General features: G+C 68.0%; 88 protein-coding genes, 1 tRNA gene and 1 pseudogene. 60 read left to right on the forward strand and 30 right to left on the reverse strand.

The features are described from left to right. From KRR26_RS27675 to polA, 31 genes are all read left to right on the forward strand, one after another. A partial coding sequence (locus KRR26_RS27675; RefSeq protein ID WP_456237609.1) for an EF-Tu C-terminal domain-related protein occupies positions 1-292 on the forward strand: 292 nt, incomplete at its 5' end. Positions 293-382: 90 nt separating this feature from the next. Beyond that, positions 383-547 carry a 50S ribosomal protein L33 gene (gene rpmG / locus KRR26_RS27680; protein ID WP_002617522.1) on the forward strand — a complete coding sequence of 55 codons (165 nt, stop codon included), beginning with the start codon at positions 383-385 and terminating at the stop codon, positions 545-547. A gap of 23 nt (positions 548-570) precedes the next feature. Further along, a tRNA-Trp gene (locus KRR26_RS27685) sits at positions 571-646 on the forward strand. A gap of 86 nt (positions 647-732) precedes the next feature. Beyond that, on the forward strand, positions 733-1176 hold the full coding sequence (gene secE, locus KRR26_RS27690; protein ID WP_120209865.1) for a preprotein translocase subunit SecE: 444 nt from the start codon (positions 733-735) through the stop codon (positions 1174-1176). Beyond that, positions 1176-1718, forward strand: a complete 543-nt coding sequence (gene nusG, locus KRR26_RS27695; RefSeq protein WP_120209864.1) for a transcription termination/antitermination protein NusG — start codon at positions 1176-1178, stop codon at positions 1716-1718. Before secE ends, nusG begins: the two co-directional genes overlap by 1 nt. A 103-nt stretch (positions 1719-1821) precedes the next feature. Further along, positions 1822-2268, forward strand: coding sequence for a 50S ribosomal protein L11 (gene rplK, locus KRR26_RS27700; RefSeq protein WP_120209863.1), 447 nt, complete (start codon positions 1822-1824; stop codon positions 2266-2268). Positions 2269-2296: 28 nt separating this feature from the next. Then, on the forward strand, positions 2297-3010 hold the full coding sequence (gene rplA, locus KRR26_RS27705; RefSeq protein WP_120209862.1) for a 50S ribosomal protein L1: 714 nt from the start codon (positions 2297-2299) through the stop codon (positions 3008-3010). 401 nt (positions 3011-3411) lie between these two features. Next, positions 3412-3933, forward strand: coding sequence for a 50S ribosomal protein L10 (gene rplJ, locus KRR26_RS27710; protein ID WP_120209861.1), 522 nt, complete (start codon positions 3412-3414; stop codon positions 3931-3933). 93 nt (positions 3934-4026) lie between these two features. Next, positions 4027-4398 carry a 50S ribosomal protein L7/L12 gene (gene rplL, locus KRR26_RS27715; RefSeq protein ID WP_120209860.1) on the forward strand — a complete coding sequence of 124 codons (372 nt, stop codon included), beginning with the start codon at positions 4027-4029 and terminating at the stop codon, positions 4396-4398. 179 nt (positions 4399-4577) lie between these two features. Then, on the forward strand, positions 4578-8804 hold the full coding sequence (rpoB, locus tag KRR26_RS27720; RefSeq protein WP_217081257.1) for a DNA-directed RNA polymerase subunit beta: 4227 nt from the start codon (positions 4578-4580) through the stop codon (positions 8802-8804). Between the two features lie 124 nt (positions 8805-8928). Further along, on the forward strand, positions 8929-13143 hold the full coding sequence (gene rpoC, locus KRR26_RS27725) for a DNA-directed RNA polymerase subunit beta' (RefSeq protein WP_120209858.1): 4215 nt from the start codon (positions 8929-8931) through the stop codon (positions 13141-13143). A gap of 178 nt (positions 13144-13321) precedes the next feature. After that, a complete protein-coding gene (locus KRR26_RS27730; RefSeq protein ID WP_120209857.1) occupies positions 13322-13786 on the forward strand; it encodes a hypothetical protein in 465 nt (154 codons plus the stop codon). Positions 13787-13971: 185 nt separating this feature from the next. Next, entirely contained in the window at positions 13972-14322 is a 351-nt protein-coding gene (locus KRR26_RS27735; RefSeq protein WP_120209856.1) for a phasin family protein, read from the forward strand. Positions 14323-14351: 29 nt separating this feature from the next. Then, complete coding sequence (locus KRR26_RS27740; protein ID WP_236069265.1) at positions 14352-15077, forward strand: lytic transglycosylase domain-containing protein; 726 nt, start codon at positions 14352-14354, stop codon at positions 15075-15077. A 132-nt stretch (positions 15078-15209) separates the two neighbouring features. Further along, positions 15210-15953, forward strand: coding sequence for a hypothetical protein (locus KRR26_RS27745; protein ID WP_217081258.1), 744 nt, complete (start codon positions 15210-15212; stop codon positions 15951-15953). A gap of 27 nt (positions 15954-15980) precedes the next feature. Next, the gene (locus KRR26_RS27750; RefSeq protein WP_120209853.1) at positions 15981-16445 is read left to right on the forward strand and encodes a social motility and stimulation tgl protein; all 465 of its coding nucleotides are present in this window, start codon (positions 15981-15983) and stop codon (positions 16443-16445) included. Positions 16446-16468: 23 nt separating this feature from the next. Then, the gene (gene tgl / locus KRR26_RS27755; RefSeq protein ID WP_120209852.1) at positions 16469-17227 is read left to right on the forward strand and encodes a social motility TPR repeat lipoprotein Tgl; all 759 of its coding nucleotides are present in this window, start codon (positions 16469-16471) and stop codon (positions 17225-17227) included. Between the two features lie 19 nt (positions 17228-17246). Next, positions 17247-17633, forward strand: a complete 387-nt coding sequence (locus KRR26_RS27760; protein WP_217081259.1) for a helix-turn-helix domain-containing protein — start codon at positions 17247-17249, stop codon at positions 17631-17633. Between the two features lie 8 nt (positions 17634-17641). Next, positions 17642-18376 (forward strand): DNA repair protein RecO, encoded by a 735-nt coding sequence (gene recO, locus KRR26_RS27765; RefSeq protein WP_120209881.1) that lies wholly within the window; start codon positions 17642-17644, stop codon positions 18374-18376. An 11-nt stretch (positions 18377-18387) separates the two neighbouring features. Beyond that, positions 18388-19389 carry a carbohydrate kinase family protein gene (locus KRR26_RS27770; RefSeq protein ID WP_217081260.1) on the forward strand — a complete coding sequence of 334 codons (1002 nt, stop codon included), beginning with the start codon at positions 18388-18390 and terminating at the stop codon, positions 19387-19389. A gap of 265 nt (positions 19390-19654) precedes the next feature. After that, the gene (locus KRR26_RS27775) at positions 19655-21853 is read left to right on the forward strand and encodes a serine/threonine-protein kinase (protein ID WP_407931744.1); all 2199 of its coding nucleotides are present in this window, start codon (positions 19655-19657) and stop codon (positions 21851-21853) included. An 83-nt stretch (positions 21854-21936) separates the two neighbouring features. After that, the gene (glyQ, locus tag KRR26_RS27780) at positions 21937-22929 is read left to right on the forward strand and encodes a glycine--tRNA ligase subunit alpha (protein WP_217081261.1); all 993 of its coding nucleotides are present in this window, start codon (positions 21937-21939) and stop codon (positions 22927-22929) included. After that, positions 22919-25033 (forward strand): glycine--tRNA ligase subunit beta, encoded by a 2115-nt coding sequence (gene glyS, locus KRR26_RS27785; RefSeq protein WP_217081262.1) that lies wholly within the window; start codon positions 22919-22921, stop codon positions 25031-25033. Before glyQ ends, glyS begins: the two co-directional genes overlap by 11 nt. Positions 25034-25187: 154 nt before the next feature. Further along, entirely contained in the window at positions 25188-26729 is a 1542-nt protein-coding gene (locus KRR26_RS27790) for a YncE family protein (protein WP_217081263.1), read from the forward strand. Then, complete coding sequence (locus tag KRR26_RS27795; RefSeq protein ID WP_217081264.1) at positions 26726-28906, forward strand: hypothetical protein; 2181 nt, start codon at positions 26726-26728, stop codon at positions 28904-28906. Before KRR26_RS27790 ends, KRR26_RS27795 begins: the two co-directional genes overlap by 4 nt. A gap of 63 nt (positions 28907-28969) precedes the next feature. After that, positions 28970-29848 (forward strand): FHA domain-containing protein, encoded by an 879-nt coding sequence (locus KRR26_RS27800; protein ID WP_217081265.1) that lies wholly within the window; start codon positions 28970-28972, stop codon positions 29846-29848. A gap of 104 nt (positions 29849-29952) precedes the next feature. Next, complete coding sequence (locus tag KRR26_RS27805; RefSeq protein WP_120209844.1) at positions 29953-30489, forward strand: A24 family peptidase; 537 nt, start codon at positions 29953-29955, stop codon at positions 30487-30489. A gap of 35 nt (positions 30490-30524) precedes the next feature. Continuing rightward, positions 30525-31973 carry a type II and III secretion system protein family protein gene (locus KRR26_RS27810; RefSeq protein WP_120209843.1) on the forward strand — a complete coding sequence of 483 codons (1449 nt, stop codon included), beginning with the start codon at positions 30525-30527 and terminating at the stop codon, positions 31971-31973. A gap of 153 nt (positions 31974-32126) precedes the next feature. Next, on the forward strand, positions 32127-33899 hold the full coding sequence (locus KRR26_RS27815) for an ATPase, T2SS/T4P/T4SS family (protein ID WP_120209842.1): 1773 nt from the start codon (positions 32127-32129) through the stop codon (positions 33897-33899). Between the two features lie 7 nt (positions 33900-33906). Beyond that, positions 33907-36129: an FHA domain-containing protein gene (locus KRR26_RS27820; protein WP_120209841.1), complete on the forward strand. Its 2223-nt coding sequence runs from the start codon at positions 33907-33909 to the stop codon at positions 36127-36129. 45 nt (positions 36130-36174) lie between these two features. After that, a complete protein-coding gene (polA, locus tag KRR26_RS27825; RefSeq protein ID WP_217081266.1) occupies positions 36175-38871 on the forward strand; it encodes a DNA polymerase I in 2697 nt (898 codons plus the stop codon). A 261-nt stretch (positions 38872-39132) separates the two neighbouring features. On the opposite strand, the gene KRR26_RS27830 is transcribed toward polA, so the two are convergent. The 5 genes from KRR26_RS27830 to KRR26_RS27850 all read right to left on the reverse strand — a co-directional run bounded on the left by KRR26_RS27830 (position 39133) and on the right by KRR26_RS27850 (position 42603). Further along, entirely contained in the window at positions 39133-39654 is a 522-nt protein-coding gene (locus tag KRR26_RS27830; RefSeq protein WP_233577431.1) for a hypothetical protein, read from the reverse strand. Between the two features lie 168 nt (positions 39655-39822). Then, a complete protein-coding gene (locus KRR26_RS27835) occupies positions 39823-41004 on the reverse strand; it encodes a peptidase MA family metallohydrolase (protein ID WP_217081289.1) in 1182 nt (393 codons plus the stop codon). Between the two features lie 59 nt (positions 41005-41063). After that, positions 41064-41363 (reverse strand): DUF167 domain-containing protein, encoded by a 300-nt coding sequence (locus KRR26_RS27840; RefSeq protein ID WP_217081267.1) that lies wholly within the window; start codon positions 41361-41363, stop codon positions 41064-41066. Positions 41364-41366: 3 nt separating this feature from the next. Beyond that, a complete protein-coding gene (locus KRR26_RS27845) occupies positions 41367-41894 on the reverse strand; it encodes a DivIVA domain-containing protein (RefSeq protein ID WP_120209837.1) in 528 nt (175 codons plus the stop codon). A gap of 112 nt (positions 41895-42006) precedes the next feature. Continuing rightward, complete coding sequence (locus KRR26_RS27850; RefSeq protein ID WP_217081268.1) at positions 42007-42603, reverse strand: HEAT repeat domain-containing protein; 597 nt, start codon at positions 42601-42603, stop codon at positions 42007-42009. A 139-nt stretch (positions 42604-42742) separates the two neighbouring features. On the opposite strand from KRR26_RS27850, the gene KRR26_RS27855 reads away from it, so the two are divergent. Then, positions 42743-43261 (forward strand): J domain-containing protein, encoded by a 519-nt coding sequence (locus KRR26_RS27855; protein WP_120209835.1) that lies wholly within the window; start codon positions 42743-42745, stop codon positions 43259-43261. Here KRR26_RS27855 and KRR26_RS27860 read toward each other — a convergent pair. From KRR26_RS27860 to KRR26_RS27870, 3 genes are read right to left on the reverse strand one after another with little or no spacing between them, the layout of a single operon-like run. Then, positions 43192-44187: a stage II sporulation protein M gene (locus KRR26_RS27860; RefSeq protein WP_217081269.1), complete on the reverse strand. Its 996-nt coding sequence runs from the start codon at positions 44185-44187 to the stop codon at positions 43192-43194. The two genes, KRR26_RS27855 and KRR26_RS27860, sit on opposite strands and share 70 nt — an antisense overlap. A gap of 2 nt (positions 44188-44189) precedes the next feature. Beyond that, positions 44190-44954: an RDD family protein gene (locus tag KRR26_RS27865; protein ID WP_120209878.1), complete on the reverse strand. Its 765-nt coding sequence runs from the start codon at positions 44952-44954 to the stop codon at positions 44190-44192. Positions 44955-45011: 57 nt separating this feature from the next. After that, positions 45012-45512 carry an Hsp20/alpha crystallin family protein gene (locus KRR26_RS27870; protein WP_217081270.1) on the reverse strand — a complete coding sequence of 167 codons (501 nt, stop codon included), beginning with the start codon at positions 45510-45512 and terminating at the stop codon, positions 45012-45014. Positions 45513-46013: 501 nt separating this feature from the next. Here KRR26_RS27870 and fruA point away from each other — a divergent pair. Next, the gene (fruA, locus tag KRR26_RS27875) at positions 46014-46703 is read left to right on the forward strand and encodes a response regulator transcription factor FruA (protein ID WP_120209832.1); all 690 of its coding nucleotides are present in this window, start codon (positions 46014-46016) and stop codon (positions 46701-46703) included. A gap of 105 nt (positions 46704-46808) precedes the next feature. Here fruA and KRR26_RS27880 read toward each other — a convergent pair whose 3' ends face one another. Continuing rightward, on the reverse strand, positions 46809-47033 hold the full coding sequence (locus KRR26_RS27880) for an MbtH family protein (RefSeq protein ID WP_120209831.1): 225 nt from the start codon (positions 47031-47033) through the stop codon (positions 46809-46811). A gap of 196 nt (positions 47034-47229) precedes the next feature. Beyond that, complete coding sequence (locus tag KRR26_RS27885) at positions 47230-48099, reverse strand: hypothetical protein (RefSeq protein ID WP_120209830.1); 870 nt, start codon at positions 48097-48099, stop codon at positions 47230-47232. A gap of 312 nt (positions 48100-48411) precedes the next feature. Between KRR26_RS27885 and KRR26_RS27890 the strand changes: the two genes are divergently transcribed. After that, positions 48412-49407, forward strand: coding sequence for a TIR domain-containing protein (locus tag KRR26_RS27890; RefSeq protein ID WP_120209877.1), 996 nt, complete (start codon positions 48412-48414; stop codon positions 49405-49407). A 4-nt stretch (positions 49408-49411) separates the two neighbouring features. On the opposite strand, the gene KRR26_RS27895 is transcribed toward KRR26_RS27890, so the two are convergent. The 4 genes from KRR26_RS27895 to dacB all read right to left on the reverse strand — a co-directional run bounded on the left by KRR26_RS27895 (position 49412) and on the right by dacB (position 54832). Continuing rightward, on the reverse strand, positions 49412-50497 hold the full coding sequence (locus tag KRR26_RS27895; RefSeq protein ID WP_120209829.1) for a D-TA family PLP-dependent enzyme: 1086 nt from the start codon (positions 50495-50497) through the stop codon (positions 49412-49414). A 39-nt stretch (positions 50498-50536) separates the two neighbouring features. Further along, positions 50537-50974, reverse strand: coding sequence for a hypothetical protein (locus KRR26_RS27900; protein WP_120209828.1), 438 nt, complete (start codon positions 50972-50974; stop codon positions 50537-50539). A gap of 57 nt (positions 50975-51031) precedes the next feature. Then, entirely contained in the window at positions 51032-53260 is a 2229-nt protein-coding gene (locus KRR26_RS27905) for a prolyl oligopeptidase family serine peptidase (protein WP_236069266.1), read from the reverse strand. A gap of 75 nt (positions 53261-53335) precedes the next feature. After that, positions 53336-54832, reverse strand: a complete 1497-nt coding sequence (gene dacB / locus KRR26_RS27910; RefSeq protein WP_120209826.1) for a D-alanyl-D-alanine carboxypeptidase/D-alanyl-D-alanine endopeptidase — start codon at positions 54830-54832, stop codon at positions 53336-53338. A 123-nt stretch (positions 54833-54955) separates the two neighbouring features. On the opposite strand from dacB, the gene rdgC reads away from it, so the two are divergent. The 3 genes from rdgC (at position 54956) to KRR26_RS27925 (ending at position 59081) form a co-directional block, all read left to right on the forward strand. Then, complete coding sequence (gene rdgC / locus KRR26_RS27915; protein WP_120209825.1) at positions 54956-55612, forward strand: recombination-associated protein RdgC; 657 nt, start codon at positions 54956-54958, stop codon at positions 55610-55612. Beyond that, positions 55599-56288 (forward strand): hypothetical protein, encoded by a 690-nt coding sequence (locus KRR26_RS27920; protein ID WP_120209824.1) that lies wholly within the window; start codon positions 55599-55601, stop codon positions 56286-56288. The genes rdgC and KRR26_RS27920 overlap by 14 nt, the downstream gene beginning before the upstream one ends. Before the next feature lie 72 nt (positions 56289-56360). Next, a complete protein-coding gene (locus KRR26_RS27925; protein ID WP_217081272.1) occupies positions 56361-59081 on the forward strand; it encodes a M1 family metallopeptidase in 2721 nt (906 codons plus the stop codon). 78 nt (positions 59082-59159) lie between these two features. Here KRR26_RS27925 and KRR26_RS27930 read toward each other — a convergent pair whose 3' ends face one another. From KRR26_RS27930 to KRR26_RS27940, 3 genes are all read right to left on the reverse strand, one after another. After that, entirely contained in the window at positions 59160-60185 is a 1026-nt protein-coding gene (locus tag KRR26_RS27930; RefSeq protein WP_120209822.1) for an inorganic phosphate transporter, read from the reverse strand. A gap of 1 nt (position 60186) precedes the next feature. Further along, on the reverse strand, positions 60187-60813 hold the full coding sequence (locus KRR26_RS27935) for a DUF47 domain-containing protein (RefSeq protein WP_120209821.1): 627 nt from the start codon (positions 60811-60813) through the stop codon (positions 60187-60189). Between the two features lie 156 nt (positions 60814-60969). After that, positions 60970-61632, reverse strand: coding sequence for a TenA family transcriptional regulator (locus tag KRR26_RS27940; RefSeq protein WP_120209820.1), 663 nt, complete (start codon positions 61630-61632; stop codon positions 60970-60972). Positions 61633-61897: 265 nt separating this feature from the next. On the opposite strand from KRR26_RS27940, the gene KRR26_RS27945 reads away from it, so the two are divergent. From KRR26_RS27945 to uraH, 5 genes are read left to right on the forward strand one after another with little or no spacing between them, the layout of a single operon-like run. Continuing rightward, positions 61898-63343, forward strand: a complete 1446-nt coding sequence (locus KRR26_RS27945; protein ID WP_217081273.1) for an NAD(P)-binding domain-containing protein — start codon at positions 61898-61900, stop codon at positions 63341-63343. Next, positions 63340-64704: an allantoinase AllB gene (gene allB, locus KRR26_RS27950; protein WP_217081274.1), complete on the forward strand. Its 1365-nt coding sequence runs from the start codon at positions 63340-63342 to the stop codon at positions 64702-64704. Before KRR26_RS27945 ends, allB begins: the two co-directional genes overlap by 4 nt. Positions 64705-64724: 20 nt before the next feature. Next, positions 64725-65744 carry an allantoicase gene (gene alc, locus KRR26_RS27955; protein ID WP_217081275.1) on the forward strand — a complete coding sequence of 340 codons (1020 nt, stop codon included), beginning with the start codon at positions 64725-64727 and terminating at the stop codon, positions 65742-65744. Continuing rightward, positions 65741-66250 (forward strand): 2-oxo-4-hydroxy-4-carboxy-5-ureidoimidazoline decarboxylase, encoded by a 510-nt coding sequence (uraD, locus tag KRR26_RS27960; protein WP_120209816.1) that lies wholly within the window; start codon positions 65741-65743, stop codon positions 66248-66250. Before alc ends, uraD begins: the two co-directional genes overlap by 4 nt. Further along, complete coding sequence (uraH, locus tag KRR26_RS27965; protein ID WP_120209815.1) at positions 66247-66591, forward strand: hydroxyisourate hydrolase; 345 nt, start codon at positions 66247-66249, stop codon at positions 66589-66591. Before uraD ends, uraH begins: the two co-directional genes overlap by 4 nt. Positions 66592-66597: 6 nt before the next feature. Here uraH and thiD read toward each other — a convergent pair whose 3' ends face one another. Further along, complete coding sequence (thiD, locus tag KRR26_RS27970; RefSeq protein ID WP_120209814.1) at positions 66598-67407, reverse strand: bifunctional hydroxymethylpyrimidine kinase/phosphomethylpyrimidine kinase; 810 nt, start codon at positions 67405-67407, stop codon at positions 66598-66600. Positions 67408-67569: 162 nt separating this feature from the next. Between thiD and KRR26_RS27975 the strand changes: the two genes are divergently transcribed. From KRR26_RS27975 to KRR26_RS28055, 17 genes are all read left to right on the forward strand, one after another. After that, positions 67570-68460: a hypothetical protein gene (locus tag KRR26_RS27975; protein ID WP_328707226.1), complete on the forward strand. Its 891-nt coding sequence runs from the start codon at positions 67570-67572 to the stop codon at positions 68458-68460. A 14-nt stretch (positions 68461-68474) separates the two neighbouring features. Next, complete coding sequence (locus KRR26_RS27980) at positions 68475-70181, forward strand: long-chain fatty acid--CoA ligase (RefSeq protein ID WP_217081277.1); 1707 nt, start codon at positions 68475-68477, stop codon at positions 70179-70181. A 13-nt stretch (positions 70182-70194) separates the two neighbouring features. Further along, the gene (locus KRR26_RS27985) at positions 70195-70581 is read left to right on the forward strand and encodes a DUF4280 domain-containing protein (RefSeq protein ID WP_120209811.1); all 387 of its coding nucleotides are present in this window, start codon (positions 70195-70197) and stop codon (positions 70579-70581) included. After that, a complete protein-coding gene (locus tag KRR26_RS27990; RefSeq protein ID WP_120209810.1) occupies positions 70574-71611 on the forward strand; it encodes a type VI secretion system protein IglI family protein in 1038 nt (345 codons plus the stop codon). Before KRR26_RS27985 ends, KRR26_RS27990 begins: the two co-directional genes overlap by 8 nt. 4 nt (positions 71612-71615) lie before the next feature. Next, on the forward strand, positions 71616-72512 hold the full coding sequence (locus tag KRR26_RS27995; RefSeq protein ID WP_120209809.1) for a hypothetical protein: 897 nt from the start codon (positions 71616-71618) through the stop codon (positions 72510-72512). A gap of 130 nt (positions 72513-72642) precedes the next feature. Next, positions 72643-73287: a type VI secretion system contractile sheath small subunit gene (tssB, locus tag KRR26_RS28000; RefSeq protein WP_233577428.1), complete on the forward strand. Its 645-nt coding sequence runs from the start codon at positions 72643-72645 to the stop codon at positions 73285-73287. Between the two features lie 31 nt (positions 73288-73318). After that, positions 73319-74806, forward strand: a complete 1488-nt coding sequence (gene tssC / locus KRR26_RS28005) for a type VI secretion system contractile sheath large subunit (protein ID WP_120209808.1) — start codon at positions 73319-73321, stop codon at positions 74804-74806. Positions 74807-74848: 42 nt separating this feature from the next. Continuing rightward, positions 74849-75430 carry a hypothetical protein gene (locus KRR26_RS28010; protein WP_120209807.1) on the forward strand — a complete coding sequence of 194 codons (582 nt, stop codon included), beginning with the start codon at positions 74849-74851 and terminating at the stop codon, positions 75428-75430. A 79-nt stretch (positions 75431-75509) separates the two neighbouring features. Then, on the forward strand, positions 75510-76760 hold the full coding sequence (gene tssK, locus KRR26_RS28015) for a type VI secretion system baseplate subunit TssK (RefSeq protein WP_120209806.1): 1251 nt from the start codon (positions 75510-75512) through the stop codon (positions 76758-76760). A 2-nt stretch (positions 76761-76762) separates the two neighbouring features. Then, positions 76763-77149, forward strand: coding sequence for a GPW/gp25 family protein (locus KRR26_RS28020; RefSeq protein WP_120209805.1), 387 nt, complete (start codon positions 76763-76765; stop codon positions 77147-77149). Further along, a complete protein-coding gene (locus KRR26_RS28025) occupies positions 77149-78795 on the forward strand; it encodes a hypothetical protein (RefSeq protein ID WP_120209804.1) in 1647 nt (548 codons plus the stop codon). Before KRR26_RS28020 ends, KRR26_RS28025 begins: the two co-directional genes overlap by 1 nt. A 38-nt stretch (positions 78796-78833) precedes the next feature. After that, the gene (locus KRR26_RS28030; protein WP_120209803.1) at positions 78834-79436 is read left to right on the forward strand and encodes a hypothetical protein; all 603 of its coding nucleotides are present in this window, start codon (positions 78834-78836) and stop codon (positions 79434-79436) included. Positions 79437-79461: 25 nt separating this feature from the next. Next, the gene (locus tag KRR26_RS28035; RefSeq protein WP_217081278.1) at positions 79462-81105 is read left to right on the forward strand and encodes a type VI secretion system baseplate subunit TssF; all 1644 of its coding nucleotides are present in this window, start codon (positions 79462-79464) and stop codon (positions 81103-81105) included. A 7-nt stretch (positions 81106-81112) separates the two neighbouring features. Next, on the forward strand, positions 81113-81757 hold the full coding sequence (locus tag KRR26_RS28040) for a DotU family type IV/VI secretion system protein (protein ID WP_120209801.1): 645 nt from the start codon (positions 81113-81115) through the stop codon (positions 81755-81757). 14 nt (positions 81758-81771) lie between these two features. Continuing rightward, on the forward strand, positions 81772-82065 hold the full coding sequence (locus KRR26_RS28045; protein WP_120209800.1) for a hypothetical protein: 294 nt from the start codon (positions 81772-81774) through the stop codon (positions 82063-82065). Further along, positions 82065-85892: a type VI secretion IcmF C-terminal domain-containing protein gene (locus tag KRR26_RS28050; RefSeq protein ID WP_217081279.1), complete on the forward strand. Its 3828-nt coding sequence runs from the start codon at positions 82065-82067 to the stop codon at positions 85890-85892. Before KRR26_RS28045 ends, KRR26_RS28050 begins: the two co-directional genes overlap by 1 nt. Continuing rightward, on the forward strand, positions 85889-86401 hold the full coding sequence (locus tag KRR26_RS28055; RefSeq protein ID WP_120209798.1) for a hypothetical protein: 513 nt from the start codon (positions 85889-85891) through the stop codon (positions 86399-86401). Before KRR26_RS28050 ends, KRR26_RS28055 begins: the two co-directional genes overlap by 4 nt. Positions 86402-86411: 10 nt before the next feature. Here KRR26_RS28055 and KRR26_RS28060 read toward each other — a convergent pair whose 3' ends face one another. Then, on the reverse strand, positions 86412-88538 hold the full coding sequence (locus tag KRR26_RS28060) for a coiled-coil domain-containing protein (protein WP_217081280.1): 2127 nt from the start codon (positions 88536-88538) through the stop codon (positions 86412-86414). 31 nt (positions 88539-88569) lie between these two features. Continuing rightward, a complete protein-coding gene (locus KRR26_RS28065; protein ID WP_217081281.1) occupies positions 88570-90489 on the reverse strand; it encodes a hypothetical protein in 1920 nt (639 codons plus the stop codon). A 200-nt stretch (positions 90490-90689) separates the two neighbouring features. On the opposite strand from KRR26_RS28065, the gene KRR26_RS28070 reads away from it, so the two are divergent. Continuing rightward, positions 90690-91877, forward strand: a complete 1188-nt coding sequence (locus KRR26_RS28070; RefSeq protein ID WP_217081282.1) for an RICIN domain-containing protein — start codon at positions 90690-90692, stop codon at positions 91875-91877. A 49-nt stretch (positions 91878-91926) separates the two neighbouring features. Here the strand turns inward: KRR26_RS28070 and KRR26_RS28075 are convergent, their stop codons facing one another. The 10 genes and pseudogenes from KRR26_RS28075 to KRR26_RS28120 all read right to left on the reverse strand — a co-directional run bounded on the left by KRR26_RS28075 (position 91927) and on the right by KRR26_RS28120 (position 101777). Continuing rightward, positions 91927-92238: a hypothetical protein gene (locus KRR26_RS28075; RefSeq protein ID WP_217081283.1), complete on the reverse strand. Its 312-nt coding sequence runs from the start codon at positions 92236-92238 to the stop codon at positions 91927-91929. A gap of 74 nt (positions 92239-92312) precedes the next feature. Beyond that, on the reverse strand, positions 92313-93416 hold the full coding sequence (gene ada, locus KRR26_RS28080; RefSeq protein ID WP_199723923.1) for a bifunctional DNA-binding transcriptional regulator/O6-methylguanine-DNA methyltransferase Ada: 1104 nt from the start codon (positions 93414-93416) through the stop codon (positions 92313-92315). A 236-nt stretch (positions 93417-93652) separates the two neighbouring features. Then, complete coding sequence (locus KRR26_RS28085) at positions 93653-94105, reverse strand: ester cyclase (protein WP_217081284.1); 453 nt, start codon at positions 94103-94105, stop codon at positions 93653-93655. Between the two features lie 190 nt (positions 94106-94295). Then, complete coding sequence (locus KRR26_RS28090) at positions 94296-95231, reverse strand: histone deacetylase family protein (RefSeq protein ID WP_217081285.1); 936 nt, start codon at positions 95229-95231, stop codon at positions 94296-94298. 533 nt (positions 95232-95764) lie between these two features. Next, on the reverse strand, positions 95765-96418 hold the full coding sequence (locus KRR26_RS28095; protein WP_217081286.1) for a DNA-3-methyladenine glycosylase family protein: 654 nt from the start codon (positions 96416-96418) through the stop codon (positions 95765-95767). A gap of 13 nt (positions 96419-96431) precedes the next feature. After that, positions 96432-96986, reverse strand: coding sequence for a methylated-DNA--[protein]-cysteine S-methyltransferase (locus tag KRR26_RS28100; RefSeq protein WP_217081287.1), 555 nt, complete (start codon positions 96984-96986; stop codon positions 96432-96434). 118 nt (positions 96987-97104) lie between these two features. Further along, on the reverse strand, positions 97105-97758 hold the full coding sequence (alkB, locus tag KRR26_RS28105; protein ID WP_236069267.1) for a DNA oxidative demethylase AlkB: 654 nt from the start codon (positions 97756-97758) through the stop codon (positions 97105-97107). Between the two features lie 859 nt (positions 97759-98617). Further along, positions 98618-99502, reverse strand: coding sequence for a beta propeller repeat protein (locus KRR26_RS28110; protein ID WP_217081288.1), 885 nt, complete (start codon positions 99500-99502; stop codon positions 98618-98620). A 415-nt stretch (positions 99503-99917) separates the two neighbouring features. Then, a pseudogene (locus KRR26_RS28115) lies at positions 99918-100346 on the reverse strand (transposase); the annotation flags it as partial. 54 nt (positions 100347-100400) lie between these two features. Then, positions 100401-101777 carry a serine hydrolase domain-containing protein gene (locus tag KRR26_RS28120; protein ID WP_236069268.1) on the reverse strand — a complete coding sequence of 459 codons (1377 nt, stop codon included), beginning with the start codon at positions 101775-101777 and terminating at the stop codon, positions 100401-100403. Between the last annotated feature and the right edge of the window lie 206 nt (positions 101778-101983).

Genomic DNA, 101983 nt, shown 5'->3' on the forward strand with positions numbered 1-101983 from the left:
CATCACGCCGCACACGAAGTTCAAGGCCCAGATTTACGTGCTGTCGAAGGAGGAGGGTGGCCGTCACACCCCGTTCTTCAAGGGCTACCGTCCGCAGTTCTACTTCCGCACCACGGACGTGACGGGTACGGTGAAGCTGCCGGACAACGTTGAAATGGTGATGCCGGGCGACAACATCGCGATCGAGGTGGAGTTGATCACCCCGGTGGCGATGGAGAAGGAGCTGCGGTTCGCCGTCCGCGAGGGCGGTCGCACGGTCGGCGCCGGCGTTGTTGCGGAGATCATCGCCTAGTCGGCTTTGCCGACCAGGCCCCACGGGCACTGAGTGCCGAGGGGAGGGCTACAATGTGGCCTTCCCCTCTCGCATCTGGTGAAATGAGCCATGCCGAAGGGTAATCGTTCCATCATCTCGCTCGAGTGCACGACGTGCAAAGAGCGCAACTACACGACCACGAAGAACAAGCGGAAGAGTCAGGACAAGCTCGAGTTGAGCAAGTTCTGTCCTCGCTGCCGCAAGCACACGGACCACAAAGAAGGTAAGGTCTAGGTCGGGTAGTTCACCGAAGGTTTAGGCCAGTAGCTCCAACGGTAGAGCAGCGGTCTCCAAATCCGCGTGTTGGGGGTTCGAATCCCTCCTGGCCTGCCAGCTTCAGTACGGGGCCCCCGGTGCCAAGAGGTACCGGGGGTCCCTGCCTTTTCGCAGTCCCGCATCCGCAGTCCTCGTGAGGCACCATGGCGACGGCATCAGAGGCCAGCCAGCAGGCTAACCGCTCGGGCATGGACCCGAAGCGGCTCGTTGTCATTTTCTATCTCATTGCCGGCATCGTCCTCGCCCTGTTCCTGGAGCATGTCTTCGGGCTGCTGTGGGCGCGGATTGGCTGGAACGACCGAGAGCTCTTCGAGGGGTTGGGCTGGCGCGTCTCGTCCCTGGTCGGCTATCTGCTCGCCCTGGCGCTGGTCGTGGGCGCGTACGTCAACCCGAAGAGCCACGCCCTGTCCGTGGACGTCGCCACCGAGTTGATGAAGGTCACCTGGCCTTCCTGGTCGGAGACCCGGGCGTCGACGCTGGCCGTGGTCGTGGCCTCGGTTGTGGCCGCGGTGCTGCTCTTCTTCATCGACACCGTCGCCTACAACTTGATGGTGGAGTGGCTGCCAGCTGTCTGGGGGAAGCTGTAATGGCGATGAAATGGTACGTGGTCCACACCTACTCGAACTTCGAGAACCAGGCGAAGAAGAGCCTGGAGGAGAAGGTCCGGCTCGAGGGCCTGCAGGATCAGTTCGGTGAGATCCTGATCCCGATGGAGCAGGTCGTCGAGATGGTGAAGGGCGAGAAGAAGACGTCTCGCCGCAAGTTCTTCCCGGGCTACATCTTCGTGCAGATGGAGCTGAACGATCGCACCTGGCACCTGGTGAAGAACACGCCGAAGATCACCGGCTTCCCCGGCGCGGCTCAGAATCAGCAGCCCACGCCCATCTCGGATGCGGAAGTGACGCGCCTGACGTCGCAGATCTCCGAGGGGACCCTCAAGCCCAAGCCCAAGGTGCAGTTCGAGGATGGGGATACGGTGCGCGTCATCGACGGCCCGTTCGCCAACTTCAACGGCACGGTGGAAGAGGTCAACGCGGAGAAGGGCCGCGTGAAGGTGCTCGTGAGCATCTTCGGTCGCGCGACCCCCGTCGAACTGGATTTCATGCAGGTGGAGAAGACCACCGGCTAGTTGAAGCTTCCACGCCTCCTCATGGGCGTGGACCCACGGGTGGGAGGGTTGCCCCGTCTGGCAACCCGACTGAACCACCCCCTCGAAAGGCAGCAGTCAGCCGATGAAGAAGGTCACAGGACAGGTCAAGCTGCAGATTCCCGCCGGTAAGGCGAACCCCGCTCCGCCGATCGGCCCCGCGCTCGGTCAGCAGGGCGTGAACATCATGGAGTTCTGCAAGCAGTTCAACGCGAAGACCCAGGCGGAGGCCAAGGAAGGTCTGATCATCCCGGTGATCATCACCGTGTATCAGGACCGTTCCTTCACCTTCATCCTGAAGACGCCTCCGGCGGCCATCCTCATCAAGAAGGCCGCGGGTCTCCACACGGAGAAGAAGAAGGGGTCGGGCGCGAAGAAGCCGGGCAAGGAGAAGGTGGGACAGATCACCCGGGCTCAGCTCCAGGAGATCGCCAAGAAGAAGATCCAGGACACCACCGCCGCGTCGCTCGAGGCCTGCATGAACACCATTGCTGGCACCGCGCGCTCCATGGGCATCGACGTCGTCGGCTAGTCCGCCCCCACCTACGAGGAATCCTGTCATGGCTCAGAATGGGAAGAAGTTCCGCGCGGCTGCCGAACTGGTGGACCGCAACAAGCGCTATCCGATCGCCGAGGGCTTTCAGCTCCTGAAGAAGACGGTCGACTCCCGCGCGACGAAGTACGACCAGACGGTCGACGTGGCCATCAACCTGGGTGTGGACCCGAAGCACGCGGACCAGATGGTCCGTGGCGCTGTCGTCCTCCCCCACGGCACGGGTGCCACCGTGCGCGTCGCCGTGTTCGCCAAGGGCGAGCGCGCCACCGAGGCGGCCAACGCGGGCGCGGACGTGGTGGGCGCCGAGGATCTGCAGAAGCGCATCGAGGAGGGCTTCCTCGATTTCGACACCGTCATCGCCACCCCGGACATGATGGGTGTCGTCGGTCGCCTCGGTAAGGTGCTCGGTCCCCGCGGCCTCATGCCGAACCCGAAGGTCGGCACGGTGACCATGGACGTCGCCAAGGCCATCCGCGAGTCCAAGGGCGGTAAGGTTGACTTCCGCGCCGAGAAGGCCGGTATCGTCCACGCGAAGATGGGCAAGTCCTCCTTCACGGCGGACAAGCTCGAGGCCAACCTCAACGCCCTGCTGGATCACGTGATGAAGCTCAAGCCGGCCACGGCGAAGGGCGTCTACCTGAAGGGCATCGCGATCTCGACCACGATGGGCCCGGGCATCAAGCTCGACACCACCGAGGTCCTGCTCCGTCACCGGTAGTCCACCGGCAGGGTAGGGGGCCTGGGAAGCGCACGCTCCACGTCCAGCGCGTGCCCAGGTTCACTCCCCAACATTCATCACTCAGAAAGTTCTGGATCTTTGCTGAAGCCGGGGGTATAGGCCCCCGGCTTTTGCAATTGGGGCGCCATGTCGAGAGACACGGTGTCCCGACCTGGTCCATGACAGCAGGGACCGGAACGGCGGTAGGGGCTCACCCGTTGGCAACCGGGCAACCGGTCGGGTCGTCTCATCCTCCTCCGGTTCAAACGACCGTAAGGTCAGCCCTGCCGAGACTGGAGGTGCGGTGCGGTGCCTTCTCGGAGGCTCCTCTCGCTCTCTGCCGCTTTGGCCCAGGCATCACGCCCGCCGACCACGGTGGGCCATAAAGGAGGTGAGTCAAGGTGCAGAAGAGCGAGAAGGAAGAGTTGATCAAGGAACTCCACGAGAAGTTCGCCAAGACGAAGTCGGCCGTGGTGGCCGAGTTCTCCAAGGTGGACGTGGAGACTGTGACCAAGCTGCGCAAGAAGTTCCGCGAGGGCAAGGTCGAGTACAAGGTCATCAAGAACACGCTGGCGCGCCGGGCTGCTGAGGGCACGTCGGTGTCGGCGATTTCTGCTGACTTCACCGGTCCCGTGGCGCTGTGCATCAGCTACGACGACATGGTGGCCCCGGCCAAGATTCTCACCGAGTTCATCAAGGACTTGGAGACGATCAAGATCCGGAGCGCGGTCGTTGATGGCCGCCGCGTGGATGTCAACGGCGTGAAGGCCCTGGCGAAGCTGCCGGGTCTCACGGAGCTCCGCGGACAGCTGCTCGGCATGCTCAACCAGCCGGCTTCCAAGCTGGTGCGGACCATCGCAGCTCCTGGGTCTCAGCTGGCACGGGTCGTCCAGGCCCATGCCGACAAGGCGCAGGGACAGTAATCGTTCCGAGAAGTTATTCTACCGCAACCTTTCCGGCCGGTTCTGCCCCTGGGGGTGGCTGGCCGTTAGTCGAACAGAGAAGGACACAGTTCCATGGCAGATCTGAACGCGATTGTTGAGCAGCTCTCCTCCCTGACCATCCTGGAGGCCGCTGACCTGGTGAAGCAGCTCGAGGCCAAGTGGGGCGTCTCCGCCGCCGCCGCTGTTGCCGTGGCCGCCGGCCCGGCCGCCGCCGCTGCGCCTGTTGAGGAGAAGACGGAGTTCACGGTGGTTCTCGCGAACGCGGGTGCCAACAAGATCAACGTCATCAAGGAGATCCGTGCGATCACCGGCCTGGGCCTGAAGGAGGCCAAGGACCTGGTCGAGGGCGCGCCCAAGACCGTCAAGGAGGGCGTCAACAAGGACGACGCCAAGAAGATCAAGGAGCAGCTGGTCGCTGCTGGCGCCACCGTCGAGGTCAAGTAGTACCCCGCAGGAGCTGCCTGATTCTCGGGAAATTCCAGGCAGCTTCCTGACCGGATGAGCAGGCCGGCGCTCCCTATGTTGGGGCGCCGGCTTTGCCCATTTGCCAGTTGACAAATTTCCCGGCGCCGCCGCGCGTTACTGAAGTTTGCCCCGCCCGAGCAGCCGTCCCCGGAGACCGAATGCCGACGCAGATCCAGAACAATTTCCGCGCGCGGAAGACCTTCGCGAAGATCGCGAAGATCATCGACATTCCCAATCTCATCAATATCCAGAAGCAGTCCTACGAAAAGTTCCTCCAGGCCGACATCGCCCCTGAGAAGCGCGAAGAGCTCGGTCTGCAGGGCGTCTTCAAGTCCGTCTTCCCGATTCGCGACTTCAACGAGACGTCGTCGCTGGAGTTCGTCAGCTATCACCTGGAGAAGCCGAAGTACGACGTCGATGAGTGCCACCAGCGTGGCATGACCTATTCGGCGCCCATCAAGGTCGTCGTCCGTCTCGTGGTGTGGGACAAGGACGAGGAGACCGGCGCGCAGTCCATCCGCGACGTGAAGGAGCAGGAGGTCTACTTCGGCGAAATCCCGCTGATGACCCAGAACGGCACCTTCATCATCAACGGGACCGAGCGCGTGGTGGTCAGCCAGTTGCACCGCAGCCCGGGTGCCTTCTTCGACCACGACAAGGGCAAGAGCCACTCGTCCGGCAAGCTGCTCTACAACGCCCGCATCATTCCGTACCGCGGCTCGTGGATCGACTTCGAGTTCGACCACAAGGATCTGCTCTACGTCCGCATCGACCGGCGCCGCAAGCTGCCGGCCACCGTGCTCATTCGCGCCCTGGGCGCTGTGAGTGACACGGCCAAGAAGAACCCGCTCGAGTTCAAGGGCTCCACCGAGGAGATCCTGAACTACTACTACGCCACCGAGACCATCTACCTGCTCAGCGGCACGGAGTTCGAGAAGAGCGTCGAGCTGGAGCTGCTCCCGGGTCAGCGCGCCACGCGGGACATCAAGACCAAGACCGGCGAGCTCATCGTCAAGAAGAACCGCAAGTTCACCCGCGCCGCGATCAAGAAGCTCGAAGCGGCGAAGATGACCAAGCTCCCCATCGACGTGGACGAGCTCTTCACCAAGGTGTCCGCCTACGACGTGGTGGACGAGAACACCGGTGAGGTCATCCTCGAGTGCAACGAGGAAGTCAGCCAGGAGAAGGTCGACGAACTCCTCAAGCGCGGCATCAAGGAGTTCAAGGTCCTCTTCATCGACAACCTCAACGTGGGTCCGTACCTGCGTGAGACGTTGATGTTGGACAAGATCGAGTCGCCCGAGCAGGCCATCATGGAGATCTACCGGCGTCTGCGCCCGGGTGATCCCCCGACGCCGGAGACGGCGACGAACCTGTTCAGCAACCTGTTCTTCAACTCGGAGCGCTACGACCTGTCCAAGGTCGGCCGCCTCAAGCTGAACTTCAAGTTCAGCCTCGAGGAGCCACTCGACGGACAGATCCTCACCAAGCGCGACATCCTCGAGGTCATCCGCTACCTGATCGACCTGAAGAACGGCAAGGGGACCATCGACGACATCGACCACCTCGGCAACCGGCGCGTGCGCGCGGTGGGCGAGCTGCTCGAGAACCAGTACCGCATCGGTCTGGTCCGCATGGAGCGAGCGATCAAGGAGCGCATGAGCCTCCAGGAGATCGAGACGCTCATGCCGCACGATCTCATCAACGCCAAGCCGGTCACGGCGGTCATCAAGGAGTTCTTCGGGTCCAGCCAGCTGTCGCAGTTCATGGACCAGACGAACCCCCTGTCCGAGGTGACGCACAAGCGCCGCCTGTCCGCCCTGGGGCCTGGCGGTCTGACGCGCGAGCGCGCGGGCTTCGAGGTGCGCGACGTGCACCCGACGCACTACGGCCGCATCTGCCCCATCGAGACGCCGGAAGGCCCGAACATCGGCCTCATCGCGTCGCTGTCGACCTACGCGCGCGTCAATGAGTTCGGCTTCGTGGAGACGCCGTACCGCAAGGTGGATGCGGGCACGGTCACCGCGGACGTGGCCTTCTACTCGGCGCTGGAGGAGGAGAAGCACACCATCGCCCAGGCGAACGCCGAGACGGACAAGAAGGGCAAGTTCCTCAACGCGCTCGTGCAGAGCCGCCGCGGCGGTGAGTTCATCCAGGTCAAGGCCGAGGACGTGGACTTGATGGACGTGTCCCCGAACCAGTTGGTGTCGGTGGCAGCCTCCCTCATCCCGTTCCTCGAGAACGACGACGCCAACCGCGCGCTCATGGGCTCCAACATGCAGCGTCAGGCGGTGCCCCTGCTGCGCACGGCGGCCCCGCTCGTGGGTACGGGCATCGAGGCCATCGTGGCGCGCGACTCGGGCGTCACGTGCGTGGCCCGCCGCGACGGCATCGTCGAGTCGGTGGACGCCAGCCGCATCGTGGTCAAGGCGGAGACGCCGGCGGCCCTGAGCGACGTGTCGAGCGAGGTGGATATCTACAGCCTCCTCAAGTACCAGCGCTCGAACCAGAACACCTGCCTCAACCAGAAGCCCATCGTTCGCAAGGGCGACCGGGTGAAGAAGGGCGACGTCATCGCGGACGGTCCCGCGACGGAGACGGGTGAGCTGGCGCTCGGCCAGAACGTGGTCGTCGCGTTCATGCCGTGGCAGGGCTACAACTTCGAGGACTCCATCCTCCTCAGCGAGCGCATCCTCAAGGAGGACGTCTTCACGTCCATCCACATCGAGGAGTTCGAGTGCATCGCGCGCGACACCAAGCTGGGCAAGGAGGAGATCACCCGCGACATCCCGAACGTGGGTGAGGAGGCCCTCAAGGACCTGGACGAGAGCGGCATCATCCGCATTGGCGCCGAGGTGAAGCCCGGCGACGTGCTGGTGGGCAAGATCACCCCGAAGGGTGAGACCCAGCTCTCCCCCGAGGAGAAGCTGCTCCGCGCCATCTTCGGCGAGAAGGCCGGCGACGTGCGCGACAGCAGCCTCCGCGTGCCGCCGGGCGTGGTGGGCACCGTCATCAACGCCAAGGTGTTCAGCCGCAAGGGCGTGGAGAAGGACGAGCGCGCCAAGCAGATCGAGTCGATGGAGGAGGCGAAGCTCCTCAAGGACCAGAACGACGAGATCAAGGTCCTCCAGGACAGCGCCTACAGCCGCCTCCGCGGCCTGGTCCGCGGCAAGGAGGTCCAGGGCAAGCTCGTGGATGACAAGGGACGCATCCTCCTGAAGAAGGGGGACATCCTCAACGACGAGCTCCTGGCCACGGTGCCGTACAAGTACTGGGGCGAGATCTCCGTCGGGGATCCGCTGGACTCCCGCCTGCGCGACATCCTGCGCAACCTGGAAGAGACGAAGGAGGCCGTGAAGCTGGCCTTCGGCGAGAAGATCGCCCGCATCAAGAAGGGCGACGAGTTGCCTCCGGGCGTCATCAAGATGGTGAAGGTGTACGTCGCCATCAAGCGCAAGCTGGCCGTGGGCGACAAGATGGCCGGCCGTCACGGCAACAAGGGTGTCGTGTCGCGCGTCCTCCCCGAGGAGGACATGCCGTTCCTGGAGGACGGGCGTCCGGTGGACATCGTCCTGAACCCGCTCGGCGTTCCCAGCCGCATGAACATCGGGCAGATCCTCGAGACGCACCTGGGCTGGGCGGCCAAGGGCGTGGGCGAGCAGCTCCAGCGCTACATCGAGGAGAAGTACAGCGGCGAGCAGCTCAAGAAGCAGCTGAAGACCATCTACGACGACAAGGCCTTCGGCGACTTCGTGGAGACGCTGTCCGATGAGGAGGTCCAGGACCTCTGCCGTCGTCTGAAGAAGGGCATCCACGTCGCGACGCCGGTGTTCGACGGCGCCCGCGAGACGGAGCTGCACAACCTCTTCGACGAGGGCCGCCTGCCGCGCTCCGGTCAGATGGTGCTGTTCGACGGCCGCACGGGAGAGCCGTTCGACCAGAACGTCACCGTGGGCGTGATGTACATGCTCAAGCTGCACCACCTCGTGGACGAGAAGATCCACGCCCGGTCCATCGGGCCCTACTCGCTCGTCACCCAGCAGCCGCTGGGCGGCAAGGCCCAGTTCGGCGGTCAGCGTCTGGGAGAGATGGAAGTCTGGGCGATGGAGGCCTACGGCGCGGCGTACACGCTGCAGGAGTTCCTCACCGTCAAGTCGGACGACGTGGTGGGCCGCACGCGCATGTACGAGGCGATCGTCAAGGGCGACAACGTCCTGGAGAGCGGCCTGCCCGAGTCGTTCAACGTGCTGCTCAAGGAACTCCAGTCGCTGGCCCTGGACGTGGAGTTGCTCGAGAGCGCGCCCCCCGAGCGGCAGCGCAGCTTCGGCGGCGACTTCTTGGGTGGTGGCGACGGCGAGGACCGGAAGACCGGGACCGAGGCCTAAAGAAGCCGGTGCGCCCGCCTGACGGGTCGTTCCCGCTCCCTCGTCGAGGGAGCGGGCGGCCCGTTCTGGGGCGGGGGCCCGAAACATTTGGCGCTGAGGCGCTCAGAAAGTTTTCGGAGGCAACGTGAAGGACATTTTCAACTTCTTCGAGAAGCCGAAGGACCCGCTGTCGTTCAACGCCATTCGCATCGCGCTGGCGTCGCCCGACAAGATCCGCCAGTGGTCGCACGGCGAGGTGAAGAAGCCGGAAACCATCAACTACCGCACCTTCAAGCCCGAGCGGGACGGCCTGTTCTGCGCTCGCATCTTCGGGCCGGTGAAGGACTACGAGTGCAACTGCGGCAAGTACAAGCGCATGAAGCACCGGGGCGTGGTGTGCGAGAAGTGCGGCGTGGAGGTCATCCAGTCCAAGGTGCGTCGTGAGCGCCTGGGCCACATCACCCTGGCCACGCCCGTGGCCCACATCTGGTTCCTGAAGTCGTTGCCGAGCCGCATCGGCAACCTGCTCGACATCACGCTGAAGGATTTGGAGAAGGTGCTCTATTGCGAGAGCTACATGATCCTCAATCCCAAGGCGACGCCGCTGCAGCAGGGCGAACTGGTGAGCGAGGAGAAGCTGCACCGGCTCTACCAGGAGCACGGTGAGGACTCGTTCACCGCGGGCATGGGTGGCGAGGCCGTGCGCTCGCTGCTGGCCGACATCAAGGTGGCCGAGCTGTCCGAGGCGCTCCGCAAGGACATGCGCGAGACGAGCAGCGAGGCCAAGCGGAAGAAGTACGCCAAGCGCCTGAAGGTGGCCGAGGCGTTCCGCGCGTCGGGCAACGAGCCCGAGTGGATGATGCTCGACGTGATTCCGGTCATCCCGCCGGATCTGCGCCCGCTGGTTCCCCTCGATGGCGGCCGCTTCGCGACGTCCGACCTGAACGACCTGTACCGCCGCGTCATCAACCGGAACAACCGCCTCAAGCGGCTCCAGGAGCTGAACGCGCCGGACATCATCATCCGCAACGAGAAGCGGATGCTGCAGGAGGCCGTGGACGCGCTGTTCGACAACGGCCGCCGCGGCAAGACCATCACCGGCCCGAACAAGCGGCCGCTGAAGTCGCTGTCCGACATGCTCAAGGGCAAGCAGGGCCGGTTCCGCCAGAACCTGCTCGGCAAGCGCGTGGACTACTCGGGCCGCTCGGTCATCGTCGTGGGTCCGGAGCTGCGCCTGCACCAGTGCGGCCTGCCGAAGATCATGGCGCTCGAGCTGTTCAAGCCGTTCATCTACAACAAGCTCGAAGAGAAGGGGTACGTCACCACCATCAAGTCCGCGAAGAAGATGGTGGAGAAGGAGCGTCCCGAGGTCTGGGACATCCTCGAGGACGTCATCCGTGAGCACCCGGTGCTCCTCAACCGCGCCCCCACGCTGCACCGTCTGGGCATGCAGGCCTTCGAGCCTGTGCTGATCGAGGGCAAGGCCATCCAGCTGCACCCGCTGGTCTGCGCGGCGTTCAACGCCGACTTCGACGGCGACCAGATGGCCGTCCACGTGCCGCTCTCCATCGAGGCTCAGATGGAGGCCCGCGTGCTGATGATGTCGACGAACAACATCCTCAGCCCCGCGAACGGCAAGCCCATCATCGTCCCGACGCAGGACATGGTGCTCGGCATCTACTACATGACCCGCGCCCGTGAGTTCGCCAACGGCGAGGGCCGCGTGTTCAGCTCCCCGATGGAAGTGCGCGCCGCGTACGACCACGGTGAGGTGCACCTGCAGGCCAAGGTCGTGTGCCGCATCAACGGCAAGCGCAAGGAGACCACGGTCGGCCGCGTGCTGCTGTGGGAAGTGGTTCCGCGCCAGGTGGGCTTCGACGCCATCAACAAGGTGCTCGACAAGAAGTCGCTCGGTAACCTCATCGACCTCTGCTACCGCCTCACGGGCGAGAAGGAGACGGTGCTGCTCGCGGACCGCGTGCGCAGCCTCGGCTACTTCCACGCCACGCGCGCCGGTATCTCCATCGCGCTCAAGGACATGATCATCCCTGCGAAGAAGCAGGAGTTCCTGGACTTCGCGCGCAAGGAAGTGGCGGAGATCGAGAACCAGTACCTCGAGGGCCTCATCACCGACGGTGAGCGCTACAACAAGGTCATCGATATCTGGGCGGAGATCACCGAGAAGGTCGCCCAGGAGATGATGGCGCAGATCTCCCAGGACGAGGCGACGGGGGACAAGGACGGCAAGCGCGAGACGCGCAAGCAGCCGTCGTTCAACCCCATCTACATCATGGCCGACTCGGGCGCGCGTGGTAGCGCCCAGCAGATCCGTCAGCTGGCGGGTATGCGCGGCCTGATGGCGAAGCCGTCCGGCGAAATCATCGAGACGCCCATCACGGCCAACTTCCGTGAAGGCCTCTCCGTGCTCCAGTACTTCATCTCCACCCACGGCGCTCGTAAGGGTCTGGCGGACACGGCGCTCAAGACGGCCAACTCCGGTTACCTGACCCGCCGTCTGGTGGACGTGGCGCAGGACGCGATCATCAACGAGTACGACTGCGGCACGATGGACGGTCTGTTCATCGGCGCCCTGGTCGAGGGCGGCGAGATCATCGAGCCGCTCGGTGAGCGCATCCTCGGCCGCGTGGCCCTGGATGACATCCTCGACCCGGTGACGGGCGAGGTGCTCGTGCGCGCCAACGAGGAGATCGACGAGGACCGCGTCCGGCGCATCGAGAACAGCGGCCTGGACAAGGTGAAGATCCGCTCGGTGCTCACGTGCCAGGCCAAGCGCGGCATCTGCGTGGAGTGCTACGGCCGTGACCTGGCGCGCGGCCGCAAGGTGTCCATCGGCGAGGCCGTGGGCGTCATTGCGGCGCAGTCCATCGGTGAGCCGGGTACGCAGCTCACGATGCGCACCTTCCACATCGGTGGTGCGGCGACGCGGCGCGCGGAGCAGTCCAGCCTCGAGAACCGGTTCGCGGGTACCGTGAAGTTCGCGGCCCTCAACACGGTGCAGAAGGCGGACGGCACCCTGGTGGCGATGAACCGCAACGGCGAGCTCGTCATCGTCGACGAGTCCGGCCGCGAGCGCGAGCGCTACCAGATCATCTACGGCGCGCGCATCCTCGTGAAGGAAGGCCAGAAGCTGGAGGCGGGCATCCTGCTGGCGGAGTGGGACCCGTTCGCCATCCCGCTGCTGACCGAGGTCGGCGGTGTCGTGCGCTACGAGGACATCATCGAAGGCGTCACGATGTCCGAGACGCTCGACGAGGTCACCGGTCTGTCGCGCAAGACGGTCATCGAGTCGAAGGACCCGGAGGCGCGCCCGCGCGTCACCATCCGCGACGCGCAGGGCAACGTGAAGGACCTGCCGTCCTCGCGCAACCAGGCGAGCTACTTCCTGCCGCAGGGAGCCATCATCACCGTCAACGACGGCGATGAGATCCAGGCGGGTGAAGTCATCGCGAAGGTGCCGCGTGAGACCACGAAGACCAAGGACATCACGGGCGGTCTGCCGCGCGTGGCCGAGCTCTTCGAGGCGCGCAAGCCCAAGGACGCGGCGGCGATCGCGGAGATCGACGGCGTGGTGTCCTTCGGCAAGGACACGAAGGGCAAGCGCAAGCTCATCATCACCCCCGAGGTGAATGGCGAGCAGCGCTCCGACCTGGCCAAGGAGTACCTGATCTCCAAGGGCAAGAGCATCAACGTCCACTCCGGCGACCGCGTGAAGGCCGGCGAGGCGATGATGGACGGCGCGGCCAACCCGCACGACATCCTCAAGGTCCTGGGCGAGAAGGAGCTGGCCCGTTACCTGGTGGACGAAGTGCAGGAGGTCTACCGCCTCCAGGGCGTGAAGATTAACGACAAGCACATCGAGACCATTGTCCGGCAGATGCTGCGCCGGGTGCGCGTCACGGATGTGGGCGACACCAACTTCCTGGTCGACGAGCAGGTCGAGAAGTGGGTGTTCGAGGAGGAGAACGAGAAGGTCATGTCCGAGGGGAAGCGCCCGGCCGTGGGCGAGCCCTTGCTGCTCGGCATCACCAAGGCGTCGCTCTCCACCGAGTCGTTCATCTCGGCGTCGTCCTTCCAGGAGACCACCAAGGTGCTCACCGAGGCCGCCATCAACGGCAAGGTGGACTACCTCCGGGGCCTCAAGGAGAACGTCATCATGGGCCGGCTCATCCCCGCCGGCACGGGCCTGCCGAACTACAAGCACCTCGACATCGCGGTGGAGAGCCCCACCGACGAGGTCAACGAGATGGAGGCCGCCCTGGCCGCCACGCATGGCGACGCGGGCCCCCTGTCGCCGCCGCCCCAGCGGCCCGAGGGCACCCAGACGACCGGCGCCGCCTAAGCGCGCACCGGTTCGCCGGAGCCTCTCAAGCTTGTCCAGCCGCCGTCCGGCCTTGAGCCGGGCGGCGGTTTTCATTTTGTCCGGGGCTTCCTTGTCCTCGCCTTGACGGTGATGGCGCAGCGCGTTACGTTGACGCGGACTGTTAACCCGAGCCCGCGATGAACGGGGGGAGAGCCACATGACGACGAGCGAGAAGACGGTGGAGCAGGCCGAGAAGAATGGCGTGGCCCACAACGTGGAGGGCTTCCTGAAGGAGCAACTGGCGCAGGCCCAGAAGCGACTCGAGGGGTTGGAGGGCGAGGCCAGCAAGGTGATGAAGACGCTGGAGTCGCGCGGGCAGGAGGCCGCCAAGGAGGTCCAGCAGCTGTGGACGAAGCTGCAGGCCGGTGAGCTGCTCACGGACCCGCGCGTGCAGGAACTGGGCAAGAAGGTGGACGCGGCGGGCTCGGAGCTGCGCAAGCGGCTGGACACGCTGCAGACCCGCGTCGTCGAGGCGGTGGGCGTGGCGAGCCAGTCCCAGGTGCAGTCCCTCAACCAGGAGCTGTCGAAGCTCTCGAAGAAGCTCGACATGCTGCTCAAGCCGTCGCGCCGCGTGAATGGGGCCAAGGTCAGCGGCAACTCCGCGTCCGCGCCGCGCGCCTGACCGTCCTCGGTAGGACATCTGGGCTCGCAGGCTGCGCTGGTTTTCCACGAGTGGACGACTGGCGTCCGAGGTAGCGGGCCGTCGTTCCCTTCGCCGCGGGGGTGTGCTTATTTCCGCCCCCTCCCAATTGATCCACCCCCCCCCGGGCCCGAGCGGGTCCGAGGCGTACCTCCCGGAGCGACCCCATGGACAACAAGCCCGAGGCCCCCCGAGAGAAGCACCCCGTTGCCGAGACGTTCGAGCGCATCTGGAGCCAGGCGCTCCTCGCGGTGAACACCGCGGAAGAGGAGGCCTCGCGGGCCGTGCAGCGGGTGGCGTCCGTGGCGGGGTGGAGCCAGGACGAGGTGAAGCGGCAGGCGCGTGAATGGACCGAGCGCCTGACGGGTCATCGCAAGGACCTGGAGCACAACGTGGAGGACCGGGTGCGCACCGCCCTGTCGCGGCTGAAGCTGCCCCGGCGCGAGGAACTCCAGGCGTTTGGCAGCCGGCTGGAGCGCCTGGCCGCGCGAATCCAGGACCTGGAGCACCGCAAGTGACGACCTCTTCCGCCTCGGGCGGGAGGTCCTTGGGGACACGGTTTTTCGAGCGACTCCATGCCCTGAGTTCAGGTTGCTCGCGGCTGCCCATGCTGGCGGGCGTGGCGCTCGTGGTGTCGGCGCGGGTGGTTCCGCTCCTGGAGGACCCGTCGGCGCAGCCGATGGTCCCCGAGGCGGTGGTGGCCGAGTCTGTGTCGCCCGAGGGAGCGCTCATCGACGTCGTGCTGGCCAAGCGGGCGCCGGACCTGGGCCTCACCTTGCGCCGTCGGCTGGGGCAGGCCATCGACGAAGAGTCCCGCCGCACCGGGTATGATCCGCTGCTGGTGCTCGCGCTCATCGACGTGGAATCCGACTTCGAGGAGGAGGCTCTCTCCGAGAAGGGCGCGCGGGGGCTGATGCAGATCAAGCCCAGCACGCTGCACTTCCTGGCGGAGAAGGAAGGGCTGCGGCTGTCCCGTGAGGAAGTGATGTCCGACCCGGCGTTGTGCCTCCGGTTGGGCATTCGCTACCTGCGGACGTTGCAGGACCGATTCGGCGGGGACCTGGACCTGGCGCTCATGGCCTACAACGCCGGTCCCACGCGAATCCGCGACGCCATGAAGGCCGGGGACCTGGATCGGTTCCGGCGCTATCCGCGCGCCGTCCGGCGTGACTTCCGGCGGTTCCGGGAGGGCCACGGCCTGGGCGGAGACTGGGCGCTGGCGCAGCGAGAACTGCCGACGGCGGGTGAGCCCGAGCCCTCGACGGCTCCCTGAGCCTTGGGGAGATGAATCTCCGAGGTGTTCGTGCGCTCCATGCAGGCACACGCGCGCCTTGTCCCGTCCCGCAGGGTGCGATAAGTCGTTGCAAGTCCCCGGGACTGTTGAAGATTCCCAGGAGGCTCGACCATGCCCCGCACGTTTCCTCGCGCCGTCCTCGCCGCCGCGGTCCTCGCGGCCCCCGCCGTGGCGCTCGCTGGCTCTGTCTACCTCAATGGCATCAAGATCGACGGGGTGACGAACCAGCGGTTCGAGAAGGCCACCGTCCGCATCGATGAGCAGGGGAACATCTACATCGAGGCGCAGGGGTACGCGGCGCGGGTGATGTCCGTACCGGCTCCGGCCGCGCCCGTCGCAACGACGCCCACGCCGGCGCCTGCGCCTCCCGCCGCGGTCGCGGTGCCCGCCTCGGCGACGAAGGAGCCCGCGCCTCAGGCAGTCCCGGCCGCGGGACCGCCTCCCGCCGCGTCACCCACTCCGGCGACACCGCCCCCCGCCGTGACGGGGCCCGCGCGCCTCACCCAGCGCTACTGGCTGGTGACGGAGCAGAGCGTGCCGGGGATGACGGAGTACGACATCGACCTGTACTTGAACTCGCGCTGGGTGCGGAAGCTGCGCAACAACGAGGAGCAGGTGGTGATGGACATCACCAAGAACCTGCTCCCCGGCGACAACACGGTGACGCTCATCGCCCACAAGTCGGCGGTGGGGAGTCGGCGCAGCGTGTCTGCGCAGCACGTGTTCCGGGTCATCATGGGGGAGGGGAATGAGGGCGGCGGCAACGTGATGATCGACAACCCGCTCATTCGCTTCCAGGCGACCGCGGCCGATACCCAGGACATCACGAAGGAGTTCACCCTCACCACGCGCTGAGGCGCCGTGAGGGGAACGGAGACCCACGTGTTCACCATCGACGAGCGCTACCGGGGACTGCCTGCCAGTCGCGAGCAGGTCCTCGCCCTGCACACCCCGCTCAACACGCCGCATGTGGCCATCCCTGGCAAGCAGGCCGGGGCCGCGCAGGCGTTCGTGGTGGGGCTTCGCGGAGGGCAGGGCGCGGGGGTGTTCATCTACCTGTACCTGGCGGATGCCGAGGACTGCGCCGTCTACGTGTCGGGCCGGCGCATCCAGAACGCGGATGAGTTCCGCGAGGACGAGAGCGACGCGCTCGCGTTCCTCGAGTCGCTGGGCTTCATGATGGACAACGCCAACTGGCGCGCGATGGCGACGGCCCAGCAGGACGAGTTGCTGCGGACGCTCCCGGTGTTCTTCAAGGACCCGAAGCTCGTGCCCGCGGTCAAGGCGCGCGCCGAGGAGAAGCGCAACGTGGCCACCACCTTGGGCCGTTTCCTGGCGGCCTTCTGACCTCGTACCCCGGATTCCCGCACATGCCTCGCATCTTCCTCGCCTGTTCTCTTGCTGTGGTGGTCGCGCTCGCTGGTTGCGTGCACGTCCCGACCGACAAGGAGCGCAACAGCTCGCAGATCCACTTCGATCTGGGCGTGCAGCAGCAGCAGAACGGCGACGTTCAGGACGCGCTGCGCGAGTTCCAGAAGGCGCTCGAATACAACCCCGAGAACGCGGAGGCGCACAACGCGATGGGAATCCTCCTGCACCTCGCCTTCCGGCGGCCTGCGGAGGCGAAGGGGCACTACGAGGAGGCGCTCAAGCTGCGTCCGACGTTCTCGGAGGCTCGCACGAACCTGGCCAACGTGGAGCTGGATCAGGGCCGGTACGATCAGGCCATCAAGCTCTACGAGGAGGTCCTCAACGACATGCTCTACGCGACGCCGTTCATCGCGCAGGGCAACCTGGGGTGGGCCCAGTACAAGAAGGGCGAGACGGACAAGGCGCTGCAGAGCATCAAGGCGGCCGTGACGCTCAACCCGAACTTCTGCCTGGGCTACAAGAACCTCGGGCTCATCTACGACGAGACGGGGCGCACCGAGGACGCTTGCCGCCAGTTTGGGCGGTACCGGGAGAACTGCCCGGAGGTCGCGGACGCGTACCTGCGTGAGGGCGTCTGCCAGGCGAAGTTGGGGCAGGTGGAGGCCGCGAAGCAGGCCTTCTCCCAGTGCGAGGCGAAGGCCAAGGCCAGCGAGCAGGGGCTGAAGGACGATTGCCAACGCCTGCTGGGTCACCTCTAGTCCGTTCCCCAGAGAGCTCGTGGATCACGTCGACTTTGGCAAGTATCTGAGCCAGCAGCGGGAGCTGCGGGGGTTGTCGCGCGAGGAGGTCTCGCGTGCGACGAAGATTCCCCCGAGCTTGGTCGCGGCGTTGGAAGCAGGGCAGGTGGAGCGCCTGCCCGCGCGCGTGTTCGTGCTGAACTACATCCGGGCGTATGCGCAGGTCATCGGGCTGTCTCCCGAGGAGGCGGTGCTGCGCTACGAGGAGGTGGACAAGGCCGTGCCCGCGCCGGCTCCGGCCCAGCTTGAACGCGAGCGGCGCAAGCGGGCCTACGTGAGCCTGTCCGCGCTCGTGGTGCTCGTCCTCGCGGGCGTGTACCTGTTCCTCGTGCTGACCGGGAAGCTTCCCTCGCCGCTGAGGCGTTGAACGAGGCCATGGAGCGCTACGTCGACGACGCACTCGTCCTGTCCACGACGGACTACGGAGACTCGGATCGGCTGGTGACCGTGCTGACGCGCGAGCACGGGAAGTTGACCGCGTTCGCCGCGGGCGCGCGCAAGAGCAAGCGGAGGTTCGCGGGCGCGCTCGAGCCGTTCATGCGCCTGCGCATCCACGTCGTGGAGACGCGCGGGACGACGGTCCGGCTGGACGCGGCGGACATCGTCGCGGGGTACTACGCCGCGCGAGACGACCTGTCGCTCATCGCGCGAGCGCTCTATGCGGTGGAGCTGTGCCGCGAGCTGACCCGCGAGCATGAGCCCCAGGCGGAGCTCTTCACGCTGCTGGAGGAGTACCTGGTCCGGCTGAACGCGAAGGAAGCGGGCCCCACTTCGCTGTTGGCGTTCGAGCTGTCGGTGCTTGCGCATGCGGGGCTGATGCCCCGATTCGATTCGTGCTCGCTCTGCGGGGGGATTCCGGGCGAGCGCCCTCGCTTTGATCAGGAGCACGGCGGCGCCATCTGTGAGCCGTGTGGCGGCCGGGCCCGTGAGTCCGTGGCCGTTCCCGTGGCGCTGCTGTCCGGGCTTCGTGCCCTGCAAGAGGGTCAGCGCACGCCGCTGCCCGCGGACCTTCGGGCCCGAGCGCGAGGACTGCTCAACGTCTTCATCTCTCACCACCTGGGTCGGCGCTTGAAGAGCGTGGACTTCATGGCTCAGGTGGGGCTGGACTAGGACACAGCGACATGAGCGACGCGGGGCCGCTGGACGTGGTGTGCGTGGGGGAGACCTTGGTGGACTTCCTCCCCGCGGCGACAGGCCGAGCGGTGCGCGAGGTGGAGTCCTGGCATCCGTGCTCTGGAGGTTCGCCCGCCAACGTCGCGGTGGGGCTCGCGAGGCTCGGGCTGCGCTCGGCGATGGTGGGCGTGGTGGGCGCGGATGAGTTCGGGCACTTCCTTCGGGACAGGCTGGCCGCGGAGGGCGTGGACATCAGCCACCTGCGACAGGTGACCGAGGCGCGCACGGGCCTGGTGTTCATCTCCCTGGATGCGAAGGGGGAGCGCACCTTCACGTTCTTCCGGACGCGCTCGGCGGAGTTTCTGCTCGGGCGCGCGGATGTGGATCCGGCGCTCCTCTCGCGTGCGAGCGTGGTGCACTGCGGCTCCAACTCGCTGCTGCTGCCCGAGTCGCGCGAGGCCATGGTCACGATGCTCGAGACGGCGCGGGCGGCGGGCCGCATCGTGAGCTGCGATCCCAACCTGCGCCTGCACGCGTGGGAAGACCCTGGCGAGCTGAAGGCGTTGCTCGCGAGGCTGTTGCCGTTGTGCACGGTGGTGAAGCTGTCCGAGGAGGAGATCTCCTTCTGCACGGGCGCGGAGACGCCCGAGGGCGCGCTGGTGGCGCTGTCCTCGATGGGCGTGCGACTGCCCGTCGTGACGCTGGGCGAGCGCGGCGTCGTCTTCCTCTGGAATGGGGAGCGGGTGCACGTCCCGGCCCCGCGCGTGGAGGTGGTGGACACCACGGGGGCGGGTGACGGGTTCGTCTCGGGGCTCCTGCATGGGCTGGTGCGCTGGTACGGAACCCCTCGCGCCCTGGAGGCGGCGACGCGCGCGGAGCTGGAGTCGCTCTGCACGTTCGCCTGCGCGGTGGGCGCGCAGGTCGTCACCCGGCTGGGCGCAGTGGCCGCGCTTCCTCGCGCTGGCGACGTGGAGGCGTGGCTTCCGCGCCGCCCGCCTCCCGCTGGGTGAGGTGGGGCACGGCCCCGCGTCGGCCTGATGCGTCAAGGCGTGGCCCCGGAGCGTTCGCGGGCCCGATTTCGCATCGCGGATCCGCGACTCGTCCGAGGGGAGATCCGGCCCTGGGGTCTTTTCGACGCGTTGTCAATCGACGGTGAGGTCGCGGCCGGGTAACATGCTGCGGCACATGAGTACGCAGGGAGGCGCCGGAGCTGATCCCGATCGGGGGCGGCGCATCGGTAAATACGAGATCCTCACGCGCCTCTCGATGGGGGGGATGGCGGAGCTGTTCCTGGCCTTCACCTCGGGGCCTGGAGGCTTCCGCAAGTTCGTCGCGGTGAAGCAGATCCTCCCGGACATCAAGAAGGACGACCAGTTCGTCAAGATGTTCCTGGACGAGGCGCGCATCACCGCGGCGTTCTCCCACGCCAACATCGGGCAGGTTTTCGATCTGGGCGAGGAGGACGGCGAGCTGTACCTCGCCATGGAGTTCCTGCCCGGTCAGAACCTCGAGCAGGTGGTGAAGGCGGCCTCCCGAAAGGGGCAGCCGCTCCCTGTCGGGTTCTCGTCGCGCGTGCTGCGTGACTCTTGCCTGGGGCTGCACTACGCGCATCACTTCACGGATCCCGCTGGCAAGCCCGTGGCGGTGGTTCACCGCGACGTCTCGCCGAAGAACGTGATGATCACCTACGACGGGGTCGTGAAGGTGATCGACTTCGGCATCGCGAAGGCGCGCGGGAAGCTCGGTCGCACCCAGGTGGGGACGGTGAAGGGGACCAGCGGCTACATGTCCCCCGAGCAGGTTCGCAACCAGGCGTTGGACGGGCGCAGCGACCTGTTCTCCGCGGGCGTGATGTTGCATGAGCTGCTGACGGGCCAGCGGCTCTTCAACGGGCCTCACGAAGCCGCGGTGATGATGCAGATCGTGAGCGACGAGATTCCCTCGCCGCGCTCGCTCAATCCCGCGGTCCCCGAGGCGCTGGACGCGGTGGTGATGCGCGCGCTCGCGCGGGACTCCTCGAAGCGCTTCGCCACGTGCCGCGAGATGGCGCGCGCCATCGAGGCCGCGCTGGGCTCGGAGCTGTTCGACGAAGACGGCATGGCCGCCGTCATGGGGGAACTCTTCGAGGAGAAGCGCCAGAAGACGCGCACGCTCCTGGAGTTGGCCAGCCGCGCCGAGGATGCCCGCGTCAGCGAGGCCGCCGGCGCGCTCCAGCAGGAAGAGGGTCCGGAGGGCGCTGGCGCGGCGAAATCCCCGCCGCGTCCGCGACTCACGCCGGATGTCCCTTCGGACGCCAACTCGCCGACGCGCAGCCTCCCCGCGCGGCGCCCCGAGGCCGCCCACACGCCTCGCACGGGCCGCACGGTCGATACGTCCCCGGGGACGCGCACGCCTCGGCCCGCAGGTACGGAAGCCGCCGCGCCCGCTCGCGCGCCTCGCGTGGACAGTGCTCCCGAGGGCGCTCCGTCACGCACGCCGCGCCCGCGGCTCGTCGCGAAGTCCGAGGCAGATGAGGCCTCCGCTCAGACGGGAGTGGAGGAGGCGCTCAACGAGCCGAGTGACCTGCAGACGCAGCGCTTCCGGTCTCGGCCCCCGCGTCCTGGTGCGGCTCCGGCGCGGGCGGGACGTGCGGGTGGCGCGCGCAGCGACACGCCACGTGAGACGCCGGCGAGCGGAAAGCAGGGCTCGGGTTGGCTCGGAAAGATTGTCTGGCTGGGCGTCATCGCGGGCTTGGGCGTGCTCGTCTCGCGCGAGCCCGTGCGCAAGCTGTTCGTCCCCGCGTATGAGTCCGCGAAGAAGTGGGTGAAGGACGAGCTGGATCCGCCCGCGCCCCAGGATCCCGCGGCCGATGCGAAGTGGCCGCCCGCGCGCAGCGGCCCTCCCGCCACGTTCGTTCAGCACGAGGCCCCCGCCGAGCCGACCACGCCACCTCCCGCCCAACCCGAGGCTCCCGCCAAGGTCGAGGAGCCCGTCGTCGAGGAGAAGAAGGACACCAGGTCCGCCACCGCGAACAAGGGGACGCGCGCAACCAAGGATGGCGCCAACTCCGCGCATCGTTCGGGTGCGACGGAGGAGGCGGTCGCGGCCAAGGGCAAACGGGGACGCCCGGCGACTTCCGAGGCGCCCGCAGCTCCGCGAGCGCCCGCGGCTGAGCCCGTCACCACCGTGACGCAGAGCCCGGATGGCATGGCGCAGGTGCTCGACACGCGCACGGCGAAGGGCGCGGCGAAGGCGGGCCTCGGTTGGCTGACCCTGTCCACGCTGCCGCTGCACGCGGCGGTGTTCGATGGCTCCACGCAGTTGGGGACCACGCCGCTGCAGAAGTTCCCGCTGCCCGTGGGGACCTATCGCTTGCGAGTGGTGGACCCGACCAGCTCCGACGGCGCGAGCAAGTTGTTGTCCGCTCCCATCCGTCCAGGTGAAGTGACGAAGCTCCAGATTCGACTGGCCGACCTCCCGAGCTACGCGGACTGACGGCCGTTCTTGACGCTCCCGGACCCCCTCACTAGGGTCCGCGCGTCTTTCCTTCGACGCACTGCGAGAAGGACTCGCCAGCTATGTACTTCCAGGACCTGATCCTCACGCTCCAGAATCACTGGGCCAACCAGGGCTGCATCATCACCCAGTCGTACGACACTGAGGTGGGAGCAGGGACCATGGCGCCCTATACATTCCTTCGCGCGCTCGGTCCCGAGCCCTGGAATGTGGCGTACGTGCAGCCGTCGCGTCGCCCCGCGGATGGTCGCTTCGGTGAGAACCCGAACCGTCTGTTCCAACACCACCAGTTCCAGGTCATCCTCAAGCCCGCGCCGAAGAACGTCCAGGAGCTGTACCTGGAGTCGCTCCGGAAGATTGGCGTGGATCCGCTCGCGCACGACATCCGGTTCGTCGAGGACGACTGGGAGTCTCCGACGCTGGGCGCGTGGGGCCTCGGTTGGGAAGTGTGGTGTGACGGGCAGGAGATCACCCAGTTCACCTACTTCCAGCAGTGCGGTGGTTTTGACTGCAGGCCGGTCGCCGCGGAGATCACCTACGGACTGGAGCGCCTCTGCACCTATCTGCAGAGCGTGGAGAACGTCTTCGACCTCGAGTGGGTCAAGGGCGTGAAGTACCGGGAGATCTTCCATCCGAACGAAGTGGAGATGAGCGAGTACGCGCTCCACCAGTCGGATCCGCAGATGCTCTTCGCGCTGTTCGACGCGTACGAGAAGGAGTGCAAGCGCCTCATCGAGCGAAAGCTGCCGCTGCCGGCCTACGACTACGCGCTGAAGTGCTCGCACACGTTCAACCTGCTGGATGCGCGCGGCGCCATCTCCGTCACGGAGCGCGCCAACTTTATCAAGCGCGTGCGCGACAACGCGCGGCTGTGCGCGGAGGGCTACCTCCAGATGCGCGAGCGCCTGGGCTATCCGCTGACCAAGACGCCGTGGACCGTGGGCGAGCAGCCGCCCGTGCTCGAGGGCAAGCCCGCGAGCGACTACTGGAAGACGGTGCAGCTCAACAAGCCGGTGGAGAAGAAGGACAAGGCGGAGGTGGCCCGTGGCGCGTGATCTTCTCCTGGAGGTGGGCGCCGAGGAGATTCCGGCGTCGTTCATCACCCCCGCGCTGGAAGACCTGAAGCGCGTGCTCACCGAGCGGATGGCGGAAGCGCGCCTGAAGCACGGCGAAGTGCGCACGCTGGGCACGCCGCGCCGTCTGGCCGTCATCGTGCGCGACATCGCCGACGCGGGCGACGACGTGGTGAAGGATGTCCTCGGGCCCAGCGCCAAGGCCGCCTTCGACGCGCAGGGCAAGGCCACCAAGGCCGCGGAGAAGTTCGCCGAGAGCCTCAAGCTGGACGTGTCCGCGCTCGGGCGGACGCAGACCCCCAAGGGCGAGTACGTGTCCGCGCGGGTCGAGGAGAAGGGCCGTCCGGCCGCCGCGGTGCTCCAGGACGCGCTGCACGCGGCGGTGCACGGCGTGAACTTCCGCAAGTCCATGCGCTGGGGCGACGTGGACGTGTCCTTCGCGCGCCCGGTGCAGTGGATGATCGCGCTGTTGGGCGGCGAGGTGTTGCCGGTGGTGTTCGGCGACGTGAAGAGCGGGCGCACCACCTATGGCCACCGCTTCCTGGCCCCGGGCGCCATCGAGGTGGCGGGGCCGAAGGACTACGAGGCCGCGCTGGAGAGGGCGCACGTCATCCCGGACCTCGCCAAGCGCCGCGCGCTCCTCGTGGAGCGGGTGCGCGCCGCCGCCCAGTCCGCGGGCGGCGCGGTGCTGGAGGATGAGGGGCTGATGGATCAGGTCACCAACCTGATCGAGCTGCCGAATCCCGTGGTGGGCACGTTCGAGGCGCGTCACCTGGACCTGCCGCCCGAGGTGCTGGTGCAGGAGATGAAGAGTCACCAGCGCTACTTCTCGCTGGTGGACGGGCAGGGGAAGCTGCTGCCCAAGTTCATCGCCGTGTCCAACACGCCCGTGCGCGACTCGCAGCTCAGCCTGCGGGGGTATGAGCGCGTGCTGCGCTCGCGTCTGGCGGACGGACGGTTCTTCTTCGATGAGGACCGCAAGACGCCGCTGGCGGACCGCGTGGAGAAGCTGGGCCGCGTGGTGTGGCAGAATCAACTCGGCACCTATCTGGACAAGGTGGAGCGGTTCCGCTCGCTGGCCGTCTGGCTGGCAGAGCGCTCCGGCAAGGCGAGCGAGGCGGCCACCATCGAGCGCGCCGCGACGCTGTCCAAGGCGGACCTCGTCACGGGCATGGTGGGCGAGTTCCCCGAGCTTCAAGGGGTGATGGGCCGCGAGTACGCGCGCGCCGGCGGCGAGCCGGAGGCGGTGGCGGTCGCCATCTTCGAGCACTACCTGCCGCGCGGCGCCGAAGACGCGCTGCCGTCGCAGGATGGTGGCGCCTTCGTTGGCCTCGCGGACCGGCTCGATTCGCTGTGCGGCATCTTCGCCATCGGCAAGGCGCCATCGGGCGCGGCGGACCCGTTCGCGCTGCGTCGCGCCTGCCTGTCCATCATCCGCATCGTGTTGGGGCGTGGCTATCGCTTCAGCCTCTCCGGCGCGGTGGATGAGGCGCTCCGCTTGCTTGCGCCGAAGATCGCCAACGTGAAGCGCAAGCCCGGCGAGGCCTCGCCGCGCGAGCAGGTGCTGGAGTTCTTCCGCGGCCGTCTCAAGGCGCTGTGGGGAGAGCACCACCGCACGGACGTCGTGGAGGCCGTGCTGTCCGCGGGGTTCGATGACCTGGTGGCGGCGCACAAGCGGGTGGAGGCGCTGAGCCTGCTCGTGGGGCGCGCGGACTTCCAGCCGCTCGCGGTGGCGTTCAAGCGCGTGGCGAACATCGTCGAGAAGCAGGGCAAGGACGTCGCGGAGGGGCAGACGAATCCCCAGAAGTTCACCGACGAGCCCGAGCGCAACCTGCACGCGGCCTTCACCCAGGCGCGCGCCAAGGTGGGCTCGCTGGTGGGCACGGACGACTTCGCGGGGGCGCTGCGGGAGATCACCAGCCTGAAGCCCGCCGTGGACGTCTTCTTCGACAAGGTGATGGTGATGGCGGAGGACAAGGACCTCCGCGAGAACCGCATCCGGTTCCTCACGGAGATTGGTGCCCTGTTCAATCAGGTGGCCGACTTCTCGAAGATCCAGGCCGAGGCGCCCGCGTCCGCGGCCTGAGCCCCCCTGGGGAGGGGGCGGGCACCGGGATTCCCGGGGTGGCTGCTTGCCTCCCCGGGTGTCCCAAGGCGTTGGGTGGCGGGCGTCCGGGAATACGGCGAGCCCTTTGCAGTTGCCCGCGACGGGGCCCGTTCCTACACTCCGCCCCCCTCTGATGCGCCCCTCCTTCCTGACCTCCGCGCTGCTCCTGCTCGCGTCGTGCTCGGCCACCACCGAGTCACACCCGTCTCCCTCGACCCGCTTCGTGTACCCAAGCGGCCTTGAGTTCTGGCGACCCGCGGGCAGCCTTCCGCCGTCCACCAACGGCTACCTCTTCGTCGCGAGCGCCAACTTCGACAGCTGCTTCGACAGCGGCGCGGTCATGGCGGTCAACCTGGATTCGATTGGACAGGGGCAAGGCAAGCCGCTGCCCACCCTGGACCCCGCTCAGCCCTTCAGCGGCACGCCGCTGGAGATCACCGAGCTGAACGTGCCCTCCGAGGCGTACGTTCAAATCGACAGCTTCGCGGGGGAGATGGCCTCGTGGAGCAACCCCGGCAACGGCGGGCTGCCGCGCCTCTTCGTGCCGTCTCGGGCGAAGAACAACTTCCTGCACGCCATCGATTTCAAGCTGGATGGCGGCACGGGCGCACTGGCGTGCGCGCAGAGCGGCGCCGGGCGTGACTGTGCTCAGAATGCGCTGTCGCTCACGAGCGACATCCCGCACTCGGCAGCCGACCTTCCGAGGGCGCCTTCGCCGATCGGCGTCACGGTGGATCCGGCCTCGGGTTCTGTCTACGTGACGCACTCGGAGGCGGCGGACTCTCCGGCGCGCACGAGTAAGAACTTCGCGAACTATCTGGTCTCGGTGCCGGCGGACAATCCCGTCCGGGACAACCTGGAGTTCATCTTGCTGTCGCGGGATGGCCTCACGTACGGCGGCACGGACGCGACGGCGGTGGGGGATGGGTACCTCTACGTCACCGGTCGCAACTACGTGCAGGGGTCGTCGGGCACGGTGGGCGCCAGCTTCATCCTGCGGCTGGTCGACAAGTTCGACCACACGCACGTCATCGAGCCGAACGTCTTCTCCCAGGTCCGGATCAGCGAGGCGCGTGGGGCGCAGGTGGTGCGTGCTCCGGTGGACCCCGCCGCGCCGCTGGTGCGCAAGGAGCGGCTCTACATGCTGGCCCGAGGGCCAGACACGCTGCTCGTCTTCGACTTCGAGTACAAGCTGCCGGATCCGGCCTTGGGCGAGGTGCGCCCGAGCACTCCCTCGTTCCGCATCGTCTCGACCGTGCCGATGCCGGGTGGAACGAGCGAGCTGCGGTTGGTGCGCCGCTCGAAGGGCTCGGTGGGCGACAACATCATCGCGGTGACGAGCACGACGGATGGCGCCCTGTCTCTCTATGACGAGAAGCTGGGGCAGGTCGTGGCGCAGGTAGCGCTCGGCACCGGCTTGAACCAGAACACGAACCCCACGCAGTCCTTCGGGCTGGCCGTGGACAATCCGGACGGAGAGTTGGCCGCGGGGGCCGCGGGACGGATCAACGCGGCCCGGGTTTTCGTGACGAACTTCGGAGCGGGCCAGGTCACCGTGGTGGACATCCCGGATCTCAATCGCCCCCAAGATGCGCGCCTCGTCGCGCGCATTGGCACGCGCCAGGAGCGCGATCTGCGCCAAGGCACCAGCGTGTGTGAGGAGAACAACCCGTGAAGCGCAGCACCCTTGCCGCCCTGATGCTGGGCGCCGCCGGCCTGACCGGGGCGTGCTCCGATACGACGACGACCGCGGGCATCGCGGGCCTGTCTGGCACCTATGACGTGGCGCTCGTGGACCAGCTCGTCTTCGTGACGTCGCAGGACCAGAACGAGCTGCGCGTGCTGGACCTGAACATCTCGCCGCGGCAGTTCATCCCCGCGCCCAACCCGTTGCAGCCCCTGGCCATCCCTGTCCTGGAGCGGCCGGACGCGCTCACGAAGGACACGGGCTACGACGACGCGGGCTTCGATGTCATAGGCCCTTATGTGTATGCCCGCAGCTCCGGCGGCCAGCGCATCTCCGTGGTGGCCGCGGATCGCAAGAATCTCGTCGAGGTCCAGCGCCTGGACGTGGGCGCGCTGCTGACGGCGTTCGCGGCGCGGGCTCCGGCGGCTGCTGGCGCGCCCAGCGTGCTCTACTACGCCTTGCAGACCCAGCCGACCGGCATGGATGCGACGGCGTGCCCTGCGGGAGTGGGCGTCATCATGCGGCAGGAGCTGCCGGGGCCGGAGGCGCTCGGGAGCACCTCGCTGCCCGCGCCCACGCCGGTCTTCTGCATGGAGCCGCAGGAGTCCGCGCTGTCGCTCCTGGTGTTGCCCGAGGTGTTGCCCAAGCGCGATGCCTCCGGGGAGCCCAAGGTCGATGACCCCGGGGAGCCCGAGCCGCTGGCGGTGGCGCTGCGCAACGTGAATCGTTCCGCGGCCACTCCTGGCGCGAGCCTGAGCCGGACCATCCGCATTCGCGGCGAGGTCACCGCCGCGGGGCCGAGGCAGACGCCGCTGGTCACCTATACGCGGCCCGAGCAGGGCGCGGGGACGGGAACGGCCATCGCCGCGCGACTGCTGGCCACGCACCCCGTCGTCCAATCGGCGGTCATGGACGCGAATGGCAAAGTCAATCCGGACGCGAATGGCAACATCGTCTTCGAGCCCGTCCCGGGGATGGGGGCCGGGCGCTTCATCTACGCGGTGCTCGATGAGCTGACCTGCACGGGTGACAGCTGCGTGGGCGTCATCGCGATCGATTCCGTGACGGGGACCCTCGCCAAGGACGTCACGGGCGCGGACATGCTCACGCTGCTGCCTCCCGCGGGCCTGCCCACCGGGCTGACTCTGCACCGGGGCCTGAACATCAACAACCGGACCGACAAACCCCTCTACCCGCCGCTGCTGGGGATCATGCCGTCCTCGGATGGCACCATCACGCTGTTCAGCGCCGACACGCGCCGCGCGCTCAACCTGTCGACGTCCGTGCCGACCGTGAATGTCGAGCTGCGGGACGCGCTGGAAGTGGCGCGGTCTCCTAAGCCGCCCGAGCCAGCGGTCCAGGTCATCCAGGGCTACCGGGATCCGATGGATCCGCTCAACGTCAAGCCCGTGTGCAAGGACACGAACAGCCTGTGTGGCGGCTCGCTCCCGAGCATCGTCTGGCGCATCGTCGCCAACGGAGTCCTGCCGGGAATCTCAGCCGTGGCCCGGGATGTCACCAGCCCCCTGCTGACCGTGGACGCGACCCAGGCCGCGCTCATCCAGGACAACGACCTCATCTCGCTGCAGACGGATACGGTCGCGTGCGGCACGTATGTGCGGGTCAAGAAGGTCGCGCTAAGCGATGGACGGGTGCAGATCCTCGACACCGCAGTGACGCCGCTGCCCACCGACTGCGCCACCTATGGGCGGTTCTCGGTGCTCGCGGACGGGGCCGAGAAGTTCGTCCTCTACTCGGGGACGGAGACCAGCGACAACTACGTCCGCCGGCTCGCGGGCGCGACCTACTACGAGGTCCTGCAGCCCTCGTCGTACTACTACCACCCGGACACGTTCGGCACCGGCGACTTCCCGACCACGCCGTACTCGGTGTTCCTGTACATCAACTACACCACGGTGCAGGCGGGGGATCGCTACGTGGTGTCCCTGTCGTCGGGATACCGTCCGTACGTGTTCTCGGTGGACAACTCGAGCACGTCGGGGTTGAGCGCGTTTCGCTTGCCGGGACCCGTGGTCGCGGCCGACGTCAACTCGAATACCGAGGCCTATATCGCCTACCCGTCAGCCGACGGCATCCTCCAGGTCACGCTCCAGCTCGTGTTGGACAACGAGGCCAACGCCCGGGCGGTGCGCTCGTTCCAGTAAACTGGGCGGGCCGAGAGTGGTCTGCTATCGTCCGAAGCGTCCAGTTTCGCCGAGTCAAGACCGATGATCGATCAGAACTCCCGCCCTGCCCGCAAGGTCGGCATCGCCGACCACCTGTGGGAGACGTACGAAGACATGGCCCAGCAGATGGGCTCCGATCGTGACGCGCTCATCAATCAGGCGCTGTTCATGTTCGCCCGGCTGAATGGGTTCATCGAGGCGAGAGGCCGGGCAGAGGCCTCCGCCGCCGTGGCACCCGCGCCAGCTGCTGCTGCCCGTCCCGCTGCCGCCGCACCGCCGTCCCGGCCCGCGTCTCCGCCGGTGCTCGCGCCCGCGCCGGCCCCCCGCCTGGAGCCGACCCCGCAGCCGGCTCCGGCTGCCCGCCCTCCGCCGCGCCTCGCCGAGGAGCGCGCCTCCGCCAACAACGGGCTCGACAATGACCCGGCGCGTCGCGAGGTCGCGGAGCGCGTGTTGGAGACGGCCGCGGAGTTGGAGCGGCTCATCAAGGGGAAGAACGAGCCGCCTCCTCCCAACGACGACATGGTCGAGGACGAGGAGCCCCTGCCGGACAGCGAGGACCCGGGCATGGAGGACATGCCCGACGAGCCCGCCGAGCCCGAGCCGGAGGAAGAGGAGAGCGCCGACGAACTCGCCGAGGAGGGCGCGGCCCTCTACCTGGTGACCGAGTCCGGGGACGAGGAGCAGATCGTCAAGGAGCGCTTCGTCATCGGTCGCGGCAAGCACTGCGACTTCGTCATCAACTCGGGCAAGGTGTCGCGCGAGCACGCCGTCATCACCCACGACGGCGGCGAGTTCTTCATCGAGGACCTGGGTTCGTCCAACGGCACGTGGTTCAACAAGAACCGCATCAAGCGCCGGAAGATTGAAGACGGGGACGAGTACTTCATCTGCAGCGAGAAGATTCGCCTCCTGGTCCGGTGAGCGTCAGCTCCGACCCGAGGGCTTCCCGCTGTTCGCCAATTGACGGGATCCAGGCGTCCCTGGTTTGATACCGGACGCCTGTCCGCGAAGGGGACAGGTGCCGGATGACACCTGCTCAGCTCGCGCTGTGGACGATCCTCGGAGTGGCACTGGTGATCTCGGTGGTGACGGATGTCCTGCGCCGCCGGATCCTGGATGTCGTCACCTACCCGCTGCTGGTGGTGGCGCTGGGCACGCGTCTGGCCACCGAGGGGTGGGGCGGTCTGGAGCAGGGGTTGGTGAGCGGGGCGGTGTCGGGACTGGGGCTGTCGTTGGTGCTCCTTCCCGGCGCGTTGCGGGGGCGGATGGGGTGGGGTGACGTGAAGCTGATGGCTGGCGTGGGCGCGGTGCTGGGTTTTCCGGCGGTGCTCGCGGCGGCGGCCTTCATCTCGCTGGTGGGCGCGCTGCAGGCAACGGTGACGTTGCTGTGGCATGGCGCCGTGTGGGACACGCTGGCGGCGGTGGGGCGGCGGTGGGCGGTGCGGGCGCGGTTGTTGCGCGAGGACGCGGACATCGGGCCGCGGCACAGCATTCCCTACGGGGTGGCCATCGCGCTTGGCACCTTCTGGGCCATGTGGTGGCAGCACAAGACTTTGGGTTAGCTCGGATTCGGAACGCGGAAGAGGGGTCTCGTACGATGTACACACGCTTCACGCACGCTGCGGCACTTGGCGCTCTCGTCGCTCTCGTGGCCAGTGCTCCGGCGCTGGCCCAGGAGGGCAGCACCGTCAGCCTGGGAGTGGGCACCCAGAAGGTGGTCAGCATCCCCGGCCTCAGCCGTGTCGCCCTCGGCGACCCGTCCGTCGCCGACGTGAGCACGCTGGGCACCAGCCAGCTGCTCATCACGGGTAAGCAGGAAGGCAAGACGACGCTGCTCGTCTGGAAGACGTCGGGCCAGCGCGTCAGCTACAACGTCACCGTCCGCAAGCAGGACCCCAACGAGGTCATCTCGGAGATCAAGCGACTCCTGGGAGAGATCGAGGGTGTCTCGGTGCGCATGGTGGGTGACCGCATCTACCTGGACGGTCAGGCCTACACGACCCAGGACGCGGACCGCATCGAGCAGGTGGTGAGCCTCTATCCGAACGTGAAGTCGTTCGTGAAGATCGCCCCCAACGCGAAGAAGCTGGTGGCGCAGAACCTCAACGCGGCCTTCCAGAAGGCCGGGCTGCGCAACGTGCAGGCCAACGTGGTGGGCGCCACCATCTTCCTGGAGGGCTCCGTGGAGAGCCAGCAGGACCTGCAGAAGGCCGAGCTCATCACCAAGGCCATCGGCGAGAAGGTGGAGAACCTGCTGGTGGTCGGCATCAAGCGGATGATCCTCACCGAGGTCCAGTTCGTTGAAATCCGCCGCGACAGCCGCGACCGGTACGGCATCAAGTACCCCACGGACATCACGGGCACGGCGAGCATCGCGGCCAACATCACCCAGGAGCTGTTCCCGGGGACGTTCGGGCAGGGCGCCTCGCAGATTGGCATTGGCGCGGGCTCGGCGTTCACGGTGGGCTTCCAGAGCAACGACGGCTACGGCCGTCTGCTCGCCCAGCCGAAGCTGGTGTGCGCCAGCGGTGAGAAGGCGGAGTTCCTGGCGGGCGGCGAGGTCCCCATCCCCCTCATCACCAACACCCAGGCCACGGTCGAGTTCAAGCCCTACGGCGTCATCCTGAACATCCGCCCCACGGCGGACCGCAACGGCAACATCCAGACCGAGGTCGAGGCCGAGGCGTCGGAGATCGACACGTCGGTGGCTGTCTCCTTCGGTGGTTCGTCCGCCATCCCCGGCTTCCGGACCCGCAAGGTGAAGACGAACGTCACCGTGCGCCACGGCGAGACCATCGTGCTGTCGGGTGTGTTCAGCCACGACGAGCAGAAGGCCGTCTCGAAGATTCCGGGCCTGGGCAACATCCCCATCGTGGGCGAGCTGTTCAAGAACCGCGCGTTCGACACGACCAAGCGCGAGCTGGTCATCTTCGTCACGCCGCGCATCGTGAACCCGGACTCCGACAAGGTCCGGACCATCATCGAGGACGTGAAGAGCCGCTACAAGCAGGCGCGCTCCGAGGTGAACTTCAACATCTTCGACTGAGCAAGGGGCCCCTTGGGGGCCACCTTCGCGGTGACGGGCCGGGCTCGCCTCTCTTCCAGAGGTGGGTGCCGGCCCGGTTTCTTTCCGGCGTCGTGCGCGGGAGACGAGCAGCGCCCTTTGAGGTGGCGTGGGCGCTTGGTAGGATCCGCCCCCATGTTTCTGATCACCCTCGCGGAAAAGGGCGGCGGAACCGAGCAGCGTGAGTTCGACAAGAACGAGATCACGATCGGCCGTCTTGCAGGAAACGACATCGTCCTCGCGAAGGGCAACGTCTCCAAATACCATTCCCGCATCGTCGCGAAGGACGGCAAGTGCATCATCGTGGACATGAAGTCCACGAACGGCACCTTCGTGAACGGCAAGAAGATCGGCGCGCCGCAGGTGCTCAAGCCGTCCGATCAGATCTACATCGGCGACTACATCATCAACGCGGAGATCCTCGATGAGGAGGCGCCCGCGATGACGCGCACCGCCGCTCCCGAGGAGGAGTACTACGACGAGGGCGGCGAGGAGGCCTACGAGGAGGAAGAGGAGGCCTACGAGGACGAGGCCCCCGAGGAGGCTCCTGCTCCGGCGGCTCCCGCGAAGAACATGCCCGCGTCGCTCGCCGCGGCGATGGCGAAGAACAAGAAGAAGGTGGACCCCCGTCTGGAGCGCTACTCGCGCTTGCAGAAGGAGATCCACGACCGGCTCATCGAGTACCTCGATCTGCGTCGCATGGACATGGACCGGCTCGGTGACGAGGAACTCTGGCGCCGGACCGAGAAGGCCATCCGCGACATCATCGACCAGATGGACGCGGACGGTGAGTTGCCCGAGGACGTGGACCGCGAAGAGCTGCTCACCGACGTCATCAACGAGGCGCTGGGCCTGGGGCCCCTCGAGGCGTTCCTCGCGTCGGATGAGATCAGCGAGATCATGGTGAACCACGCCAACCAGATCTACATCGAGCGCAAGGGCAAGCTGACGCTCTCCGAGAAGACGTTCTCGTCGAACCAGGCGGTGCTCGGCGTCATCGAACGCATCGTGGCGCCCATCGGCCGCCGCATCGATGAGTCGAGCCCGTTGGTGGACGCGCGCCTCAAGGACGGCAGCCGCGTGAACGCCATCATCCCGCCGCTGGCGCTCAAGGGGCCCTGCATCACCATCCGCAAGTTCAAGAAGGACTCGCTGAAGATCCAGGACCTGGTGAAGTACAAGACGCTCACCGCGCAGATGGCCGAGTTCCTGGAGATGTGCGTGAAGGCCCGGCGCAACATCGTCATCTCGGGCGGCACGGGCTCGGGGAAGACGACGACGCTGAACATCATCAGCTCGTTCATCCCCGACAGCGAGCGCATCGTCACGGTGGAGGACGCCGCCGAGCTGCAGTTGCCGCAGGACCACTGGGTGCAGTTGGAGAGCCGCCCGCCCAACCTGGAAGGCAAGGGCGCCATCACCATCCGCGACCTGGTGAAGAACTGCCTGCGCATGCGGCCGGATCGCATCGTCGTGGGTGAGTGCCGCTCCGGTGAGACGCTGGACATGCTCCAGGCCATGAACACCGGCCACGACGGCTCGCTCACCACGCTGCACGCGAACACGCCGCGCGACGCCATCGCCCGACTGGAGACGATGGTGCTCATGTCCGGCATGGAGCTGCCGGTGAAGGCCATCCGTGAGCAGATCGCCAGCGCGGTGCACATGATCGTGCAGCAGACGCGCTTCTCCGACGGCACGCGGAAGATCTGCTACGTCACCGAGGTGTCCGGCATGGAGGTCGACATCGTGACCCTCCAGGACATCTTCTACTTCAAGCAGGACGGGTTCACGGAGGACCACAAGGTGCGTGGCCGCTTCGTGGCGTCGGGCTTCGTGCCGAAGTTCTACGACGAGCTTCAGCGCAAAGGCATTCCCGTGAACATGAGCATCTTCCGCGAGGACTGACGCGCCCATGGCTACCCTGGTCGTCCGTCACCCTGACGGCAGCGAGACTGAACACGCCCTCACTGGCGAGCTGAAGATTGGCCGCCAGGAAGGCAATGACCTGCTCCTCACCGAAGGCGGCGTGTCGCGCAACCACGCGCGTGTCTTCGAGGAGGGGGGCAGCGTCTTCATCGAGGACCTCAAGAGCGCCAACGGCACCTACGTCGACGGGGAGCGCATCGAGGAGGCCGCGCCGCTCTCGCCACAGTCGAAGGTGGTGCTGGGCGATTACGAGCTTCAGCTCAAGGCCTCGGCCCGCGGCGGGTCGGGGGCGCGCAAGGCGGTGAAGCCCGCGTCTTCGCCCGGAGTCCCGCTGGGGACCGGTGAGGCCCGCGCCACGCGCGCCATGCCGAGCTTGCAGCAGAAGAAGGCTGCGGGGCCCGCGCCTGGCGCGGCGATCGCCAAGCGCCCCGCGCGGCCCGTGGCGGGCAGCACAGGCGGGGCACCCACCGCGGCCACGGGCCCCATGCTGCGCGGCATGACGGGCCCGTGGGCGGGCAAGACGTTCAACATCGGCGCCAAGCTCCTCGTCGGGCGGCAGCCTCCTGCGGGCGTCGTCCTCGAGGACGACTCGGTGAGCCGCCGCCACGCGGAGCTGGAGCGCGCGGGCACCGTGGTGCGGGTGCGCGACCTGGGCAGTGCCAACGGCACGCTCCTCAACGGCGAGGTGCTGGGCCCCGAGCCCATCGAACTTCAGGCTGGGGACGTCCTCCAGTTTGGCGTGGTGGAGATGACGTTCGAGGCCCCGGAGGCGCTCGACGCGCCGGTGCGTCGTGGGGGGGCCACGCCCTCGCGCTCGGGCCGCGGCGCCCCCGAGGAGGCTTCCCCAGGGCGGGGCAAGCTCATCATGGCCGTGCTGGGCGTGGTGGGGCTGCTCGTGGTGGGCGCGGTGGCCAAGGCGGCCCTCAGCGCCTCGAATGGCGAGACGCCCATCGAGCGCAAGGGCCCCTCGGCGCCGACGGATCCCGCCGCACAGCTGCAGGACTTGCTCAGCGAGTGCCGCTCGTTCGCGTCCAACGAGCAGGGCGCTCCGAACTGGGTGCGCGCCGAGGAGACGTGCACCAAGGCGCTCGACCTGGACCCGATCAACCCCGAAGGCAACACGCTCATCCGCCGCATCAAGCTGGAGCGCGAGGCCTCGGATAACTTCGCGGCGGGTGTCAAGGCGCTGGAGCGCCTCAAGGAGAAGGACGCGCTCGAAGCCTTCAAGAAGATTCCGAAGGAGAGTGAGTACTTCCGTCGCGCCAAGGCCAAGGCCAAGGACGCCTCGGAGCAGTTCTCCAAGCGCTCCTTGGACGACTGCAAGCGCTACCTCAACAACTCCCAGTGGGAAGTGGCCGTGTCCCGGTGTGACGAGTTCCTCCAGGTCTGGTGCTCGTCGCAGAACCAGGAGGAACTCACTCCGCCGCTGGGCTTCTCGTTGCGGCTGGAGGGCAAGCTGCGCCGCAACGAGTGGCGGCCGAAGGATGCGCTCCTCGTGCGCTTCCTGGTGGCGCGCGCCAAGGTGAATCCGAAGGCGGAGCCCTGGAAGTGCAACCGGGAGATCATCTTCACGGATGACGACCGCGCGCCGGATCCCGCCGCGGAGGTGCGGCAGTGGATCAACAAGAAGTACGTCAACAAGTTCATGCAGGCCGCGATGGTGGACTACTGGTTCGGCCGTGGGAGCGAGGCGCTCGCCACCCTCCAGAAGCTGCGGTCCAACTTCGAGGCTTCTCAGTTCCACGCGGAGACGGACCTGCTGGTCAAGGACATGGGCAACGTGGACCAGCTCTTCAAGGTGGGCGAGAGCGCGTTGACCGCCGAGGACCCTGAGAAGGCCGCGGGCTTCTTCCGCGAGGCGCTGGAGACGGACACGCGCCTCATGGCCAACATGGCGGAGAGCCACCCGTCGTTCTATCGGAAGAACATCCTCCAGGACATGGCCACCAAGGCGTACTCCCGCGGCAAGCACTGGGCGGATCGCGAGGACAAGCGCAAGGCGTGCCGCATCTGGAAGCTCGGCTTCGAGTTCTACCGAGGCAGCACCGACCTCAACAAGGCGGTGGCCTTCTGCTCGGGTCAGGCGTCGCAGGCGCTCTCGGGGGCGGGGGGCTGCTCGGATCTCACGGTGGTGGAGGACTACGCGGTGCCGGGAGACGGCGTCGCGGAGCAGCTGGCGGCGAAGAAGACGGAGTGGAAGTGCCGCTAGCGGGCAACATGGACAGGGCCTGACAGGCGCGCTAGGCACGGGGGCATGGCCGACACCAGCCCCCAGCGCCCCGCGCGCACCCTGGTCCTCATCGATGCCTCCGGCTTCATCTTCCGCGCGTACCACGCGATCCCCCCGCTCTCGACGAGCAAGGGGGTGCCCACCAACGCGGTGCTCGGCTTCACGCGCATGCTGCTCAAGGCGCTGCGCGAGCTGCCGCACTCGCACGTGGCCATCGCGTTCGACAAGGACAGCCGCGTCGAGCGCCAGAAGATAGACCCGACGTACAAGGCCAACCGCGAGGCCACGCCGCCGGACCTGCTGCCCCAGTTCGAGCACATCCGCCGCGTGGTGGACGTGCTCAACCTGCGCGTGGTGGAGGCTTCCGGCTGGGAGGCGGACGACGTCATCGGGACGCTCGCACGCCGGGGGCGCGAGGCGGGCTTCGACATCAAGGTCGTCACCGGCGACAAGGACTTCGTCCAGATTGTCCAGGACGGTGTCCGCCTGTTCGATCCGATGAACGATCGAATCACCGACACCGCCGCCGTGAAGGAGCGCCTGGGCATCGAGCCGCGCCAGATGCGCGACTACCTGGCCCTCATTGGCGACGCGGTGGACAACGTGGCCAAGGTGCCAGGGATTGGGCCGAAGACGGCAACGGAGTTGTTGACGCAATTCGGTGACGTGGAGACGCTGCTCTCCCGGCTGGACGAGGTGAAGAAGCCGAAGATTCGCGAGGCCCTCGGCGCGCACCGCGAGAGCCTGTTGCGGGCCCGGCAGCTCGTCACGTTCAACACGGAGCTGCCGCTGGACGTGGCGCTGGATGACCTGGTCTGGCGTGAGCCGGATGCCAGGCGCGCGAGGGACTTGTTCACCGAGCTGGAGTTCTTCGCGCTGCTGCGCGACCTGCCGCAAGAAGAGGCCCCGCAGGTGGCGCCGCTCGTCACGACGACGACCTTCGTCACCACGGAGGACGAGGTGAAGGCGCTCGCGGACGCGGTCCGCGTGGCGGGGGACGTCACGTTGATTCCGGCATTTGAAGGCATGCCCTTCGCCGCCGCGCTGGTAGGCATGGGCGTGTCGCTGCCAGAGGGCGCGACCCGGTATGTGCCGCTGCGTCACCAGCAGCTCGGCGTGGCCCAGGTCCGGCCCGAGGCCTTCGTGTCCGCGATGAAGCCCGTGCTGGAGGACGCGGCCATCAAGAAGGGGGGGCACGACCTGAAGGCCTTGACCCTGTTGCTCGCCACCGAGGGCATCGCGCTGCGCGGGGGCCAGGACGATGTGGAGCTGCTCAGCTACCTGCTCAATCCCTCGCGGCGTGAGCACGCGCTGCCGGACCTGGCTCGCGAGCGCCTGCGCGCGGAGCTGCCCGCGCTGCCCGCGGTGACGGAGGGGCGCAAGGGCAGGGCGCTGGCGGACCACGCCCCGGACGAGGTGGGCGCGGCCTATGCGGTGCGCGCGGATGCGGCGCGGCGGATGGCGCCTGAACTCTGGCGTGAGCTGGAGGCGGCGAACCTCGCGTCGTTGGCCCGATCGATGGAGCTGCCGCTGCTGCCCATCCTCGCGAAGATGGAGCGCCGGGGCGTGAAGCTGGATGTCCCCGAGCTGGCCCTCATCTCCGCGCGCGTGGATTCCGAGGTGACGGCGCGCGAGAAGGCCTGCCACGCAGCGGCGGGCCACGAGTTCAACGTGGGCTCCAATCCGCAGCTCGCCCAGGTGCTGTACGAGGAGAAGAAGCTCCCCATCCTCAAGCGCGGCAAGACGGGCCCGTCCACGGATCAGGAGGTGTTGGAGAAGCTGGCGGACGAGCACGGCAGCGAGCTGGCGCGCGCCATCATCGAGTACCGCTCCCTGTCCAAGCTCAAGAGCACCTACCTGGACACGCTGCCGTCCCTGGTGGCGCGTGACGGGCGCATCCATACGACCTATCACCAGGCGGCGACGGCCACCGGGCGCCTGTCGTCGTCGGATCCCAACCTGCAGAACATCCCCGTGCGCACGGAGGTGGGCCGGGAGATTCGCCGCGCCTTCGTGGCCGAGCCAGGGCATCAGCTCGTCAGCGCGGACTACAGCCAGGTGGAGCTTCGGCTGTTGGCGCACATCGCGGAGGACCCGGTCCTCATCGACGCGTTCCTCCACGACGAGGACATCCACAGTCGCACGGCGGCCGAGGTCTTCGGCGTGACGCCCGCGCAGGTGGACCGCGAGCAGCGGCGCGTGGCGAAGATGGTGAACTTCGGCATCGCGTACGGGCTGTCTCCGCACGGCCTGTCCACGCGGCTGGGCATCTCCCAGGAGTCCGCGCGCGACGTCATCGAGCGCTACTTCACGCGCTACGCGGGCATCCGGCGTTACCTGCTGGAGACCGTGGAGAAGGCCCGCAAGGTGGGCTACGTGGAGACGCTCTACGGACGCCGCCGGCTCATGGGGGACCTGCACTCGAAGAACCGGGGCGTGGCCCAGGCCGCCGAGCGCGCCGCCATCAACATGCCCATTCAGGGCACGGCCGCGGACTTGATGAAGATGGCCATGCTCGCGGTGGAGGACGCGCTCCGCCAGGAAGGCCTGCGCACCACGCTGCTGCTCCAGGTGCACGACGAACTGTTGTTCGAGGCGCCGGATGCGGAAGTGGAAGCGGTGAAGGCGCTCGCGGCCCGGTGCATGTCCTCGGTGGCCCAGCTCAAGGTGCCGCTGAAGGTGGACGTGGGCGCGGGGCGAAGCTGGGCAGATGCGCACTGAGCGCGAGGCGTGACTGCCCTCGCGCTCGTGCCCTCTGCCTGAAAAACACGCCGACCCGTCCGACCGGCGAGGCGCGCGGACCCCCATCCACGCGTCCCGGCGGTTCACATGTGTGCGCGCTCACCGCTCCCCCGAGCGGGAGCACGCCCCCCAAGGCGTGCCACGGGCCCCCACCCATGGCACACACCCTCCCGCCAGCCCTCGGACGCCCCTCCAAGGAGGAGTGTCAAGCCGGACGGGTCGGCAATCCCAACCCACCCCTCAGTGCACCGCCGAGCGTGTGTCGCGCGCGGTGGGCGGCGTCCGCTTCCCACGCGTCGGTCGCTCGAAGTATTCGACCACCAGGCCGCCGAAGGGCACTCGAGGGCCCTCCGCCTTGGCGTCCGTCAGCCGCTGCAACAGCGCCACCGCCGAGTCCACCGCTTCGTCGAGCGCGCGGTTGATGGCGCGGCGCTCCGAGTCACCGCCGCCCAGCACGTCCACGGTGTCCACCAGGCAGCGGCGCAGCGCCGCGAACTCGTCGTAGAGCGCGCGGGCGCCCCGCGTGGAGGACAGCCTCAGCACGGCGCGCGTGCGGCTCCAGGGGCTCGTGTCCTCGCCTTCCAGCGTTCGCCCCAGCTCCCGGATGAAGGTTTCCACCAGGCCGTCCAGCAGGCTCGGCTCCAGGGACCCAGGGCCCTCCACGGAGGCCAGCCGAGCGCGGCGCCACAGGGCCGCGATGCGATCGGGCTGGCGCGAGAACACCCGGGCCACACCCGCGGCCTTGCGTCCTCGCTCCGTCATGTCCGGTGTCTTCCTCATCGTGCCCAGCCCCAGAGCAAACGCCCTGCCAGCGGACCGAGCCCAGCATTCACTGGAAAATCAGGCGCTTGGGAGCGCTTCCCGGACAGCCGAGGGGGAGCGGAGGCGTAAAACCTACGGGCATCGCCCTGAAAGGCGCGGCCCGGAGCGTCAATGCAGGGTGGGCTTGGACGGGCGGGACGGCGTGTCGTCGTCCCCTCCGCCGGCGTCCGCGTTGCCCGAGTCCAGGTCGCTGGAGGCGTCCCGGTCCATGCTGCCCTCCCGGGCCTCGGCGCCGTCGTCGCGGGCCTCGGGTTGGGCGGTGGGCGGGGTGTTGGCCGAGTGCCACTCGGGCCACGGGTGTTGCGCGTCCGACGGGGGGGCGGCTTCGGGCGCGGCCTGGGCGGCGGCCAGGAGGCGCAGCGCGGCGTCCTCGGCGGCGTCCTCGGCCGCCAGCTCCGCCATCTTCGCGGCCTTCTGGTGGCGCCGGCGCAGGAAGGCCGCCACGCACAGGCCCGAGGCCACCAGCCACAACAGCGCCGAGCTGGTGGTGAGCGGCAGCCAGCCGTAGCGGGCCGAGAGGCCGTGGCGCCAGTCCTTCTCCTCCACCTCCAGCGAGCTGTGGAAGGCCTTGCCGAAGGCGAGTTCGAAGGGCTCTTGCGCCCGGACGCCGTCCACCAACTGGCCCATGGCCTCCGGGCCGTGGCGGCTGATGAGGAAGCCCACGAACGCGGCGCTCTGGGCGTAGGCGATCTCCACGTCCGAGGGGACGTCCGGCCAGTGGTTGGACAGGTCCTCGAAGTGGAAGACGCGTTCCTGCGTCACGGCGCGGAAGAGCGCGGCATAGTGGGTGACGGAGTAGCGCTCCTCGGTGAGGTTCTGCGCCACGCCCTCCTGGAACCAGTGCGGCCACGAGGGCGCGAGCTGACCCAGGGCCACGTGCGCCAGCTCATGTCGCAGGGTGGTCGGGCCATCCGGGGCGTTCAGGCTCAGCGCGTCCAGCAGGATTATCTGGTGGGCCGGGTAGGCGAGCGCCACGGCCCAGCCCGGCGGCTTGCCACCTGGCAGCGCGAGGGCATCGAACTCCTCGCGGCCCACGCCAATGCGAATCTCGGTGGTGCCCGGCCAGTCGCGCCCGAGCATCTGCCCGAAGGCGTCGCGAATGTCCTCGATCTGCGCCGCCAGTCGGCGGGCCGCCCCCGTGGCGCGCGTGGTGTGCAGGATGCGAAAGCGCCGGGTTCCCAACTCTCCGGTCACCAGCGCCGGCCGCGTGTGGGGCACGAGGGCGGTGTCTCGGACCACGGCTTCTTGCTCGTGGATTCCGTGAGGCCCCCCCACGTCCTCCTGGGCCATCGCCCGGGGCGGGACGAGCCAGAGCAGGAGCAGGACGAGCAGGGAGCGAATGAAGGGCCTCACGGTCCCCCAGAGATAACAGCCTCGGCCCGCGCCGCATCAATCCCTTGCACGACGACGCGCTTGCGGCGCGATGCGTCGCCAGCGGTCAGGGTGACCTGCCGGCGGGGGACGCCCAGCTGCTTGGCGAGGAACTCGACCAGGGCGGCGTTGGCCTCGCCGTCCACGGGAGGCGCCGCGAGCTGAATCTTCAGCTGGCCGTCGTGCTCGCCCACCACCCGGGTGCGCGAGGCGCGAGGCTGGACGAGCACGGTGAGCTCGATGCCGTCCGGAACGACTCTGAGCCAGGGGGGCGCCACGGGCTACTCGGCGCCGTGGGCCTTCTTCTGGGTCAGGAAGGCGACGTTGTCCTCGACGCGGGCGTGGTCCCGGTCCGCGAACGAGGGGCCCGCGAAGGTCTCCAGGAGCTTGCGGTGCGCCTCCACCACCGAGCGGACCTGGGACTCGAACTGGGTGCGCTGGCGCTTCAGCTCGTTGATGTCCTCGACCACCTGGACGAGCCGCTGGTGCGCGCCGTGGACGATCTTCTCCGCCTGGTGCTCGGCGTCCGCGATGATGATCTCCGCCTCCTTCTTGGCGGCGTCCTTGAGGTCCTCGCTGATGCGCTGCGCGGTGACCATCGTCTCCTGGAGGGTGCGCTCGCGCTCCTGGTGCTGCTCGAGCTTGAGCTGCGTGCGCTTCAGCTCCTCCTTCTGGGCGATGTTCTCCTTCACCACCTCCTCGAACTCGCCGGCGATGAGCTCCAGGTAGGCCTCCACCTCTCGGCGCGAGAAGCCACGCAGGGCCGTCTCGAAGCGCTTCTGCCGGATGTCGAGCGGGGTGATTTTCATGGCCCCGAAGTCTAGCGCAGGGGCATGACTTCTCCAGGAAACGGCCCGGGAGGGCAGGCCCCGCGTCCTGCGTCCATCGCTTCGCTGGGGCCCGCAAGCGAGCGGGCGAGCGCTAGTGCGCGGGGGCCGGCGCGGCGTCCCACTGGGCCGCGACGGTGCGCGCGGCGTTCTGCACGGCCCAGCCCATGCGGCTGTCGGCCGCCACGTCCTGGACGGTGCGGCGCGCGGTGGCGGTGCGCTGGAAGACGAGCCCGCTGAGGGCCTGAATCTTGAGCGCGTCGGGCAGCTTGGTGTGGCGCACCACGTTGCCGAGGATCTCCTCCGCCCGCCGATGCTGGAACAGCGCCACCGCGCGCAGCGCCGCCTGCTGGATGCGCGGGTTGGGGTCCCAGATGAGCGCGGCCAGCGGGTCCAGGGCGCGGGCGTCGCCCAGCAAGGCCAGGTCCTCGATGGCGATGGCGCGAATCTCCTCGGGCGCGGGCTCGGCCGCCGCGAGCAGGCCGCGCAGGAGCGCCCCCTCGGCGGGCGTCGCGGGCAGCTCCGGCGAGGCGGTGGGGGGCGTGGCGGGCGCGGCCGGGGCCGGGACAGGCCTGGCGGGCGCGGGGCGCGGGGCGGCCTTGGTGGCGGGAGCCGAAGCGGGGGCCTGGGGCGCCTGCTGCGCGCGGGCGATGGTGGCGACGAGCAACGCGGCGGCGACGAGCGGACGCATGGGCCTCGTTGTACCCCGAAAACCCAGGGCGAAGGGGCACCCCCCCACGGGTCGCCGTGGACATTTTCTTGACGCGATCGGCAAACGTGGGAGGGTGTCGGTGCTACAGGCGTGTTGCGAACGGGAGAGCGAAGGCACGATGAGCGCCGCGGTCGCGAGCTGGAACTGGCAGACGTTGGACAACGTCGAGGTGGAGTGCACCCACTGCAGCGTCCGCATGACGCTCCAGGCGGGCCACCGCGTGAAGTACTTCCGGTGCTCCTCCTGCCACCGCTGGGTGTCCAGCACCTACACGGATGTGCTGCGCGCGGACGCGAAGATTCGCACGCACCCCGTGAAGGACACGGCGGAGGCGGATGCGCGCTTCATGGAAGTGAAGGGGCGTCTGGACCGCTGGCTGACGGCGCTGGAGGACCAGGACCCGTACCATGTGCTCGGCGTGTCGCCGTTGGACTCGCCGGACGTGGTCCGCGCGCGCTACCGCGAGCTGGCGATGGAGCGGCACCCGGACCGGGGCGGCTCGGCCGAGAAGATGCGCGAGCTGAACGCCGCCTATGAGCGCATCCTGAAGCACCGCCAGCGCAAGCGTCACGAGGCGCTGTCCGCGGGCACGGCCGTGGTGGCCACCGCCGCGGTCCTGCCGGTGCGCAGCAGGTAGCTCCAGAGCAGCGCCCCCAGGGCCAGGCCCAGCGCGGCCTTGGCCCAGGTGGGGAAGAGCGAGCCCGGCGACACGAAGCCCTCCACGCAGCCGATGAAGGCGAGGAAGGGCGCGCAGCCCAGCACCAGCTTGACGGCCTCGCGCCCTCGCCGCGCCAGCGCTTGTCCCCGGGGAAGCTCCCCTGGGTCGACGAGCGCCTGGCCCACCATCAAGCCCGCGCCTCCCGCGATGACGATGATGGACAGCTCGACGGGGCCGTGCGCGCTGATGAAGTCGAAGAAGCCGTGGGCCAGCCCCTCGCGGAGGCACAGCGCGCCGATGGCGCCAAGCTGCACGCCGTTGTTGATGAGCGTGTACAGCGTGCCCAGGCCGAGCAGCAGCCCCGAGGCGAAGGCGAAGAGCGTGACGGACAGGTTGTTGGTGGCGATGCGCGACGCCACGGTGTGGGGCGGCGTGACGGAGAGCAGGTCATCTGTCCACATGCGGCCCGCCGCGATGGAGGCGCGCACGCGCTCGGGCACGAGCAGCTCCGCGCCGCGCGGCTCCAGGAGCACCACGAGCGCGCCCAGCAGGATGCCCAGGCAGAGCAGCGCCGCGCTCACCCCCACGAAGCGCAGCTCGCGTCGCAGCGTGGCGGGGAAGTCCCGCCGGTAGAAGTCGCGCACGGCGGCCCAGCGCTCTCGCGGAGGCTGATAGATGGCGGCGTACGCCTGGCCGCAGAGCTGGTTGAGGAAGCGGTGGGCGTCCGTGCCGGGGAAGAACGTCTGGGCATGCGCGAGGTCCGCGGCCGCGCGGCGGTACAGCGCGTCCAGCGTGCGCAGTTCTTCCAGTCGCAGCGTGCCGGAGCGCTGACGGGCGAGGAGTCCGGACAGCGCCTCCCAGTCCGGTCGGCGCCGCGAGACGAAGCCGGGGAGGCTGGGGGCCATGGTCAGTGGCCCGCCCGCGCGCGCACGCGCAGGAAGGTCTCGGTGGCATCGGCGGAGCGGAGCACTGCGGCGCGCTCGGCGTCACTCAGGTGCGCGCCCACGCGGTCCACCAGCCGCGTCCCCAGCCGCTTGCGCACCTCGGGCTCCAGGTTGCGGGCGCGCGAGAGGAAGGCCAACACCAGCTCGACCTCCTCGGTGCTGAGCGGGCGCTCGGCGGCGTTGGGGGCAGGGCGCTCGGCGGCGGGCGTGGTGTACGCGTCCAGGTTGATGGCCTCCTCGCGCACGAGCACGGTGCCGGCCAGCAGATCTCCCAGCCGGCGGTGCTGACGGGTGAGGAGCATGGTGATGCAGCCCGTGGCGTAGAGCACGGGCAGGAAGTCGAGCACGCGGCAGATGTTGCGCACGGCGCTCTCGAAGACGCCCACGGGTGAGCCGTCCACGCGCACCACGCGGATGCCGAGCACGCGCTTGCCGACGGTCTGCCCGTGGAAGAAGACCTCGGCCAGGGTCCAGTACAGCCACTGGGTGGCGAAGAGGCCCAAGGCCAGCAGCGTCTGTCCCACGCCGGACAGTGCCTGGAGCGCGCCCAGCACATCCGCGAGCAACAGCGTGACGATGAAGTAGAGCGCCACCCAGACGGCGAACAGGAGGCTCGCATCCACCAGCCACGCGAGGCAGCGATAGCCGATGCCCGCCACGGGCAGGGTGAGCGCCACGCGCTCAGGCGTGGCGACGTCGAGATGGGGGGCAGGGGCGGAGGTGCTCATGCGCGGTCGGGCCCGCAGCATATGCCGCCCCCGTCCCCTCCTGGCGAGTCGGGGGGCTCAGGCCTTGGCCTTGCCTGTGTCCGGGCCGCCGCCCAGCTTGATCTTCTTGGGCTGGACCTCCGGGCGCTTGGGCAGGGTGAGCCGCAGCACGCCGTCCCTGAGCTGCGCGTCCACCTGCTCCGCGTCCACACCTTCTGGCAGGGTGAACGAGCGGCTGAAGGACCCGAAGCTGCGCTCGTACGTGTAGAAGCGGTCCGAGCTGTCCTGCTGCTCCACCTCGCGCTTGCCACTCACCGTGAGGCGATCCCCGGTGAGCGTCACGTCCACGTCTTTCTCATCCACGCCGGGAAGGTCCGCCTTGAAGATGTAGGCGTCCTTCGTCTCCTTCACGTCGAACGCGGGGGTGAAGCCGCCCGTGTCCGCGCGCCCGGTGAGCAGGCGACTGAGCTCCTCCACCGGGTCCGCGCTGATCAGCTCACGCATGCGGTGGAAGGGATCCCACTCCCGCCGAGCAGTCATCCGCTCGCCCCCTCCGCGCCTTACAGGAAGGTCTGCCATGACGATGTCCCTCCGTTGCCGGGTGTCGCGAGGCCGCGTTCATCGCGACCTGTCGCGTCTAGCGTAGGGCGCGAGACATCCCCCGCGGATGGACGAGCCGGGCGCCGTGCCCTGGTGCGTGCGTCCTCCTTCAGGGCCACCGCGCGAGGGCTGGCCGGAGGCGACTGCGGGACCCTCGCTGGCGCCCGACGGCGTGAAAGCATCACCCACTCGACGCAACGGCATGTTCGTCAAAGGACAGCGCTCACGAACCGACGGACGAAAGTCTGGAAACCGATCCGATTCATGCACAATTGACACTCCCGCGAGCGCTGGTTCGCACGGGCGATGAGCAGGTGTTAGGGTCTTGCCTGGCAGGAATTGCAGGAGTCGCAGAGGAGGTGTGGCCCAAAAGAATGTGGTCTGCAGTTGGAGTCTGCCGCGCGTCGGGGGACTCCAGGGCTGGCAGTTGTTAACAAGCAGTCACTGTTGTTTTCGCCATGGCGGCTGGGGGGCCTTCGCATGGCAACGAATCAAGCATCACTCCGTGTATCCATTCTCGAAGGACCGTGGGCCGCGTGGCAGGGACTGGCTGACGGGCTCCGTGGGGAAGGACTGCACATCACCTCGTTGACGAGGGACGTGCGCCTCTTCCTGGACGGGCTCGGCACGGATCCGCCGCAGGTGGCCATCCTTGATGTCGAGGGCGATGGCGAAGCCGCCATTGGCTGCTCGGTGACCGAGGGCATCAACCTGCTGCGCGAGGCACGCAAGCGCCGGCTGGAGGTGCGCATGCTGCTGCTGTCGGCGGTGAGCACCCCGGAGATCATCTCGCAGTGCTTCGACGAAGGGGCTTCCGGCTATCTCTTCCGCGCGGGGCTGGGGGTGAACGCCGTGTCGTCGGCGATCCAGTCCCTGGTGCGCGGCGAGCGCCTGTTCCCGGTGCAGCTCTTGCGCAATGACTTCGAGCACCCGCCCGTCACGTCACCCACCGCGAGCGTGCTGTTGGCGCTCACGCAGCGCGAGCGCGAGGTGCTGGCGTACGTGGCGGGAGGCGCGGACAACTTGAAGATCGCCGCGCACCTTCAGATCGCCGAGCGCACGGTGAAGTCCCACGTCACGCAGCTCTACCGGAAGTTGGGCGCCGAGAACCGCACGCAGCTGGCCTTGCGCGCGTGCCACCTGGGCGTCCGGCCGCCCCCGGACCTCTGAGTCCGCGCGCGCGGGTCCACGCTCGCGCGCGCTGACCGTCCAGCGCGGCGCGACACACCGCCACCCGGTTGTGGGGTGGCGGATGGACACGCACGCGCGTGGGGCTCAGTTCTTCTTGCTGGCCATCTCTTCCATCTTCTTGCGGAGGCTCAGCGGACGCATGTCCGTCCAGACCTCCTTGATGTATGCGAGGCACTCGGCCTTCAGGCCCTGCTTGCCCGCGTCCTTCCAGCCCAGGGCGTTCTCGCGATCCGCCGGCCAGATGGAGTACTGCTCCTCGTGGTTCACGACAACCTTGTACACCGTGGTGTCTTCGCGCTCGTCCGACATGGCTGACTCCTGGAAGGAGCACCTTCGTCGCACATCCCGGGAAAATCGGTCAAGGCCGTGGCAGGTGGGATGACGTCACCTGGTGCCCCGACTTCACCGAGGGCGTGGGCCCTGGAAGGACGGGCTGAGGGCTCGGGCCTGGGCGGGGCCGCCGCGCGCGTATGTGAGAGCGCGGCGGTGATCCGCGAGGGGATGCCTACTTCTTCTCCTGACGCGCCAGCTTCGCGAGGGACGCGACGGAGGCCTGGCCAAGGCCGCGGTTCATGTTGCTCGGGTCCTTGGGGTCCTCGGCCCAGAAGCGGAAGACGACGGTGCGCGGGTCATCCGGCTTGAGCTCAATGGGGAAGGGCGCCTGGAAGAAGCTCGGCGCGTCCTCGGAGCCAGGGGGCAGGATGCCGCCTTCGGCCACCGGCTCCCAGTTCAGCTCCTTCTCCAGGGTCGTCCACATCAGCTTGTCCAGGGGGATGGCCTTGTCGATGAGGGCGAAGTCCACCTGGCGCACGTGGATGACGGTGCCCGTGGTGTTGCTGAGCACCACGCCGGGATCGACGGCGAGGACGTCAGCCCGGTAGTTGGCCCACTCGTGCCCCACGGCGATCACATCACCGATGTGGAAGCGCTCCTTGGTCCAGTAGAACGGGGGCAGGTCGCCCGCGTTGTGTCCCTTGACCATTCCCGTCACGGGGGAGTTGGTGCAGAATCCGATGTGGGCGATCTGCCCCGGCTGCACATACGCGGTATTCGACCAGTAGGTCAGCTGCGTCACGTTGCCCGAGCGCACCTCGCGCGGCGTACCGAACGGGTTCAGGCTGCCCAGGTAGTGGGTGCAGATCTTCGTCGGCCCCACCAGCGTGACGTGCAGATCGTTGGCGGCGTTCGGCGTGTTGTTGGTGATGTCCACGTTGTAGCAGTACGCATTGCACTCGGTGGACTCGGGAGGCATGGGGGGCGGCGGCCAGTTCGGGATGTAGCTGCTGAATGCGGAGGCGCTGACGCCGGTGGTGGCGACTGCAGCTGCGGCCAGGAGGAGAGCGCGCTTGGCGCCGAAGCGACGGAGGAAGCTCACGTGTCCGAGACCTCTGCCCCGAACCGGGGCGATGGGTGGAGCGCGCCCTGTGAGCATGAACCGAGCCACCGGCACCGCTCCTCGAACGCCTGAAGGCGCGGCCCTCGAGGGCGTAGCGCGCGAGGTTACGAATCGCGTGACGGAGTAACTGGAATCGCTACTCCGTGTGGCGAGGCCGCGGGGGGCGTGCTGTCGCCGGGCCCCGGCGTGGCCCGACGCGGGCGCCAAAGGCAGACAGGTGAACCCCACGGCCCGGGTGGCGCCTGGGTTGTCTGGCGTGGATGGATGTCCGCCGCCTACAGTGCGGCCGGCATGAGTGGATTCCTTGATGTGGTGGTTGAAGTGGGAGATGTGACGGACATCCGCGCCGACGCGGTCCTGCTCAAGTTCGCGCAGGGCTTCCACGGCGCGGATGGCGCCGTGTCACGTCGCTTGTCGGCGGTGGGTATTTCGCCCACCCTGTTGCAGCTGAAGCCCGGCGAGCACCGCTTCATCGACACGCAAGGAGGGTTGGGCGCACCGCTCGCGCTGTTCCTCGGCACGGCGCGGCTGCGGGAGTTCGACTATCACCGCATCCGCGAGTTCGCCGGGCAGGCGCTCCAGTTGCTGGAGTCGCGGCCCGAGGTGAAACACCTCGCGGGGCCCGTGCATGGACCCAACTACGGACTCGACGAGGATGAGGCCGTGCTCGCGTTCGTGGGCGGCATGGTGGATGCCTTTCAGCAAGGCGTGGGCCCACGGGAGCTGGCGCGCATCACCGTGGTGGAGATCCAACCCAAGCGCGTGGCGCGGATGCGCAGGGCCTTGGAAGGGGGCCTCACGGGGGCGCCCGGAGTGGAGCCGCTGCCCGGGGGCGTGGGCTTTCGCATCCAGCGCATGCGCCGGTTCATCGCACCTCCGCCCATGGCGAGCGCGGGCGCGCCGGCCCAGGAGAAGCCGCACGCCTTCGTCGCGATGCCCTTCGCCCCCGAATTGGAAGACACGTTTCACTACGGCATCCAGGGGCCGGTGAAGGCGGCCGGCCTGCTGTGCGAGCGCGTGGACCAGGCCGTGTTCGATGGGCCCATCATCCAGCGGATCCGCGACCGCATCGATACGGCGAAGGTCGTCATCGCGGACCTGTCGCTGGCGAATCCCAATGTCTATCTGGAAGTGGGGTACGCCTGGGGGCGCGGCAAGCCCACGCTCCTGCTCGTGCGAGACTTGCGTGAGCTGCGCTTCGACGTCGCCAGCTATCGGTGTCTGGAATATCGAAGCATCCGGAACCTGGAGGAATTGCTGACGCGCGAGCTGCAACGGCTCGGGTGAGGTCTCACCAGCCGCGCGCGGCCACGTCCCACGTCGCCACGGGCTGACCGCCTTCCAGCACGTGCAGGCGCGCGTGCAGGTTCACCGAGGCGCACACGTGGTTGGGAATCACCCGCACGCGCTCGCCCACCCGGGGACGCCACGGGGTGGTCGTCAGGTCGAGCAGGCCGTGCTCCTCGGACAGGCCGCGGACCACCACCTCGGGGTGTTCGCGCACCACACCGTAGCCGGGCGCGGGGCCTTCCTCCTTGGCGAGCGCCTTCGAGCCCGCGTCGATGACGGCTTGTCCTGGCACCGCCGTGCTCACCACCGTGGCCAGGACGGAGTAGGCACACTCGGACAGGTCGCACGCGCCCACGGCCACGCTGTTACGGTCGTTGAAGATGTTGATGCCGGGGCGGATCTCCGTGAGCCCCGCGACCTCGTGGGAGCGCCACAGCGTGGGGGTCGAGCCGCCGCTCACCACCTCGGGTGCAAGGCCTTGGGTGCGCAGGGCCTCGATGAAGGCGCTCAAGCGGACGGACTGCTCGCGCAGCAAGGGGCGCAGCTCGTCCTGCGGCGCGCGGAGGTGTCCGGGGTAGAAGATGAGGCCGCGCAGCGTGAGGCCCGGGGACTCACGAACGGCCTGGGCCAGCGCGACGGCCTCCTCGGGGGAGGCCACGCCGACGCGACGCATGCCCATGTCCAGCTCCACCAGCACGCCCACCGGACGGCCCGCGGAGCGCGCCGCGCGAGACAGCCCCGCCAACACCTCGCGCGAGTCGAGCGCCACGGACAGGTGGACCTCGGGCGGCAGGGCCATGAGCCGCGCGAGGGAGGCCTCCCCCACCGGGGGATAGGCCAGCAGCACATCCCGGGCGACGGTGGACATCACCTCGGCCTCGCGCACGGTGGCCACGGTGATGCCGTCGGCTCCGGCCTGGAGCTGGAGCGCGGTGAACTGGGGCGTCTTGTGGGTCTTCGTATGGGGCCGCCAGCGCAACCCGTGCTCGCGTGTATAGGCGGCCACGCGCCGGAGGTTGGCCTTCACCAGGTCCAGGTCCACCACGGCGGCGGGCGTGTCGAGCTCGGCGAGCGAGGGCGTGGGCATCCCGTCATGTTGGCACCCTCGCTCGGAGGGCTCCAGGGCTCAGGCGTCGAGCGTGGCGGACTCTGGCTCGAAGTCGATGTTCGGGCGCTGCCACCGCCACCCGCCCCGCACGAGGCTCGCCATCACCTCCGCGTCGAGCGTGCGCAGCGCGGCGAGCACCGCGGGCGGCGGGCGGGGCGCTCCCGGCGCGCTCTCCACCACGAAGCGCGGAGGAATCGAGCGCGCGTCCACGCCGCTCATCACCACGCGCACGCGGCAGTGGTGCGGTGACAGCTCGGTGTCTCCCGACCAGCTCACCTCGCGGACCTGGAGGTCGACGGTGCCCGGTGGCTTGTGGCCGCGCAGCCCCTTCACCATTCCGTCCAACGCGGCCCGGGCGCGCTGCTCGCGCTTCGTGCCGATGCGATTCAGCACCCACCAGCAGGTCCCTCCCGCGACGATGGGCGAGAGGACGAAGAACGGAATCAAGGGGCTCATGGAGGTGTCCCGGGCGCGAGGCCCGCCCCGGGTCTCCAGGGCGGGCGGTGCTTCATGCTACTTCGGCGCGGGCGCCGCCAGCTTCTTCGACGCGTTGGGCAGGTACGTCATGCCCAACTCGTTGAAGAGGAAGGAGTAGACGTCCACCTGCTGCTCGACGCGGGCGGACAGCGGCGTTCCGGCACCGTGGCCCGTCTCCGCGTTGGCGCGCAGGAGGATGGGGTACCTGGCGCTGGTGGCCGCCTGCATCCGCGCCACCATCTTGCGCGAGTGGAACGGATCCACGCGCGGATCATTCGCGCCCGTGGTGAAGAGGATGGAGGGGTACTTCGTTCCGTCCACGACGTGGTGATAGGGCGAGTATCCGTACAGGGCCTTGAACTGCTCGGGGTCCTTCACCGAGCCGTACTCCGTCACGTTGAACTGGCCGTTGGACGTCTGCTCGGAGCGCAGCATGTCGTAGAGGCCCACCTGGGCGACGACGACGCGGTACAGCTCCGGGTGCTGGGTGACAGCCGCGCCCATGAGCAGGCCGCCGTTGCTGCCGCCCTGGATGGCCAGCCGCTTGGGGGACGTGTACTTCTGGTCCACCATCAGCCTGGCGCAGGCATAGAAGTCATCGAAGACGTTCTGCTTGTGGGTGAGGGAGCCGCCCGCGTGCCAGGCTTCACCGAACTCGGAGCCGCCGCGCAGGTTGGTCTGCACGAAGACGCCGCCCTGCTCCAGCCACAGGGCCACCAGCGGGCTGTAGCCCGGGGTGCTGGCGATGTTGAAGCCGCCGTAGCCCGTGATGAGCGTGGGGTTCTTGCCGTCGAGCTTCGTGCCCTTCTTGCGCAGGATGGTGAGGGGAACGGCCGTGCCGTCCTTGGACGTGGCGGTGGTGCGGACGACCTCCACGTCGCTGATGTCGATGGGCGCCGTTCTCGCCATGGCTGTCTTGGCCATCGCGCCGTCCTTGGCGGAGTAGCGGTACCACGCTGGCGGCGTCACGAAGCTGCTGACCGCGACGAGCACGTCATCACCGGACTGGCGCACCACCGCGTTGACGCTCGACACGGCTGGCGTGGGCACCAGCCCGAGCGACTGGCCCTTCAGGTCCACCGCGCGCAGCTGCGACGGCCCGCCGAGCTGCTCCAGGAGGTACAGCCGGCTGGCGGTGGGGATGAAGCCCTGGAGGTTGGCCGCGCTCTCCGGCACGAGCACCGTGGCCTTGTCGAGCGTGGGCGTGGCCAAGGGCAGGCGCAGCACCTGTCCGCGCGGCGCGTCCTTGCGGCTGAGCAGGTACGCGGCGCCGTCATTGCCGAAGCCGACCCCCACCACCTTGTCCTCGTACTTCGACACCTGCGTCCACGTGCCGGCGGGGCCGCGCAGGTACAGCGCGAACTGGCCGCCGTCGCCATTGGCCGCGAGCGCGGAGGTGAACGTTCCATCCGGCGACACGTCCAGCTTGGTCATCGCGATGCGCGGGAAGTCCTTGCCGAGCGCGTACGCGTCCTGCTCGGTGGGCGTGCCCAGCTTGTGGAAGTACACCTGCTGGAAGAAGTTGCGATCGGCCACCGGGCGCTCCTCGCCGCGCGGATAGCGCGTGTAGAAGAAGCCCGTGCCGTCCCCGTTCCACGCGAGGTCACCACCCGCCGTGCCGCCATTGACGCGTGGCACCACCTCGTTGGCCACTGCCTGCCCGCTCGCCACGTCATAGACGCTGACGTCGCCGCTCTCGGTGCCACCCTTCGACAGCGACACGGCGACCTTCTTGCCGTCCATCGTGGGGCGCACGAAGTCGATGGTGGTGTGCCCGGTGGGATCCACCACCGTGGGGTCCAGCAGCACGCGCTCCTTGGAGGTGTCATCGAGCGAGGGGAGCACGACGAGCACCGGCTGCTGCTTGGGCGGCTCGGACTTCAGCGCGAACAGCGTGCCGCCCGCCTCTTCCAGTCCGAAGTAGGCCGCGGACTTCCACTCGAGGAGCTCCGTGATGCGGCGGCGCAGCGGCTCGCGCCCGGGCAGCTTGTCCAGCACCGAGCGGGTGAACGCGTTCTGCCCGTCGTTCCACTGCTGCACCTTGGGGTCCGCTGACGGCTCCATCCAGCGATACGGGTCCGCCACGGTGGTGTCGTGGTACCTGTCCTGGACGGGCACTTTCTCCGCCACGGGAGGCTTGATGGGGGCCTTGCTCGCGGCGCTGGAGGCCAGCGGCAGCAGCAGGGCGGACAGGACAGCGGTCTTCACGGTCACGGGACACCTCGGTGAGGAGGGCGGGGGGGAATGGATGGCGAAGCCTGCCATCCCCCGGCGCCCTTGCGTACCCGCAATGCGTTGAGGAATGCCTGAGCTGTCCGGGTGTTGGGCGCGCGCTCGCGCTCAGCGCAACGGCAGCTCGACCAGCGCGGCGGAGAAGCGATCGAACGCCTCCGTCGCGGGCAGCGCGGTGCCCTCGTCCATGTTGCCGAGCATCAGCGCGAACACGACGCGGGGATGTTCGGGGTCCGCCGGCCGCTCGGCCACGCCCACGAAGCACTTCTGTCCGGACAGCGTGCCCGTCTTCGCGCGAATGCGGCCGGCCGTGCGAGCGGTGGTGGGGCGGCCCGCCAGGGTCCCATCCACGCCGGACACCGGGAGGCTGTCGAGGAAGGCGTTCGCGTACGGCTCGTTCAGGCTGGTGAGCACCACGCGCGCGAGTCCCCGCGCGGTCGCGAGGTTGTAGCGGGACAGGCCGCTGCCATCCACGGGGCGCAGGTCTCTTGCGGCGATGCCCCGTCGCGTCAGCTCCTGCATCAGCGCCGTGCGCAGAGGGCCATAGCCCTCCTGTCCCGTGCGCTCGCGCGTGAAGCGCATGCCCAGCCGCTCCGCGTAGAGGTTGAGCGACTCCTTGTTGGTCACCCGCACCAGGTCCGCCAGGGGCGGGCTCTCCAGCTCGACGAGCGGCACGGGGACGGGCGGAATGGGGCCCGTGGGCGCTTCCAGCGTGAGGGGCAGCCGCGCGACGCCGAGCCTGGTCAACGAGGCATCGACGCACGCGGCGAACAGCGCCTGTGGCTCATCCACCGCCAGCCGCACCGTCGCGGCGCGCGGGCACGGTCCTCCCGCCGGTGAGCGCCAGATGCAGTGCACGCCCGGGCCGCCCCGCTGTCGCGTGCACGCGAGGCTGGCGCGGTCCGCGTTCGCGTCCACGTTCACCCGGGTGGGGAAGGTGGCGAAGGCGGGCGTGAGCTGCGCGCTGGGCGCGTCCGTGCAGGTGGCGCCCGGCGCCCGCGCGAGCGCGAGGTCCACCACGTTCTCGCGAAACACAAAGGCCGTGGGCGCGGCGCTGTAGGCATACGCGGCATCATCCCAGGCCCAGCCCGGCCCCAGGGGCAGCTCGCCGTCGTCCGTGCCTCGCACGCGCACGGCGCCGCGCCACTGCTGGATGCCCCGGTCGCGCATGGCTTGCGCGATGCGGTCGCACGCGGCCGCGGTCTCCGGGAAGCGCCACGAGCCCAGCGAGGGATCGCCCGAGGCCTGCGCCACCACGTCGCCGAGGAAGAGGCCTCCCAGCTGCGTGCCCTCCAGCGTCACCGGGGTGCGGAAGCGGAAGTCCGAGCCCAGCGCGGACAGGGCCGCCGAGGTGGAGACCACCTTCATCGTGGAGGCGGGCAACAGCCGGACCTGCTCCCGGTGCGTGTACAGGGGCTGACCGGTGCGCGCGTCCACCACATACGCGGACGCGATGGCGCCCTCGTCCTCCAAGGTGGTGAACACGGCGTCGGCCACCGCGGGCAGCGTCGCGTGGTCGGGCTGGTCCGGCTTGCGCTCGTGGACACACCCCGGAGAGGAGAGGACGGCAGTCAACAAGGAAGCGACGAAGAGGGCGCGGCGCATGGAGGGCCGACACGCTAATGCCCCGTGGGCACGGCTGCCACGCTCCCGCGAGCCAGGGCTCGGCCTGTCGACACCACGAGTGCCTTGACGCCGTGGCGTAGGACCACCATCCTGCCGCGCCCCATGCCTGTCCTTCGTGGTGCTGTCACCTTCTCGCGCTTCCGGGCGGAGCCGTCCAAAGATGCCTCGGCTGAAGCCAAGCGCTGGCTGTCCAAGGGCCTGAAGTCCCATGCCTTCGAGGCCATCGATCGCCGCTCCGAAGACGAGCGCGCGGCGGGCTTCGTCGAGCTGGAGAACACCGAGGCCTCCGACTTCTCCGTCTCCAATCTCTTCCATGGCGAGTACGCGCTGTTCGCGTTCCGCATCGACACGCTCAAGGTCCCGGCCTCGCTGATGAAGGCGGAGCTGGACAAGTGGACCGCGGCGTTCACGAAAGAGAACGACCGTCCCCCAGCGCGCGCGGAGAAGAACCGCCAGCGCGCCGAGCTGAAGCAGCTCCTGCGCCAGCGCGCCGTGCCTCGCACCTCCGTGCTGGACGTGAGCTGGAACCTGAAGACCCAGCAGCTTCAAATCTGGGCCGCGTCGCGCAAGACGGTGGAGGAGATCCTCGTCGCGCTGGAGAACGCGTTGCCGGTGAAGCTGACCAGCCTGACGCCGGCGGAGCTGGCGCTCAAGGCGGGCATCGACGAGAAGTCCCTGGGGCCCACCCCGGAGCTGCTGGGCGTGGACTTGCCCGCCCTGACGGCGGCGGTGGAGGAGGTGGCGCATGGCGCGGCGTGAGCAGGCTCGGGAAGAGGCGGCGTTCAACCGCGGTGATGTCGGCGTGGACGGCGCGGCCACCGAGGAGGAGAAGGACGAAGCCGAAGTCGAGAAGGGCAAAGCCCGCGAGCAACTCCTGCGCGGCCGGGCCTACCTGGGCCGGGAGTTCCTCACGTGGCTCCTGTGGCGCTCGGAGACGGGCGACGCGCTGGTGGAGCACGACGGCACGGGCGTGGTCGTCCTGTTCCTGGGCAAGGTGGTGCTGCGCGGCGTGGCGGGCGACGTCACCGAGCTGAGCGCGCGCGGCACGCTGGCGCCGTACTCGGAGCAGGTGCGCCACTCGCTGGACCGCGGGCTGCTCATCGCGCAGGGCCGCCTGCGCCTGGCTCACGGCGAGCGCGAGTACGAGGTGACGCTGGACGCCGAGTTCCTCGACATCCGCGCCGCGAAGCTGCCCGCGCTGATGACCGAGGAGGAGGACGATCAGCTGTCCGAGCGCCTCGACCTGAGCGAGCAGCTCTCCGCCATCGTGGACGCACTGGTCCAGTCCTTCCTGGTGGTGCGCGCGGGCAAGACGTGGAGCAAGCAGGTGGTGCCCGCGATGAAGGAGTGGATGCGCGGCGAGGAGAAGGGCGCGGACGCGCTCGCCAAGGCTTCGCGTGCGCGCGGGCGAGACGCGCGCTCCGCTCGCGGCTGAGTCCGGCAGCTCGGGAGGCATTCTGGCGCATGCGGGCGGACGGGCGTCCCGGACCGGGTTACGCTCGGCCCCATGCGCTGGCACCTCCCTCTTCTCTTGTCCGTCGTATCGATTGGCTGTGCCCACGCGCCGGAGCCAGCGGCACCGACTCCCGCGCCTGTCACCGCCGCAGTGCAATGGCCCGAGCCCCACCCGCCCGACCTGCGGCTGGCCGACTCGGTCCGCCCGCTGCACTATGAGCTGGACCTGAAGCTCATCCCGTCCGACCCGACCTACTCGGGCAGCGTGACGGTGGACCTGGAGGTCCGCGAGCCGGTGCGCCAGTTCTGGCTGCACGCGCAGGACCTGAGCATCGGGCAGGCCCAGGTGCAGGTGGGCGAGCGCACCCTCGAGGCGAAGACCGTCACGCAGACGGAGGGCCGCCTGGGCGTGCTCCTGCCCGAGGAGCTTCCCGCGGGCCACGCGCGCCTGACGCTGACGTTCTCCGGCCACGTGGACCGTGAGCGCAGCCAGGGCCTCTACGCGGTGGAGGAGGGCGGCGAGTCGTACCTGTACACGTTCTTCGAGCCCATCGACGCGCGGCGCGCCTTCCCGTGTTTCGACGAGCCGACCTTCAAGGTGCCCTGGCGACTGCGCTTCACGGTGAAGCAGGGCCACGTGGCGTTGGCCAACCACCCGGTCGTCTCGCGCGAGCCGCTGGCGGACGGGCTGGAGCGCGTCACCTTCGCGGAGAGCCGGCCCATGCCGAGCTACCTGGTGGCCTTCATGGTGGGCCCCTTCGACGTGGTGGAGGCGGGCACGGTGGGACGCCAGCCCGTGCCGCTGCGCTTCATCGTCCCCAAGGGCCGAGGCCCGGAGACGCGCTACGCGGCCAGCGTCACGCCGCGCATCGTGAAGACGCTGGAGGACTTCTTCGATCAGCCGTACCCCTACGAGAAGCTCGATGTGGCCGTGGTGCCTCGCTACTGGGGCACCATGGAGCACCCGGGCATCGTCGCGCTCGGGCAGCCGATTACGCTCATCCGCCCGGACGAGGAGACGCTGCGCCGGCGCAAGTTCTACGTGAACATCGCGGGCCATGAGCTGGGCCATTACTGGTTCGGCGACATCGTCACGTGCAAGTGGTGGGACGACATCTGGCTCAACGAGTCGTTCACCTCGTGGTTGGACCGCCACACGATGGATGGGGTGGAGCCGAAGTGGAACTCCTCGCAGGAGCGGACGCTGGGCTCCTTGTCGTTCGCGTTGGAGTCGGACGCGCTGGACGCGGTGCCCACCGTGCGCAAGTCGGTGAACTCCACCGGTGACATCATCGGCTCGTTCGACAACGGCACCACGTATGCCAAGGGCTCGGCCATCATCGGCATGTTCGAGGCGTGGTTGGGCCCGGACCGCATGCGCGACGTGCTGCGCGCGTACACCCGCAAGCACGCGTGGGGCGTGGTGGAGGCCGGAGACTTCCTCGCTTCGCTGTCCGAGGCCGCGGGGCCCGAGGCCGCGCTCGCGTGGAGAGGCTTCGTCGAGCAGCCCGGCGCGCCGCGCATCGCCGCGGAGCTGGAGTGCAAGGCGGGCGCGCCCGCGAAGCTGAAGCTGTCTCAGGAGCGCTACCTGCCGGCGGGCTCGTCGGCGGATCGCTCGCGCACCTGGGACGTGCCGGTGTGCGTGCGCGCCGGAACCGGGGCCAAGGCCACGCGCACCTGCAAGCTGCTGACCGCGGCCACCGGCGAGATGGAGCTGCCCGGCAAGGGCTGCCCCAAGTGGGTGCTGCTCAACGCGGGCGGCACGGGCTACTACCGCTCCGGCTACACGCGTGAGCAACTGGCTCGGCTGCTCGCGGTGCCGAGCGGCACGTTCTCCGTGACGGAGCAGGGCGCGCTGATGGCGGACCTGGACGCCGCGGTGGGGCGGGGCGACATCCCGCTGGGCGAGGCCTTGAAGGCGGTGCCCGCGACGGCCCTCAACCCCAGCCGGCTCGTGCGCGAGCGCGGCGCGGAGTTGCTGGATCGCGTGCGCATGGATCACCTCACGCCCGCGGAGCGCACGAGCTACCAGGGGTGGGTGCGGTCGCTCTACGGCCCGCAGGCCCGGGCGCTGGGCTGGGTGCCCAAGGCCCAAGAGGAAGACGAGACGCGCGAGGCGCGCACGTCGCTCTTGTGGCAGGCGGCGAACCTGGGCGATGACCCGGCGCTCAACCAGGAGGCGATGCGGCTCGCGAAGGCGTGGCTGGCGCGCCATGACTCGGTGGATCCGGACATCGTGCAGTCCGCCCTGATGACGGCGGCGCGGCACGGAGACGCGGCGTTCTTCGACGCGCTGCTCGCCGAGGCGAAGCGGGAGACGGACCGCAACGCGCGGCTGCGCCTGCTCGGCGCGCTGGGGCGCTTCCGCGAGCCCGCGCTGTCACATCGGGCGCTGGAGCTGCTGCTGTCGTCGGACTTCGACGCGCGCGATACGCACATCATCCTGGTGAGCCACCTCCAGGACACGGAGATGATGCAGGAGGCCTGGACGTACCTGCGCGACCACTACGACGCCATCATGGGGCCCAAGCGCTCGGATGACGCGGGCGGGGTGCTCAAGCTGCTCGGCAACCTGTGCGATGACGCCACCCGCTCGGAGGTCGAGGCCTTCCTCACCCCGCGCGTCGCCAAGGTGGAGGGGGGCGCCCGCGAGCTGTCGCGAGCCCTGGAGTCCATCCACCTGTGCATCGAGTCCCAGCACGTCCATCAGCAGAGCGTGCGAGACTTCCTGCGCGCACCCGCGGCGATGCCGTCCGCGGCGAAGCGGCGCTGAAGAACACGCGGGCGGCCGGCTCCATCGCTGGAGCGGGCCGCCCGGTGGGGACGACGGGGATGCGGTGGAGGGCGCGCTTCAGCCCAACAGCCGCATCACGCCCCACGTCAGCCCATAGACGCAGACCGCGGTGAGCGCGGCGGCGGGGATGGTGAAGACCCAGGCCCAGATGATGCGGCCGGCGACGCCCCACTTCACGGCGCGCCAGCCCTTGGTGGAGCCCACGCCGACGATGGCGCCGGTGATGGTGTGGGTGGTGGAGACGGGGATGCCCAGCTCCGCGAGGGCGATGATGGTGACGCCGCCGCCCGTCTCCGCGCAGAAGCCGCCAATGGGCGCCAGCTTGGTGAGGCTGTGCCCCATGGTGCGCACGATCCGCCAGCCTCCGAAGAACGTGCCCATCGCGATGGCCGCGTGGCAGGAGATGATCATCCACCAGTCGATGTGGAACGGCCGGTCCTTCCAGATGGTGCCGAACAGCACCACGGCGATGATGCCCATGACCTTCTGCGCGTCATTGGTGCCGTGGCTGTAGGAGAAGATGCCCGACGAGACGAGCTGCAGGCGCCGGAACCACGAGTCCACCTTCAGGGGCGTCTGCTTGTGCACCACCCAGGTGCTGAGGAGCATCATCGTCGTGCCGAGAATCATGCCGATGAGCGGCGACAGCACGATGAAGGCGGCGATCTTCGCGATGCCCGCGCCCACCAGTCCCTTCAGCCCGAGCACCGGCAGCGTGGCGCCAATCATCCCGCCCGCCAGCGCGTGAGACGACGACGAGGGCAGGCCCCACCACCACGTCAGCAGGTTCCAGGTGATGGCGCCCATCAACGCCGAGAAGATGACCATCAAGACGGCCGAGGGGCCCTGGGCTCGGAGCATCTCGAAGTTGATGATGCCCTTGCCCATGGTGTTGGCCACATGGACGCCCCCGCTGAACGCGGCGATGAAGTTGAAGAAGGCCGCCCAGGCGACGGCCAGGTTGGGGGACAGGACGCGCGTGGACACCACGGTGGCGATGGAGTTCGCCGCGTCGTGGAATCCATTGATGAAATCGAAGATGAGCGCGACCGCGACGATGGTGATGACAGCGGCGAGCAGCATCTCAGGAGTGCTCCAGGACCACGCCCTCGATGACGTTCGCGACGTCGTTGCACTTGTCCGTCGCGGTCTCGATGAGGTCGTAGATTTCCTTCCACTTGATGATGGTGAGCGTGTCCATGCCGCTCTTGAAGAGCCGGCCCATCCCTGAGCGAAGGGCCTCGTCCGCCTGCGTCTCCAGCCGCTTGATCTCCTTGCAGCCCGCGAGGATTTGCGCCGGCTTCTTGATGAGGCGAAGCGCCGCGACGACCTCCTGGACCTTCTCCGTGCAGAGCACCAGCACGCGCGCCAGCTCCGTGGCGTCCGGGAGGCTCTCGGCAATCTCGTAGTAGTGCAGCCGCGCCGCCGCCGCGTTGGTGAAGTCCAGCACGTCGTCGATGCGCGACAGCAGGGCGTGAATCTGCGTCCGGTCGAACGGGGTGATGAACTGCTTGTGCAGGCGGTTGAAGGCCTGGTGCGTCACCTCGTCACCGCGGTGCTCAATGGCCTTGAGCTTCTGCACGCGCTCCGCCACGTCGCGGTAGTCGCTCAGCAGCGCGTGGAGGGTCCGCGCGCCTTCTACGGTGACCGCACACTGAGCATCGAAGTCGTCGAAGAACTCGTCCGACTTGGGCATCAGCTTCTCGAGCATCGTCTCTCCCAGGGGGGCCTGCGCGCACAGGCATGGAACGCCACGGTGGCCGTGTCCTGGCCGTGACCTTTCCGTGGCGCGCCCGTGACTACCCTACTGGGGGAGAATCGCCAGCGTTCCGTGAAATCCCCCTCGAATTTCGCGGGCTTGCGATGTTCACACGACGCGGTTGCGCAACTCCTCGAAGAAGCCCACCCAGAGCTGCCACATCTCCTCGGCGCCCTTGACGATGGTGGCCATCTCCGCGTCCGTGTAGGTCAGACCCACCGTCTGCCCGGCCGTCTGCACGTGGTCCGGCTCCTGCTTCACGTGGATGTCCACCCACGGCAGGGACTTGAGGCCCGTGGTGCGGCGCACCAGCTTGCCCAGCTTGGCCACCATGGTGAGGTCCGCCACCTCGGTGCCGTACAGGAAGCCCAGGCCCGTGAGGTAGTTGTCCGTGGAGCGGGCGTAGCCGTCCAGCAGGCGCTGGGTCGCCGGCGTCATGTTCGCCTCCGACACCGCCGCGCGCGCCATGCCCGCGTCCGTCATCGTCTGGATGAAGAAGCGCTCGTGCGCTCGCTCGACATCTCCCTCGCCCACCTCCTGGTTCAGGATGTGAGTGACCGCCGTCTTCATTTCGAGGTTGGGACAGACGGCGATGAGGCGGCCGAGGAACGTGGGGAAGTAGTGCAGGGGATGCCACCACTGGCCCAACACCAGCTCCGCCTGCTCCACGGAGAAGGTCTTCTCGTCGACCACTTCGAAGAAGCGATGCTTGATCAACTGCTCCCGACTGGAGTTCTTCGCTAGCGCCGCCTCGATGGAATGGTTTCGCATCACAGCTCCCGTGCTTGAGGTCCGCAGGCTCGAGCGGAGCGGGAATCAGGACTCAGATTGTCGGACGATTCCCCCACCCACTCGTCAACACCATATCCCAATGATGTTCTAGGAAATAGAGAATACCAAGTTAGAGCCGTATTGCATGAGTGTGGTGTTGGTGTAGGAATGACATGCGTGCAGGTGTGTGTATGTTCATTGCCTGACATGAAGGCCCGACTCCGGTCGGATGCCCCGGGTGGGCGACGCGCCGTGACGATGGGGAATGCGCGTCCTGTCACCGAGCCCCGAGGAGACTCCGGCCATTGGGTTGGCGGCGCTGGAGTTGGCGCTCAAGGCGGACCTGGAGCGCCTGGCTTATCCCGGGCGCTCGTGGGTTCCTCCGCGCCAGACGCGCGCGGGGTTGCCGGTACTGGATGTGCTAATCATTGGCGGGGGACAGAGCGGACTCACCGCTGCGTTCGGGCTGATGCGGGAGCGGGTGACGAACCTGCTCGTGGTGGATGACGGGGCGCCGGACCTGGCGGGGCCGTGGAAGACCTTCGCCCGCATGCGGACCTTGCGTACACCCAAGCACCTCACGGGCCCGGACCATGGTCTGCCGCACCTCTTGTTCCAGTCGTGGTTCGAGGCCCAGCACGGCGCGGGGGCCTGGACTTCCCTGGGGCGAATCCCCAAGGAGCAGTGGGCGGATTACCTCGGCTGGTACCGCCGCGTGCTGGGCATCCCCGTGCGCAGCCAGACGCGCGCGGGCCCGGTGGAGTGGTGCGCGGACGAGGGCTGCTTCCGCGTCCCCCTGGAGGAAGCGGGGGGCGCCTCCGCGGGCGTGATCCATGCGCGCAAGGTGGTGCTGGCCACAGGCATCGATGGGTCCGGGCGGTGGGAGGTGCCCGCAGAGCTGGCGTGCGTGCCTCGGGCCCTCTACGTGCACACCTGCGAGCCCATCGACTTCGAGTCCATGCGGGGCCGGAGCGTGGGGGTGCTGGGGGCGGGGGCCTCGGCGTTCGACAATGCCTCACTGGCGCTGGAGCACGGCGCTGCGGAGGTGCGGCTGTTCTTCCGTCGCCGTGAGCTGCCTACCGTCAATGCCTATCGTTGGGCGGAGTTCGTCGGCTTTCTCAAACACCATGCGGAGCTGCCGGACGTGGACCGCTGGCGCTTCATTCGTCGCATCCTGGAGATGGGGCAGCTGCCCCCCGCGGACACCTACCGACGCGCGGTCGGGTTCCCTCAATTCCATCTGCACCCGGGTTCGCCCTGGCTCTCGGTGGAGGCCGTGGAGGGGAGGGCGCGGGTCACCACGCCGCAGGGTGTCTATCTTTTCGATCGGCTCATCCTCGGCAGTGGCACGGTGACGGACCTCTCGCTGCGCCCCGAGCTGGCCTTGCTTCACCCAGACATCGCGCTGTGGAGAGATCGCTTCCAGCCGCCGCCCGAGCTGGCCCATGCGGACCTGTCGCGGCATCCCTACCTGAGCGCCCACTTCGAGTTTCAGGAGAAGGTGCCGGGCCGGGCGCCGCACGTCGCCGCGGTTTTCAATTATACCTTTGGCTGTCTGCTCTCCCTGGGGCTGGGCGGGGCGAGCATTTCGGGCATGAAGTACAGCCTTCCTCGGCTCGTCGCGGGGGTGACGCGACAGCTCTATCTGGATGACAGGGATGTCTTCTTTCGGTCCCTGGAGTGCTACGCGGAGAGGGAATTCGAGCCATGAGCGCGGGAGATTTCGTGCTGCGCAGCCAACGCGTCCTCGTGGACGGCGGACTGCGCGCGGCGGCGGTGGTGGTCCAGGCGGGGAGGGTGGCCGCGGTGAGCGCGTACTCAGACGTGCCCACGGGTTTGCCTGTCACGGATGTGGGGGAGTTGGTGGTGATGCCTGGCGTGGTGGACTGCCATGCACACATCAACGAGCCGGGGCGCACGGAGTGGGAGGGATTCGAGACGGCCACGCGCGCGGCGGCGGCCGGAGGCATCACCACGCTGGTGGACATGCCGCTCAACTCATTGCCGCCCACCACCACGTTGGATGCGCTCCTGCTCAAGGCTCGCGCGGCCGAGGGGCGCTGCCACGTGGACCACGGCTTCTGGGGCGGAGTCATCCCAGGCAACGCCGCCGAACTGGAAGGGCTCATCGCGGCGGGGGTTCCCGGGTTCAAGTGTTTCCTGTGTCCCTCGGGAGTGGAGGAGTTCCCCGCCGCGACCCGCGAAGTGCTCGCGGAGGCCATGCCGGTGCTGGCTCGGAGGGGGATTCCGCTGCTCGTCCACGCGGAGCTGGAGTCCCCAGTCGAAGCCGTGGGGGGCGATGTCCGCGCCTACTCGCGCTATCTGGCGTCGCGGCCCGCGCGCTGGGAGGACGATGCCATCCAGTGGATGGTGGCGTTGGCGCGCCAACATGGCTGTCGTGTCCACATCGTCCACCTGTCGTCCGCGAGCGCGCTGCCGCTGCTGCGTGAGGCGCGTGACGCGGGGGTGCCGGTGACGGTGGAGACGTGTCCGCACTATCTGTCGTTCGCGGCGGAGACGATTCCGGATGGCGCCACGTTCCTCAAGTGCGCGCCGCCCATCCGTGAGGCGCGCAACCGCGAGCGGTTGTGGGAGGCGCTCCGCCAGGGTGACATTGATCAGGTCGTCTCGGACCACTCGCCCTGTACTCCGGGCCTCAAGCACCTGGAGCATGGCGACTTTGGCGCGGCGTGGGGAGGGATTGCGTCGTTGCAGCTGAGCCTGCCGGTGGTGTGGACCGAGGCGCGTCGGCGAGGGTTTACCCTGGAGGACGTGGCGCGCTGGATGTGCGAGACGCCCGCGCGTCTCGTGGGGCTGGCGGGCGTGAAGGGAGCGCTGCGGGTGGGCGCGGACGCGGACTTCGTCGTGTTCGATCCCGACGCCCCCTTCACGGTGGAGCCCGCGAAGCTGCTCCATCGCCATCCCCTCACGCCTTACGCGGGGCACGCGCTGACGGGCGTGGTGGAGCTGACCTTCCTGCGCGGGATGAAGATCTACGAGCACGGCCGCCCGTTGGCCGCACCGCTCGGACGTTGGGTGCGGCGCCCCGTGGCGTCGCGCGTCGCTGCTTGAGTCACCGGAGAGGACACACCATGCACGCCGACGAGGATGGGAAGCTGCGCGTTGCCTTCACGGACTGGCCGGACCTGGCCGCGGAGAAGGTAGGAGGCCGCGCGGTCATCGCCAACGACGAGTTCTTCGCGCCCAAGGAGAACCTGCTCCGGCCCGGTCGGGGCGTCTTCATCGCGGACCGCTACACGGAGCGGGGCAAGTGGATGGATGGCTGGGAGACGCGCCGTCGGCGCTCGCCCGGCCATGATTGGTGCATCGTTCAGCTCGGGTTGCCCGGTGTCGTGCGCGGCGTGGACATCGACACGAACCATTTCCTGGGCAACTTCCCCGAGTACGCGTCGCTGGAGGGCGTGGAGGTGATGGGCTCGCCCGAACCCGACGCGCTCACGTCCGCGCGATGGACGCCGCTCATGCCGCAGCTCCGGCTTCAAGGCGGGTCGCGCAACCTCTTCTTCATCGCGAGCGAGCAGCGCTGGACGCACCTGCGGCTCAACATCTTTCCGGATGGCGGGGTGGCGCGCTTGCGCGTGCACGGTGAGGTGCGACCGGAGCTCTCTCGGCTGACTCAGGGAGGGGAGCCCGTGGACCTGGCCGCGCTGGAGAACGGGGGCGTGGTGGTGGCGTGCAACGACGCGTTCTTCGGGCCGCGGGACAATCTCATCCTCCCGGGGCGCGCGGCTCACATGGGCGAGGGCTGGGAGACGCGGCGCAAGCGCGTGCCGGGCTTCGATTGGATCATCGTGAAGCTGACGACCCCGGGCACGGTGGAGCGCGTCGAGGTGGACACGGCGCACTACAAGGGCAACTTCCCAGACATGTGCTCGCTGGAGGGCTGCTACCTGCGCGAGCCGGTGGTGGACTTCGCCAACGCGCGAGACATCGTTTGGACCGAGCTGCTGGCGCGCACGAAGCTCCAGGCAGACCATCGACACTTCTTCGCGTCCGAGCTCCAGGCGAAGGGTCCCTTCACCCACGTGCGACTCAACATCTTTCCGGACGGAGGCATCAGCCGTCTGCGCGTGCACGGGCGGCCCGCATGAGTCCGCTCCACCGGCTCAACACGTTGCCCGTGGCCGAGGCCCGCGCCGAGATGCTGCGCTGCTGCGGCTCCTCGCGCTGGGCGGACGCGATGGTGCGCGCCCGACCGTTTCGGGATGCGAGCCATCTCTACGGCGAGGCCCAGTGGCTCTGGGAGCAGACGGGCCCCGATGACTGGCACGAAGCCTTCCAGCATCACCCTCGCATCGGGGACGGCGCCGCGCTGCGCCAGCGCTTCGCGTCCACCGCGACCTGGACCTCGCGCGAGCAGGCTGGCGTAGGCGGCGCGTCCGAGGTTGTGTTGGCGGGACTGGCCGAGGGCAACCGCGAATACGAGCGCCGCTTTGGCTTCATCTTCCTCGTGTGCGCCTCGGGGAAGGGCGCCGAGGAGATGCTGGCGACGCTGCGCGAGCGATTGGACCACGCGCCGGATGACGAGCTGCGCATCGCGGCGGCGGAGCAGGCGAAGATCACCCGCCTTCGTTTGGAGAAGCTCCTGAACCCATGAGCACTCTGTCCACCCACGTTCTGGATACGCAGCGGGGACGCGCGGCCTCGGGCCTCCCATTGTCATTGGAGGCCCAGGGCCAGGCGGGCACTTGGGCCTCGTTGTCGCGCGGCGTCACCGATTCCGATGGACGCGTGCGGGAATTGCTTCCCTCGGGCGGGCGCTTGGAGCCGGGCACGTACCGGCTCACGTTCGACACCGGCACGTACTTTCGTGCGCAAGGCATCCGAGGCTTCTATCCCTCGGTGACGGTGGTGTTCGAGGTCACCGCGGCGGACGAGCACTACCACGTGCCGCTGCTGCTGAGCCCCTTCGGTTACTCGACGTACCGAGGGACCTGAGCTGGCTCAGTCATCCAGGGCGAAGAAGTGACTGAATGGGCCGGGGCCCCGTCCCAGGGCGAGCGGGTGCTCCAGGGCCGTCGTGACATACGCCTTGGCGCGACGCGTGGCCTCCAGCAGCTCGTGTCCCAGCGCGAGGTTCGCGGCCAGCGCGGCGGACAGGGTGCAGCCCGTGCCGTGCGTGTTGCGTGTCTCCACCGAGCGCAGGTGCAGCGTCTCCATTCTCGCGCCGTCAAACCAGACATCGGTGCCGCGCAGCGGGCCCGTCATGCCTCCGCCCTTGACGAGCACCGCCCGCGAGCCGAGTCGATGGATGCGCCGGGCCGCCTCCTGCATGTCCTCCAGCGTGTGGAGTTCCATGCCCGCGAGGAGCTGGGCTTCGTGGCGGTTGGGCGTGACGACGGCGGCCAGGGGCAGGAGCAGTTCCTTCAGCGCGCCGACCGCCTCGTCATCGATGAGGCGTGACCCCGCGCGGGAGACCATGACCGGATCCACCACCACCGTTCCGAGTCCCCAGGCGCGCAAGCGCTCGGCGACCCCGGTGATGATCTCCCGGTTGACGAGCATGCCTGTCTTCACGGCGCCCGCCCCGACATCGGAGGTCACGGCGTCGAGCTGCGCGGAGACCGACGCGGCGGGGAGTACGTCCACGCGGGTGACCCCGAGTGTGTTCTGCGCGGTGACGGCGGTGAGGGCGCAGGTCCCGTGCACGCGATGGAAGGCGAAGGTGCTGAGGTCGGCCTGGATTCCGGCGCCGCCTCCGCTGTCCGAGCCAGCGATGGTGAGCGCGGTCGCGATCGTCTGAGGCTGCTTCATGGCCCCTCTCTTTCAGAGGCCGCGGCGGCCTTCAACGAGGAAGAATCGCGGCCGGGTGGGGGCCGGCAAGTTGTGGGCGCCGGGCTCGCCCGCTAGGCTGGCGGAATGGCTGGGTACCCGGGCGGCCCGTCACCAGTGACAGCGGGACTCGCTCGCGAGGCTGTGGCCGAGCTGGAAGTCATCAGCTCCCAGGCCGCCTACGAGCGCTTCCTGGCACCCGCACGCGCGCTGGAGGACGGCGTCGTCGAGGAGTGCCGCGCCAACATCGCGCTCGCCTACCAGAACGCGAAACAGGGCGTGGACGCGGTGCTCCTTCGCGAGGCCGAGGTGGCAACCCTCCCTGGCGTCCAAGTGGAGCTGCTCCGCGAGCTGCCCGAGCTTGCGAAGGGGCTCGCCTTCGCGGTGCTCCAGGCCCAGCGCGATCTTCCCGCCGGTGCGTTCGGGCCGCTCTACGAGCGGGCGGTGCAGCTGCGTCGCCAGCTGCTCAAGGCGGCGGATGCCCTCGCGGAGGCGGGGCTCCTGGCTCGCGCGGAGCTGGAGGCGGCCCAAGACGAGGGGCGCCGCGACGTGGTGCGAGACTGCGCCACGCTGGCCCGCTTGATGCGCCGCAACGAGGAGAGGTTCGCGGGGCGCTCGCCGGTGACACCCGCGGACGTAGGGGAGGCGGAGCTGGTGGCGGAGCAGCTCGGCGCGCTGCTGGCGGCCCCGGCGGATCCGCGCGACCGCGAGGCCACGCCCTTGCTCATCGAGGCCACGCGGATCCGCGACAGGTTCTGGACGCTGCTTACCCGGCGGCACGACGTGCTGTGGCGGTGTGGCGCGTGGCTGTATGGCCGAGACGTGGAGGAGCGCGTTCCGCCGCTCCAATCGCGGCCCGCGCTGGTGCGTCAGGCCGGGCAGGGCCCCTCGTTGCGAGGGACCGCCGTGCAGGCGGCGCAGCGCCGCACGGAGGGTCGCCCCGCCCCGGTGGCAGGGCCCGATTCCTCGACCGCGATGGAGCGCTCCAAGGTCCGCTTCATGGTTCGAGTCGGCTTCGACTTTCCGTCGCGCTAGAGTCCCGTCGCGCCATGCCTTTCGACGTGAAGGACATCCTCAAGCAGGTGGAGGCGGGGACCGCGCCCGACGCGGGAATCCCCGAGTGGTGGCGCGACAGCTGGACGGATCCCGACGGCTTCGCCACCGCCCTCGCCGACGCGCACGCGGGACGCGGCGCCCCTCCCCCGAAGAGTCGCCCGGGTCAGCAGTACGACTTCTTCCACGACCTGGTGGTGCGCCACGTGGCCCAGGAGCGCCCCGCGCTTCGATGCTTCGAGCGACTCCAGGGGTGGCAGACGCTGAGCTACCGCGCGCTGCATGATCAGGCGGCGCGCCGCGCGGGAGAGTGGGCGGAGCAGGGCGTCAAGGCGGGCGCGAAGGTGTGCCTCCTCTATGGGATGGGCTCCGAGCTGCTCATCTCCTTGATGGCGGGCGTGCGGCTGGGCGTCTGTGTTTCACTGCTGCCACCGCTGGGGCCGCGCTTCGTGTCGCGCCGCCTGGAGGCGCTCGCGCCCGAGCACGTGGCCGCCGAGCCGCACCAGTTGCCGTTGCTCAAGGGCTTCGAGAAGGCGCTGCTGCGCGTCCGGACTGGCGCCTCGCCGGGCTTCTCGTCGCACAGCTACAAACCAGCGGATCCGGTGGGGCTCGTGTTCTCACCCCTGGCGGAGCCGTCGCATGTGCCAGTGCCGCTGTCCGCGGACGACGCGTGGCGAGGCGCGCTGGTGGACGGGATGATCACCTTCGGCCTCGGGCCGGGAGATCAACTGGCGGCGCCGGGCTTCTCGCTGCTCCAGGGACTGCCGGCGATGCTCTTCGCCACGCTCCTGCGCGGCGCGACCTTCGTCCACATTGAACTGGCCGAGCTGGAGCGCAACGCCGCCCCCCTGTTGGAGCAGCCCCTGCGCGCGCTGGGCGTCTCCAACGCGCTCCGCGAGCTGCTCACCCGCACGCGGGTCGGAGCGCTGCGAAACGTGTCGCACTGGTTCCGCAATCCCGAGGAGCCCCTCGACGCCCAGTCCTGGCGCGCGTGGCTCAAACAGGCGGCCCTCGGCTCCACGCCGTGCGCCAGTGCCCTGATGGATCCGACCCTGGGCGGCGCGGTGCTCCTGTCCCCACGGTGGGCCGGGGAGCCGCAAACGGACGTGCTCCCCGCGCCGGGCCGGCGGTGGGCGCTGCGCGACGCGAACCAGAGCGGACAGGCGTCGGCGTCGGACGTGGGCCTCTACACGCCGCTGCCGGACAAGAAGCGCCCGCCCAGCCACGTCGTCCTCGCGCGGATCCGCGAGCGCTACCACTACGGTGGGACGCTGGGGCCGCGCCGGGATGGCCGCGTCTATCCGACGGCGGAGGTCACCGCCGCGCTCGAAGGGCTGCCCTCGCTGGTGGGGACGTCCATCGTGGCCGTGCCGACGAGCGGCGTCGCCAGTCAGCCGCGCTTCGTGCTGCTGGGCTTCACGGGCGCCCTGGCGCCCTCCGCGAGCGCGGAGCAGGAGATCCGCCGGCGCATCGAGCACCAACTGGGGGTGGAGTTCCTGCCGGATCGCGTCGTGTTGTATCCGCTGTTTCCTCGCCGGAAGAAGGGCGTGGTGGATGACGCCTGGTGCGCGTCCCAGTTCTTCACGGGGGCGCTCCACCGCAAGGCGTCGGATCCGTCGTTCCAGGCGTTGGTGACCATCCGTGGACGCTTGTTGGAAAGCGCGAGCCGTCCGGGTGAAGATGCGGGCCCCGCAGTGAAATGAAAAGGACGGGACCATGGGTGTCCAGGTCGTGATGGGCGCGATGCTCCAATGCAGTTTCGGGGTCGCGCCCTCGTCGCTGATGGTGCTGCCGGTGAATCGGGTGATGGCGCCCACCCCGGCGGCGAACATCATGGACAGCAAGCCGATGATGAACATCCTGCCCTTCGGCATGTGCTCATCCATGGCGAACCCGATGGTGGCCGCGGCCACCGCCGCGGCGCTGGGCGTGCTGACCCCCATGCCGTGCATCCCCGCCACCGCGGCCCCCTGGGCGCCCGGTTGTCCCAAGGCGCTCATCGGCAACATGCCGGCGCTCGAGAGCAACTCGAAGCTCATGTGCAGCTACGGGGGCGTCATCCAGGTGGTCACCCCTGGGCAGTTCGTGGTGATGGATGGGTGACGCGGCCGCGGTCCTGGAGGTGCTGGACATCACCCTGTTGGATCGCCCCATCACCGGTGCCCCGGTGGACCTCTCCACGGAGGAGGGCGCGGATCCTCGCCTGGAGGCCATCACCACCTGGGTGGCCAAGGGCGCGTACCTGGACGCCGCGCGGTCCGCCGAGGCGCTGCTGCGCCAGGACCTCCGCGATGTCCGGCTCGTCTGCCCGTACCTCTTCGGAGGCTTCGTCGCGCGCGGCATGCACGCGCTGCCCGTGCTCTTCCGCTCCCTCTCCCTGACGTTGACGGAGAACTGGGAGGCCTTCGGCCCCACGGCCAAGAAGGCGCTGTTCATGGACAACGGCCTGCGCTGGATGTTCAGGCTGATGAGCAAGCTCATGGAGCACCATGCGCGCCTGAAGGACGCGCAGTGGCAGGCGTGGACCTCCGGCGACAACCGGCCCCCGCTGCAAGAGGCCCTGGGGCTGGCGGAGCCGGTGATGTCCGCCTTCGGCGCCATGCCGCGCAGCGGGGCCATGGAGTCGTTCCGCACGCTCCTCAATGGTTTGCGCGCGCACCTCCAGGCGCTGCCCGAGCCGGTCTCGGTCGTCCCGCCGGTGGAGGAAGACGAAGAGGAGGAAGAGGCAGAGGCGCCGTCCGCGAGCGAGGCGAAGGGCGCGACGGCGCGCGCGGAGCCCAAGGCGCCGTCCGGACCGGTGCTGCCCATCTCTCCGCCGCTCGCTCAGTTGATCCGCAAGCTGTCCGCCTTCGAGGCGTTGATCGCGAGCCAGGACTTCGTGAAGGCCAGCGTCGTCGCGGTGGACGTGCTGGCTGTCATCGAGCGGTTTGATCCGCGGGTGTACTTGCCGCTGCTCTTCTCCGGCTTCTTCACCGGGCTGAGCCAGAACGCGGACTCCATCGAGCCCTTGTTGCACAACACCGAGTCCCTCGCGTTCCGGGCGTTGGATCAGCTCTACCGCGTGGACCTGGACGCCTTCCTCGTAGCGCAGGCGCGGCAGGGCGGCGGCGGTGGCTTCGGAGACGAGGATTAGCGCCATGGAGGTGGAGCGGGGCGAGCAGGGCAGGGCGCTCACCGTCGAGGAGCGCATCAGCGAGCGAATTCGCAGCTTCGACATCCCGGCGCTGTTGGACCTGCTCGCGAAGGAAGGCTACGGCGAGTCGGACATCGAGTTCCGCAGCCACCGCAGCACGCTGCGACAGCAGCACCTGGTGCACGCCATCGAGTTCACGCGGCAGCCGCGCAAGCGCGCCGTCATCACCGTGAACATGGGGTTGCTCAGCGTGCAGACGCCGCTGCCCTCATTCTTGTTTCAGGCCATGGATCGCCTGGAGCACGACGCGATGGTCGACTTCATCGGCTACTTCGATCACCTGCTGCTGCGCACGCGCTTCGCGGGGCAGTTCCCGGACCGCGACGAGACGCTCTTGCCCGGCTGGGAGCGCTCCACGGCGCATCGCCTGCGCTTGTTACGGCTCGCGTGCCCCAGCAGCCTCCACTGGCTGTTCGCCAAGGTGTTCCCCGAGGCCGAGGTGACGGTGCGGCGCGAGACGCGCAAGCAGCGCATCGAGTCCAAGGGGATCCGTTTGGGCGCCGTGGCGCTGGGGGACGGCAGCGCCGTGGGCGGATTCGCCACCGTTCCCACCGGCGGCGTGGAGGTGCGGATCCACCTCGACGAGTCGACTTCTGGCACCGGAATCCCGTGGGCGGTCGAGGCGCGTCGTCGCCTCACCACCCGCATCTTCCCCAGCCTCGCGGAGACTCCGTTGGCGCTCAAAATCATCATGGCGCTGAGGGATCAGAGCAGCCACGCGCGGCTCCATGCGGCCAGCTACCTTGGCTATGATCCGCTTGTCGGGGGGCCCGAGCATACCCAAGAAGTCCTCTTGTTCTCGGGAGACACGGCACAGGTACGTAGCGCGGATGCTCGGTGATGGCGAGTATCCGCTTATTGACGCCTCTGCGGATCACGCCTAACTTTGGAAAAGTTCATTGGCAGGGTGCGTTCCCGGGATGGTTGAAGCGCATCGGGGGGCCGCATACCGCCACCGTGAGGGAGTCAACGTGGCCATTCAGGACCAGCTTCCCAAATCACGCATCACCCTGACGTATCGCACCACCATCAATGGCGAACAGGAGACGGTGAATCTGCCGCTCCGCTTGCTGGTGTTGGGAGACTTCTCGCTCGGCTCTTCCGAGGATCGCAAGAACGACCTCGAGGCGCGCCGGCTGCGTTCCATTGATGGACGCAACCTGGATGAGCTGATGAAGGACATGAAAATGTCCGTCAAGTTCCAGGTGCCCAATCGCATCAACCCGGACGTCGAGTCTGACCTGGACGTGTCGCTTCCCATCGACCGGATGAAGTCCTTTCATCCGGATGAGATTGTGAAACACGTCCCGAAGCTCAAGGCACTGCTCCTCCTGAAGACACTGCTCGTGGAGATGCAGTCCAACATCGACAACCGCAAGGACTTGCGCCGCGAGCTGTATGAGCTGTTCTCCAAGCCTGACGCGCTCAAGGCGCTGCTCGGCGAGCTCAAGGGCTACGAGAGCATGCGGCTGCCGTCTGGCGAGGGCAAGGCGGACGCGAAGGCCGATGCCAAGCCTGACGCCAAGAAGGACGTTCCGGCCGGCACCCCCAAGGCCGCGACTGTCGCCGCCACGGCCACCGCCACCGCGGCTGCCTCCACCAAGCCGCCCGCCTAAGTAGCGCCGACATCCTTCTGAGGAGCCAGCCATGGCCGAAACCACTTATCTGAATCGCCTCTTCAGCAGTGTCAGGCTCGAAGCGCCCCAGTCCTCCGAGCCGATGATTGTCAATAACTTCTCCACCGTGGTGGACGAGCAGGCGGTGACCCTGGAGAGCCGGTTCCTCTCCAGCGTCGCGGCGCTGATGCAGAACGTCCAGCCGGTGGGAGGTCCCGACAACAGCCTCCGCTTCGACAAGGGGCAGGTGTTGGATGTCATCAGCCGCATCGATCGCATGATCGACGCGCAGATGAACGAGATCCTCCACAACGAGACCTTCCAGAAGATGGAGTCCGCGTGGCGCGGTCTGGAAGACCTCGTCGAGCACACCAACTTCAAGGCCAACATCGGCATCGACATCCTCGATGTGGCCAAGGACGAGCTCGCCGAGGACTTCGAGAACAACTCGAGCAACCTCTTCGCGGGCGCGCTCTTCGACAAGGTCTACATCCAGGAGTACGATCAGTACGGCGGTCGCCCGTTCGGCGCGATGGTCGGCCTGTATGAGTTCTCCTCCACGCCGGCGGACCTGACGTGGCTGCAGCGCATGGCGAAGCTGGCCAACGCCGCCCACTGTCCGTTCATCTCCGCGGTCAGCCACAAGTTCTTCGGCTGCGAGACCATCGAGGAGATGGAGGCCATCAAGAACCTGGAGGGCGTGCTGGCCCATCCCCGGTTCGGCCGCTGGAACGCGCTGCGCGACACGGAGGAGGCCGCGTACATCGGTCTGACCTTCCCGCGCTACGTGCTGCGCCTGCCCTGGCACCCGGACAAGAACCCCTGCGACGTCCTCAACTTCACGGAGGAGGCGCGCGGTGACTCGGAGAAGTACCTCTGGGGCAACTCCGCCATCCTCCTGGCGCGCAACCTGGTGAAGGCGTTCGAGATCTCCGGTTGGTGCCAGTCCATCCGCGGCCCCAAGGGCGGGGGGCTCATCACCGGCCTCCCGGTGGACACCTTCAGCCTGCGCGGCCAGGACGAGATCAAGGCGCCGGTCGAGATCGCCATCCCGGACTACCGCGAGTACGAGTTCGCGCGCAGCGGCTTCATCCCGCTCGTGTACCGCAAGGGCTCCAGCGACGCGACGTTCTTCAGCACCCAGGCGTCCAAGGTGGCCAAGCAGTTCAAGGACCCGAAGGACTCCGAGAACTCGCAGCTCGTCACCAACCTGGCGTACACGTTCTCCATCACGCGGCTGGCGCACTACGTGAAGTGCATCATGCGTGATAACATCGGTAATACGGCGGACGCGGATTACATCCAGCGCCAGCTCGACTCGTGGCTGTCTGGCTACGTGACGACGGTGACGAATCCGGACGACCTGACCGTGCGGCGCTTCCCGTTCAAGGCGAGCAGCGTCGAGGTGTTCCCCCGGCCCGGGGAGCTTGGCTGGTACGATTGCAAGCTGGCAGTGCTGCCCCACATCCAGTTCGAAGGCCTCAATGTGGAGCTGATGCTCGAGTCGCGGCTCGGTTGATCTTCCGGCAGGTACGCCTGCCTTCATCTCAAGGAGTGAGGGATGCCTCAATTCTCCCGTAATCTGGATGTGTATCAGGGCTTCAACTTCAAGAAGGACAAGCAGACCCCGGTTGGCTACATCACCGCCGTCACCATTGGTGGCGTGGCGCTGACGGCGGACCAGGAGACCATCAAGGATCCGGAGAACCCGGAGCAGGCCATTGCCGACAAGGTCGTGGCGGTGCTCAACCACTACCTGTGGGAGACGGGCATCACGGACGCGATGTACTTCTCCGGCCAGGTGTCCACGGCGAACAAGCAGAAGATCGCCGAGATGCTGCTGGGCAAGTTCTCCAACATCGAGGTCGTCTTCAAGTACGTCGTGTACGAGTACGATCCGCTCGGCAAGAAGTACTTCAAGTCGAACTTCCTCGACGCGGAGCTCAAGGGCCTGCTGGAGAAGAACGGCGACGACCTGAACATGGCCGTGGCGGACAACCCGTCCTCCGAGGTCCAGTCGCCCAAGAACTACACGTTCCAGATCGGCATCAAGCCGCAGACCCTGGAGCAGTCGCTGAACCTGGCCACCTCTTCGACCAAGAAGCTGGCGAAGAAGTGGGGCGTCACTGAGACGGCCGGCTAGGCGATTGAAATCCTGATACACCAAGCCGGGAGCGGGTCGCGCATACCGCCCCGGCTCCTGGCAAAGGGATGATCGCGTCATGCAGCGGTACAAGCTCGCACGGGTCCGCTGGCACGTAGGCCAGACCCTCCTCCCGGAACACTTCACTGCCCAGGAGGAGGCGCTGGATGCCGAGGTCCGGCTCCATGCTTCCTTGTCGGGCCTGCCTTCCTATGGCGTGGCCGCGCTGGCGTGGAATGAGTCGCTGCTGAGCGCCGGCAGCCTCTCGATTTCATCCCTCACGGTGGTGATGAAGAACGGCGCGGTGGTGGACGTGCCTGGCAACGCGGTGCTGCCGCCGTTGTCGTTGGACGCCTCCGGACGCTCCGAGTTCATCGTCTACCTGCACGTGCTCCGCGAGACGACCAGCGCGGAGGGCGTGCGCCTGTACGCGGATGATCCGCCGGTGCTCCAGCGTGTCCTGCACCGACTCCAGCTCTCGTCCGAGCCCGTGCTCGACGGCGCCGTGGCCTCCATGGGGCTGGCGGCCGTGTCCCAGGACGAGGAGGGCGCGTGGACAGCGTCCGCGGACTGGGTGCCGCCCCTGATGCTGGTGGGGACGAACCCCTTCCTGGAGAAGCTGCTGGCGGGGCTGGATGAGTTGTTGGATCAAGTCCGGCAGCAGTTGCTCACGCACATCTCGGACACGTACCTGCGCAGCGACCGGCTCACCAACGCCCGGCGCGCGCTGTTCGAGGTGCACCGGCTGCAAGCCCTGCGCAAGGACATGATGCGGCAGGTGTATCCGCATCCGTATCACCTGTTTGATTCGCTGCGCCGCGTGTACTTCGAGTCGTGCTGCTACCTGGAGATGCTCCCGGACGAGCAGATGCCGGTGTACCAGCACGAGGACCTGTCGCAGAGCCTGGGCGGATGGATGCGCCTGCTCACGCGCAGCTTCCAGCCCGAGGCCACGCGCTCCACGCACAAGGCCTTCGCGGTGAAGGACGGACAGTTCCTCTGCTCGCCGCTGCCGCCCGAGGTGCGCACCGCCACGGAGATGTACCTGCTCGTGCAGCGCACGCAGCCCGGGGCGCGCACGCCGCTGGATGGCGTGAAGCTGGCGAGCCCCTCGCGATTGCCCCTGGTGCGCCGGCAGGCCCTCAAGGGCGTCACCTTCACGCACGTGCCGTTCCCGTCCTTCCCGCACGCGCTGGGGCCGGAGATTGATTGGTACGTGCTCGGCTCGGGTGAGGAGTGGCAGCACGCGCTGCGCGAGGACGGGGTGGCCTTCTACGTCACGCCCGCGCTCAAGGGCGCGCAGACCTCCCTCTTCTGGCGCAGGTCCTAGCGATGGCCCGCGCACCGTTCCTGGACAAGTTCGCGGGTCATGGTCACCGGCACACCGTGCGGGACAGCCTGGCCCACGTCATCCAGAACATCGAAGCGGTGCTGAACACGAAGCGCGGCTATGGCTTCTTCATGCACGACTTCGGGCTCGGCGGGTACACCGAGAAGCTGGGCACGCGCGAACTGGTGGAGGCGCTCACGGAGGAGATCCGCTCGGAGGTGGCCATGCACGAGCCTCGGCTGGGCAATGTGGAGGTGAAGCTGCGCGGCCGTGACAGCGGCCTGTGGCTGCACTTCGACTGTGACGGCGTCTTCAACGAGGAGCGCTGTCGGCTGCGCATCGTCTTCCACACCGTCACGGGCCAGGTGCGAGTCCAGGAGGACGTCTGATGGCGCCGGTCACCACGGACCGCCTGGCGATTGCGCTCACGCTCACCATCGGGGGCACGGCCCACGAGGTGGCGCCCGGGGACGTGAAGCTCCTGGAGTGGGAGCTCCACGATTGGGGGCACTCGGGCCGCGTCGAGTTCAACGTCGCGGACACGAAGGGGCATGGCGGCCAGGAGAAGGACGCGCTGCTCGCGGACTTCCTCAAGGCGGACCTCGTGGAGGTCTCCCTCGAGCTCAAGGCCGTGTACTCGGACACGGCGACGCGGCCCGCGTTCACCTCGGTGAAGGTGAAGGGCCTCGGGGTGGACAAGACGCTGTCCGAGCAGACCGTGGTGCCCGCCAAGGGCGCGCCCATCACCACGCGCCGCTACGGCGTGCGCTTCGTCGACGCCGCGCGCCTCTTGTGGGGGCAGCACCACCCTTGCGTTCTCTACACGGAGAAGACGCTGGAGGACGTGCTGGATGCGCACAAGGGCGACCGCATCGCGCTGACGTATGACTGGAGCGCGGGGCTGGGGAGCACCTGTCCGCTCATCTTCCTGGGGCTCGCGCCGGAGAGCGGGGCGAGCTTCTACGACTTCGTGCTCTGGTACGTGCACACGCGCAACGGCATCCTCGCGTACGACTACGCCAGCCAGGGCTACGTGTTCCGCGCCGCCAAGGACAGCGCCGGCACGCCCCTGACGCTGCGCGCGGAGGATGTGTCATCCGTGCAGGTCGTCTTCCCCGAGGTCATCCGCCATGACGTGGCGGTGCTCAACGCCGCGGCGGAGCATCCGAAGAACCAGGCCATCACCCAGGACCAGGCCGTCAGCGGCGTGCGCCACGATGTGCTCTTGCGCACGGACATCGACAACGACGTCCAGAAGCGGGTGACGCTGGAGACGGCGCGACTCAAGGCGCGGGGCCTGGAGCTGGAGTTGACGTGGAACCGGCTGCCCACGGTGGCGTTCGCCCCGGGCACGCTGGTGAAGCTGCCGACGACGGCGGGCTTCGCGGCGGCGGGCGTCCCGGGCTCGGAGACGTTCCGCGTGCGGCGCGTGCACCTGCGCGCCGAGGCGCTCGAGGCGGGCCCCGACGCGGAGCACGCGAATCCGGATGGCGGCTATGCCCTGCGGTTGAGCACGCGGCTGGAGCGCAAGGACGAGCCGAACCAGGAGCTGCCGCCGTTCGTCACGCCGCACTATCCGCGCTTCGTCGAGGGCACCATCGTCAGCGAGGTGGGCGAGGCGAAGGACGAGACCTGGCAGGCGTACACGGACAGCACGACGTCGCTGGACAGCTACAAGGTGAAGCTGCCGCTGTTCGCCAACCAGATTGTCGCGGTGCCGTTCAACGCGAACCTCCAGCCGGGCCACTTCTACTTCCCGGCCTACAAGGGCGCGCGCGTGCTGGTCGCGCTCGACTTCCAGCGCGCGTGGCTCAAGCGCTTCCTGGACTGGCGCGCGGGGGCGCGGCTGCCCTCGGACGGGCAGGGCGTGCACCTCCTGGTGGGCAAGACGACGAAGAGCGGCACGTCCATGCGCCACTTCTACGATGACAACAAGCCCGTGCTCCTGCTGCAGCGCACGCACGACCAGGACACGGAGAAGATTGAAATCAAAGAAGGCGCGCTGCTGATCCAGGTGAAGGAAGAGTCGGCGTAAGGGCCAGAAGTTGGGTCCAGCTCGGAAGGCGAGGTCAGATGGGTACCCTGGTTTGCAAGATCGAGCTGGACAAAGAGAAGGGCATCACGGTGCAGATCGACAATGCGGACGATCAGATCACCCAGACGATGCACCTGGACGGCACGAGCATCACCATCAAGGTGAAGGGGCCGTCGGAGACCAGCACCATCGTGCAGAAGGCGGACAGCATCGTCGTCACCTGCAAGGACTTCACGCTGGACACCGACACCATCACCATGAAGTCCAAGAGCACGTCCGCGTGGACGAGCCAGGACACGTTGTCGGTGAAGAGCACGAAGGACATGTCGCTCACCACGAACGCCAAGCTCACGCAGACCGCCACGAGCGACGCGAAGCTGTCGTCCAGCGCGAACGTGAACATCGAGGCGACGTCCAACCTGGCGATGAAGGGCAACATGGCCGCATCGATGGTGACGTCGGGCGGCGAGGCGAAGGTGCAGGGCGTCACGCTGAAGCTGGCGGGACAGGCGCAGTCGGAGTTGTCAGGCGCGATGACGAAGGTGTCGGCGACGGGGAAGCTCGACCTGGAGGCCAGTGGCCTGGCCAACTTGAAGGGCTCCATCACCAGCGTCGGCGGCTCGTTGGTGAAGCTCGGCTGAGCCGAGCGCGAGGCGGGAGCGGGCGGTGAAGGACTTCTCGGAGCGTATCTACCTCGACTTCCTCCAGGAGCTGGATGGCCTGGAGCGCTTCCGGCAGCGATTCCAGGAGCGGCATCCCGCGGCTCCGTTGGATCGCGAGGACCCGGACGTGCGGCGCCTCATCGAGGCGATGGCGTTCTTCTCCGTGCAGACGCGGCACGCCACGCTGATGAACCTGCGCTCCACGTGGCGGCGCCTGTTCGCCGGCTTCTTCGACTTCCTCTTGGAGCCCGTGCCCGCGGCGGCCATGGCCCAGGCGGTGCCCACCGAGAAGATGGTGGAGCCGGTGGTGCTCACGCGCGGCACGGAGCTGCGGCTGACGCCGGCGGAGGGTGTGTCGGGCTCCTTCCGACTCCAGCGCGACCTGCGCGTGCTGCCCATCTTCCTCAAGCAGACGGACGTCGTGCCGCAGGTGAGGAGCGGCCATCGGCTCATCCTGCGCTTCGAGTCGCGGTTCGCGCGCAAGGACGCCATCGACGTGCTCAGCCTGCACGTGCGCCACCTGGACGACTACCGCTCGTCGCTCGCGGTGTTTCATGCCCTGCGCCGCCACGTGCAGCAGGTGAGCGTCGTCTATGACGAAGAGGCGGATGAGCACTCCGCGGGGAGCCCGTGCGAGGTGTCGTTCAACCGCGACCCGCCCGCGCCGGACGACAGCGCGCTCTACGCGCACCCCTTCCAGCGCCTGCGCGCCTTCTTCCAGTTCCCCGAGCGCCAGCTCTTCCTGCACGTGAAGGTGCCGCCGCCGCGCAACAACTCGTGGCAGCGCTTCAGCCTGTGCCTGGACCTGGACAAGGACTGGACGGTGGGCCGGTCGCTGCATCCGGACTTCTTCCAGCTCTTCACCGTGCCGCTGGTCAACCTCAAGGCCGAGCCCGCGCAGGTCATCGTCGCGGACGGGACGCGCGCCGAGCACCCCATCTTGAGCATGAGCGCCGGGCGCGAGTTCAGCCTGCACTCGGTGACGGGCGTCTTCGAGATGACCAAGTCGGGCCTGTCCCCGCTGCGGCCCGCCTTCCTGCCGGGCCGGGGCCCCAGCTACGAGGTGGATGAGACCTTCGACGATGACCTGTCGTCGCGGCAGAGCCTCATCGTGCGCATGCCCGAGGCCTTCACCGCGCCTCGGAAGATTGTCCTGGAGGCCCTCTGGCACCAGCCCCAGTTCTCGCCGCAGGCGGCGGGACGCGTGGAGGTGACGGTGCCGGGGCGTCACATCGAGGGGCTGCGCTGGCAGACGGTGGGGAGCCTCCAACCGCACCGGGACAGTGCGCTGCGCAACGACGTGGAGGCGCTCACGCAGTTCCTGGCGTGGAAGGCGAAGGCGACCCTGGGGCGCGACGAAGTGGTGGCGCTCCTGGGGCACTTGGGCACGCCCGCCGAGAGCCCGTTCCGCCGGGTCCTGCCGTGGTTGAAGGACCTGCGGTGTAGTGTTGTCCCGGACAGCGCGTTGAAGGGCACCGGCCTCCGGCATGTCTACGAGGTGGTGATGGAGCCGTTCGACGCCGGCTATGAGCCCGTTGTTGTCTGCTTTCTTGAGCAGGTCAGGGACCTGCTGGATGCTTGGAACAACGAGGCAACGGTCGAGCTGAGGGCCTCGGTGGCGGGGCTGGGCCCGCTTCCTCTGCCGTAGGTCATTCATGAAACTGGAGCTCTGGCATTCCATCCTGGCGACACAGCGACGCGTGCGCGCGCTGTTCGACCGGATCCTGCCCGCTGAGCCCGCGCCAGGGGCACGACGGGCGCAGGTGCGGGTGGGGATGGAAGCGCTGAGCCACCTGGAGCAGCAGCTCCTGGTGGAGCTGGAGCTGCTCCGCGCCGCCTTCGGTGAGTCGCTGCGTCCCGATGAAGTCGAGGACGTCATCCGGCCCTTCGCCTACTTCATCGACGAGCAGGTTCTTCGCCGGCTGGCGGACGCGGAGCAGCCGATGTGGCCGCTGCTCCAGCAGAACCTCTTCCAGGTGGATGCGGGCGGAGACCTCTTCTACGACTTCGTGGAAGAGAAGTTGCGCCGGCAGGACACGCCGCCCATCGTGTTCGAGATGCTCCGCTTCTGTCTCGCCGCAGGATTCACCGGGCGCCTCGTGGGCCAGCCCGAGCGGATTCGCGCCTTCAAGGACCGGCTGTCCGAGCGGATTCCCCAGCCCTTCGGCGCCCCCGCGGCGCCGCCGGTCGTGCCCGAAGGGGCACCCCCGACCATCTACGACTTCCCGTCGCACTACTACCTGGTGACGGCGGCCATCGTCGTCGGGCTCCCCGTGCTGCTGTGGTGGAGCTCCAATTGAAGCTCGGGTCGAGAATGGGGGGGGCGTCTCCGAGCGATGGACCGCGGCCGAAGCTCTTGGAGGTGCTGGACACGCTCACGCGCGGCCTGACCACCGAGCTGGGCACGCTGTCCGAGGGCCTCGCGCCGCTGCTCGCGGACATCCGCCGGGACATCTCGGCGCTGGAGCCGGCCGAGGGGGAGGCGATGCCGCCGCCCCAGGAGCAGGAGGCGCTGCGCGCTCGAATCGGGGCGTCGCTCGACGAGGCCGAGGATGTCCTGGAGGCGCTCCAACTCGCCACGCGTGACTCCGCGCGAGGGGCGGGCTGATGGGCGCGTCGCTCCAGAGTTTCTGGGCGGTGCTCAAGCCGCACCTGGCGCTCGTGCTGGCGGGGCTCGGCGTCCTGCTGGCCGCGGGCGCGGGCGTGTTCCTCTGGTGGCGCAAGCGCTCGAGCGCCGGCGTGTCCCCCAGCGGCGGTCAGCGCCCGCTGGCGAGTGGCCAGTTGATGCGCCTGCGCGCGCGCTTCTTGAGGGCGCTGCCGTGGCGCTATCGGGCGTCCGTGCGGGACTTCCCCACGGTGGTGGTGCTCGGCCCGGCGGGCAGCGGCAAGTCCCGGCTCATCGACGTCGAGGTGGACTGGAAGCGGCAGGCCAACCAGTTCCTGCCCAGCCTCACCGAGGACCCGCTGCTCCAGATGTACCTGGGGCCGGACCTGGTGGTGCATGAGGTCTCCGCTCCGGTCCTGGAAGACGGCTCGCGCAACGCCCGCCGCGCGCTGCGCAAGCTGTGGAAGGCCAGCTTCGGTCGCCAGCACCTGGGCCGCGTGGTCGTGGTCCTCGACGTGCGGTGGCTCGCGGACACGTCGCCGGACGAGGTCCGCCGCGTCACGCAGCTGCTGCGCGGGAAGATCAACCTGCTGGCCGAGGTGTGTCAGGCGCCCGTGGACACGCGGCTGTGCCTGACGCACATGGACTCGCTGGAGGGCTTCTCGGACTTCGCCAGGCTGCTGCGGCAGAACGGCGTGCCGCTGGAGCTGGAGGTTCCGCCCGCGGGCCAGGAGGAGCAGCTCGGCAACAGCCTCCGGCCCCTGGAGAAGTACCTGGCGCTGGGCCTGACGTCGCTCGCGCCGGACGCGTTCGAGCGGCTCGCCTCGTTCTTCAGTCGGGGCAGCGAGAGCTTCGCGGTGCTGGGGCGCTTCGTCGCCACGCTGGTGGAGGGTGGCTCGCTGGCGTATCCGCTGAAGCTGTCGCGCGTGCACCTCTCCTCGCTGGCGGCCGAGGACCGGGCTCCCGGGGCGTTGTCCGTGCGCATGGAGCAGAAGCCGCAGCAGCTCTTCGCGCGCTATCGGTGGATGCACCTGCGGCGCTGCGCGCTCATCCTCGCGGTGTGCTGCCTGCCGGTGCTGGCGGCCTACGGGCACTTCTATCGGCTCCTGCTCCAGGCCCAGCAGCGACTGGCGACGTTCCAGGCCACGGTGCAGCGGCTGGAGGACAGGCACCAGAGCGTGTCCGGCTCCGTGGTGGAGGGCCAGACGCAGGACGCGATGAAGGCGATGGAGGACCTCTGGGGCGCGACGCGCTACTGGCCTCCGCTGGCGAGCAGCTTCACCGACGAGTGGGCGGACCTTCGCGCGCAGCTCGCCCAGAGCATCCGGCTGTCGTACCTGAAGCCGCAGCTCGAGTGGTGCCAGGAGCAGTGTCGCCGCTGTGGCGCGCGCATCCCCGGCTGTCACCCCGTGCCGGTGACGGGCCGCGCGACACGTGCGCAGCCGCTCGCTCCGGCGCGCCCGGCCCCCGGTGATGATGAGACATGCCACCGCGAGGACTTCTGTCGGCCCGAGGAGGTCCTCTACACGCTCGGCGTGCTGTATGCCTCACGCAACGATGACCTGGGGCACTTCGTGCTCGAGGGCTTGCGCGATCCGCAGAAGCGGCAGCTCGGCTGGACGTCCGAGGCGCTCGGGCTGCACCTGACCAGCGGCACCGTGGGCAACACCGAGAAGAACTGGGTGGACGCGGTGGGGCTGGCCGGCCCGATGATCGCCGACTACGTCATCGCCAGCGACACGCCGTTCGATCAAGACGTCCCGTGGGCGACGTGGCCTTTCTCCTGGCTGAGCAGCGAGGGGCTGCTTGGGCCGTGGCGCGAGCACTTCCAGCAGCTGCGCACCCTCTTGGAGGCGCGCGACTTCGACCTGGCGGCCTGGAAGGAGCTGCGCGACGAGCGGGTGGTGCTGCGGGAGCAGCTCGCGCAGAGCGCCCCCTTCGGCTCCGCGCGGCGCGTGCTCGACCTGTTGAACGCCTCGTCGGTCAAGCTGGACCCGCGGCGCCTCAAGGGCGTGGAGAGCATGCTGGGCGCGCTGGATTGGATGCGCTCGAACCAGGCGGTGCTGGAGGCCGTGCTCCGCATGGAGGACGAGGCGGACGTGGCCCTGCGCGCCGCGGAGCAGATGACGCCGGCGCAGTTGCTCACGCGCGCGGATGGCCTCTTCGCTCCCGCCGATGGGGATGCGCTGTACCGCGTGGAGGTGCTCCAGCGCGACTTCGAGTTCAGTCCGATGGACGTGTCGCGGCAGCTGCTCGACAAGCTCATCCGCAAGCTGAAGGAGACGGGGCGCTCGCCCTTTGACACCAGCGGCCCCACCCCGCGCACGGGGAGCACCGTGTCCGCCGTGGCGAGCGAGGGCGAGGGTGACGACGACGTGGAGTTCGCCAGCGGGCAGGCGCCGGTGGTGGGGCGCGTGCTCGGCCGCTCCGACTTCGAAGCGCAGATCAGCCCCTTGGTGGATGAGTTCACCGAGCGGCTCGCCAAGTCCAAGCTGTCGCGTGAGGAGGCGGTGGAGCGCGCCAGCTTCGTGCGCGGGAAGGTGGAGGACTTCGCCCGTCGCTACGGGCAGGACTTGTTCGCGAGCTATCGCGGCTACCGCTTCCACACCTCGCGCGCGACCCTGTCCGCGGACCTCGCCGTGTTGCTCCAGCCGTCCTCGAACCTGGAGGCCATGCTGCGGGATGTGTCGGGGCGCGCCAGCATCGGGCCGTTGGAGGGGGACTATTACGCGGCGATGCGCGACGCGGTGGCGCCGTTCAAGCCCATCGTCCAGCTCATGACGCCGGACAAGAACGGCAACCTGGCGGAGCTGGCCGCGTACACGACGCTCATCTCGCAGCTCCAGATGGAGCTCAACGGGGTGAAGGCCGCCACCGCCAGGCCCGCTCCCGCCAAGGACGCCGCGGCGCCCGCGCCGAGCCCCACGGGCGTGCAGTTGAGCGAGCTGCTGTCGCCCACCGGGCGCGTCGCGCTGGCGATGTTGCTGGAGGAGGACGACTCGTACCTGCGCCGGGTGGACGCCTGGTTGGATCAGCACGGCCTGGTGGGCGAGTTCCGCCAGCCGTTCCGTCAGCCATTCCTCGTGGTGCGCAGCCGAGGCCGCGCGGAGCTGGAGCGCGTCATCGCCGAGCAGTGGGCGTGGCAGGGGCGCCGGGTGCTGGAGCCGCTGGTGAAGCGCTACCCGTTCAACCCCAACGCGCAGCAGGAAGTGGATCCGGCGGAGCTGGAGATCCTTCGGCGCAAGGACGGGACCTTCTGGCAGTTCGTCACCCAGGTGATGTCACCGCTCTTGGAGGAGCGCGGCTCGGACTGGACGCTGCGCTTCCCGCTCAAGGCGCGGTTGCAGCTTCCGGCGCGGATGCTGACCACGCTCAGCCAGGTGGGCCACCTGTCGCGGCTCTTGTGGGATGACGAGGGCAACGCGAAGCCCATCACGATGCAGGTGCGTCCGTTGCCGCTGCCGCCCTCGCCGGCGCCGGACAACTTCGTCACCATGTCCTTCCTGAAGTGCGGTGGGGCGGCCGCGTTTGGCTTCAATCAGCGCCCCACCTGGGCGGACTTTCCCTTGAGCTGGGTGAGCCCTCAGCCGGCCTCGATTGGCGTCGAGCTGCGCACGCCCGTGCGTGACGGGAAGCGGTATCGCTCGATGGAGATGTCTCACTCGTCATGGAACTGCTTCCGGTTGCTGGAGTCCGCCACCCTCACGGAGCAGCAGAACGTGGTGTGGGTGTTGCCGGGCCGTGGCTCCGCGCTGGCCGAGAAGGTTCTGGAGCTCAGCTTCGGACTCCGGGGCGAGCCCTGGGCGCCGTTCCGGGGGATGGCGCCATGAAGCACCTGGGAATCGCGGCGGGGCTCCTGCTGATGTTGGGGAGCGCGGGCTGCGCGACGCCGCACCTGACCGTCAACGTCAAGGCACCGCCGGGCACCAACCAAGGGCGACCGCTCTACATGGTCATCCGCTCGGTCGTCACCAAGACGTACCTGTCGGAGGGCTACGGCGACGTGGCCGCCAAGGTCATCACGCCAGACGAGTCGGTGCTTCAGACGGCGGTGGTCTATCCGAGCCGCTTGACCCGGGTGCGCGTGAAGCTGCCGCCCGAGAAGGCCGTGGCGGTCAGCTTCCTCTTCACTACGCCCAACGGTGCGTGGCAGGCGCTGCTGGACACCCCGGTGCCGGACTCCATCGACATCGAGCTGCAAGAGAGCCGCATCCGGACCGACATCCCGCTGCCGTTGTCCGTCCCGGACATGCCTGCCGCGCCGGCCCTCCCCGCGGCGCCCGCCGCACCGGCGGCCCCCGCGCCTCCGGCCGCGCCCAAGCTCGCAGCGCCGAAGTAGCCGACCCCCTTCAGCGCACCAGGGCCGCGAGCTGCGTGCCGAGCGCGTTCAGCGCCGCGGTCGCGCTCGCCTGGGCGGCGTTCACGGGCTGGGCGAGCAGCGTGCCGGATTGCAGTTGCGCCGCGATGGCGTCGAAGGGCGAGAAGAGCTGCGGCTTGGATGCGGTGGCTCGGCTCGACACGGCGTTCACCTGCGCGACAGCGCCGTCCCGGATCGCGTCCGCGCGCTGCTGAAACGCGGCCAGGGACTGCTCGATGGGCGCTGTCATCGCCGCCTCCGCGCGGGTGCGCGCTTGGGTCAGCGCGTTCAGCCCCTGCGTAATGGCGGTCTGGGTGGAGGCCACGCCGGTGGAGAGCTGGGCGCGCGTCGCGGACACCTGGCCGTCGGCCGAGGTCCGCGCCGCCTTCATGGGCGTCACCGCGGCCTGAAGGCCCGAGGACACCTGCGCATCCAGCGCGGACAGCCGCTGCTGCACCTGGGTCTTCAGCGGCTCCACCCGCGCGGCCACTTGCTGCTTGAGGGTCTGAATCTGTTGCACGCCCTGGTCCTTCGCCGCGCCAATCTGGGTGACGCCGGTCGCGACCACCTGCGCAATCTGGGTGGAGGCCTGCTGGAGCGTCTGGATGACGGACTGGGTGAGCGTGCCCATCTGCGCCACCACCTGCTGCTGCGCGGCGGTGACTTGTTGCTGGGCCTGCGTCTGGACCGTGTCTACCTGGGTGATGAGCTGCGTTTGCACGGACTGCATCTGCTGACCCATCTGCGAGGTCACCGTGCCGAGCTGGGTGGTGATCTGCTTCACCACCTGCCCGATGGACGTCACGGCCGGAGTCACCAGGGGCTTGGGCAGGTTCTCAGCGGGGACGGCTTCCAACAGCGAGATGGCGCGCGCGAGCAGCGCCTCCAGCGAGCCGGTGATCTGCTGGAAGAGGGCCTGGAGCTTCTCCAACTGCTGCGGCAGCACCTCGAAGAGCGCGAGCACCTGCTCCTTGAGCGCGGAGATCTGCGCCGTCAGCGAGTCGAGTGTCGCGGACGCGGCATCAATGGCTTGCTGGAGCGGCGCGCGCACCGTGGCGACCGCGTCGAGCGTGCCCTTCACCAGCCCGTCGATGAGTGTCCCCACCTGCGTGATGACCGCTTCGATGCGCACCTGCGCCTGCTCGATGAGCTTCTCCACCGCTTCGAGCTGGGCGCGCACGGTGCCGACCTGTCCGCCCAGCGTCTGATGGAGCGTGTCCAGCGCGCCCTGCGCCTGCTTCTTCGCCGTGGCGAGCGCGCCGCCCACCGTGGTGTCCAAGGGCGTGATGAGCCCGCTGGCGGCCCGTGATGCGCTGGCCACTTGCTCGCGCAGCGACTTGCGTTGGGTGTCGAGCTGCTTGGACGTTTGCTGATGCGTGGCCTGGATGGACTTGCCCGCGGCGAGGACTTCCTTGCGCAGCGCCTCCAGGACGCCCGTGGGCTCGGCCACCGTGGTGTCGAGCGTGGAGGTGAGCTGGGTTGCCTGGGTCTTCGCCGCGTCGCGAGTCCCGCCGATGCGCGCGAGGACCGCCGCGACCGCGGAGTCCACCTGCGTCCCCGCCTGCTTCAGCTCGCCGTCGAGCTGGGTGCGTGTCTGCTCGATGAGGGCCTTGCCTCGGGCCCGGCGCGCGGCGACCTCTGATGACGGGCCGCCCTTCGCTTTCAGCCGTGACTCCAGCTCCGCGTCATAGGCCGTGCAGCGCTGCGCCACCTGCTGCTGGAGTGCGGCGAGCTGCGCCTGTGGGCCCTGGCTGGACGTCCGGGCCGACTGCTCCAAGGCCTGACCGCGCGAGGTCGCTTCGGCCTGGAGCGCGTCGAGAGGCGCCCGGGCGCGCGCACCCGCCGCTTTCAGCGCCTGGTCATGGGAATCCAGCTGTCCCGCGAACTGGGAGAATCGCGAGGAGGGGTCGGCCAGCGTGAGGTCCGCGGCGTCGACCTTCGCGGTGAGCGCGGCGAGCTTCGCGTCCACCTCGGGCTTGAGCGCGGCGATGAGCGCCGCGACGCCGCCCGCGAGGGCTTCCACCTCGCCCCGAGACGCCGTGAAGCGCGGGGTGAGCCCCGAGCCGAAGGCCTCGACATCCGCCCTGAGTTTCGCGACCGCGGCACGCAGGTCATTCATGCGGTTCTCCTGCTTCGACGGAGGAGCGCACTCATCGCAGCCCCGCGAGCGCGGCCTTCGCGTCGGCGGCGGCGCCGGCCAGCGCCCCCGTCTGACTGGACACCTGCTGGAGTGCGCCCTCGAGCTGCGCCTTGGATTCGGCGGCCTTGGCCTTCACCTCGGATTCGGCGGTGGCGAGGACGGCGGAGGTCTCCGATGTGGCCGCGTTCAGCTTGGCGTTCACCGCGGAAGAGGCGCCACGGTATGCGGCCGTGGCATCTCCGACCGCGCCACTCACTCCCGCGCTCAGGTCTCCCTTCGCTGTCTCCACCTGCGGGGTGACGTCATACGTGGGCGTGGTGGGGGCACCTCCCGGCTCTTCCTTCGTCTGGATGAGCAGACGCCCCTCGGAGATGCGGATGATCTCCGTGTCGTTGGCGTTCACCCGGCCCATGTTCCAGACGGGGTTGCCATCCTGGTAGTCGTGGGTGATGGCGGTCTGGTTGGTGCCGCGCTTGCCGAGGAGGAGTTGGTCTCCCTGGCTGTCCTGCGGCACGCGGGAACCCTCGGCCCAGTCGAGGAAGCGGTGCAACTCGGCGTGCTCGAAGTGCAGGGCGACGAGCGCGCGCTCGTTCTTGTAGGGCGGGAAGTAGAAGTGACCCGAGAATGCGCCGGGCTCGGCCGGGACGCTCACGGTCTTGTTCCACAGCGGAATGGTGATGCGGTAGTTCGTGACGGAGGTCTTGGGATCATCCACCTGGAGATAGATGCGATCCGTGGCTTCTCCGCCCGGGCTGTGAATCTTCCCCTCGACATAGATGGGATAGCGGGGCGGGCGGTACGCGGGGAGGCTCGGGGTTGGGTCCGCCTTCTGCTCCAGCAGGGTGGAGAGCGTGACGTCGTAACCCTCGAGCAGCTCCTGCTGGCCCTCATGCTGGCCCTTCTCGATGCGCCGCCCTTCGAGTCGCAGCTCGCGCACGCGAAGGTCCTCGCCCTCACCGACGAGGTCGGGACTCCAGAGTCCTCCCTCCAGGCGGAGCAGCACGCCGGGTTGCAGGGGCAGGGGAGGGAAGTCCTTGAATGACACGCGCACCTGTCGCTGTCGCAAGCGCAGGCGGCCCTTCTCCAGGGACTGTCGCTGCTCGGTCTCCGCGGCAATGGGGGTGCGCACCAGCATGTCGTGCTGGATGCCAGGTTCGGTCTGGGCTTGTTCGAGCGTCACCGTGGTGGGGCGCGTCGAGAAGCCATTGAGGACGCGGGTCGCATGGCGGATGACTGGAGGCAGCTCCACCTGCGCATGCTCGACGTGGCGGCGGCTGACGAGCGTGGCCTTGCCCGTGGCCGCCTTCTTCTCGAGGAACGCGTAGCGATCCTTGGCGCAGTCGTAGGCGAGGACGCCGCCGCGCGTGTCCACGAACCAGATGGCGAAGTCGTAGAAGTTCGCGGCCGGGTCGTCCTCGCCAATCCCCAGGCAGATGAGCGCCTGCTTCGCTTCGAGCAGATCCCAGTCGAGGTCCAGCGTCATGCCTCCGACCTTGTGGAGGTCGAGCAACTCGGAGACCTTCTTGTCGGTGTGCAGCTCGATGGGTCGGTGCTGGCGCCATAACACCTGCGCGCTGTCGGCGAACTCGATGTCGTAGCGACGGAAGGCGCGGGCCTCGCCTTGTGCGGTGCCGTGCTCCACGCCGGTGAGCCCGCGGGCCCGAGCAATCCCCTGGACGACGAGCGGCGTGGGGGGCGGGTCATACACCCCGGCGACGGAGAAGCGAACGCGGAGCAGGTCTGGCTTGCTGAATGCGAGGAAGAGGGGGGCGTCGGCCTTCTCCAGGGCGGTCCAGAAGCGCACCGTGCCCGTGAAGCCGTAGGGCGAGAGGCGAAGGGAGAAGTGCTCCACCTGTCCGCCGGGAATGGTGAAGGCCCTCTCCCCGAGGGTCAGCGTCAGCTCCAGCTTCAGCTTCTCCTGAAACGACATCCCGCCTCCGCGCGGCGCCCTCGCTCGGGCCAGGCGCGCGGCGCGGATGATAACTCGGCCCTCCTCCGTCCACGAGCAGCCGCTTCATGGCCATGCTCCTCCTCAGCGGTGTCACCGGTGACGAGGCGGCGGAGGTCGCCGCGCAGCTTCTCTAGACACGCGGGGCGTATGATGAGTCCATGCACTCTCCCAGATGGCTTTTGCTGGCGGCCCTGGTGTCCGCTTGTGTCGCCTCCGCGGCCGGTCCTGTTCCCACCTACCAGACCCAGATCATCGAGGGATGGACAGTTCGCATTGATGACCGCCTGCTGGCAGCGGCGAACAAGTCCAGGACGGACAAAGCCTTGGTGCTCCTGGCGGCGCAGCTCAAGGAGGTCGTCCGAATTGTTCCTGCAGGTCCTGTGGCTCAGCTCCGCAAGGTGACGCTGTGGCTTTCGCCGCCGTATCCCAACGCACCGCAGGTGGGGCAGTACCATGCGGCCGAACCCTGGCTGCTCCGGAGTGGTCGCAATCCGGCGATGCTGAAGGGCATCGAGTTCTCGAACGTCTTGATCTTCGAGCAGGAAACCAAGCGGATGCCCATCTTCGTGCTCCACGAACTCAGCCATGCCTATCACGACAAGGTGCTCGGCGAGCACGCGGGCATCACGGCTGCCTATGCGCGCGCGATGGCAAACAAGAGCTACGATTGTGTGGAGCGCTGGCATGGGCCCGACCAGCCCAACACCTTCGAGCGTGCCTACGCCATGACCGACGATTGGGAGTTCTTCGCGGAGACCTCGGAGGCGCTCTTCGGCCGCAACGACTTCTATCCCTTCACGCGGGACGATCTGGCCAGGCACGACCCGGGCATGCTCGCGCTGCTCCAGCAGGTATGGCAGCTGACCCCGTCCACGACATCCGTCCCGCTCACGACAGCGACACCGCCGCCAGCGTCCGCCACCTTCGATGCCCGCTGTTCCTATCGGCTGACGACGCTGTGGCAGGGCGAGGGCATGTCGCTGGACATTCTCAACGATGGTAAGGCCAACAACGTGCCCATCCTCGCCAAGACGGGCAACTACTCGGGGCAGATGTGGAAGCTGACGCCGGAGGCCAACGGCTTCTATCGCCTGACGACCGAATGGCGTGGGGCCAGCCTGTCCCTGGCCAGCACCGACGGCAATCGTCTCCTCCTCATGGCCTCGGCGCCTGTTCCGGAGCAGCGATGGAAGTTGAATCCGGAGCCCAACGGCATCTTCCGGCTGACGACCCAGGCACAGGGCGACACGCTGTCACTGGACATCGTCAATGACAGTGGGGCCAACAACCTCCCCATCCTCGGCAAGACCACTTGCAATGACTCGGGGCAGTTGTGGAAGGTGACCACCGAGAGCCCTCATCCATAGGTGCAGGATTCCCCGTGTGGGGTGGCCCGATTCGGTGGACAGGTTCACTTCATGCGATACGGAGGGCCGCCCGCTCCTGGAGCAAATACACCTCACCAGAGGCAAGGTGCACCTCGACGTCACCGTCTTCGAGCAGGTCCCAGACGGCCGCGCCATCAAGCACGAGCTGACCGATACAGGCGATGACCGCCGCCTTGTCTGGATCCCCCATTGCGCGCGCGGTGAGCATCGCGACCATGGCCCTCACACCGTCGAAGCCTTGTCTTCGCGGCGCTTCGACTTCGCCGTCGCACACGAGTGTCGTGGCAGGTGCTGGATGCTGGGCCTCGCGGCCTGTCTGACAGGAGCTTTTGACCTTCATGGTGTTCACCCTGGTCGCGAGCACTCGCGGAGCGTGGTCACTCGATACGCAGCCAACGCTTCCGCGCGATGGTCTCAGGAGGACTTCGACGACTCTGGCGCCTCCCGGTCGAGGAGCGCGCGCTTCCGACCAACCCCCCACGCGTAGCCGGAGAGCTCACCGTTGTGGCGAATGACGCGGTGACAGGGGATGGCGACCGCGAGGTTGTTTGCGGCGCAGGCGCCGGCGACCGCTCGAACGGATTCAGGGGTACCGATGCGTCGCGCGACGTCGGCGTAGGTTGCCGTCTCTCCCGCGGGAATCGCCTGCAGCGCTCGCCAGACGCGGCGCTGGAACGCCGTGCCTCGGACGTCGAGCGGGAGGTCAAGGCCGATAGAGGGGTTCTCGACGAAGCCGACTACGCGAGAGATCAGGGTCTCATAGTCGCGATCCGCCCCGATGAGTCGCGCCTTGGGGAACCGGTCCTGAAGGCTTCGCACCAGTACGTCGGGGTCGTCGCCCAGCAAGATCGATGCGACGCCCTTCGTGCTCGACGCGACGAGGATCGCACCCAGCGTTGTCTGCCCAACCGCGAACTTCAGCTCTTCATTCGCGCCCCCGGCGCGGTATTGCTTCGGCGTCATGCCCAGTATCCCTGTCGACTTTTCGTAGAACCGGCCGCTGGAGTTGAACCCAGCGTCGTAGATGGCCTCGGTGACGCTGTTTCCCAACTCAAGACTTTCGCGGACCTTCTCCGCTCGAGCCGCTTCGGCGTATTCCTTGGGTGTCAGTCCCGTCGCTGCCTTGAATACGCGATGGAAGTAGCCGGAGCTTCGCCCCACAGCTCCGGCGAGCGACTCCAACGATGGCTCCTCCTCGCTCTCATCGATGAGCCGGCAAGCCTTGGCGACGAGCGCCGCGTTCTCGCTCTCCAGCGAGGGGCCATCCGGATTGCATCGCTTGCAAGGTCGGAACCCGGTCGCTCGCGCGCTCTCGATCGTGTCGTGGAGTGTGACGTTCTTGGGATGGGCGGTGCGCGACGGACAGGATGGGCGACAGTAGACTCCCGTGGTCAGCACCGAGTACCAGAAGTGGCCGTCCGCTGTTTTGTCGCGGACGACGACGCGTGCCCATCGAGGGTCGTCCTCGATTGACATGGGCTTCGCGCACCGGTTCGGCGCGAACTCTTGTTTGCTCATGGTCATGTACTTCCTCGAATGGCCCCGCTCACCACTGCTCCGAGTGGCACCCGCGGCACTCCAATTCTTGTTTCCAACCTGAGCGGTCGAGAAACCTCGAACGCGAGGGTCGCCTTCGTCACTTCGGGCCTCGCCGCCTCTGCGTGTTGAGAAACAGATGAGGCCCGCACGGGGGCGTGCGGGCCTCACCTTCATTGCAGCCGATGGCCAGGTCGACCGTCGGCGTGCGGTTCCAATCAGATGGCCTTCTTGATGAGCCCGAGCTGCATCATCGCCGTGAGGCCATCATCGAGCCCGACCTCCTCGACGATCTTCCCGTTGACCACCTTCAGCACGGTCGTGCCGGTGAACTGCATCTTGCGGCCAGTCGCGGCGGGAAGACTCCCCGTGAGGAAGTCATTGAAGGCCGGCCCCGTGTGCGTGCCGCCCCCCTCCCACCGACCGACGACGTAGTCGCCTTCGGCAATCAGCTCGGCGGTGCCCCAGAAGTTGAGGTCGGGGAAGGCCGCGCGGAAGTCGGTCATGAACGCCTTGATGTCCGCACGTCCGCGACGAGGCTCGTGAAGCGAGTACTGGAGCAACATCTCGGGTGCGGCAATCTCATCCACGACCTTGAGATTGACATTCTTGCCCCAGAACTCGGTGAACCAGCGACCGACGACGGCCTTGTTGTCCTGTTCCTTGCCCATATGTGACTGTCCTTTCATTGACGCTGAGCTGTCATCGAATCGTTCGATGAGCTGGATGGAGGAGTAGCCGAGGCGCGCGCCATCTAAACTCCGATTCCTGCTTTCAAACTCGCACGACTGGAGCGCTGGTCACGGCTGAGGTGACCTATGGCGCACCGCCCGAGGTCGTTCGCGAATCAGGAGTGCGGGTTCAGGCCTGCATCAATGTGGCGACATGCACGGCGGCGGAGCGCGCGAGCGCCGTGAGATCGTAGCCGCCCTCGAGCACGGAGACGATGCGTCCCCCCGCCGTCTTGTCCGCCAGTTCAAGCAGTCTGGAAGTTGCCCAGGCGTAATCATCCTCGACGAAATGGAGGCTGCCGAGCGGATCCCGCTCATGGGCATCGAACCCAGCCGAAATCAGGATCAGGTCCGGGGCGAAATTCAACATGCGCGGCAGGATCACGCTCTGCATTGCCTCGCGGAACTCGCGGCCTCCCTGCCCAGGCCGGAGTGGTGCATTGACAATCGTGCCGGCCTCACCGGTTTCGCTGACAGCCCCGGTGCCGGGATAGAGCGGCATCTGGTGGGTCGAGGCATAGAGCACCGTGGGGTCGTTCCAGAAGATCGCCTGGGTGCCGTTACCGTGGTGCACGTCGAAGTCGAGAATCGCCACCCGCTCGGCACCATGTGCCCTCTGTGCATGCCGGGCCGCAATGGCAACATTGTTGAACAAGCAAAAGCCCATCGCCCGTTTCGGTTCGGCGTGATGCCCAGGCGGCCGCGAGGCGCTGAATGCGTTGCGAGTCTTCCCCGTCATGACGTAGTCGACCGCCAGCGCCGCGCCACCGACTCCCCGCAGTGCTGCCTCGAAACTTCCTGACGACATCGAGGTGTCGCCGTCGATCTGCACCGGTTTCTCGCCGTCGCGCGGGCTCAAGCGACGCAGGGTCTCGGCATAGGCGAGCGGATGGCACTCCGTGATCATTTTGATCGAAGCCTCCGGCGCCTGAATCCGCATCAGGGGGGCGAAGAGCGGATCGGCCAGTGCATTCTCCACTGCCAGAATCCGGTCGACTCGTTCGGGATGCCTCGCGGGCGGCTCGTGGCGGGCATAGGCAGGATGCGTCACCAATAATGTCGTCATTCTGATTTCCTATCGAGCAATTGCCGTTTTCCACTTCGCGTACTCCAAAGGCATGCAGACCGCACAGGGCCGATAACCCGCGGCGATCGCGGTCGGCTCGTCCCGGAAGAAGACCCGGCTCTTCACGTAGCCTCCGCGCGCGAGGGCTTGCAGCGCAGTGCGACAGTCGAGACGACCGTACAGTCGGCCTCCTCGATGGCCACCAATCGTCCCGGGCTCAGCGCTCAGATGCGGCTTTCCGTCCCTGCCAATCAATGTCCACATGCACCGCTCCTTCACACGACGAGGCCCCGGCCTCGGGCGCCTGCCTTGAGTCGAGAAACTCAACGCTCCTGCGACGAGGGGAGGCCGGACGAACTCGGGCGGAAATAGACACCCATCATCACGGCGAACAGAACGGCCCCCTTGGAGACTCAGCGGTCACGACCAGCTTGTTCGAGGTCGGCGCCGTCATTCTCCAAGGTGTAGCTGCGAGCACTTCGCTTGTTGCGATTGAATTCGAGCCCTCCATCCTTCTGCGTGCCATTGGACGGTCACGCCCCCACTCCTGAAGCAGGCAAGCGCCAGAGGTACCAGGCAGCCACGGTGCGGTAGGGGCTCCAAGCGGCACCGAACTCGCGCATGCGGCGCGGCGTCGGGGTCTCGTCGAGCCGCTTGAGGCGTCGATATCCCTCACGAACCCCCAGATCGTTGATCGGCAGGATATCGGAGCGCTCCAGGCTGTAGATGAGGAGCATCTCGACGGTCCATCGCCCGACCCCGCGCAGCGGCGTGAGGCGCTCGATCAGTGCCTCGTCGCTCATGCTCCGCGCTTCTGCCAGGGCAGGCACGGTCTCATCGAGAGTCGCCTGGGCAATCCCGCGGATGGTCGCGAGCTTGGCCGCGGAGAAGCCGCAGGCGCGATGCTCCTCGTCCCTCGTCGCGAGGATCTGCTCCGCCGAAGGGAACGTCGCGCCGGAATAGAGCGCGAGCCATCGGCCGAGGATGGCGTCCCCTGCCTTCCTGTGGAGCTGTTGGTACGCGATGGCCCGGACGAGTGCCTCATAGGGTTCGCGAGTCGGCTTTGCTTCAAATCGACAGGGCCCGACCGTCGCGACATGGCGGGACCAGTCCTCGTCCACGCAGGAGAGGAACTGAGTGGCATGGCGCAACGTCTCTGGAGAGAGGTCTGCATTCATCGTGGTCATCGGCGAGTTCGAGTCAGAACCCAGGGAACATCTCGGTTCGAGGCGCGACGCGTTTCGTCGGGAGGGTTCGCTCATGCTCGAGGAGCCATTGCTTGCGCGGAAGCCCCCAGGCGAAGCCCTTGAGGTCACCGTTGCTCGCAATCACGCGATGACACGGAACGACGAGCGCGATGGGATTGGCGCCAATCGCCGCTCCGACATCGATGGCCGCGCGCGGATCTTGAAAGCCGAGCGCCTTCGCGAGCTTGCCGTAGCTGGTGGTCGTCCCGGGCGGGATGCGCCGCAGGGCGTCCCAGATGCGCTCCTGCAAGGGGGTCCCCGCCGTCGCCGTCGGGAGCGACTCCAGCGCCGTCAACTCACCCGCGAAGTACCGTTCGAGCGCGCGGGTGAGCGATGCGGGCCCGGAGACCTCTTGAAGTGCGCTGTCGCCGTATCGCTCGCGCAGAGCGCGGCGCAGGCGCCAGCGCTGGTCGGCGAACCCGAGCGCATGCAGGACGTGGTGCTCGTCGGTGGCGAGCAGCAGGTCGCCGAGCGGCGACGTGAGCTGGCTCAAAGACAGTGGGGTCATGACGTTCTCCTTCGCTGGAGTCGCCTCTCGCGCCTCCGAGAACAACTTGCGTAGAGGCGGCCGATGCCGCACTCCGGTCCTTGCGGTCGAACTCGTCGGCGCGTTCGGCGGGGCCGGCTTAGCCAGTTCGACGGAGGGTGAGGTTGAAGCGATGAGCGCCGACCACTGGATGGACCGCCTCATCCAACGGCTGGACACCGTGGAAGCGGAGGCGGTCTACTCCACCCCACACGGCGACATCACCGTGGCGCAGGGGAATGCGCGCCGCAGGGTCAGTCCGCTTGTGTCCGCCGAACAAGAACGTCGCGGGGATGCCGAGTGAGACCGAGATGATCGGCGCATCAAACGCGCGTTCGTTCTTGTCTTGATGCAGCGTGAGCCGCGAGCCGGGCGCATAGCGATTCACCAGGCACGCGTCAGGCGTAAAGTCCGGGAACCCCGTCTCCGCAGCCGCCGAGCGCGCGAGCCGCCATAGGACCTCCGGCATCGCTGGCCAGGCCGCGCCTGTCAGGGGGTCGAGCTCGGTGTACTGGTAGCCGTGACGGTCCGTGGTCCATCCAAATCGTCCGCAGTTCGTGAGCGCGACCGACATCGTAAAGCCGCCGGGCGTCTGCATGTGCCGAAACGGCGACCGTTGCTCGACCCGTGTGATCGCGTCGAGGAGCGCCCGTGCGTCATCGAGCGCGAATCCGCGGAGCACGAACGCCTGTTCCCCCAGGGGCACGACGGTGCGTGCCGCGGTGCTCTCGTCGAATAGTGGGAGCGTCATCATCGTGGCTCCTCCGAAGCCGTGACGAGCCAGGACCCCGTGGGAGCGGTAGAGAGGGGCCGCGTCGTTCTCTCCGTCGACGCTCGCTCGTTTCCTGCCATGGGACAGAACCTAGCGGTGGCCTGCGCCCTGTTCACTCCGAAGCTTGCTCTCAAACTCGAATCGCGCTCTGTGGCCTGCCTGGAGGCTTCGGGCCGCTGATTTCGAGAAAGGCACCGCTCCGGATGGAGTGGGTATCGCTGCTTCTTGGTGAGCTTGCCGGGTTCTGTAGCCACAGAGCTGGTGCATGAGCGGGACTTCCCGACGTGCGAGTACGAGAAGGCTGCCTCACAGGTGCTGCCGGCTGCTGAACCCGCCTGTCTACTCAACCCGGGCAGGCTCATTCCTGGCGCGGATCGAAGCCGTGGCCTCCGATGCGCAGGACGCCGCCGCCACAAAACAAGCGAAGGGATCGCTGCAGCGTGTGTGACCCATTCTGTCGCGCGCTCCACACGAGTGCCGAGGCCCGCGTTGGCATCCACCCGGTCCCAGGTCGCGCGGGAGCCGGATCCCGTGGCTCTGGCGAGCAGGCATGTCACGGAGAAGAACTACCTGCGCCAACTCAAGCGCATGGAGAGAGAAATCGCCGCCGCCGAGGGCCGGATCCAGGTGCTGGATGCGACCCCGACGAGACCCCAGGCGCCACTCTCGTCAGGGGGAGGCCCTTCGAAGTAGGCGGGCTGGGGCGACTCCTGGTCGCGCTGACTTCCCGTGGGGTTGTCACCAGGGGCCGCCGTTCAGGTCTCACGGCAGCCCGCCCATGATCGCTGTGTGCGCTGGTGCCGGGATGGGACCTGGGAGCGGTTGGGCCCGAGGGACCGCGTCACTCGTAGTTCTTCCACTCGGCGCCGTCGAACGAGGCCAAGTCGTCGCGGCCAATGGACCACAGGATGTCCTCCGCCGTGGCCAGCCCATAGCACGAGGGCGTTCCCGCCGCGCCGAAGTCCACCTTGACGAGCCTGTTGCCATCGAGCGTATACAGCGCGGACAGGGTGGCGACGTAGAGCTTGTCGCGGAACCAGCACAGATCCCACAAGTCACTCGTCACTTCTTCCGCCCAGGGAACCGCGGCGAAGGAGGTTCCACGCCCCTTGAGCAACACGCCCTGCCGCCCCGCCACATAGACGGTGCCGTCCGGCGCGCAGCAGACGGCACTGAGGATGACGCGCGTGGGGCTCTCGCAAGGCGACCAGCTCTTCCCGTCGTAGCGCCACACTTCTCCGCCCCAGCCCGCAGCGTAGAGGTCATTTTCAGAGGAGCCATCGATGGCCTCGAAGCCGGCCGCCTCCGTAGCCGCCGCGAGTGGCGCATGCATCGCCACCCACTTCGCATCGCCGACGCGCTTGTAGACCTGCCGCTTCATCCCACAGGCATAGACCCAGCCCGCGATCTCGCGCGCATTGCGAATCATCACGGGCGCGGGCTTCAGCGTTTCCTTCTTGCTCTCGCCGCTGGCATAGGTGACGACCTCGCCGTCCTCCCCAATGACAACCATCTTCTCCGTTGGCCGCCGGGCTACCGCGATGGCCGTCGAGTTCCAGGTCGTGTCCACAGCGTCAGCCCAATCCCCTCCGTCGATGGCCACTACACTGGTATGTGGAATCTCGTCTTTGATCAGCGTCTTGCTCTTGCTGATGACATAGGCGAGGTCATGAAACCGTGCTGCACCTCGAACGAGCTCTCGTGTTGCCATGATCGGGTTTTTCATGGGGATCTGGGTGACTGACTACCCCATCTCCCCGTTCGAACCAAGGCTCGACACCAGCACCCGGCGCTGCGCGAGCATGGTTCGCGGGAAATTCTCGCATTCTTGGCAAGCAGGCGAATGAAGGTGGTGGAGCCCGGAGCAGGAGGGCCCCAAGAGAATGCGTACCGTGACCGCGCTTTTCGCTGTGCAGTGTATGCCCTGGAGCTTGTCGGTCGCGGAGCTTCGGAGACAGCCCTGGGCGGCAATGGGGGCAGTCTGGGCGCGTCCCAGGGGCGGACGAGACATGCACGCGACCTCGTCTCTGCGTGAGGAAGGGAACTCCTCCTGGGGCAGACAGGGGCGAGGGCGCTTCAGGGTCAAGTCCCGAATCGTGTGTAGTTGGTTGGAAGGGGGGGAGGAAGGCTCATTGGCGGCGTCAAGTAGCGGCAGAGTCTGGGGTTGAGTTGAGCAAGGACATGTCGAGGTATCGGCGGTCGTCCCAGATGCCGGTGACTTCGAGGGCGACGGCGGTGATGAGGCGCAGGGCGCTGGCGCGGTCCGGGAAGGCACGCACGGAGCAGATGCGGCGCTTCACTTCGCCGTGGAGTCGCTCCAGTCCGTTGGTGCTGCGAAGCCGCTTCCAATGGGCCTTGAGGAAGGAGAAGAAGCAGGTGGCGGAGGCAAAGCCCTCGCGCAGGCACTCCATGGCTTCGGGGACCTGACGGCCCAGGCCTGACTGGAGCGCCTCCAGGCGCCTCCTGGCGTCTTGGAGAGAAGGAGCCTCGAAGATGGACGAGGTCTCCTTGCCGAGCCGTCCACGCAGCCGCCAGGGAGCCTTGGCGAGGACATTCCGAGTCAGGTGCAGCGGTGAGGTCCGAGCGAACTCCTTGGCGCATCGGGGAGTCCGCCCGTCGCTGAGCTAGCGACCCTGCATGGATTCAACCCGGTCGAAGAGGGGCGCCAGCGCGTCTTCCATTGCGTTGGCCGTCGCATCGCCGCTCTGGTTGGTGATGATGAACACCCCCAGCTGATACTTCGGCACGATGTAGAGATAGCATTGCGCGCGAGGTACGCCGCCGTGATGCACGTAGTGGGTGCCCAACTGGCTGCTCTGGCCGATGTTCCAGAAATAGCCAATGCTGAAGTCTTCCGCGAAGCGCACCAGCGGCTTGTGTGACTCTGTCACCGTGGGATGGTTACTCAACTGCAAGCGCAAGTACTTGACTATCTCCGGCATTGTCGTCTTTACGGCTCCTGCAGCACCCCAGGGCAACAGTGGCATCGGCGTGGTGCCGACCGGGTTGTCGCTGTGGTAGCCAGGCGCCAGGCGGCTGGTGTCCTGGGCACGAAGGTGCAGCCACGTATCGTGCATACCGGCTTCCCTCGCCAGGAACTCCGCGAGCAACGATTCGTAGGGGGCCCCGTGGATCTTCTCGAGGGCGTGCGCGACCAACTCGGTGCCGGCGCTCGAGTAAGCATAGTCCTTGCCGAGCGGGCCCTTGATGCTGACGGTGTGCAGGTCCTCCCAGAATCGCGGCTGCCCGTAGTCCGCGTAGGCGGCATTGAGCTTTGCCGGAGTGTCATGCGCCGTGAAGTCCCTCAACACCTCATTCACTTGCAGTGGCAACATCCCCGGCATGCCGCTGGTGTGGGTGACCAGATGGCGCAGCCGGATGGGCTCGCCGTCTGACTGCAGGTTCGGATAGGCGGACGGCAGATACTTTTGTATCGGGTCGTCGAGGGTCGCCTTGCCTTCGCGGACGGCGTTCGCCAACAGCAGACCGGCGAAGGTCTTGCTGACCGACCCGATCTCATAGAGGGTCGTATCATCGGGCGGATTGGACTTGCCGGTCTCCAGCTCGCCCCGATGCAGGATGAACTCCTCGCCGCGATAGACCACCGCGATCGAGGTTGCGTGCAGCAGTCTTGACTGAAGCAGGATCGTCGCGGCTTGGTTCATTGCCGCGGGAATATCGCGGTCAGCCACGGAGCCAGTCGTCTTGCAAGCGGCCAGCACCAACATCATTCCAGCAATGGCTACAGAGAGTTTGTTCATCAGACGCATCATCCAGAGGGGGACGATCAGTCTCGCACACCCCCCAGGTCGGAACCAGCCGCGCGAGATGAAGTCGCGATTCCCTCGCTTCGAGCGCGGGCCGGTCCTGGGACTCAGGACGGCCTCAATGCGGCTCCACTCGTCATCGCCCAGCTCATGCGCCGTTTCCTGGAGGTCAAGCAGGTTCGCTGCATAGTCCAAGCGCAGGGCCGTAGGCCCCATCTCGAAGAAGGACGCCATCAATCGCGCCGTCTCGGCAGCGGTCGCGCGTGTCCGCCCGCCGAGGTCGAGCGGTTGCTCGCCGCGCGGGGGCCATGAGCTAAACCAAGGATCGTAATTCTCGTCCGGCCTCAGGCGGTGCGCCTGAGGTCGGTGCGGCGCAGGAATGGACTGGCGAAGCACTGGGCGGAGCGAGCGGCGAGGTAGGCATGCACCCGGGCCATGAG

Source organism: Citreicoccus inhibens, assembly GCF_019039035.1.
Lineage (GTDB): Bacteria > Myxococcota > Myxococcia > Myxococcales > Myxococcaceae > Citreicoccus > Citreicoccus inhibens.

What these genes read in the sequence shown, in the direction of transcription:
- rpmG (WP_002617522.1), top strand. Translation starts at nt 383, where the DNA reads ATGCCGAAGGGTAATCGTTCCATCATCTCGCTCGAGTGCACGACGTGC.
- secE (WP_120209865.1), top strand. Translation starts at nt 733, where the DNA reads ATGGCGACGGCATCAGAGGCCAGCCAGCAGGCTAACCGCTCGGGCATG.
- nusG (WP_120209864.1), top strand. Translation starts at nt 1,176, where the DNA reads ATGGCGATGAAATGGTACGTGGTCCACACCTACTCGAACTTCGAGAAC.
- rplK (WP_120209863.1), top strand. Translation starts at nt 1,822, where the DNA reads ATGAAGAAGGTCACAGGACAGGTCAAGCTGCAGATTCCCGCCGGTAAG.
- rplA (WP_120209862.1), top strand. Translation starts at nt 2,297, where the DNA reads ATGGCTCAGAATGGGAAGAAGTTCCGCGCGGCTGCCGAACTGGTGGAC.
- rplL (WP_120209860.1), top strand. Translation starts at nt 4,027, where the DNA reads ATGGCAGATCTGAACGCGATTGTTGAGCAGCTCTCCTCCCTGACCATC.
- rpoB (WP_217081257.1), top strand. Translation starts at nt 4,578, where the DNA reads ATGCCGACGCAGATCCAGAACAATTTCCGCGCGCGGAAGACCTTCGCG.
- KRR26_RS27730 (WP_120209857.1), top strand. Translation starts at nt 13,322, where the DNA reads ATGACGACGAGCGAGAAGACGGTGGAGCAGGCCGAGAAGAATGGCGTG.
- KRR26_RS27735 (WP_120209856.1), top strand. Translation starts at nt 13,972, where the DNA reads ATGGACAACAAGCCCGAGGCCCCCCGAGAGAAGCACCCCGTTGCCGAG.
- KRR26_RS27745 (WP_217081258.1), top strand. Translation starts at nt 15,210, where the DNA reads ATGCCCCGCACGTTTCCTCGCGCCGTCCTCGCCGCCGCGGTCCTCGCG.
- tgl (WP_120209852.1), top strand. Translation starts at nt 16,469, where the DNA reads ATGCCTCGCATCTTCCTCGCCTGTTCTCTTGCTGTGGTGGTCGCGCTC.
- recO (WP_120209881.1), top strand. Translation starts at nt 17,642, where the DNA reads ATGGAGCGCTACGTCGACGACGCACTCGTCCTGTCCACGACGGACTAC.
- KRR26_RS27770 (WP_217081260.1), top strand. Translation starts at nt 18,388, where the DNA reads ATGAGCGACGCGGGGCCGCTGGACGTGGTGTGCGTGGGGGAGACCTTG.
- KRR26_RS27775 (WP_407931744.1), top strand. Translation starts at nt 19,655, where the DNA reads ATGGCGGAGCTGTTCCTGGCCTTCACCTCGGGGCCTGGAGGCTTCCGC.
- glyQ (WP_217081261.1), top strand. Translation starts at nt 21,937, where the DNA reads ATGTACTTCCAGGACCTGATCCTCACGCTCCAGAATCACTGGGCCAAC.
- KRR26_RS27790 (WP_217081263.1), top strand. Translation starts at nt 25,188, where the DNA reads ATGCGCCCCTCCTTCCTGACCTCCGCGCTGCTCCTGCTCGCGTCGTGC.
- KRR26_RS27800 (WP_217081265.1), top strand. Translation starts at nt 28,970, where the DNA reads ATGATCGATCAGAACTCCCGCCCTGCCCGCAAGGTCGGCATCGCCGAC.
- KRR26_RS27805 (WP_120209844.1), top strand. Translation starts at nt 29,953, where the DNA reads ATGACACCTGCTCAGCTCGCGCTGTGGACGATCCTCGGAGTGGCACTG.
- KRR26_RS27810 (WP_120209843.1), top strand. Translation starts at nt 30,525, where the DNA reads ATGTACACACGCTTCACGCACGCTGCGGCACTTGGCGCTCTCGTCGCT.
- KRR26_RS27815 (WP_120209842.1), top strand. Translation starts at nt 32,127, where the DNA reads ATGTTTCTGATCACCCTCGCGGAAAAGGGCGGCGGAACCGAGCAGCGT.
- KRR26_RS27820 (WP_120209841.1), top strand. Translation starts at nt 33,907, where the DNA reads ATGGCTACCCTGGTCGTCCGTCACCCTGACGGCAGCGAGACTGAACAC.
- polA (WP_217081266.1), top strand. Translation starts at nt 36,175, where the DNA reads ATGGCCGACACCAGCCCCCAGCGCCCCGCGCGCACCCTGGTCCTCATC.
- KRR26_RS27830 (WP_233577431.1), bottom strand. Translation starts at nt 39,654, where the DNA reads ATGACGGAGCGAGGACGCAAGGCCGCGGGTGTGGCCCGGGTGTTCTCG.
- KRR26_RS27835 (WP_217081289.1), bottom strand. Translation starts at nt 41,004, where the DNA reads ATGGCCCAGGAGGACGTGGGGGGGCCTCACGGAATCCACGAGCAAGAA.
- KRR26_RS27845 (WP_120209837.1), bottom strand. Translation starts at nt 41,894, where the DNA reads ATGAAAATCACCCCGCTCGACATCCGGCAGAAGCGCTTCGAGACGGCC.
- KRR26_RS27850 (WP_217081268.1), bottom strand. Translation starts at nt 42,603, where the DNA reads ATGCGTCCGCTCGTCGCCGCCGCGTTGCTCGTCGCCACCATCGCCCGC.
- KRR26_RS27855 (WP_120209835.1), top strand. Translation starts at nt 42,743, where the DNA reads ATGAGCGCCGCGGTCGCGAGCTGGAACTGGCAGACGTTGGACAACGTC.
- KRR26_RS27860 (WP_217081269.1), bottom strand. Translation starts at nt 44,187, where the DNA reads ATGGCCCCCAGCCTCCCCGGCTTCGTCTCGCGGCGCCGACCGGACTGG.
- KRR26_RS27865 (WP_120209878.1), bottom strand. Translation starts at nt 44,954, where the DNA reads ATGAGCACCTCCGCCCCTGCCCCCCATCTCGACGTCGCCACGCCTGAG.
- KRR26_RS27870 (WP_217081270.1), bottom strand. Translation starts at nt 45,512, where the DNA reads ATGGCAGACCTTCCTGTAAGGCGCGGAGGGGGCGAGCGGATGACTGCT.
- fruA (WP_120209832.1), top strand. Translation starts at nt 46,014, where the DNA reads ATGGCAACGAATCAAGCATCACTCCGTGTATCCATTCTCGAAGGACCG.
- KRR26_RS27880 (WP_120209831.1), bottom strand. Translation starts at nt 47,033, where the DNA reads ATGTCGGACGAGCGCGAAGACACCACGGTGTACAAGGTTGTCGTGAAC.
- KRR26_RS27890 (WP_120209877.1), top strand. Translation starts at nt 48,412, where the DNA reads ATGAGTGGATTCCTTGATGTGGTGGTTGAAGTGGGAGATGTGACGGAC.
- KRR26_RS27895 (WP_120209829.1), bottom strand. Translation starts at nt 50,497, where the DNA reads ATGCCCACGCCCTCGCTCGCCGAGCTCGACACGCCCGCCGCCGTGGTG.
- KRR26_RS27900 (WP_120209828.1), bottom strand. Translation starts at nt 50,974, where the DNA reads ATGAGCCCCTTGATTCCGTTCTTCGTCCTCTCGCCCATCGTCGCGGGA.
- KRR26_RS27905 (WP_236069266.1), bottom strand. Translation starts at nt 53,260, where the DNA reads ATGGCAGGCTTCGCCATCCATTCCCCCCCGCCCTCCTCACCGAGGTGT.
- dacB (WP_120209826.1), bottom strand. Translation starts at nt 54,832, where the DNA reads ATGCGCCGCGCCCTCTTCGTCGCTTCCTTGTTGACTGCCGTCCTCTCC.
- rdgC (WP_120209825.1), top strand. Translation starts at nt 54,956, where the DNA reads ATGCCTGTCCTTCGTGGTGCTGTCACCTTCTCGCGCTTCCGGGCGGAG.
- KRR26_RS27920 (WP_120209824.1), top strand. Translation starts at nt 55,599, where the DNA reads ATGGCGCGGCGTGAGCAGGCTCGGGAAGAGGCGGCGTTCAACCGCGGT.
- KRR26_RS27925 (WP_217081272.1), top strand. Translation starts at nt 56,361, where the DNA reads ATGCGCTGGCACCTCCCTCTTCTCTTGTCCGTCGTATCGATTGGCTGT.
- KRR26_RS27930 (WP_120209822.1), bottom strand. Translation starts at nt 60,185, where the DNA reads ATGCTGCTCGCCGCTGTCATCACCATCGTCGCGGTCGCGCTCATCTTC.
- KRR26_RS27935 (WP_120209821.1), bottom strand. Translation starts at nt 60,813, where the DNA reads ATGCTCGAGAAGCTGATGCCCAAGTCGGACGAGTTCTTCGACGACTTC.
- KRR26_RS27940 (WP_120209820.1), bottom strand. Translation starts at nt 61,632, where the DNA reads ATGCGAAACCATTCCATCGAGGCGGCGCTAGCGAAGAACTCCAGTCGG.
- KRR26_RS27945 (WP_217081273.1), top strand. Translation starts at nt 61,898, where the DNA reads ATGCGCGTCCTGTCACCGAGCCCCGAGGAGACTCCGGCCATTGGGTTG.
- allB (WP_217081274.1), top strand. Translation starts at nt 63,340, where the DNA reads ATGAGCGCGGGAGATTTCGTGCTGCGCAGCCAACGCGTCCTCGTGGAC.
- alc (WP_217081275.1), top strand. Translation starts at nt 64,725, where the DNA reads ATGCACGCCGACGAGGATGGGAAGCTGCGCGTTGCCTTCACGGACTGG.
- uraD (WP_120209816.1), top strand. Translation starts at nt 65,741, where the DNA reads ATGAGTCCGCTCCACCGGCTCAACACGTTGCCCGTGGCCGAGGCCCGC.
- uraH (WP_120209815.1), top strand. Translation starts at nt 66,247, where the DNA reads ATGAGCACTCTGTCCACCCACGTTCTGGATACGCAGCGGGGACGCGCG.
- thiD (WP_120209814.1), bottom strand. Translation starts at nt 67,407, where the DNA reads ATGAAGCAGCCTCAGACGATCGCGACCGCGCTCACCATCGCTGGCTCG.
- KRR26_RS27980 (WP_217081277.1), top strand. Translation starts at nt 68,475, where the DNA reads ATGCCTTTCGACGTGAAGGACATCCTCAAGCAGGTGGAGGCGGGGACC.
- KRR26_RS27985 (WP_120209811.1), top strand. Translation starts at nt 70,195, where the DNA reads ATGGGTGTCCAGGTCGTGATGGGCGCGATGCTCCAATGCAGTTTCGGG.
- KRR26_RS27990 (WP_120209810.1), top strand. Translation starts at nt 70,574, where the DNA reads ATGGGTGACGCGGCCGCGGTCCTGGAGGTGCTGGACATCACCCTGTTG.
- KRR26_RS27995 (WP_120209809.1), top strand. Translation starts at nt 71,616, where the DNA reads ATGGAGGTGGAGCGGGGCGAGCAGGGCAGGGCGCTCACCGTCGAGGAG.
- tssC (WP_120209808.1), top strand. Translation starts at nt 73,319, where the DNA reads ATGGCCGAAACCACTTATCTGAATCGCCTCTTCAGCAGTGTCAGGCTC.
- KRR26_RS28010 (WP_120209807.1), top strand. Translation starts at nt 74,849, where the DNA reads ATGCCTCAATTCTCCCGTAATCTGGATGTGTATCAGGGCTTCAACTTC.
- tssK (WP_120209806.1), top strand. Translation starts at nt 75,510, where the DNA reads ATGCAGCGGTACAAGCTCGCACGGGTCCGCTGGCACGTAGGCCAGACC.
- KRR26_RS28020 (WP_120209805.1), top strand. Translation starts at nt 76,763, where the DNA reads ATGGCCCGCGCACCGTTCCTGGACAAGTTCGCGGGTCATGGTCACCGG.
- KRR26_RS28025 (WP_120209804.1), top strand. Translation starts at nt 77,149, where the DNA reads ATGGCGCCGGTCACCACGGACCGCCTGGCGATTGCGCTCACGCTCACC.
- KRR26_RS28030 (WP_120209803.1), top strand. Translation starts at nt 78,834, where the DNA reads ATGGGTACCCTGGTTTGCAAGATCGAGCTGGACAAAGAGAAGGGCATC.
- KRR26_RS28040 (WP_120209801.1), top strand. Translation starts at nt 81,113, where the DNA reads ATGAAACTGGAGCTCTGGCATTCCATCCTGGCGACACAGCGACGCGTG.
- KRR26_RS28045 (WP_120209800.1), top strand. Translation starts at nt 81,772, where the DNA reads ATGGGGGGGGCGTCTCCGAGCGATGGACCGCGGCCGAAGCTCTTGGAG.
- KRR26_RS28050 (WP_217081279.1), top strand. Translation starts at nt 82,065, where the DNA reads ATGGGCGCGTCGCTCCAGAGTTTCTGGGCGGTGCTCAAGCCGCACCTG.
- KRR26_RS28055 (WP_120209798.1), top strand. Translation starts at nt 85,889, where the DNA reads ATGAAGCACCTGGGAATCGCGGCGGGGCTCCTGCTGATGTTGGGGAGC.
- KRR26_RS28060 (WP_217081280.1), bottom strand. Translation starts at nt 88,538, where the DNA reads ATGAATGACCTGCGTGCCGCGGTCGCGAAACTCAGGGCGGATGTCGAG.
- KRR26_RS28065 (WP_217081281.1), bottom strand. Translation starts at nt 90,489, where the DNA reads ATGTCGTTTCAGGAGAAGCTGAAGCTGGAGCTGACGCTGACCCTCGGG.
- KRR26_RS28075 (WP_217081283.1), bottom strand. Translation starts at nt 92,238, where the DNA reads ATGAAGGTCAAAAGCTCCTGTCAGACAGGCCGCGAGGCCCAGCATCCA.
- ada (WP_199723923.1), bottom strand. Translation starts at nt 93,416, where the DNA reads ATGAGCAAACAAGAGTTCGCGCCGAACCGGTGCGCGAAGCCCATGTCA.
- KRR26_RS28085 (WP_217081284.1), bottom strand. Translation starts at nt 94,105, where the DNA reads ATGGGCAAGGAACAGGACAACAAGGCCGTCGTCGGTCGCTGGTTCACC.
- KRR26_RS28090 (WP_217081285.1), bottom strand. Translation starts at nt 95,231, where the DNA reads ATGACGACATTATTGGTGACGCATCCTGCCTATGCCCGCCACGAGCCG.
- KRR26_RS28095 (WP_217081286.1), bottom strand. Translation starts at nt 96,418, where the DNA reads ATGACCACGATGAATGCAGACCTCTCTCCAGAGACGTTGCGCCATGCC.
- KRR26_RS28100 (WP_217081287.1), bottom strand. Translation starts at nt 96,986, where the DNA reads ATGACCCCACTGTCTTTGAGCCAGCTCACGTCGCCGCTCGGCGACCTG.
- alkB (WP_236069267.1), bottom strand. Translation starts at nt 97,758, where the DNA reads ATGATGACGCTCCCACTATTCGACGAGAGCACCGCGGCACGCACCGTC.
- KRR26_RS28110 (WP_217081288.1), bottom strand. Translation starts at nt 99,502, where the DNA reads ATGAAAAACCCGATCATGGCAACACGAGAGCTCGTTCGAGGTGCAGCA.
- KRR26_RS28120 (WP_236069268.1), bottom strand. Translation starts at nt 101,777, where the DNA reads ATGGCGTCCTTCTTCGAGATGGGGCCTACGGCCCTGCGCTTGGACTAT.